Source organism: Flavobacterium johnsoniae UW101 (genome assembly GCF_000016645.1).
Taxonomy (GTDB): domain Bacteria; phylum Bacteroidota; class Bacteroidia; order Flavobacteriales; family Flavobacteriaceae; genus Flavobacterium; species Flavobacterium johnsoniae.
The window spans coordinates 5,592,674-5,708,016 of record NC_009441.1 but is presented as its reverse complement, the minus strand read 5'-3'; the positions used below and the strand labels follow the sequence as shown (position 1 = coordinate 5,708,016).

99 protein-coding genes and 1 tRNA gene (2 of these 100 running past the window's edge) are annotated in these 115,343 nt (G+C 34.2%); 23 read left to right on the top strand and 77 right to left on the bottom strand.

Going from position 1 to position 115,343, the window contains the following annotated elements; genetic code table 11:
- From purL to FJOH_RS24380, 5 genes are all read right to left on the bottom strand, one after another.
- Positions 1-2,158, bottom strand: partial view of a phosphoribosylformylglycinamidine synthase gene (purL, locus tag FJOH_RS24400; protein ID WP_012026689.1) — the 5' portion only. It extends 1,496 nt beyond the left edge of the window; the window shows 2,158 of its 3,654 coding nt (coding positions 1-2,158); the start codon lies at positions 2,156-2,158; the stop codon falls past the left edge of the window.
- A gap of 289 nt (positions 2,159-2,447) precedes the next feature.
- The gene (locus tag FJOH_RS24395; protein WP_012026688.1) at positions 2,448-4,292 is read right to left on the bottom strand and encodes an endonuclease; all 1,845 of its coding nucleotides are present in this window, start codon (positions 4,290-4,292) and stop codon (positions 2,448-2,450) included.
- Positions 4,293-4,473: 181 nt separating this feature from the next.
- Positions 4,474-5,037 carry a hypothetical protein gene (locus FJOH_RS24390; protein WP_012026687.1) on the bottom strand — a complete coding sequence of 188 codons (564 nt, stop codon included), beginning with the start codon at positions 5,035-5,037 and terminating at the stop codon, positions 4,474-4,476.
- A 209-nt stretch (positions 5,038-5,246) separates the two neighbouring features.
- Complete coding sequence (locus tag FJOH_RS24385; RefSeq protein WP_012026686.1) at positions 5,247-7,100, bottom strand: endonuclease; 1,854 nt, start codon at positions 7,098-7,100, stop codon at positions 5,247-5,249.
- 188 nt (positions 7,101-7,288) lie between these two features.
- Complete coding sequence (locus tag FJOH_RS24380; protein WP_012026685.1) at positions 7,289-8,800, bottom strand: hypothetical protein; 1,512 nt, start codon at positions 8,798-8,800, stop codon at positions 7,289-7,291.
- 299 nt (positions 8,801-9,099) lie between these two features.
- Here FJOH_RS24380 and FJOH_RS24370 point away from each other — a divergent pair, with 299 nt between their 5' ends.
- The 4 genes from FJOH_RS24370 (at position 9,100) to FJOH_RS24355 (ending at position 11,581) form a co-directional block, all read left to right on the top strand.
- Positions 9,100-9,531: a PaaI family thioesterase gene (locus tag FJOH_RS24370; RefSeq protein ID WP_012026684.1), complete on the top strand. Its 432-nt coding sequence runs from the start codon at positions 9,100-9,102 to the stop codon at positions 9,529-9,531.
- Positions 9,532-9,534: 3 nt separating this feature from the next.
- Positions 9,535-10,605 (top strand): chorismate-binding protein, encoded by a 1,071-nt coding sequence (locus FJOH_RS24365; protein ID WP_012026683.1) that lies wholly within the window; start codon positions 9,535-9,537, stop codon positions 10,603-10,605.
- Between the two features lie 117 nt (positions 10,606-10,722).
- The gene (gene bshB1, locus FJOH_RS24360) at positions 10,723-11,439 is read left to right on the top strand and encodes a bacillithiol biosynthesis deacetylase BshB1 (RefSeq protein ID WP_012026682.1); all 717 of its coding nucleotides are present in this window, start codon (positions 10,723-10,725) and stop codon (positions 11,437-11,439) included.
- A 68-nt stretch (positions 11,440-11,507) separates the two neighbouring features.
- Positions 11,508-11,581, top strand: a tRNA-His gene (locus FJOH_RS24355).
- 143 nt (positions 11,582-11,724) lie between these two features.
- Here FJOH_RS24355 and ypfJ read toward each other — a convergent pair.
- The 8 genes from ypfJ to FJOH_RS24315 all read right to left on the bottom strand — a co-directional run bounded on the left by ypfJ (position 11,725) and on the right by FJOH_RS24315 (position 23,637).
- Positions 11,725-12,570, bottom strand: a complete 846-nt coding sequence (ypfJ, locus tag FJOH_RS24350) for a KPN_02809 family neutral zinc metallopeptidase (RefSeq protein WP_012026681.1) — start codon at positions 12,568-12,570, stop codon at positions 11,725-11,727.
- Positions 12,571-12,663: 93 nt separating this feature from the next.
- Positions 12,664-16,716 (bottom strand): PAS domain S-box protein, encoded by a 4,053-nt coding sequence (locus FJOH_RS24345; RefSeq protein WP_012026680.1) that lies wholly within the window; start codon positions 16,714-16,716, stop codon positions 12,664-12,666.
- A gap of 95 nt (positions 16,717-16,811) precedes the next feature.
- A complete protein-coding gene (locus FJOH_RS24340) occupies positions 16,812-17,606 on the bottom strand; it encodes a DUF2189 domain-containing protein (protein WP_012026679.1) in 795 nt (264 codons plus the stop codon).
- A 121-nt stretch (positions 17,607-17,727) separates the two neighbouring features.
- Positions 17,728-19,056: an aldehyde dehydrogenase gene (locus FJOH_RS24335; RefSeq protein ID WP_012026678.1), complete on the bottom strand. Its 1,329-nt coding sequence runs from the start codon at positions 19,054-19,056 to the stop codon at positions 17,728-17,730.
- 76 nt (positions 19,057-19,132) lie between these two features.
- The gene (locus FJOH_RS24330; RefSeq protein ID WP_012026677.1) at positions 19,133-19,822 is read right to left on the bottom strand and encodes an RluA family pseudouridine synthase; all 690 of its coding nucleotides are present in this window, start codon (positions 19,820-19,822) and stop codon (positions 19,133-19,135) included.
- Positions 19,823-20,036: 214 nt separating this feature from the next.
- Positions 20,037-20,855: a 3-methyl-2-oxobutanoate hydroxymethyltransferase gene (gene panB, locus FJOH_RS24325; RefSeq protein ID WP_012026676.1), complete on the bottom strand. Its 819-nt coding sequence runs from the start codon at positions 20,853-20,855 to the stop codon at positions 20,037-20,039.
- 50 nt (positions 20,856-20,905) lie between these two features.
- Positions 20,906-22,102, bottom strand: a complete 1,197-nt coding sequence (locus tag FJOH_RS24320) for an SH3 domain-containing protein (RefSeq protein WP_012026675.1) — start codon at positions 22,100-22,102, stop codon at positions 20,906-20,908.
- A gap of 107 nt (positions 22,103-22,209) precedes the next feature.
- Positions 22,210-23,637 carry an L-serine ammonia-lyase gene (locus FJOH_RS24315; RefSeq protein ID WP_012026674.1) on the bottom strand — a complete coding sequence of 476 codons (1,428 nt, stop codon included), beginning with the start codon at positions 23,635-23,637 and terminating at the stop codon, positions 22,210-22,212.
- Between the two features lie 319 nt (positions 23,638-23,956).
- Here FJOH_RS24315 and FJOH_RS24310 point away from each other — a divergent pair, with 319 nt between their 5' ends.
- The 3 genes from FJOH_RS24310 to FJOH_RS24300 are packed head-to-tail and all read left to right on the top strand — an operon-like array spanning position 23,957 to position 27,256.
- Positions 23,957-26,104 (top strand): cation:proton antiporter, encoded by a 2,148-nt coding sequence (locus tag FJOH_RS24310; RefSeq protein WP_012026673.1) that lies wholly within the window; start codon positions 23,957-23,959, stop codon positions 26,102-26,104.
- Between the two features lie 25 nt (positions 26,105-26,129).
- Positions 26,130-26,873 carry a DUF2625 domain-containing protein gene (locus FJOH_RS24305; RefSeq protein ID WP_012026672.1) on the top strand — a complete coding sequence of 248 codons (744 nt, stop codon included), beginning with the start codon at positions 26,130-26,132 and terminating at the stop codon, positions 26,871-26,873.
- A 17-nt stretch (positions 26,874-26,890) separates the two neighbouring features.
- On the top strand, positions 26,891-27,256 hold the full coding sequence (locus tag FJOH_RS24300) for a VOC family protein (protein ID WP_012026671.1): 366 nt from the start codon (positions 26,891-26,893) through the stop codon (positions 27,254-27,256).
- 40 nt (positions 27,257-27,296) lie between these two features.
- On the opposite strand, the gene FJOH_RS24295 is transcribed toward FJOH_RS24300, so the two are convergent.
- From FJOH_RS24295 to FJOH_RS24140, 32 genes are all read right to left on the bottom strand, one after another.
- Positions 27,297-27,980, bottom strand: coding sequence for a 2'-5' RNA ligase family protein (locus tag FJOH_RS24295; protein ID WP_012026670.1), 684 nt, complete (start codon positions 27,978-27,980; stop codon positions 27,297-27,299).
- A 6-nt stretch (positions 27,981-27,986) separates the two neighbouring features.
- Complete coding sequence (locus FJOH_RS24290) at positions 27,987-28,355, bottom strand: iron chaperone (RefSeq protein WP_012026669.1); 369 nt, start codon at positions 28,353-28,355, stop codon at positions 27,987-27,989.
- Positions 28,356-28,425: 70 nt separating this feature from the next.
- A complete protein-coding gene (locus tag FJOH_RS24285; protein ID WP_012026668.1) occupies positions 28,426-28,893 on the bottom strand; it encodes an SRPBCC family protein in 468 nt (155 codons plus the stop codon).
- A 91-nt stretch (positions 28,894-28,984) separates the two neighbouring features.
- A complete protein-coding gene (locus tag FJOH_RS24280) occupies positions 28,985-29,566 on the bottom strand; it encodes an LOG family protein (protein WP_012026667.1) in 582 nt (193 codons plus the stop codon).
- An 88-nt stretch (positions 29,567-29,654) separates the two neighbouring features.
- On the bottom strand, positions 29,655-30,173 hold the full coding sequence (locus FJOH_RS24275) for a GNAT family N-acetyltransferase (protein WP_012026666.1): 519 nt from the start codon (positions 30,171-30,173) through the stop codon (positions 29,655-29,657).
- A 54-nt stretch (positions 30,174-30,227) separates the two neighbouring features.
- Positions 30,228-31,352, bottom strand: coding sequence for a lactonase family protein (locus tag FJOH_RS24270; RefSeq protein ID WP_012026665.1), 1,125 nt, complete (start codon positions 31,350-31,352; stop codon positions 30,228-30,230).
- A 76-nt stretch (positions 31,353-31,428) separates the two neighbouring features.
- A complete protein-coding gene (locus FJOH_RS24265) occupies positions 31,429-32,532 on the bottom strand; it encodes an MBL fold metallo-hydrolase (RefSeq protein WP_012026664.1) in 1,104 nt (367 codons plus the stop codon).
- 2 nt (positions 32,533-32,534) lie between these two features.
- Positions 32,535-32,957, bottom strand: a complete 423-nt coding sequence (locus FJOH_RS24260) for a DUF1801 domain-containing protein (RefSeq protein ID WP_012026663.1) — start codon at positions 32,955-32,957, stop codon at positions 32,535-32,537.
- Positions 32,958-32,962: 5 nt separating this feature from the next.
- Positions 32,963-34,000, bottom strand: coding sequence for a serine hydrolase domain-containing protein (locus FJOH_RS24255; RefSeq protein WP_012026662.1), 1,038 nt, complete (start codon positions 33,998-34,000; stop codon positions 32,963-32,965).
- Positions 34,001-34,164: 164 nt separating this feature from the next.
- Positions 34,165-34,533, bottom strand: coding sequence for a nuclear transport factor 2 family protein (locus FJOH_RS24250; protein WP_012026661.1), 369 nt, complete (start codon positions 34,531-34,533; stop codon positions 34,165-34,167).
- 49 nt (positions 34,534-34,582) lie between these two features.
- Entirely contained in the window at positions 34,583-35,281 is a 699-nt protein-coding gene (locus FJOH_RS24245) for a hypothetical protein (protein WP_012026660.1), read from the bottom strand.
- Between the two features lie 63 nt (positions 35,282-35,344).
- On the bottom strand, positions 35,345-35,560 hold the full coding sequence (locus FJOH_RS24240) for a hypothetical protein (RefSeq protein WP_012026659.1): 216 nt from the start codon (positions 35,558-35,560) through the stop codon (positions 35,345-35,347).
- Positions 35,561-35,569: 9 nt separating this feature from the next.
- Entirely contained in the window at positions 35,570-35,998 is a 429-nt protein-coding gene (locus FJOH_RS24235) for a hypothetical protein (RefSeq protein WP_012026658.1), read from the bottom strand.
- A gap of 62 nt (positions 35,999-36,060) precedes the next feature.
- Positions 36,061-36,975, bottom strand: a complete 915-nt coding sequence (locus tag FJOH_RS24230) for a helix-turn-helix domain-containing protein (RefSeq protein WP_012026657.1) — start codon at positions 36,973-36,975, stop codon at positions 36,061-36,063.
- Positions 36,976-36,994: 19 nt separating this feature from the next.
- Entirely contained in the window at positions 36,995-37,885 is an 891-nt protein-coding gene (locus tag FJOH_RS24225) for an SDR family oxidoreductase (RefSeq protein ID WP_044048092.1), read from the bottom strand.
- A 121-nt stretch (positions 37,886-38,006) separates the two neighbouring features.
- On the bottom strand, positions 38,007-38,492 hold the full coding sequence (locus FJOH_RS24220; protein ID WP_012026655.1) for an SRPBCC family protein: 486 nt from the start codon (positions 38,490-38,492) through the stop codon (positions 38,007-38,009).
- 199 nt (positions 38,493-38,691) lie between these two features.
- Positions 38,692-39,105 (bottom strand): 3-hydroxyacyl-ACP dehydratase FabZ family protein, encoded by a 414-nt coding sequence (locus FJOH_RS24215; RefSeq protein ID WP_012026654.1) that lies wholly within the window; start codon positions 39,103-39,105, stop codon positions 38,692-38,694.
- Positions 39,106-39,251: 146 nt separating this feature from the next.
- Positions 39,252-39,683 (bottom strand): GNAT family N-acetyltransferase, encoded by a 432-nt coding sequence (locus FJOH_RS24210; protein WP_012026653.1) that lies wholly within the window; start codon positions 39,681-39,683, stop codon positions 39,252-39,254.
- A 53-nt stretch (positions 39,684-39,736) separates the two neighbouring features.
- Complete coding sequence (locus tag FJOH_RS24205) at positions 39,737-40,639, bottom strand: arginase family protein (RefSeq protein WP_012026652.1); 903 nt, start codon at positions 40,637-40,639, stop codon at positions 39,737-39,739.
- Positions 40,640-40,734: 95 nt separating this feature from the next.
- Complete coding sequence (locus tag FJOH_RS24200; protein ID WP_012026651.1) at positions 40,735-41,493, bottom strand: hypothetical protein; 759 nt, start codon at positions 41,491-41,493, stop codon at positions 40,735-40,737.
- 122 nt (positions 41,494-41,615) lie between these two features.
- Positions 41,616-42,014 carry a hypothetical protein gene (locus tag FJOH_RS24195; RefSeq protein ID WP_012026650.1) on the bottom strand — a complete coding sequence of 133 codons (399 nt, stop codon included), beginning with the start codon at positions 42,012-42,014 and terminating at the stop codon, positions 41,616-41,618.
- Complete coding sequence (locus FJOH_RS24190; RefSeq protein WP_012026649.1) at positions 42,015-42,659, bottom strand: suppressor of fused domain protein; 645 nt, start codon at positions 42,657-42,659, stop codon at positions 42,015-42,017.
- A gap of 69 nt (positions 42,660-42,728) precedes the next feature.
- Entirely contained in the window at positions 42,729-43,244 is a 516-nt protein-coding gene (locus FJOH_RS24185) for a TPM domain-containing protein (protein ID WP_012026648.1), read from the bottom strand.
- 116 nt (positions 43,245-43,360) lie between these two features.
- A complete protein-coding gene (locus FJOH_RS24180; RefSeq protein ID WP_012026647.1) occupies positions 43,361-43,870 on the bottom strand; it encodes a hypothetical protein in 510 nt (169 codons plus the stop codon).
- A 96-nt stretch (positions 43,871-43,966) separates the two neighbouring features.
- Positions 43,967-44,716 (bottom strand): DUF2314 domain-containing protein, encoded by a 750-nt coding sequence (locus tag FJOH_RS24175; protein WP_012026646.1) that lies wholly within the window; start codon positions 44,714-44,716, stop codon positions 43,967-43,969.
- Between the two features lie 105 nt (positions 44,717-44,821).
- On the bottom strand, positions 44,822-45,781 hold the full coding sequence (locus FJOH_RS24170) for a DUF6620 family protein (protein ID WP_012026645.1): 960 nt from the start codon (positions 45,779-45,781) through the stop codon (positions 44,822-44,824).
- A 24-nt stretch (positions 45,782-45,805) separates the two neighbouring features.
- On the bottom strand, positions 45,806-46,777 hold the full coding sequence (locus FJOH_RS24165; protein ID WP_012026644.1) for a hypothetical protein: 972 nt from the start codon (positions 46,775-46,777) through the stop codon (positions 45,806-45,808).
- Positions 46,778-46,789: 12 nt separating this feature from the next.
- Entirely contained in the window at positions 46,790-47,032 is a 243-nt protein-coding gene (locus tag FJOH_RS24160; protein ID WP_012026643.1) for an Rcat domain-containing protein, read from the bottom strand.
- Positions 47,032-47,985 carry an SPFH domain-containing protein gene (locus FJOH_RS24155; protein ID WP_012026642.1) on the bottom strand — a complete coding sequence of 318 codons (954 nt, stop codon included), beginning with the start codon at positions 47,983-47,985 and terminating at the stop codon, positions 47,032-47,034. Before FJOH_RS24155 ends, FJOH_RS24160 begins: the two co-directional genes overlap by 1 nt.
- A 222-nt stretch (positions 47,986-48,207) precedes the next feature.
- Complete coding sequence (lpdA, locus tag FJOH_RS24150; protein ID WP_012026641.1) at positions 48,208-49,596, bottom strand: dihydrolipoyl dehydrogenase; 1,389 nt, start codon at positions 49,594-49,596, stop codon at positions 48,208-48,210.
- A gap of 370 nt (positions 49,597-49,966) precedes the next feature.
- Positions 49,967-50,551 (bottom strand): NUMOD4 domain-containing protein, encoded by a 585-nt coding sequence (locus FJOH_RS24145; RefSeq protein ID WP_012026640.1) that lies wholly within the window; start codon positions 50,549-50,551, stop codon positions 49,967-49,969.
- Between the two features lie 226 nt (positions 50,552-50,777).
- Positions 50,778-51,542 carry a LytR/AlgR family response regulator transcription factor gene (locus FJOH_RS24140; protein ID WP_012026639.1) on the bottom strand — a complete coding sequence of 255 codons (765 nt, stop codon included), beginning with the start codon at positions 51,540-51,542 and terminating at the stop codon, positions 50,778-50,780.
- Positions 51,543-51,873: 331 nt separating this feature from the next.
- Between FJOH_RS24140 and FJOH_RS24135 the strand changes: the two genes are divergently transcribed.
- Positions 51,874-52,563, top strand: coding sequence for a hypothetical protein (locus FJOH_RS24135; protein WP_012026638.1), 690 nt, complete (start codon positions 51,874-51,876; stop codon positions 52,561-52,563).
- Positions 52,564-52,662: 99 nt separating this feature from the next.
- On the opposite strand, the gene FJOH_RS24130 is transcribed toward FJOH_RS24135, so the two are convergent.
- The 6 genes from FJOH_RS24130 to truA form a co-directional block, all read right to left on the bottom strand.
- The gene (locus tag FJOH_RS24130; RefSeq protein ID WP_012026637.1) at positions 52,663-53,985 is read right to left on the bottom strand and encodes a RagB/SusD family nutrient uptake outer membrane protein; all 1,323 of its coding nucleotides are present in this window, start codon (positions 53,983-53,985) and stop codon (positions 52,663-52,665) included.
- Between the two features lie 11 nt (positions 53,986-53,996).
- Complete coding sequence (locus FJOH_RS24125) at positions 53,997-57,332, bottom strand: SusC/RagA family TonB-linked outer membrane protein (RefSeq protein ID WP_012026636.1); 3,336 nt, start codon at positions 57,330-57,332, stop codon at positions 53,997-53,999.
- 18 nt (positions 57,333-57,350) lie between these two features.
- The gene (locus tag FJOH_RS24120; protein WP_012026635.1) at positions 57,351-59,948 is read right to left on the bottom strand and encodes a zinc-dependent metalloprotease; all 2,598 of its coding nucleotides are present in this window, start codon (positions 59,946-59,948) and stop codon (positions 57,351-57,353) included.
- An 85-nt stretch (positions 59,949-60,033) separates the two neighbouring features.
- Positions 60,034-61,605, bottom strand: a complete 1,572-nt coding sequence (locus FJOH_RS24115) for a histidine kinase (protein ID WP_012026634.1) — start codon at positions 61,603-61,605, stop codon at positions 60,034-60,036.
- 15 nt (positions 61,606-61,620) lie between these two features.
- On the bottom strand, positions 61,621-63,375 hold the full coding sequence (locus FJOH_RS24110; RefSeq protein ID WP_012026633.1) for an ABC transporter ATP-binding protein: 1,755 nt from the start codon (positions 63,373-63,375) through the stop codon (positions 61,621-61,623).
- Positions 63,376-63,470: 95 nt separating this feature from the next.
- Positions 63,471-64,205 (bottom strand): tRNA pseudouridine(38-40) synthase TruA, encoded by a 735-nt coding sequence (gene truA, locus FJOH_RS24105; RefSeq protein WP_044048086.1) that lies wholly within the window; start codon positions 64,203-64,205, stop codon positions 63,471-63,473.
- Positions 64,206-64,460: 255 nt separating this feature from the next.
- Here truA and FJOH_RS24100 point away from each other — a divergent pair, with 255 nt between their 5' ends.
- The gene (locus tag FJOH_RS24100) at positions 64,461-64,955 is read left to right on the top strand and encodes a metallophosphoesterase family protein (protein WP_044048084.1); all 495 of its coding nucleotides are present in this window, start codon (positions 64,461-64,463) and stop codon (positions 64,953-64,955) included.
- Positions 64,956-64,958: 3 nt separating this feature from the next.
- Here the strand turns inward: FJOH_RS24100 and FJOH_RS24095 are convergent, their stop codons facing one another.
- The 3 genes from FJOH_RS24095 to FJOH_RS24085 form a co-directional block, all read right to left on the bottom strand.
- The gene (locus FJOH_RS24095) at positions 64,959-65,879 is read right to left on the bottom strand and encodes a sensor histidine kinase (RefSeq protein ID WP_012026630.1); all 921 of its coding nucleotides are present in this window, start codon (positions 65,877-65,879) and stop codon (positions 64,959-64,961) included.
- Positions 65,880-65,914: 35 nt separating this feature from the next.
- Positions 65,915-66,574: a response regulator gene (locus tag FJOH_RS24090; RefSeq protein WP_012026629.1), complete on the bottom strand. Its 660-nt coding sequence runs from the start codon at positions 66,572-66,574 to the stop codon at positions 65,915-65,917.
- A gap of 161 nt (positions 66,575-66,735) precedes the next feature.
- The gene (locus FJOH_RS24085) at positions 66,736-67,152 is read right to left on the bottom strand and encodes a DUF4293 domain-containing protein (protein WP_012026628.1); all 417 of its coding nucleotides are present in this window, start codon (positions 67,150-67,152) and stop codon (positions 66,736-66,738) included.
- Positions 67,153-67,335: 183 nt separating this feature from the next.
- Here FJOH_RS24085 and rho point away from each other — a divergent pair, with 183 nt between their 5' ends.
- Positions 67,336-69,150, top strand: coding sequence for a transcription termination factor Rho (gene rho, locus FJOH_RS24080; protein ID WP_012026627.1), 1,815 nt, complete (start codon positions 67,336-67,338; stop codon positions 69,148-69,150).
- Positions 69,151-69,306: 156 nt separating this feature from the next.
- Here rho and FJOH_RS24075 read toward each other — a convergent pair whose 3' ends face one another.
- The 4 genes from FJOH_RS24075 to FJOH_RS24060 all read right to left on the bottom strand — a co-directional run bounded on the left by FJOH_RS24075 (position 69,307) and on the right by FJOH_RS24060 (position 72,746).
- The gene (locus FJOH_RS24075) at positions 69,307-70,332 is read right to left on the bottom strand and encodes a M28 family peptidase (protein WP_012026626.1); all 1,026 of its coding nucleotides are present in this window, start codon (positions 70,330-70,332) and stop codon (positions 69,307-69,309) included.
- A gap of 10 nt (positions 70,333-70,342) precedes the next feature.
- Positions 70,343-71,311, bottom strand: coding sequence for a DUF3667 domain-containing protein (locus FJOH_RS24070; protein ID WP_012026625.1), 969 nt, complete (start codon positions 71,309-71,311; stop codon positions 70,343-70,345).
- A gap of 102 nt (positions 71,312-71,413) precedes the next feature.
- Positions 71,414-72,187 (bottom strand): dienelactone hydrolase family protein, encoded by a 774-nt coding sequence (locus tag FJOH_RS24065; RefSeq protein ID WP_012026624.1) that lies wholly within the window; start codon positions 72,185-72,187, stop codon positions 71,414-71,416.
- Between the two features lie 106 nt (positions 72,188-72,293).
- Positions 72,294-72,746: an Lrp/AsnC family transcriptional regulator gene (locus FJOH_RS24060; protein WP_012026623.1), complete on the bottom strand. Its 453-nt coding sequence runs from the start codon at positions 72,744-72,746 to the stop codon at positions 72,294-72,296.
- Positions 72,747-72,940: 194 nt separating this feature from the next.
- On the opposite strand from FJOH_RS24060, the gene rocD reads away from it, so the two are divergent.
- Together rocD and FJOH_RS24050 are read left to right on the top strand one after the other, a co-directional pair.
- On the top strand, positions 72,941-74,194 hold the full coding sequence (rocD, locus tag FJOH_RS24055) for an ornithine--oxo-acid transaminase (protein ID WP_012026622.1): 1,254 nt from the start codon (positions 72,941-72,943) through the stop codon (positions 74,192-74,194).
- Between the two features lie 184 nt (positions 74,195-74,378).
- The gene (locus FJOH_RS24050) at positions 74,379-74,828 is read left to right on the top strand and encodes a DUF1810 domain-containing protein (RefSeq protein WP_012026621.1); all 450 of its coding nucleotides are present in this window, start codon (positions 74,379-74,381) and stop codon (positions 74,826-74,828) included.
- 356 nt (positions 74,829-75,184) lie between these two features.
- Here the strand turns inward: FJOH_RS24050 and FJOH_RS24045 are convergent, their stop codons facing one another.
- From FJOH_RS24045 to FJOH_RS23995, 11 genes are all read right to left on the bottom strand, one after another.
- Positions 75,185-77,119, bottom strand: coding sequence for a family 2A encapsulin nanocompartment cargo protein cysteine desulfurase (locus tag FJOH_RS24045; protein ID WP_012026620.1), 1,935 nt, complete (start codon positions 77,117-77,119; stop codon positions 75,185-75,187).
- On the bottom strand, positions 77,103-78,023 hold the full coding sequence (locus FJOH_RS24040) for a family 2A encapsulin nanocompartment shell protein (protein WP_012026619.1): 921 nt from the start codon (positions 78,021-78,023) through the stop codon (positions 77,103-77,105). Before FJOH_RS24040 ends, FJOH_RS24045 begins: the two co-directional genes overlap by 17 nt.
- A 105-nt stretch (positions 78,024-78,128) precedes the next feature.
- Positions 78,129-79,049 (bottom strand): cysteine synthase A, encoded by a 921-nt coding sequence (gene cysK / locus FJOH_RS24035; RefSeq protein WP_012026618.1) that lies wholly within the window; start codon positions 79,047-79,049, stop codon positions 78,129-78,131.
- A gap of 198 nt (positions 79,050-79,247) precedes the next feature.
- Positions 79,248-80,903, bottom strand: a complete 1,656-nt coding sequence (locus tag FJOH_RS24030) for an arylsulfatase (protein WP_012026617.1) — start codon at positions 80,901-80,903, stop codon at positions 79,248-79,250.
- A gap of 677 nt (positions 80,904-81,580) precedes the next feature.
- Positions 81,581-82,840 (bottom strand): YeiH family protein, encoded by a 1,260-nt coding sequence (locus FJOH_RS24025; RefSeq protein ID WP_012026616.1) that lies wholly within the window; start codon positions 82,838-82,840, stop codon positions 81,581-81,583.
- 218 nt (positions 82,841-83,058) lie between these two features.
- Positions 83,059-84,678 (bottom strand): sulfatase-like hydrolase/transferase, encoded by a 1,620-nt coding sequence (locus tag FJOH_RS24020; protein WP_012026615.1) that lies wholly within the window; start codon positions 84,676-84,678, stop codon positions 83,059-83,061.
- Between the two features lie 27 nt (positions 84,679-84,705).
- Complete coding sequence (locus tag FJOH_RS24015) at positions 84,706-85,422, bottom strand: rhodanese-like domain-containing protein (protein ID WP_012026614.1); 717 nt, start codon at positions 85,420-85,422, stop codon at positions 84,706-84,708.
- Between the two features lie 90 nt (positions 85,423-85,512).
- On the bottom strand, positions 85,513-86,583 hold the full coding sequence (locus FJOH_RS24010) for a sterol desaturase family protein (protein WP_012026613.1): 1,071 nt from the start codon (positions 86,581-86,583) through the stop codon (positions 85,513-85,515).
- A gap of 323 nt (positions 86,584-86,906) precedes the next feature.
- On the bottom strand, positions 86,907-88,829 hold the full coding sequence (locus tag FJOH_RS24005) for an arylsulfatase (protein WP_012026612.1): 1,923 nt from the start codon (positions 88,827-88,829) through the stop codon (positions 86,907-86,909).
- Positions 88,830-88,860: 31 nt separating this feature from the next.
- Positions 88,861-90,333 carry a RagB/SusD family nutrient uptake outer membrane protein gene (locus tag FJOH_RS24000; protein ID WP_012026611.1) on the bottom strand — a complete coding sequence of 491 codons (1,473 nt, stop codon included), beginning with the start codon at positions 90,331-90,333 and terminating at the stop codon, positions 88,861-88,863.
- Positions 90,334-90,348: 15 nt separating this feature from the next.
- Positions 90,349-93,474: a SusC/RagA family TonB-linked outer membrane protein gene (locus tag FJOH_RS23995; RefSeq protein WP_012026610.1), complete on the bottom strand. Its 3,126-nt coding sequence runs from the start codon at positions 93,472-93,474 to the stop codon at positions 90,349-90,351.
- A gap of 932 nt (positions 93,475-94,406) precedes the next feature.
- On the opposite strand from FJOH_RS23995, the gene FJOH_RS23990 reads away from it, so the two are divergent.
- The 9 genes from FJOH_RS23990 to moaA all read left to right on the top strand — a co-directional run bounded on the left by FJOH_RS23990 (position 94,407) and on the right by moaA (position 101,923).
- On the top strand, positions 94,407-95,579 hold the full coding sequence (locus FJOH_RS23990) for a molybdopterin molybdotransferase MoeA (protein ID WP_012026609.1): 1,173 nt from the start codon (positions 94,407-94,409) through the stop codon (positions 95,577-95,579).
- A 133-nt stretch (positions 95,580-95,712) separates the two neighbouring features.
- Positions 95,713-96,459, top strand: a complete 747-nt coding sequence (locus FJOH_RS23985; protein WP_012026608.1) for a sulfite exporter TauE/SafE family protein — start codon at positions 95,713-95,715, stop codon at positions 96,457-96,459.
- 258 nt (positions 96,460-96,717) lie between these two features.
- On the top strand, positions 96,718-97,290 hold the full coding sequence (locus tag FJOH_RS23980) for a molybdenum cofactor guanylyltransferase (RefSeq protein ID WP_012026607.1): 573 nt from the start codon (positions 96,718-96,720) through the stop codon (positions 97,288-97,290).
- A gap of 5 nt (positions 97,291-97,295) precedes the next feature.
- Positions 97,296-98,084: a uroporphyrinogen-III C-methyltransferase gene (cobA, locus tag FJOH_RS23975; RefSeq protein ID WP_012026606.1), complete on the top strand. Its 789-nt coding sequence runs from the start codon at positions 97,296-97,298 to the stop codon at positions 98,082-98,084.
- A gap of 2 nt (positions 98,085-98,086) precedes the next feature.
- A complete protein-coding gene (locus FJOH_RS23970; RefSeq protein ID WP_012026605.1) occupies positions 98,087-98,326 on the top strand; it encodes a MoaD/ThiS family protein in 240 nt (79 codons plus the stop codon).
- 5 nt (positions 98,327-98,331) lie between these two features.
- Positions 98,332-99,399 (top strand): HesA/MoeB/ThiF family protein, encoded by a 1,068-nt coding sequence (gene moeB, locus FJOH_RS23965; RefSeq protein ID WP_012026604.1) that lies wholly within the window; start codon positions 98,332-98,334, stop codon positions 99,397-99,399.
- A 184-nt stretch (positions 99,400-99,583) separates the two neighbouring features.
- Positions 99,584-100,015 (top strand): molybdenum cofactor biosynthesis protein MoaE, encoded by a 432-nt coding sequence (locus FJOH_RS23960; RefSeq protein WP_012026603.1) that lies wholly within the window; start codon positions 99,584-99,586, stop codon positions 100,013-100,015.
- Entirely contained in the window at positions 100,015-100,929 is a 915-nt protein-coding gene (gene moaCB / locus FJOH_RS23955; RefSeq protein WP_012026602.1) for a bifunctional molybdenum cofactor biosynthesis protein MoaC/MoaB, read from the top strand. The genes FJOH_RS23960 and moaCB overlap by 1 nt, the downstream gene beginning before the upstream one ends.
- Positions 100,916-101,923, top strand: a complete 1,008-nt coding sequence (gene moaA / locus FJOH_RS23950) for a GTP 3',8-cyclase MoaA (RefSeq protein WP_012026601.1) — start codon at positions 100,916-100,918, stop codon at positions 101,921-101,923. The genes moaCB and moaA overlap by 14 nt, the downstream gene beginning before the upstream one ends.
- Positions 101,924-102,019: 96 nt before the next feature.
- On the opposite strand, the gene FJOH_RS27310 is transcribed toward moaA, so the two are convergent.
- Positions 102,020-102,241, bottom strand: coding sequence for a hypothetical protein (locus tag FJOH_RS27310; protein ID WP_235023039.1), 222 nt, complete (start codon positions 102,239-102,241; stop codon positions 102,020-102,022).
- A gap of 16 nt (positions 102,242-102,257) precedes the next feature.
- Between FJOH_RS27310 and FJOH_RS27305 the strand changes: the two genes are divergently transcribed.
- Positions 102,258-102,647 carry a hypothetical protein gene (locus tag FJOH_RS27305; protein ID WP_235023040.1) on the top strand — a complete coding sequence of 130 codons (390 nt, stop codon included), beginning with the start codon at positions 102,258-102,260 and terminating at the stop codon, positions 102,645-102,647.
- A 349-nt stretch (positions 102,648-102,996) separates the two neighbouring features.
- On the opposite strand, the gene FJOH_RS23940 is transcribed toward FJOH_RS27305, so the two are convergent.
- Both FJOH_RS23940 and FJOH_RS23935 read right to left on the bottom strand, forming a co-directional pair.
- On the bottom strand, positions 102,997-104,427 hold the full coding sequence (locus FJOH_RS23940) for a rubredoxin (protein ID WP_012026599.1): 1,431 nt from the start codon (positions 104,425-104,427) through the stop codon (positions 102,997-102,999).
- Between the two features lie 143 nt (positions 104,428-104,570).
- Positions 104,571-108,086, bottom strand: a complete 3,516-nt coding sequence (locus FJOH_RS23935; protein ID WP_012026598.1) for a nitrate reductase — start codon at positions 108,084-108,086, stop codon at positions 104,571-104,573.
- A 180-nt stretch (positions 108,087-108,266) separates the two neighbouring features.
- On the opposite strand from FJOH_RS23935, the gene FJOH_RS23930 reads away from it, so the two are divergent.
- A complete protein-coding gene (locus tag FJOH_RS23930) occupies positions 108,267-108,971 on the top strand; it encodes a Crp/Fnr family transcriptional regulator (RefSeq protein ID WP_012026597.1) in 705 nt (234 codons plus the stop codon).
- A gap of 101 nt (positions 108,972-109,072) precedes the next feature.
- Here FJOH_RS23930 and FJOH_RS23925 read toward each other — a convergent pair whose 3' ends face one another.
- The 5 genes from FJOH_RS23925 to FJOH_RS23905 all read right to left on the bottom strand — a co-directional run.
- Positions 109,073-109,696 carry a class I SAM-dependent methyltransferase gene (locus tag FJOH_RS23925; protein ID WP_012026596.1) on the bottom strand — a complete coding sequence of 208 codons (624 nt, stop codon included), beginning with the start codon at positions 109,694-109,696 and terminating at the stop codon, positions 109,073-109,075.
- 123 nt (positions 109,697-109,819) lie between these two features.
- Entirely contained in the window at positions 109,820-111,079 is a 1,260-nt protein-coding gene (locus FJOH_RS23920; RefSeq protein ID WP_012026595.1) for an alginate export family protein, read from the bottom strand.
- A 95-nt stretch (positions 111,080-111,174) separates the two neighbouring features.
- Positions 111,175-112,659: an MFS transporter gene (locus FJOH_RS23915; protein WP_012026594.1), complete on the bottom strand. Its 1,485-nt coding sequence runs from the start codon at positions 112,657-112,659 to the stop codon at positions 111,175-111,177.
- Positions 112,660-112,756: 97 nt separating this feature from the next.
- Positions 112,757-113,416: a response regulator transcription factor gene (locus FJOH_RS23910; protein WP_012026593.1), complete on the bottom strand. Its 660-nt coding sequence runs from the start codon at positions 113,414-113,416 to the stop codon at positions 112,757-112,759.
- A gap of 409 nt (positions 113,417-113,825) precedes the next feature.
- Positions 113,826-115,343, bottom strand: the 3' portion of a protein-coding gene (locus FJOH_RS23905; protein ID WP_012026592.1) for a PAS domain-containing sensor histidine kinase. 294 nt of this gene lie beyond the right edge of the window; only the last 1,518 of its 1,812 coding nucleotides appear in the window; the start codon falls outside the window, past its right edge — the gene reads right to left on this strand; the stop codon is at positions 113,826-113,828.

Below are 115,343 nucleotides of genomic sequence, written 5' to 3'. Positions count from 1 at the left end.
TTGGAATATTGATTCCTAATTCAATTGCGAAATCTGAACAACCTTGTACTGCATCGTATAAACGAGCATCTTCACCTTCGTTTTTACAAGCCCACATCCAGTTTGCAGATAATGAAACTCCTTTTAAACCATTGATGATTGGCGCCCAAACTAAGTTTGATAACGATTCTGCAATAGCATTTCTAGATCCTGCAACCGGATCAATTAAAGCTGCGATAGGAGCGTGACCAATAGAAGTTGCAATACCTTCTTTGCCTAAATAATCCAGAGCCATAACTCCAACGTTATTCAAAGGCAATTGTAACGGACCTGCATTTTGCTGTTTAGCAACTTTTCCTCCAACACAACGGTCAACTTTGTTTGTCAACCAGTCTTTTGAAGCAACCGCTTCTAAACGTAAAACGTCTTTTAAATATGATTCGAAATCTCCTGCGTTGTATCCAACATCAGCATATTTTCTGTCAACCGTTTTGTCTGTCATAACCGTTTTTGGAGAACTTCCGAAGAAATCTTCTAAAGCATAATCCATCGGTTTTGAACCATTTGACTGTGATTGGAAAGTAAAACGGTGATCTCCCGTTACATCTCCAACCTGATACATTGGCGAACGCTCTCTGTCGGCAATTCTTTGCAGCGTATCAATATCTTTTTGACCAATAACCAATCCCATTCTTTCCTGAGATTCGTTACCAATGATTTCTTTTGCAGAAAGAGTAGGATCTCCAACTGGTAATTTGTCTAAATCGATTAAACCTCCAGTTTCTTCAACCAATTCTGAAAGACAGTTTAAGTGTCCTCCAGCTCCGTGATCGTGAATAGAAACAATTGGGTTATTGTCGCTTTCTACCAAACCGCGAATCGCGTTAGCAGCACGTTTTTGCATTTCAGGGTTTGAACGCTGAATGGCATTTAATTCGATTCCTGAACCGAAAGCTCCTGTATCTGCAGAAGAAACTGCAGCACCACCCATTCCAATTCTATAGTTTTCACCTCCAAGAATTACGATTTTATCGCCTTCTTGTGGTTTCTTTTTGATTGATTGATCTAGTTTTCCGTATCCAATTCCACCTGCCTGCATGATTACTTTATCGTAACCAATTTTACGGTCGTTTTCTGAATGTTCGAAAGTTAAAACTGAACCTGTAATAAGCGGTTGTCCAAATTTATTTCCAAAATCAGAAGCTCCGTTTGAAGCTTTGATCAAAATATCCATTGGAGTTTGGTACAACCATTTTCTTTCTTCAACTGCATTTTCCCATTTTCTGTCATCGTTCAAACGAGAATAAGATGTCATATAAACTGCAGTTCCTGCTAATGGCAGTGAACCTTGACCACCTGCAAGACGGTCACGAATTTCTCCTCCAGAACCTGTTGCAGCTCCGTTGAAAGGTTCAACTGTTGTTGGGAAATTGTGTGTTTCGGCTTTTAATGAGATTACCGAATCAAATTCTTTTATTTCGTAAAAATCAGGTTTATCTGCCGATTTTGGTGCAAATTGCTGCACTTTTGGTCCTTTTACAAAAGCAACGTTGTCTTTGTAAGCAGAAACAATATCGTTAGGGTTTTCCTGAGATGTTTTTTTGATTAATTTAAAAAGAGAAGTCTCTTTTTCTTCACCGTCAATAACAAAAGTTCCGTTGAAGATTTTGTGACGACAGTGTTCTGAGTTTGCCTGAGAGAAGGCGAAAATTTCAGAATCAGTTAATTTTCTTCCTAGTTTAGCAGCAAGATTGTTTAAGTATTCAACTTCTTCTTCGCTTAAAGCTAAACCTTCAACTTTGTTGTAAGCAGCAATATCATCAATTTCCAGAATTGGTTCCGGCTGAATGTTAATCGTGAAGATTTCCTGATCTAATTCGTTGAATTTTTGAGAAAGCATTGGGTCAAAATCATTGAAATCTTCCGTTGCCGGATGAAATTCTTCAATTCTGATAATGCCCGGAACACCCATATTTTGAGTGATTTCTACAGCATTTGTGCTCCACGGTGTGATCATAGTGGCACGGGGACCAACAAAAAAACCCGTCAGTGCGGATTTTTCGATCTTATTTGCGTCGGCAAAAAGCCAGTTTAATTTTGAAATGTCTTGAGCTGAAATTTCGTTTTGCGTTTGTACGGCAAAAACAGTTTTGCTTTGGTTTTCAAAGAAATGGATCATTGTGATGTGTAGTTTGTTGTATTGAGCTGCAAATTTAATGTAAATAAATAGCAAGCGCAAATTTGATAACAAACTCTTTTGAAAAAAATGAAATTGCTCTGAAATGCGATTGAATTTTAAGGATTTTGTATTTAATCCCGCAAAGGCGCTAAGACGCAAAGTTTTTTTGTTTCACGCAGATGCAGCAGATTGAGCAGATTTAATGTAATAGAGTTATCAATAAATCTGTGTCAATATATTTATTAAGATTTCTTAATCTGCCATATCTGCCGAATCTGCGTGAAAAAAATTAATTGATTATGATCTTTTTAATAGTAGTTTTTGAATCCTTTTCGATTTTAACAATATAAATTCCGCTTGGAAGATAACTTACAGAGATTATAGAATCTGAAGCATTTTGTTTTTCAAAAACTTTTTGCCCTGTAAAAGAGAATATTTCTAAGCTGTAAGGAAAATTAAAATTGTTTAAACCAATATTAAAATTTCCATCTGAAGGATTAGGGAAAATCACAATCTCATCTGAAGTTTCAACAACTTCTTCTTCGATTGGTCTGGCCATTTTGCTTCCTAAATTATTGCAGGTATCTTGTGAAAACGAATCCCATTGGGCACTTAAGTTAAAAGTTGTGCTTGGAGAAGTTACAGTCGATTTTCTTCTTAAAGTTACATCTGCTGCAAAATTTGCAGTTCCGCCGTTAAAAGTTCCTATGATGTCAATTAAAACTCCGTTTTTAAATAAACCTACAGCATCGTTTCCATTGAAAGTTAATTCTGTTGCTGTTGTCGAAATATTGGCAGAACTAGTGGGGAAACAGCTTGATGACATTGAACTGTTTACTATTACAAATTTACTTCCTGTTGCTAATGTTCCTGTTAAAGCCAATCCTGTACTCCACGAACCAGCTCCGTTTGTTTGTTTTTTAATGGTGTAAGCAGACAAACTAACAGAACTTCCGGTATTGTTTGCAATTTCAAGGGCTTTGTTATTTCCTGAACCTTCAATGTATTCAGAGAAAAGCAGGTCTGTTGCAGTTCCAGTTCCGCTGCTGTTGGTTGTAACCGAAATAGTATTGCTTGACGCAGAAGCATTTCCGGCTGCATCTTTTGCTTTTACATAAATAGAATAAGCTGTAGAAGCTGTTAAACCTGTAATGGTTGCTGTTGTGCCCGAAACAGTTGTTTTGTAAGCACTGTTTGCATAAACATCATAACCTGTAACGGCTACATTATCTGTAGAAGCGTTCCACGAAAGTGAAATTGAAACCGCTGTTTTTGAAGTTGAGGCTAAACTCGTTGGAGCAGTAGGAGCCTGTGTATCTGTAGAAGATGTTCCGCCCCAGATTTGGTTTACATATTCCGGATGATCGATAAACGGATTTCTGTTGTTTTGACGAGCATAAATAGCATTATTTCTGGCAATTTCTCTGGCACTTACAGGATCTTGTGCGTGCCACGCCAAAAGCATATTTAAGAAAGCAGTTGTAAAAACCTGATTGCTTGAACCATTAAACATAGCATAAGAATATCCGGCAACTGTGTTTTCGTAACGTGTTGCAAAATAAAAATACATTCGGGCAATATCGCCTTTAAAAGCATTGATGGGCTCAAAAACGGTTCCTGAATATCCGGATACGCTGCTTGAGCCTAGTTTACTTCCATTTTGAGAAGTATAAGTTGCGGAGTTTACAGTTCCGTGCGGATAATTAGAACGCATTCCGTTTACTTTTCCGTCGGTTGGTGTAATAAAATGTGCATCGGCAACCATTGGTGACTGTTCGTTAAAAACCGACTGAGGAATTATATGTTCTCTATTGTAGCAATCGCCTTCGGCAGAATAATTGCCGCATCTTTGAGTTGTTCCGGTTGTATAATTGTAAGGGTCTGTTCCGGATGGATTTTCAGAATACATATCCAGAATAGTTCCGTCGTTTTCGTAAAAATTATCAACGTCAGATGTTAAATAAGTTGTATATAATCCTGCATAACCATTATTGGTGTGGTCTTTAATAATATTATACAATTGTGTTTTTAAAGTATAACCTGTTCCGGTTGCAGTATTGTAATAACCAGAAGGAATTTGAGAAAAACCAATAATAGAAAACAGTAATACCAGCAAAAAGTAGTTTTTTTTCATAGTCAATAGTTTAAGATTTGGTTGTTTTAGATGTTTTTAAAAATCTGAATATTAGAATTTTAAAAATGTATTGTAGCAAATCTACTACTTTTATGAATACACCGCGTTAAGCAATGTTTAATTTTTGATATATTTTCTTACTGTTTAATTTGTAGAATAGTTATAAGAATTATTTACAATCCTAAATTTTTAAACTTGTTATTTCATTTATAGATAAACCTCTAAATTTATATTTTTTGACAGCCTCTTTGATTATTTGAGCAGTTTCTATTCCAAGAATAATATTTGGGTATATTTCTTTTCCACTTCCGAAACCTACACTGGTTGAAAATATTCCTTCTTCAATTATTTTTCCCGTTTTATAAAAAAAATCTGGTTCAGGAACTACCTGATCATTATATTGGTTGCATTTGTCACAAAATCTTCCTCGTTTCCATGCAGAAAATTCTAAAATTTCCAAAGGTTTCATTAAAAAAAGTGAACTGTCTTTGTTCAGTGAAAGAAAATCGACATTAAAGTTTAACTCTTCTATAAAATCTTTGAATTTCAAAGAAGAAATTAATCTACGATCATATGTTGCGCTATAGTCTGCTTTATTTCTTATTTTAAAATCAGTTGGCAAATAAGAAAAATCTATACAGCATTCACATTCATTACAAAATATAGATTTGGGAGCATTTTCGAAAAAATACTCATGATTATCAATGCAGTTTAGGCCATAAGCGATTATTATTTTTTCTTGCATTTTGTTTTTGTATTTAAAGTTATTAATAACACTTATATAAAACAATAAATTTAAAGAAAAAACCTGCAAAAAAAAGCTTTTTTTGCAAACTAAAGCAGTATTGTTTTTTATTTTCTTACGATGTTTTTTATAAACATAAATCCCGCAGAGACACGATTTTTAAAAATCAGAGCCTTTGCGGGAAGTATAGTAAGGAGAAAATAACTTATCTAGTTGATAATTATTTTTTTGCTGCTTGTTTTTGAACCTTGCGTAATGCGTACAATATAAATTCCTTTTTGAATATTATTCACATTTATAGACGAATTAAGACTGTTCTTTTGTGAAAAAACTCTTTGTCCTAAAATTGATATTATTTCAATATTTGAAGTTTCATTTGAATCTTTCAACTGAATTGTAAAATGACCATTTGATGGATTTGGATAGATTGAAAATATGGCAGAGTCAAAATTTCCAGTTCCTAAATTGGCTAAAGTATGACTTCCTAATCCGCTGCAAGTATCTTTAGGATACACATCCCATTCTGCAGCTTTATCAAAAATAGTGTTTGGTGAAGAAACCGTTGGTTTTCTTCTTAAAGTTTCGTCAATAGAAAAATTAGCAGTATTGCCTAAAGTACCAATTATATCAATCAAAACATCATTTTTAAATAATCCTACAGGATCATTTCCGTTAAACTGAAGTTCAGTTGCACCGCTTGATAAATTAGCACTTGCCGGAGCAAAACAAGCTGCAGCTGCCTGACTGTATGCAATTACATACGATGCCCCATGAGCTAATGTTCCCGTTAATGCAAGTCCGGAAGTTGATGTCCACGGACCGGCGCCATTAACCTGCTTTTTGATAGCATATTTAGTTAAATCGACTGTGTTTCCTGTAAAATTTGAAATTTCTAAGTATTTATTGTTTCCAGAACCTTCAACATATTCGGTGAAGAAAATTTCATTCGTAACAGTACCGCCGCCTCCGGATGATGCTTCAGTTGTAGTTCCATTTACAGAGGTGCTTTGAGTAGAAGAATTGTTGGATGCGTCTTTTGCAATTACATAAAAAGAATAGGTTGTCGAAGGTGTTAATCCTGATATTGTTGCAGTAGTACTCGTTGTATTTTGTTTAAAAACATTGTCTACGTAAATCGCATAAGCTGCAATTCCTGAATTATCTGTCGAAGCCGACCAGCTTAAACTTATTGAGTTTGAAGTGCTTTGTGTAACCGTTAAGTTTTGAGGTGTAGTTGGAGGTGTAGTATCGTCTGATTCAGTTGTCCAGATTTGATTTACATATTCCGGATGATCAATAAATGGATTTCTGTTGTTCTGACGTGCATAAATAGCATTGTTTCGCTCTATTTCTCTCGGACTTACAGGATCTTGTGTATGCCAGGCTAGAAGAATATTTAAGAAAGCTGCTGTAAAAACTTTGTTTGAAGTTCCGTTAAACATTGGATATGAATATCCGGCAATTGTATTTTCATATCGTGTTGCAAAATAAAAATACATTCGGGCAATATCGCCCTTAAATTCATCAATTGGTTCAAAAACAGTTCCTGAATATCCCGCAGTAGCATTTGCACCTAATTTGCTTCCGTTTAAAGAGGTATAAGTTGGATTATTTACAACGCCATGAGGGTAATTCGAGCGCATTCCGTTAACCTTTCCATCTGTTGGGGTAATAAAATGAGCATCGGCCACCATTGGTGATTTTTCGTCAAATACAGATTGTGGAATGATGTGTTCTCTGTTATAACAATCACCTTCTTTAACATAATTACCACATCTTTGAGTAGTGGCAATGCTGTAGCTGTAAGGATCTGTTCCTGTTGGATTTTCAGAATACATGTCTAAAACCGTACCGTCATTTTCATAAAAATGATCAAGGTCTGATGTGGCATACGTTACATAAAGTCCGCCATATCCATTATCGGTGTGATCTTTAATAATATTGTACAATTGCGTTTTTAATGCATAGCCGGTTCCTGTTGCCGTATCATAATATCCAGTAGGGATTTGTGAAAAAGCAGATGTAAAAACCAGTAAAAAAAGAAAAAAGTAGTTTTTTTTCATAAATAAGCAGGTTGAAATTGTGACTTGAAGTCTTAAAATAAATAGGTTTAATTCTTAGGACAAGATTACAGTTTTAAAGAAAAAAACATGTTAACTGATGATTATGTTTATGTTTTAAACATAAAATGCAGACTATGAAAACAAAGTCTGTGCTGACAATTTCAAAATACGTATTTAAACTTTTAATTTTATTTAGAAGGGAAGTCTTTACTCTGGTATGCACCCAAATCCGGAGGTGAAGTTCTTGTGATTCCTAAAATATCTAATGGAATTATATAAGCCTGATTTCCTTTCGCGAAAGCGGCAGAAGTTTTATCAATATTCAATTGGTTTTTAGAAACATTATAATATTTCGGATTTTCATTTAGAATAATATTGTTATAATGCTCTGTATCGGTTTTAAATTGATAATCAGCATTTGTTGTAGTGCCGAATCTTAGCAGACAGTTGTTGAGCTGATATACAAATGCAGTATTTGCACTTTTCTCTAAATTAAATTCATTCGTGCTTGAACCATAAATAATACAATTATTAAAAGCTGCATTTGTAAGCGGATTGGTTTCTGGAACTGCTCCAGATAAACGATTACTTAAGTTAACGGCAAAATGAGAACTATTTGACCAATTGTTATTAAAAGTACAATGCGTAAAAGTATAATTACCGCCATAAACACAAGATAAACTGGCAATTCCGGCATAATTTATAACGATATTTTCGCCGTTAATCTGTGTGTTTTGAGCTAAAATTCCGTATTCGACACAATTGTAAATCTGTGTATTTTTAATTTCAACGGTATTAACAGGATTTTTAAAATCTAACCCAATAACGGCATTTTTTAAAGTTAAATGATTGATTGAATGATTTGTGCTTCCGTTAGAAAAAATAACAGAATTCCATTGTCCGGGAATAGCAGAATAAAGAGATTCTAAACGATCGCCTTCAAAAATAACTTCGTTTTCGAGTTTTTCGGTTGTTGAAGTTTTTCCGTTTATTTCCAGAGAGGCTTTATCACTGACATATAAACCTGAATTAGCATGAAAATGAACTCGCGCTCCAGCTTCAAAAGTTACGGTTTTATTTTCCGGCACTCCGGCATATCCATAAATTACATACGGTTTTTGATTGGTAAAAATCAATTCGTTTCCGTTTTCCGGATCATTTTCGTTAAGATAAAATCCGTCAACATCTTTTCCTTCAATCTGGATTTTTTCCTTTGTCCCGTCGGCATTTTGTTTTGGAAATAAAAAAACGGCGTCCTGAATTAAAGTTACCAAAGCAACTTCCTGAAGATTTGCGCCGCTGTCAAACTGAATTTCATCAGTATATAAAAAATCAGTTGGATTAGCGTCAGTAATATCAGCAGTAGTTTCTATAAAAATGTACAAACTGTCTTTTGCTAAAAGCGTTACATCTTTAAAAATTTTTCCGTTGTTGCCGCTCATTCCGTCAACTGTCATTCGGTATTTAGAACTTAACCCTTTTTTAAGTTGTATAATCGGAATCGAAATATCGTCTTTACTTCGGTTATACACTTTTAATTGATAGGTGCTTGAACCGATATTTTTAAAAACGGTATCTAAATAAACGGTATCTCTCGAAAACTTTAAATCTCCAGAACTGGCAACAGTATCAAAATCAGTTCTGCAAGAACTGAAAACTAAAATTAAACCCAGAACCAAGATTGTAAAGTATTGACGCATTTGAATTTGTTTGTTTTTTGTTACAGATTAATAGGATTGAAATGATTTTTTTCGCCGCGAACTCTACAAATTATATTGAAATAAAATTCGCGAAAATCCCTGTAATTAACTGTTGTATTTTTAAAATCCTTTAAATCTGTGTAATCTGTGGCAAAAAAATCAGCCAAAGATTGATTTTGATTGTTTTTGTAAAAATAGCAAAAAACTGACAAGTTTATAAATGATTTTTAATTTTAGAATCTGATTTTTCGATTTGTGTCTTATCTTTCTTTAATTTTACGATTTTAAAGTTTATTTTAATGAATTATACAAAAGAGCAGATTTTAGCGCGCTGTAATGAGTTTTCTAAAAACACATTAATGGAAACGCTGAAAATTGAATATATCGACGCAGGCGAAGATTTTTTAACTGCAAAAATGCCTGTAAATCCAAGTGTTCACCAGCCAATGGGATTACTGCACGGAGGCGCTTCTGTTGCTTTGGCAGAAAGTGTGGGCAGTGCGGCTTCTTTCTTCTTTATCAATCCAAAAGAACAGGAAGTAAGAGGAATCGAAATCTCGGCAAATCATTTAAAAAGTATTCGCGAAGGTTATGTTTTTGGTACAGCCAGAATTATCCATAAAGGAAGAAGCCTTCATCTTTGGGAAATCAAAATTACAGATGAAGAAGGAAATCTGGTTTCGCTTTGTAAACTGACGAATATGGTTTTAGACAGAAAGAAAAGTGAATAAATTATGAATCCATTTTTCTTAAAATTTAAAAATCATAAAGAACAAAATTTACCTTTTGTACTTTATTCAAAACCCAATTCTGGAAATCTTATTGGTTTTTTACAGCAAAATGATACTTTACATCAAGTTGCAGATTATACAGAGAAAGGATTTGTTTTTGCTTCTTTTGATGAAAAACAGCTTGTTTTAATTCCGGAGAACGAATCGGAAATTATTACTTCACAAAAAGAAATCACTGCATTTGAATCTTTTGAAACAGATGATTTAAATTTAGATGCTGCAGCTAAAACGCAATACGAAAGTTTAGTTGCAAAAGGCGTTGAGGCTATTAAAAATGAAGAGTTTAAAAAAGTAGTTTTATCAAGAAGCGAAAAAGTCAATTTAGCTGAATTTGATTTTATTGAAACCTTTCAGCATTTGATTCAAATTTATCCTGCTACTTTCTGTTATTGCTTTTTTCATCCAAAAGTTGGATTTTGGATGGGAGCAACGCCTGAAAAACTTTTAAAAGCAAACGGAAATGTTTTTGAAACCATGGCTTTGGCCGGAACACAAAAAGATAATTCTGAAACTGAAATAGTCTGGCAGCAAAAAGAAAAAGACGAACAGCAGTTTGTAACTGATTTTATTGTAAAAAGACTGAGAGAATTTACGGCTTCGGTTGTAGTTTCTGAACCGTACAGTTTAAAAGCAGGTTCTATCTGGCATATTAAAACGGATATTTCGGGAGTTTTAAAGGAGAATTCAACTTTAGAAGAAGTTATTGATACGCTTCATCCAACTCCTGCTGTGTGCGGACTTCCAAAGAAAAAAGCAAAAGCATTTATTATCGAAAACGAGAATTACGATAGAACTTTTTATACCGGATTTCTGGGTGAATTAAACAGCAGTTTTACTGGAAATACTGTTAGTTCTGATTTATTCGTAAATTTACGAAGCATGCAGATTCTGGATAAAACAGCCATTTTATACATGGGATGCGGCATAACTAAAGAAAGTATTCCCGAAAAAGAATGGGAGGAAAGCGTCAATAAATCGATGACGATGAAAAGAGTATTGAGAGTTATGAGTTAGAAGTTATGAATTATGAGTTTACAGTCGCAGTCGCAGTTTGCAGATACTGAGACTAAAAACTGAGACTGAAAACTGAGACTGCGACTCAACCTGAAACAAAACAAACAAAAAACAAAAATGAAATTAGACATATTAGCCTTTGGCGCACATCCGGATGATGTAGAATTAGGTTGCGCCGGAACAATTTTAAAAGAAGTTTCCCTTGGGAAAAAAGTAGGTATTGTAGATTTAACCCGCGGCGAACTAGGAACTCGAGGTACAGCAGAAATTAGAGACGAGGAAGCAAAAGATGCCGCAAAGATTCTGGGAGTTCTTGTGCGCGAAAATCTGGCAATGCGTGATGGATTTTTCGTTAATGATGAAAAACATCAATTAGAGGTTATAAAAATGATTCGAAAATACAAACCTGAAATTGTATTATGCAACGCAATTGATGATCGTCATATTGATCATGGTAAAGGAAGCAGATTAGTTTCTGATGCTTGTTTCCTGTCTGGTTTAATGAAAATCGAAACTTCAATCGACGGAGAGAACCAGGAAGCCTGGAGACCAAAAGTTGTATACCACTATATTCAGTGGAAAAATATTACTCCAGACTTTGTAGTTGATATTACTGGTTTTGAAGAAAAGAAAATTGAAGCGGTTATGGCATATAAAACCCAATTTTACGATCCGAATTCAAAAGAGCCTTCAACGCCAATTACAAGTAAAAACTTTTTTGAGAGTTTAAATTATCGTGCGCAGGACTTAGGAAGACTGGTTGGTAAAGATTTTGCAGAAGGATTTACAGTTGAAAGGTGTTTGGCAGTCAACAGCTTAGAAAATTTATTGTAATTTTTTCATTTTTTTCTTTGTAGAACTCAACCTTTGTTATATATTTGCACTCGCTAAGCAAAAAAATGGTGGTTGTAGCTCAGCTGGTTAGAGTAGCGGTTTGTGGTGCCGCGGGTCGCCGGTTCGAACCCGGTCAGCCACCCAGATTTAAAGCCTTGAAGAAATTCAAGGCTTTTTTTGTGCGTTTAATTTTTTGAACCATTGTCCTGTCGTTAAGAGGAAATAAAAAAAGCATGACGGTTAAATCATGCTTTTCGCGGTTATTATAATTTGGTTTATGTATTATCAGATTTCCTCAAAAGTAGTTCCTTGTTTAATATCTCCAGTTTTGAAGCCTTTTTTAAACCAGTACATTCTTTGTTCAGATGTTCCGTGAGTAAAAGAGTCGGGAACAATTTGTCCCTGCATTTTACTTTGTATAGCATCATCACCAACAGCATTTGCTGCACTTAATGCTTCTTCGATATCACCTTCATCTAAATTTTTCTCATTATAATGTGCCCAGACTCCGGCATAAAAATCGGCTTGTAATTCTAAAGCAACCGAAAGTTTATTCGCTGCAGCCTGACTTTTTCCTTGCTGATCTCTGTGCATTTTGGCAGATGTTCCTAAAAGTGTCTGCACATGATGACCAATTTCGTGTGCGATTACATAGGCAATTGCAAAATCGCCTCCTTTTGCACCAAATTTTGTTTTAAGTTCTTCAAAGAAACCTAAGTCCATATATACTTTTTGATCTGCGGGGCAATAAAATGGTCCGGATGCTGATGAAGCACCACCACAAGAAGTTTGAACAGAGCCTCTAAAAAGCACTAATTTTGGGTTTTTATAGGTCATTCCATGTTCTGCAAATATTTTTCCCCAAATGTCTTCATTATCGGCCAGAACAACTTTTACAAATTGTCCCATTTCTTCATCTTCTTTGCTCAATGGAGCAGCAGCTTCAGTTTGTGTTTGTCCGCCTTGCATCTGCTCCAAAATTGGTGCTATCTGCTGGCCGGTTTCGCCTCCAAAAACATTTAGTAATAAAATGATAATTCCAATAATACCACCTCCAACAGCAACTTTTCCGCCAGAAATCGATCTTCGGTCTTCTACGTTATCACTTTGTCTTCTGCCTTGCCATTTCATAGTATATTCTTTTTAAGCTTTTTATGTTTTTTATTGTACGAATTTATGTAATTTTTAGGAAAAACTTATAATTAAACGAGAATTTAGTTTGAATTATTTCAGCCATTTTTCCAAAGTTTCTTCTACAGTACCTTTCATGATAGGTTTAGAAATATAATCGTCCATTCCGGCTGATATGCATTTGTTTCGTTCTTCTTTTTCGGCACCTGCTGTCACTGCGATTATGGGGATATTTTTGCCGCTTATGGTATTTCTAATAGCCTTTGTGGTTTCGTAACCGTTCATAATTGGCATTTGTATATCCATAAAAACTAGATTTGGATTAATGCTTTCAAATTGTTTTACAGCCTCGTAACCGTTTTCACATTCAAATATAAAAGCATTTTGATATAGATTTTTTACAATTGTTTTTAAAAGCAGCATATTAACCTTATTGTCTTCGACAATCAAAAAGCGTATGCTTTTACTGCTGGCTTCGTTTTTATCTAAATCAGATTTTAAGCTGATGCCTTTAAGTTCGCTGTTGTATTTTTCGTTAATGCTTTGATTGCTGGTTTTTAAATTTAAATCGAAGAAAAAGTTACTTCCTTCGCCAATTGTACTTTCCAGCTGTAATCGGCTTTCCATTAATGCTAAAAGCTGGTTGGATATAGTTAAACCTAAACCGGTTCCTCCAAATTTTCTCGTTGTAGAGCTGTCTGCCTGCGAAAAAGCTTTAAAAATTTTCTTTTGGTTTTTTTCCATGATACCAATTCCGGTATCAATTACAGAAAAACGGATGGTGCAAAAGTTGTTTTTTGTTTTTGATAAAACCGAAACATTCAGTTTTATAGAACCTTCGTTGGTAAATTTTACTGCGTTTGATAGCAGGTTTATCAAAATTTGTTTAATCCTGACAATATCTGTCCAAATGTATTTTGGAACATCATGATCTACATTGAGTTCTAATTGCAGACTTTTTTGATTGGATTCAAAAACAATTAAATCAAATACCTGACCGAGTACTTTTTTAATATCATATAAATCGATAAAAAGCTCCAGTTTTCCAGCTTCGATTTTAGAGAAATCCAAAATATCATTGATAATTTCAAGCAGCGAATGTGCCGATTGATTAATTGTTGTCATGTATTTTTCCTGAATTTCTTCAAGTTCAGTTTTCATCAATAAATGCGTAAAACCTATAATACCATTGAGCGGTGTTCTAATTTCATGCGACATATTAGCCAGAAAATCAGATTTAGATTTGTTTGCGGCTTCTGCTAATTGTTTGGCTTTAATAGCATCTTCGGTTTCTTTTTTATTGGTAATATCAAAATAAATCCCGCCCACAAACTCAATTTCGTCGCCTTTTTTAATTACGTCTCCAAATTCTTCAACCCAGATATATTCACCGGTTTTTCGTTTAATTCGGTAAATATTATGCAGAGGCATTCCGTTTTGAAGATTATCAATTTGATTATTAATAACTTCATCGCGGTCATCATGATGTATGAGTGATAAAAATGATAGATTATTTTCTATAAATTCAACTTTAGAATAGCCTGTAAGATTTTGGATTTCATCATTTAAAAAGATTTTGGTAGAAAAAGCATCAAATTTTGACAAATAGACTGTTCCCGGAATATTGTTGGCGATTAACTTGAATTTTTCTTCGCTTTCAATAATTTTAGATTCGTTTCTGTTTCTTTCTAATGCAGATGAAATATTATTGGCTAAAACCTGAAAAATGTAAATTTCTTCTTCCAGCCATTTTCTTTCTTCAGAACAATCATCAAAACCAATAAATCCGGTAAATATATCGTTTATATAAAGCGGAAGTATTAAAATAGATTTGATCTCATTGTTGATTAATAATTGTTTAAAAAACGAATCTTCGAGTTTTCGGGTAAAAGTGTTTACAATTCGTTTGTTTTTTGCCGCTTCAAAGATCTCTTTTAAATTGTCTTCGGTCATATGGCGCAAAGGCGTTATCTGATGCGTTATGCCTTGTCTGGACCATTTGTATTTTTGAGTTACGGTATTGGTAGAAAAATCTCTTTCATAATAAAACATATGATCTGCTTTTGAAGCTTTTCCAATTATATCATATGTTTCCTGAAACATCTGTTGTGTCGATTTGCTTAGTAAAAACTTTTCTGTACAAAGAGAAAGTGCGGAGAGGAGCTGACTTTTAAATTCTAATCGTCGTTCTGTTTCTAAACGCATCTGCATCGAAATGGCGAGTGAAATCACATCAGAAATCGTTCGGGCATAGTTAATATCTTCGTTATCCCAATCTCTTTGTTCTTCTGTGCTTTCGAAACAAACCACGCCGGCTAATTGTCCGCTTAAGAAAACCGGAACATCCAGCATCGATTTGATATGATTTTTTGTGAAGTAAAGCTTTTGAAATTCAGAAGTTTCTAATTTGTTAAAAACATCAGGCGCATTTATTATCGCTTTGTTTTTTAAGGTTTCAAAATAGATAGGATATGATTCTTCGTCTAAGATGTTTTTATCTGTTACGTTTTGGTTGTCAATGCTGTATAAGTTTTTACAGCTGATTAAATCTTTATTGTATTTCCAAAAACTAACTCTGTTGGATTTACTTACTGTCGAAGCTTCTTTTATGATATAATCGATAACGGTGTTTAAATTATCGTAAGTGCTAAAATCTGTGGTCGATAATTTTTTGGTAGAATTGTTATAAGCTTCAATCTTTTCAAGACGCCTTTTTTTCTCGTTTTCGGCATTTTTTATTTCGGTAATATCCCTTGCAATACCTGCAAAACCAATTGTTTGTCCTAAATCATTTTTGCGGATGATGATTTTTTGCGAAATCCAGAGTTCGAGCCCGTTCTTCTTTACAATAGGAAGTTCAATAATAGGAAATTTATAACCGTTGTTTTCAAAGTTTTCATAAAAATCGACCGCACTCATCGAATAATTTTCATGAATAAAATTGGAGTAATGTTTTCCAACTATTTCATTTTCTGAATAACCTAAAACAGAATAAGCAAATTCATTTATAAAGGTAAAATGTCCATCGGCGTCGACTTCAAAAATAATATCTGTTGCCGTTTGAATTAAGTTTTTGTATTGGTCCTGAACAAGAATTTGTTCTGTAACATCCTGGCCTATACTAATAATGAGGTCGTCAGAAAATTTTTTGTCTTTCCATTGAATGTATTTATACTCTCCGTTTTTGCTTTTTAATTTTCGGGTATAAATCTTGTTTTCATGATGATGAATGGGGTGGATATTCGCATTGTATTTATCACCTTTTGTAAGTTTCCAGAAATTTAATCCCATGACTTCTTCCGGATAATATCCCAGGATTGGCTTTACGGTTTCACTGCAAAATAAAATTTCTCCCTTTTGATCTGTGGCAATTGTTAATGAATTTCCTTTATGTACAATTTCATTTGCAAATCTAAAATTGTCCCTATTGTTTAATAATACAGCATATTTAACTTGGTTGATGATGAAAATTAATATGCAGAAATTAATTAATAAGATAGATGATTTTATTGGAATTAGATGAAAGGTTACCGTTAAAATCAGGAATGTAAATACGAGTGCTACGAAAAACCAATAAACTTTTATAGGCTTTAAGATGTTATAAGAAAAGAAAAAGGAGATTAAAAAAACTATTATGGGAACTACATCATTGGAGAGAAAAACAATATTGTAGCCTACATAACTAATGTAAATAAAAAAGCAAATAATAAAAATGCGCTGAATTCTGTCGCGGAGCCATTTTATTTTATCGGTTATGAGATAACATAAAAGTACCGAAATACCAATTGAAACATTTATCGTTAACAGACTCTTTGGCCTGATTTTAAATATTTCGTTTATAATTTCGATTACAATAACAGCAATTCCAAAAAATAAAATATAAAGCTGGTATTCTCTGGCAACCGTTTCGGCTTCTTTCTTTTTCTCAATGAAATTACCAATTTTTGCCTTTATCCGAAAGAATTGGTAAACTAATAAAGATAAAAATCCCAGTAATGAGAAACCCAGAACGATGAGTTTAGGATTGTTGTAAAAAATAATATCTGAGCGGAAAACGTACCAGTTTGTCATAATTGATTTTAAGGTATTGCCAAAACCGGCAATACCTGAAACCAAGAAATTGAAAAAACTATAGTTTTCTACCATAGATTTTGGGGATGTTTTTGGTTTAGTAAATTATATTTTAAAAACTCTGAATAAGAGTTGGTTAAGCTCTTGTTTTGTTTCAGAATTTTTTGGTTTTATTCTAAATCCGATCTTCCAATCGAGTCAATAGAATCCTGCTGTTCTTCTTCATTAAAAATTGAAAAGTAAGCAGAATAGGTTACTGACGAATTAAAAACTACCGTAAAGATTACTCCAATACAGCAGCCCACAAGTCCTACTAATGATCCAAGAAATCCAACTATAAAAAGAAGGAAAATGGTAACTGGATTTTTACTTACCAAAACTAAACTTGATTTTATAGCATCGACAGCATTTAAATTTCCAAAAATGATCAGCGGAATTGTAAAGTATGTGAAAAAATTAATAAATAATGAAACTCCAGTTCCTAAATAGCCTATGCCTAAACTTTCTGTAAAATAAGAAATTCCGTTAGTAACAATTCCAATAATGAAAGCAACCGAAAACAATTGAAGAAAATATGGCGAACTGTAATAAGTAAATATTGTTGAAACATTAAAAGTTTCATCTTTATCTGCACAATCAGCCATTTTTAAAAAACCAGCACCTAGCGGCGCAAATAAGGCCGTGACTGCTGCAATTGAAGCAGCAGTAATAATTTGCTGTACATAACTTAGATTTTCAATTTTAAAATTTTCTATAAAATTTTCAGACAAACTCTGTACGCCGTAAAAAGCTACAGCTAATCCCATAATTACAGCACCAGCCACTACCGAAAACACAAGAATTATAAGTCCGGAGTATAAGGCAATTTTTTTGTAATTCTCAACAGCGTAATTAAATACAGTAGAAAAGTCTATTGAATAGCCATCTTTTTTGATGTCTTCAATCTGGTCAAGTGTAGATTTCATTTGAAAGGTAAAGTTGTTTTATATTTTCCGTTTTATGATAATAATTGCTTGACGTAAATATAATATTTTTAATCAATTCCGTATAAAAATCTACAAAACATTACGAAATTGTTTTCGAATCTTAAATCCAGTCTAAAATTCGTTTAATTGAGGTTAATTTATCTTTGTAAGGTGCATATCTCATTGGTAAATCGAGCCAGTTGCCTTTTTTTACAATTGCTTTATGATGCGAAAAAGTATCAAAGCTCATTTGCCCGTGATATGCTCCAATTCCGCTGTGGCCTACACCGCCAAAAGGCAGTCTTTTATTAGAAAAATGAACAACTGTATCGTTTATGCATCCGCCTCCAAAAGCGTAATTTGAGATTAATTTTTTTGTAAACGATTTATTTTCACTAAAAATATAAAATGCGAGAGGTTTTTCGTACTTGCTTATTACGTTATGAATTTCTGCTTCGGTTTCGTAAGTCAGAATTGGTAAAATTGGACCAAAAATTTCCTCTTTCATAACCGGACTGTCTAAACTTGGTTCTTCGATTAAGGTAGGTGAAATATAAAGTTTGTCGTGATTGGTCTCTCCGCCAAAAATTACTTTTTCGCGCTCAATCATCTGATCCAGACGAACCCAGTTTTTTGTGTTTATGATTCGGGCAAAATCAGGCGATTTGTCTATTTTCTTACCATAAGCATTTACAATTTCTTCCATTAGAAAAGAAATGAAATTGACTTTCATATTCTTCTGAATCAAAATATAATCAGGAGCAATGCAGGTCTGGCCCGCATTTATGAATTTCCCCCAAACGATGCGTTTCGCCGCTAATTTTAAATTGGCTGTTTCATCAATAACACACGGATTTTTTCCGCCTAATTCTAAGGTAACCGGAGTCAGATTTTCGGCAGCGGCTTTTGCTATAATTTTTCCAACCGAAACACTTCCGGTAAAGAAAATATAATCCCAGCGTTCTGCCAGTAATTTATTTGAAACTTCAACACCGCCTTCAAAAACTTCCACATGGCTGATGTGAAATGTTTTTTCGATTAATTTGGCAATAATAGAAGAAGTGTGAGGTGTAAGTTCTGAAGGTTTTAAAACTACTCGGTTTCCTGCAGCAACGGCTGCAATAAGCGGACACAAAGCAAGCTGAAAAGGATAATTCCAAGGAGCGATTACTAAAACATTTCCGTAAGGTTCTTTATAAATATAATCTGAAGAAGGAAAATTTAGAATAGAAGGGAGGACACGTTTTGGTTTTGCCCAGGAATTGATGTTTTTAATGGTATCTTTTAATTCCGAAATAACATAATTCGTTTCGGTTAGAACAGCTTCAAATTCAGGTTTTTTAAAATCATCATATAAAGCTTTTACAATTAGATCTTCATTTTTCTGAATGTTATATAATAACTTTTTCAGCGTTTCTTTTCGGTAACCAATGTCGTTTTTGAAGTCCATTTTGTGATCAGCTTGTTTTTTAGGATATGCAAGTTAATCGATAAAAATTAAAAAATTAACAATTTAATCATAAAAATCATACCGCATTCCAAATAGTTTCGTCTGGAACCGGGGCAATAATTGTGATATTTTCTTTTGAAACCGGATGAACAAAAACTAGTTTTCTCGCATGAAGATGAATACCTCCGTCTGGATTGCTTCGGTCTGCACCATACTTTAAATCGCCTTTTATTGGAGAACCAATTGCCGATAATTGCGCTCTAATTTGATGATGACGTCCTGTATGAAGATTGATTTCAAGAGCCGTATAATTTTGAAGTTCTTTGATGATTTTATAATCCAGACTTGCCAGTTTGCTGTCTGGAACTTCTTTTAAATGCGCTTTTGAAGTATTGTTTTTTTCGTTTCTTTTTAAATAATGAACCAGTTTGGCAGCAGCTTCTACAGGTTTATTTTTTACAACAGCCCAATATGTTTTTTTAGTTTCACGATTGCTGAACAATTCATTCATTCGTGATAATGCTTTGCTGGTTCTCGCAAAAACCACAATTCCGGTTGTAGGACGATCTAAACGATGAATTACACCCAGAAAAACATCGCCGGGTTTATTGTATTTGTCTTTTATGTATTCTTTTACAATATCAGATAAAGGTTTATCACCCGTTTTATCACCTTGTACAATATCGCCAACACGCTTATTAACCACAATAATGTGATTGTCTTCGTGAAGTATTTGCAGGTTATTTTTATCTGAAAGGATTTTCATAAGTAGACGGACTTTGATTTTTAGATTTTAGATTTCTGATTGTAGATTGAAAAAAGTTTGGCTAAAGCCTTTCGTGAACTTAAAAATATACCCCCAGCTAAAGCTGAGGGCTATTAAGTTTTGTTCAATTTAAAAAGCCTTTGAACCTTTGTCACTTTGGATCTTTGTCTCTAAAAAAAATCTCAGAACCTTAGAACCTTAGCATCTTTAAAAATTAATATTGCTCACTAGCATTAGGGAAATCGCTTGATTTTACATCAGCAGCATATTGACCAATTGCTTTAGTCATTTCTTCGTATAAGTTTAAGTAACGGCGTAAGAAACGCGGGCTGAATTCATTATTCATTCCTAACATATCGTGAATAACTAAAACTTGTCCGTCTACCGCACCGCCGGCACCAATTCCGATAACTGGGATTGAAATACTATCGGCTACTTTTTTAGCTAAATCAGCTGGGATTTTTTCAAGAACAACTCCAAAACATCCTACTTTTTCAAGCATTTGAGCATCTTCAATAAGTTTTTCAGCTTCTTGTTCTTCTTTTGCACGAACGCTGTAAGTTCCAAATTTATAGATAGACTGAGGCGTTAAACCTAAGTGGCCCATAACCGGAATTCCTGCGTTTAATATTTTTTTGATTGATTCTTTAATTTCTTTTCCGCCTTCTAATTTCACAGCGTGGGCGCCGCTTTCTTTCATGATTCTGATAGCAGAACGCAAAGCCTCTTTAGGATCTGACTGGTAACTTCCAAAAGGAAGATCAACCACAACCAAACCTCTCTCTACAGCGCGAACTACAGAAGAAGCGTGATAAATCATTTGATCTAAAGTAATTGGAAGAGTCGTTTCATGGCCCGCCATAACATTTGAAGCAGAATCTCCCACCAAAATTACATCGACTCCTGCGGTATCAACAATTTTAGCCATTGTGTAATCATACGCCGTAAGCATAGAGATTTTTTCTCCATTGCTTTTCATTTCAATTAATGACTTTGTTGTGATTCTTTTATAATCTTTTTTTGCTGTTGACATTTTAATTTTTTTTGATAATGTAAAAGTATTGAATAATTGTAAAAGGGGAATCAGCAATAAAAGAATATTTCGACAGAAAAAAGCTTTCCGTCTTTAAAAACTAATCTAAACTGACTGTCTTCCATTATGATAGAATAATTATGCGGTGATTTAAGCGAAGCTTCGATATAGGTTCCATATTTTTCAATGAAAGCTTTTTCGGACACCGAATTATCTAAAATTGTGTTTGGGTTTATGATGAATTTATTGTTTTCGTTGATGTAAACTTTTACGATTTCGGCTTGGTTTTTCTTTTCGTCAACAGAAACTTCTAAATCTGGATAGTAATAAAATAAATCACTTAAATAAATACCGCATTCGTCACCAACATTAGCTTTTTTTGCTGGTTTACCGAATGTTTTTACCAATTCAGTCTGTGATAAATACAAAGATTTTGTTTTAGTTCCTTTTAAGCTGAATTCTGCTTTTTTTGTAAAAGCAATAATTTGTTCCGGTAGTTTATGTTTTGCTAAACCTTTGGCAAGAGCCATATTCATTTCGGTTTCAGCAATTAATTTTGGATCGTTAATTTGCTTCACTACTTCGTAGTATCTTTGGTATGCAGGTTCCAGTTTAGAGTATTCGCTGTTCCATGCCAGTTCTACAATTCTTTCGCTTAGAGTTTTTCGCTCTGAAACCGCATTTACATCAAGGTTATCAAAATCTTTAATAAGCGTTTCGAAATTAGGTCTTAGACCAATAAATTTTCTTAACGTATATCTCGCATATTCTTCGTCGAAATTACCGTTTATGTTTACCCAGTCATCTTCATTTACAGGAACATAATCTACAGCAACGGGATCTCCGGTAAATAAAATTTCTTTAATTTTTGAGTTTTTATCCGGCAGTGCTCTGGCTTTTAGCCCGGCCACAAGAACAAACAAATGATTACCGCCATAATAAGCATCACCGCCTTCTAAAATAGGATTTTCGGCATCTTTTATTTTTACATCTTTTGCATTTAATCTGGTCGCAGCAAATTTTTCCTGAATATATCCTTCATTAAAATTATCTGCCTGAACTTTATACCATCCGTTTTGACTTTCAGATAACAATCGGACTTCTGCTCCGTATCTAAAATACCCTAGAAAAGCAGAAGAAGTATTGGGTGAAGTATAAAGTCTTGTATCTGAATTTAGAAAATAACGTTCCTGAGAATGCAATAAAACGGTGCAGAATAATGCAATTAAGAAGTAGATTTTTTTCATGAAGTGTTTGTTTTTTTGCCGCGAATTTCACGAATTTACACAAATTGTTTTTTACGAAACAGGAGATAAATTAGTGTAAATTAGTGAAATTCGTGGCAGCTTTATTCTTAGCAATCTGCCATGTTTACTGCCACGGCAAGACCTCCTTCAGAAGTTTCTTTGTATTTAGAATTCATATCTTTTGCGGTTTCCCACATTGTATTGATAACTTTGTCTAAAGGCACTTTTGCGTTTTTAGAATCAGTTTCAAGCGCCAGTTCAGCTGCATTAATAGCTTTTATGGCACCCATAGTATTTCTTTCAATACACGGAATTTGAACTAAACCGCCAATAGGATCACAGGTTAAACCTAAATGATGCTCCATTGCAATTTCGGCAGCCATTAAAACCTGAGCAGGAGTACCGCCCATTAATTCGCAGAGTGCCGCCGCAGCCATAGACGACGAAACACCAATTTCGGCCTGACAACCGCCCATTGCAGCAGAAATTGTTGATCCTTTTTTAAAGATGCTGCCAATTTCCCCGGCAACCATTAAAAATTGTTTGATTTCTTTTTCTCCGGCATCATGGTTTTCAATTACCATATAATACATTAAAACGGCCGGAATAACGCCTGCGCTTCCGTTAGTCGGCGCCGTTACAACTCGTCCTAAAGAAGCATTTACTTCATTTACGGCAAGAGCAAAACAGCTTACCCATTTTAAAATCTGACGGAATTTAACCTCGGTTTTTCTAATTTCTTCCAGCCACGATTGGGGATCGTTGTAATTTGATAAACCAATTAAATTTTGGTGCATATCAAAAGCTCGTCTGCGAACGTGTAAGCCGCCCGGAAGAATTCCTCCGGTATGACAGCCAATATACATACATTCAAGCATCGTATTCCAGATACGCATTAATTCTGAATGGATTTCTTCTTCAGAACGCATTGATTTTTCGTTTTCATACACAATTTCAGAAATCGATTTGTTTTCAGAAATTGTATAATTTAAAAGTTCAACCGCATTTTGAATAGGAAACGGAAATGCACATTTTATAACTTCTTTTATCTTGGCATTTTCGCGTTCTTCTTTCACAACAAAACCACCGCCTATGGAATAAAATGTAGATTCGTATTCTGAATCATCATTTTTATAAGCCGTAAATTTTAATCCGTTAGCATGGAAAGGAAGAAAATCTTTATTGAAAACAATATCCTGCAGAAAATAAAACGGAATTTTAAATTCATTTGCAAGATTTATTTCGTTTGTGTCTTCGATTGTTTTGATAATTCCGGCAATATTCTCAACCGGAATATATTCAGGATCCTGACCACTTAAACCAAGCATAACCGATAAATCTGTAGCATGACCTTTTCCGGTTAAGGAAAGTGATCCGTATAAATCGACTTTTACTCGTTTAATCTGGTCTAAAATCGACTCGCTTTTTAACTCTTCGAGAAAGCGTTCGGCAGCTCTCCACGGACCCAAAGTATGTGAGCTTGAAGGGCCAACGCCAATTTTAAGCATATCAAAAACAGAGATACATTCTTCCATTGTTCAATTTTTGTTAAGACAAAGATAATTGAATAATGCAATGATGGTTTAGTTTTGATTGTTAATCTTGCATATTTGTTAAAAAAAATATTAAATTTTAATAATTCGGCAACTAAATAAATTTAATTGTTTAATATGCGGTTTTCGTTTAAAGTTTGTGTTTTTTCGGTATTTTTGTAAGGATTCAAATGGGTAAATCTGTAATTTCTTTTGATTCTTCAGACTTATCTGTTTGTGTTAACTTCAAGGATTTCGTTTTAATGCTGTAAATGTCTTTTTACGAAAAATTTAGAATACCACAAGAAGATAAAATTACATTATGATAGAATTTTTCAAGCATTTTTTACACGAATTCGAACTCCCTCTCAACAACCCGGTATTGATTTTTTCGTTAATACTTTTCATTATTCTGCTGTCGCCCATTTTACTTAAAAAAATAAATATTCCCGGAATCATTGGTTTAATTATTTCTGGTGTTATCATAGGTCCTCATGGATTAAATATACTGGCAAAAAATTCTGCTGTAGATTTATTCTCGACAATTGGGCTTTTGTACATTATGTTTATTGCAGGTCTTGAATTGGATATGAACGAATTTAAAGCCAATAGAAACAAAAGTTTATTATTTGGTTTTTTTACATTCATTTTACCGCTCTCAATAGGTTTTCCGGTTTGTTTTTACTTACTGAAATACGATTTTAACGCTAGTTTTTTAACAGCAAGTATGTTTGCAACGCATACTTTGGTTGCGTACCCAATTGTGAGTAAACTTGGAATTGCAAAAAATCAGGCAGTAGCTATTACGGTTGGAGGAACAATTTTAACTGATACTGCCGTTTTGATTATTCTGGCCGTAATTATGGGAAGCGCTCAGGGAAGTTTAAACCAGGCGTTTTGGATTAAGTTAGGTGTATCTCTGGCAATTTTCTCTGCCATTATGTTTTTGGTTATTCCAAGAATTGCTAAATGGTTTTTCAAGAAACTGGAAAGTGAAAAACACGCCCATTATATTTTTGTTCTCTCAGTCGTTTTCTTTGCGGCATTTTTAGCCGAAGTAGCAGGAGTAGAGCCTATTATTGGAGCATTCGTTGCCGGTTTGGCATTAAATCCTTTAATTCCGCATTCATCAGCTTTGATGAATAGAATTGAGTTTATTGGAAATGCTTTGTTTATTCCGTTTTTCCTGATTTCGGTTGGAATGCTGGTTGATATCAGTGTAATTTTAAGCGGGCCTACAGCTTTAATCGTTGCCGGAACGTTGAGTGTTGTGGCTATTTTTGGGAAATGGATTGCAGCATTTTTTACACAGGTCGTTTTTAAATATACTAAAACCGAAAGACAGCTTATTTTTGGGTTGAGCAGTGCGCACGCGGCCGCAACTCTGGCTGTAATTTTAGTAGGTTTTAAAGCCAAAATTCTAGATGAAAATATATTAAACGGAACCATTATTTTAATTCTGATAACTTGTATTGTAGCTTCTTTTGCTACAGAAAAGGCGGCTAAAAAAATTGCAATCTGTGAAGAAGAAGTTTCTCATGAAGATGCCGGTAAAAATCAAATTCTAGATGAACATATTTTGATTCCGCTGGCAAAAACTTCGGCGACAGCCAGTTTATTAGATTTTGCACTTTTAATTAAAGATAAAAAATCATCAAATCCGGTTACGCTTTTAACGATTGTACCCAATAACGATCAGGCCGAAAAGAACATTTTAAAATATAAAAAAGCAGTTGATAAATTCGTAATTCAGGCTTCTGCTTCTGAAGTAAAAATTAACACAATTGCCAGAATCGATCATAATCCAGCAAGTGGAATCGCTAGGACTTCCAAAGAAATTATGTCGGATATTGTAATTGTGGGCTGGCCTAGAAAAACCGGTTTTATCGATAAAATCTTTGGAGAAAATGTAGATTCTATAATTAATAATGTAGATAAAAGTTTATTTATCTGCAGGTTCCAGAGAACTTTTATTGAAGAAAAAAGGCTGGTATTTATATGCCCGCCATTTTCAGAAAGAGGAGTTGGTTTTCAGGTATTATTACAGAAAATTTCAAGATTATCTCAGGAATTAAGTATTCCTATTGTAATTTATGCAGAATATAAAACGCATCAAACAATTCAGCAAATTGCAAATAATCTTCGATTGAATACTAAACTAGGATTTAAGAGCGTTATAGAGTGGGACGATTTTGAATCTATTTCAGATGAAATCCGCCAAACAGATTTAATCGTTTTTAATTTATCCCGAAAAGGGTCAGTTTCCTATCATTCAATCTTTGACAGGCTGCCTCAGAAATTTGAAAAATTCTTCAACGATAATAATATTATACTAGTTTATCCTCACGACGATCGAAAAGAAAGTGCCATGGATGCTTATGAAGATTTTACGGCTACGCCGTTAACTAAAAGTCTGGAAGCAATTGAGCAGATTGGTCGTGGTTTAGGAAGCATCTTAAAAAAAAGCTAGTATAAATAATTATCAGCATTAATAAATGAGACTAAAGTTTCCGTTAATAGTATTAACATTTTTAAGCTTCGCAGCGAATGCACAAAACAAAATGAAAAAAGTTGAAGAACTCATAGACAAAGCCGATCCGGGCTGGACTCTGGTTGAAGATTGGATTAAAACCGCACAAAATAAAGTAGAGATTTTACCTGCTGATGCTGCGAAAGCAAAAGAGGCTTTGTATAAGACACAAGTTACAACCCGTTCGTCAATGGGAGCGGTCGTTTTTAATACCGGCGGACTTTTAATTGATGACGGATGGATTAGGATTTTGGGTTCGGGAAATTCAAAATTTGACCGTACTCTTCCGGATTGGAACAAAGGAAAAACGTTTACTGAATTTGGTGAAACACCACCGTATTTATTAATTGCAGATGATGCTATTGGCGGTTTTTATCTTTTAAATGGAGGCGGACTAGGAACAGACATTGGCAAAGTTTATTATTTTTCTCCGGATAATTTAGAATACGAACCACTTGATGTTACGTATTCTGAGTTTTTAGGTTTTTGTTTTAATAATGACTTGGATAAGTTTTATGAAGGAAACAGATGGGACGGCTGGCGAGAAGAAGTCTCGAAACTAAAAGGCGATGAAGTTTTTAATTTCTATCCTTTTTTATGGACAGCCGAAGGAAGTGATATTAATAAAAATTCAAGAAAAATTATTCCCGTTCAGGAACAATACGGCTTGAATATCGATTTAAGAAAACAGCTTGGGTTTGAAAAGTAATTTCTAATAGGTATAAAATGAACCATAATATCAAGTCAATACGACCGTTTATTGGAGCTCAGGATTTTGAGGTCTCCAGAAGTTTTTATCGTGAATTAGGGTTTGAAGAAATAGTTTTAGAATCTAATTTTTCTGTTTTTAAATCTGGTGAAACGGCTTTTTATCTTCAGGATTATTACGATAAAAACTGGATCGAAAATACTATGATTTTTGTAGAAGTTGATGATGTTGAACGTTATTACAATGAACTTCTGGCTTTAAATCTTCCTGAAAAATATAAAGGAGCAAAGTTAACTCCAATACGATATTTAGACTGGGGAAGCGAATGTTTTCTGCACGATCCTTCTGGTGTTTTATGGCATTTTGGAGTGTTTAAAAAATAAAGGGCAGATTTAATTGAATTAAAAGAACCCCGATTATAAATTATCTCAAACAAAATTCGCCCAAAACTTTTGTATTGCTTTTACGCTGGTACCAGTCATTGTAAACCAATTCTAAGCTTTTTACATTAAATTCCCCAAAATCGTAATCACGATATTTTTCTGCGGTTTGTATTAATTTTTCTGGATCAAGAAGTTTTTCCTGAAAACGCATTACTGTGGCATGAGCAGTAGATATTCTATATCGGCTGTCGATGCTTTGCTGCAATTGAGAGTTTTTAAAATCTTCGCGTAGTTTATTTCGTAAATTATTTAAGGTTTCATCAGTTGGAAAACCCTGAATCATAATTGCAGAAGACGAAGCGGTAATTCCTTTAAACTGAATTGTAACTTTATCTACATCAACCAGACTTTTACAGATAAGCTGAATATAATCGTTTGGAGAAATATGGTTTAAATTAAAATTTTCTGAACAGGAAATAATCGACATTACGGTAATATGAATATCAGAATCAGGATAATAATACTGTTCTGGTTCAACTTGTTTTAGTTCATTCAATAAGACTTGGATATTTGCTTTGATTTCATCGCTTGGGCGAATGAGCAGAGTAATGCCAAATCGGGAATCAGATTCGTTTTTAATTTCAGTATCAATAGAATATTTTCCTGTCAAAATACTTTTTGAAGAAGTTGTATATAATTGATTATAATGTTCAGTTAAATTCATTTATGATTATTTCTTTTTTGCTTTTTGAAGATTTTCCTGAACTCTAAATTTTACAATTTTTGTAATTAAATCATAAGGCATAGGCTGATTTAAAGGAAACTGAACAGAACCTTTTCCTGATTTGTATTTTGAAAGTTCTGCCGCAAAAGCCTCGTGACCGCTTGGCAGTGCATATAAACCAATATGATTTTTAAAAGCGGCAAAATAGACTACAATTCCATTTTGGTCAAAAGCCGGCATCGAATAACTTATTTTCTCTTTGGCTTCTGGCGCAGCTTTTTGGATTGTCATTCGAACTTTCTCTAAAATTTCCTGAACATCATTTGGAAATCCTCCAATGTATTCGTCGATATTTTCGGGTTTTTTCGTTTCCATGAGTTTTGTTTTTTTGTTTCGGTTTCAGGTTTAAAGTTGAAACTAAAAAAACTTGAAACCTGAAACTTTTTTAAGCCAATCCTTTCGGAAAGCGATCCAGAACTAAATTTAACTGTAATTGATGTTCTAAATATGCTTTTGCTCCGGCTAAAACTAAGGTAAAACCTTCTGTAGAGTTGCGAACCTGATCGATTATTTTATCTGAATCGCCATGAAAACCAGAATTGGTTATACTTACAAAAGTTTCGTTTTCGTTTAACGGAGTAAAAGTCCATTCTACCAAAGTAGTTTCATCTGGATTTCCCCATTCTATGACAATTTTTTTATTTTCCTGCAAAACCAATGTTGTAACCGACAGTGAAAAACCATACATTTCCCAAGTCCATTCAGTTTTTTGATTTTCTTCTAATTTACCCGAACCTTTTGTAAACCAAAATTTACGTGTGATTTCGGGGTTTATAAAAGCCTGAAAAACTTCTGAAACAGGTTTTCTTATCAGCATTTCGGCCTTTGCATATTTGTTGTTTTCTGTTTTCATTTTTTTATAATTAAATATTATTTGTAGAAAGAAGGAAATGTAAAGATAATTCTAAATTTTTACTTTAACTTTTGATTTACAGAATTGTAAGTTATGATTTTTCTTTGTCAATCCATTTTCCAACCGTTGGCGGAATATAATTTCTCATTTTATTCAATAAATCCTCAATGTTATCGCTTACTAAAACCATTGAAGCGTTTACATCTTTCAATAAACCTTTTTCAACCATAACTTTAAGAAGTTCAATAAGTGCATCATAAAATCCGTCTATGTTTAAAATAGCAATAGGCTTTTTATGAAGTCCTAATTGTGCCCAAGTAAGCATTTCAAAAAGCTCTTCGAGAGTTCCAAAACCTCCGGGAAGTGCAATTACACCATCACATAAATCATTCATTTTGGTTTTGCGTTCGTGCATGCTTTCAACCAAAATTAATTCGGTTAAACCTAAATGTGCTATTTCTTTTGATCTTAAAAAATTAGGAAGCACACCAATTACTTTTCCTCCTGCATTTAAGGCTCCGTCTGCAACAGCGCCCATTAAGCCTACGTTTGCGCCTCCGTAAACCAATTCTATATTTTGTTCGGAAAGCGTTTTTCCTAAAGCTATTGCCTGTTCTTCATAAATTTTTTCAGTGCCAAAACTTGAAGCACAAAAAACGGTTATTCTTTTCATTTTTGTTTTTTTTATTATTTTGAAAAGCAAGAGGTAAGATAATCTAGAAGGTCAAAATCTTTCCTCTTGCTTCTTATTTCAAGTCTCATTATTTCTTCAATTCATATTCAAAATACGGCGTATCAACACCATTTACCTTAAATAGGATATCATTAATTTTTTCTGCTCCGAGTTTTAAAACGGCTTTCTGCGAACGAAAATTTTCTGCTCCAACATGAAAAAGCACCGAATTAACATGCTGAAAAGCATAATCAATCATTAATTTTTTGTTTGCTTTGTTATACGGTCCGCCCCAATATTTTCTGGTTATAAAAGTATAGCCAATTCCAACGCTTGATTTTTCGGGATTGTAATCATAAAAACTGGTTGTTCCTATTATCTCATTGGTATGTTTATCAAGAATTAAGAACGAACCTTTTGTAATTATGATATCAAAAAAAGTTTTAAAAGCCTCTCTTTCATGTCGGTTTTTTGCAGGATTCTGTTCCCAAATCAGCGGATCAGAAGCTGCTTCAAATAATGCTTCAAAATCTTTTTCCTTTAACGGGATTAGTTTTGTGAGTTCATTTTCTAAAACTTCAGGCTGTAAATTGAAATTTGATATCATGATTTTTGGTTTTTCTGTTAGTTTTTTGTCTGCTGATTAATGCATTTAGGGGCTCTAAATCTTTTTGATCTGAACGCATGAAACATTCTCCATTTTAATCTGTTTTCCTGTTTTTTTCAATAAACCGGTTTTCAAATCTCTTTTAAAAACAATTACATTTCCGGTAAGCACATTCGATGCAGCCAAAAATTTTCCGCTTTCGTCTATTGCAAAAATTCTAGGATGTTTTCCTAAAGTAGACTGGTAACCAATGTTTTTTAGCAGTCCATTTTCGTCAATAGAGAAAATAGCAATATTGTTTTCTTTTCCACGATTTGTGGCATACAGAAATTTTCCATCTGGAGAAATATGAATGTCCGAACTTTCAAAACCTTCTTTTATTTTATCTGGATGTGAAGCAATACGCTGTATTTTATTTAAAACGCCATTATCATAATTATACACACTTATCTGCCCAGCCATTTCTTCAATACAATAACCCCATTTTTGATTAGGATGAAAAGTAAAATGCCTTGGTCCGGCTTCTAAATCTGTTTTTGTAAACGGGTTTTGGGTTTCGATTAAAGGTTTTTTCTGAGAAGCATCAAAGGCATAACAACGAATTTTATCTGCACCTAAATCGGGTAAAAACAAATAATCGCATTGCGGAGAAAATACTGCCGAATGTACGTGAGATCTTGTCTGTCTGTCTTTGTTTACGCTTCCGTCTGTATATTGAAAGTTCTGCGCAATTGAATCTATTTTTCCATTTTCTAAAAGAGGATAAACCGAAACGCTTCCTTCTGTATAATTTGCATTTGCCAGCCATTTACCGCTTTTGTGAACGCTTACATATACCGGATTTTCTCCGCCGCTTCTCTGGCTGTTTAAAAATGTCAGTGTTTTATTGTCGGGATTAAACTCAAAACTGCTCACGCTTCCTGCATTTGGTGTTTTAGTATCTGTACAGGCATACACATATTTTCCGTTTGGAGAAATCGTTAAATAAGACGGATTTATAATGTTTTTTGCAGCCGTTACTTTCGTAAGTTTTCCATTTAATGTATCCAATTGATATATCTGGATCGCTTCTGCAGTTTTATCGCGGTTATACGATCCCAAAAAGACATAAGTGTTTTGCGAGAAAGCATTAAATGTTAGTAAAAAGATTAGCAGTAAGAAGTTTATTTTGGTTTTCATTTTTGGTTTTCAGGTTTCAAGTTTCAGGTTTTCAGGTTCCAATTATAATTCATAATTAACCATTCATAATTCACAATTAATTAACCCCTTTCCACCATTGTTTAAATTGTTGATTTTCGTTTTTTAATTCGACTAATTCGCCAATCATTGGTGTAATTAACGGAATTGGTTTTTCGCTCAAACTATTTAATTCTGTTACTCTTATCAAAGGTTCGTCCCAGGAATGAAGCGATAAAGCAAATTTTGAAGAATGAACCGGAAAAACTCTTTTTGCATGTAAGTCTTTCATCGCTTTTATAACATCTTCGGGCATGTTATGAATGTATTTCCATTTTTCGTTGTATTGGCCGTTGTCGATCAAAGCAATATCAAACGGGCCGTATTTTTCTCCAATTTCAGCAAAATGCTTGTCATAACCGCTGTCTCCGCCCAAATACATTTTAAAGTCTTTAGTTTCTAAAACAAAAGAAGTCCAAAGTGTGTTGCAGCGTTTAAAACTTCTGCCGGAAAAATGTCTTGAAGGAGTTGTATGTAATGTTAGATTTTCATCTAATTCAATTTTTTCAAACCAGTCTTTTTCAATTACATTTTCTGTTGGAAATCCCCAAAATTCAAAATGCGAACCTACACCAAGAGCCGTAATTACTTTTTTTGTTTTGGGTTTTAATTTAAGAATGGTTTCATAATCTAAATGATCATAATGATCGTGTGTAATCAATAAATAATCAATTTCCGGAAGATCATCAACAGTATAGATATCTGAACCTTTAAATGACTTTGTCGTTCCCGAAATAGGAGAGGCATTGCCGCTAAAAACAGGATCGATTAAAAAACGTTTTCCTTCAAGCTGAATAAAATAAGAAGAATGTCCAAACCAAACCAAAACATCCTCTTCTATAGATAGTTCATGCAGATTGGTTTTTACAGACGGAATTAAATCGGTTGGGATTTTTCGTTCTACTTTTTTGAAGAAAAATTCAAGTAAAACTCCAGCCATGCTTGCACCTTCAGCCAAATCTGGCGTAAAGCTCTGATTCTCGAATTTCCCGTTTTTATATTGAGGCGAGTTCTGAATTAAAGTGAATCTTTCGCCGGAAGGTGCTTTTCCAAATTTTGGATGCTGCAAGAAATTGTAAACAATAAAACCTATTAGGATTATAAGAATTAGAAATGTAATCATTTTTATTTTTGGGGATATAGTTTTTGAGTGTAATCAATCGAAAGTAAAATTACCTTTTTTAAGATGTCAATATCGATATCAGCTAATTTTTTAATGTAAATACAAGCTTTAGAAGAAGTATGTCTGCCAAGTTTAGGTAAAAGTTCTTCTCTATCTTTTTCAGGCAGGTAAAAATAAACGGTCATGGCTGTTTTTCTTGGAGAAAAGCCGGCCAGAGGAGCATCGCCTTCATGTCCGCTTTCATATTTGTAATGATAACTTCCAAAACCTATAATACTTGGTCCCCACATTTTGGGTTCAAAACCAGTGATTTTCTGTACTATTTTAAGAAGTTCAAAAGCGTCATTTCGTTTGTTTTCATCAGGAACCGCATTGATAAAATCAATTACACTGTATTCAGTTTCGGTTGTTTTATTTTTAGCCATTGCATTTATTTTTTATTTAATAAATCGCTTTTGAGTAAAATGTTTTTGATTTTAAATCCTGCAGCATAAAACAAACTGGAATCTTCGGGCATTTGATTTTCTAAAACAATTAAACTCACATCACTTTGAGGGAAATACAAATTTACAGAAGAAAACCCGTCGCCTAACCCGGTATGGCCTAAATATTTTACGGTTTCTTTTTCAATAATTCGTATTCCGTATCCGTAAGGCTCTTTTTCTTTTCCAAAGAAATTATGCTGTGATAAAATCGTATTTTTTGTCAGCAGTTTATACGATTCTGGTTTTAGTATTTTTCCTTTATGAAGGTTGTTATTCCAGATCGCCAAATCTGAAACAGTTGAAATTATGCCATCGGCGCCAAAACTTTCAGGTGTAATTTGTGAACCAGTTACAGGTTCCATTTTATTTTTTGAGGAGAAATATCCTGTTGCCAGATTCTGTGCTTTGTCTTTAGAATAACAAAAAGTCTGGTTCATTTTTAATTTCTTAAAAAGTGCGCCGGCAGTTTCGTTGTAACTTTTCTTTGTACTGAATTCAACAATTTTACCAATTAAATTAAAACTTAAATTTCCGTATTTAAATTGAGTTCCGGGTTTAAATGCCAAAGGTTTCTGCAAATCGACAATTCCGTGCGAATGATTTAAAAGCTGGTGTACCGTAACCGTGTCAGCCCAGGTTTGGGTTAATTCAGGAAGGTATTTTTTTATGGGTGAATTTAAATCGACTCTGCCTTTTTCGGCTTCTAGTAAAACCAAAACAGCAGCAATCTGTTTGCTGTTTGACATGATCTCAAATTGAGTATCAATTGTTAAAGGTTTTTGGGTTTCAAAATTGGCAGATCCTTTTACTTTTGAATATAATGTTTTTCCGTTTTTTGAAATTAAAACCACACCATTAAAATCTGAAGAAGTGCTGTTTTGAATAATGCTGTCAATTTTTGAAGCGTAATTGTCTTTTTTTTGTGCCGATGAATGACAGCTGCATAGGATAAACAATAGAAATGTAAAAGAAAAAAATTTCATTTATTTTGGTTGTTGGTTGTTGGTTGTTGGTTGTTGGTTGTTGGTTGATTGTTTATAGTTTGTTGTTTATAGTTTGTTGTTTATGGTTTGTTGTTTATGGTTTGTTTTACTGATTTAATTCTGATAAATAATTTATAATTAACAATTCACAATTAATAATTAATTTAAAACATTCCGTTTTCGTTAACTGTTTCATTTGGAATCTGCTGTCCTAAATCCCAAAGTTCTATTATTTTATCTTCTTTGAATTTTAAAATGTGTACAACGGCAAATCCAATATCAGCTGGCGTTTGTTTTAAATGCGAATGGACAGCAACGAGATTTTCTTCTTCGATGATGTGATGAATTGTAAATATCTTATTTGGATTTTTCCTTGCAGACTCTTCCATTGCGAGCATTAAAGTCTCGGCATCACCTTTAAAATAAGCATTGTGATGTTTGAAATTTTCATGCACATAAAGTTTGAATCCTTCATGCGAGTGTCCGCTTGCGGCAAGTTTTAAGAAGTTTTGTGCAATTTCTTTCTTAGTCATAATTTCAAGATATAAATCGAAACTAAGTTATGAAATAACTATGTAGAAATTAAATAATATTTAAGCCATTAGATTTTAAATAATGGTTGTTATTAATAACCTTTTTTGCTTCTGGACTAATCCAGAAATTAGGACGAAACAATTTTGTATTGCTTTGTAATTTTGCTTTATTTGATATTGCTTTTATGTTTTTTATCAAATTCTCAAACAAATTATAAGTTGTAAAAGTATGTGCGTCGATAAAATTTCTAAAATTATCATTTGAGAAGCTTACTAATTTTGGATATGTTAATTCTAATCCAATCGTTCCTTCTTCATTCATATATGCAACACTTAAACTTTCTTTAATCTTAAAATAGGTAAGGTAGAAAGGTCTTATATTTATTACTGGTTCTGTAGGTTGAACTGATTTAAATTCATTTGAAATCAGTCCTTTTTTGTTAGTAATACTTTCGAATTGTATTTTATTAATATCGTCTATTATTGATATTCTAATTTTACTTTCAAAAGGCCATTGTTCTTTTCTATCAAGCTTCTCTTTTTTAATTAATATTTTATAAAAGAAATTTTCATAGTTATCAAATAGAAGATGTTTTTCTGTTTTTTCGTAATCAATTTCAACTCTTGAATTTGTTACAACAAAATCATAGGTTTGTTTTTCGAAAATTGATTTAAATTCTTGTGGTGTTACTATAAAATTAAATGTATTCCATCCTTTTCCAGAACCTAATCCTCCAAAATAAGACATTATTGTAAAATTTAAAATTAAATCAAAAATATAGTATTTTTATTATTTTTTAAGAATTAAATTTTATAAATTTTCTGATTTAATTTCAGAAATATCGATGCCTAATTTTGTAAATTCTTTTTCGCCTAAATCTGTAATATAAAAGTGTTTGTCTGAATTGTTTTTCTTTGCAATCCAGCCTTTTTCGGCAAAAGAAACGGCAAGTAACTGCCCGAGTTTTCCGCCAATATGTTCGTAACAAATTTTTGCCGGTTTTTGTTTAGTTGATTCGTTTTTCATGTTATGGATTTAATATTCAAATTTCAATTGTTTTCTGCAGACTAATTTCAACGCGAGGTATGCCATTGGTATATAAGCAAAAACTAAATCGATAAGTGTAAACCAGGTTGGCGATGGGAGAGAGCTGACACTAATAATACCGCCAAATAAGAAAAAAGCACCAATGGCTAAAGCCAGTTTCTTTTTATGATTTACAGCAAGTAATGCAGTTGTAACGGCTCCGGCAAATGTTCCTGCCGCATGGGCAAGAAAGGGAAAGAGAAAATGTTTTGCCTCAAATAAGTGAATTGTTTTTTGAAGTCCTTGTATTGTTCTGTTATCAGCTCCTTCCGGAAGAGGGATTATCGAACTGCTGATTAAAATTATGCTCATGTTTATTAAACTTCCAATGATAATTCCGACAGTAACGGCCAGAGTATTTCTTAAAAAGGGGTTCATAATTTTTATTTTGTTCTTACGAATTTATGAAAATTATGAATTGCATTTACTTAAAATATTTTTTAATTGAAAGACTGCCTGAACTCTAAAGGCGAAACGTTTGTCTTGGTTTTAAATAATTTACTAAACGATTGCTGATGCTCGAAACCTAATTCGAAAGCAATTTCACTTACAGATAAATTGGTTGTAGAAAGTTTTTCTTTTGCTTTTTCTATGAGTTTATTATGAATGTGCTGCTGGGTGCTCTGTCCTGTGAGATGTTTTAAAAGTCCGCTTAAATAATTGGGCGAAACATTTAGATTTTCTGCAATGTACTGTACCGTAGGAATTCCTTTTTTTATAATTGAATCATTGTTGAAATATTCTTCGAGCAGTTTTTCTAAACGAGCCAGAATTTCATGATTGTTTATTTTTCTGGTTATAAACTGGCGGTTGTAAAAGCGTTCAGAATAGGTAAGCAATAATTCGATTTGCGCAATAATTACGTCCTGGCTGAATTTGTCAATGTTAGACCGGTATTCCTGCTGAATATTTTTCATGATATCAATAATCATTTTTTCTTCTTTATCAGAAAGATGCAGGGCTTCATGAACTGCATATCCAAAATATTCATATTGTTTTATTTTCTGGGCAAGCGGTGTATTCCATAAAAAATCAGGATGAATTAAAAGGGAATGTCCTGTATGCTGCAGTTCTGAATTGCCTTCGATAGAAAAAACCTGACCCGGAGCAATAAATAATAAAACGCCTTCTTTAAAATCGTATTCCTGCTGGCCGTAGCGCATTTTGGCATTTGCATTTCTTTTTAATGCAATGGAATAAAAATCAAGAATAAGACTTTTGGGTTCTTCTTTGTTGAGGTATTTTAAATCTTCAAAATTATAAACACTCACTAAAGGGTGTTCAGGTTTTGGCAAATCTCGAAACTCATGAAATTCGCTTATGCTTTTTACTCGATGCGGCTGCTGATTTGCCATAACCTAAATTACTTATTTTTTAATTATAAATTGCAGCAAATTCTTCTGCATAATCTGTCAGTTTTGTTTTTCCTAAAACTGCCGGTTTGTTTTTCAAATAATCCTGAGCCAGTGTACCGTTGTATAGTGCGGCATACATTTCAACCAGACCGTTCGCGATTTTTGGCTGCATACCAGCAGAAATTAAGCCATTTAGGGTTTCTTCATCACTAATTAATTCCCATTTTAAGTCTGGTCTGCCTATTGCTGCGCCTAATATTTTTGCAGTTTCGTGTCCGGTTAGTTCCTCGCTTGCCACATAACGGATTTTTTTTCCTTGAGACGAAGTTGTGATTTCTTCCGCAATTGCTGCTGCAATATCATTTGGTGAAACCCACGGAATCATAGAATCTGCTCCATAATTGGCAGCAATGAAGCCCAGATTTTTGATCATTGGAATGTAAGCCAGTAAATTGTAATAGAACGAAGTTGGACGCATAAATGTTATCGAAACATCTGATAATGTATTTAAAACGGCTTCGATTTCGTTGTAACGCTGAATAATTCCTGATTTTTCTTTTAAATGCGCTCCAATACTGCTCAGAAAAACGACGCGTTTTACACCAGATTGTTTGATTGCTTCGGCATAATTGTTTCCAATTTTACGGGTAAAAGCATCTAAATCAAGATTTGGATCGAAATAATTGGCACGCGGAATCATACAATATACAGCATCTGAATCTGTAAAAGTTTTAGTTAAAAATGCTAAATCTTCTACAGATCCAATACCTGCTTTTGCGCCTAATTTTTCGATTTCGGCTTGTCTTTCTGTACTGCTGGCAATTATGGTAACAGTATGTCCTTTTTGTATTAATTCTTTTGCCAGAGGCTGGCTGATGTTCCCTAGAGAACCTGTAATAGTAATTTTCATCTGTTCTAATTTTGATGTTACAAAGTTGCAATGCATCAAATAAACAGCTGTAGCCAAATCTACGAATGTTGTAGTCTAAATAAGATTCTGAGCTTTTAAGTTTCTAAGCTGCTGAGTTTTTTTAGCTTTTGGATAATCTTTTTTCGTTTTCTGTTTGTGGTTTTCCAGTTGCGTTTGGTTCGCCTTTTCCGGTTTCAATAAGTTTTTTTAAACTATTTTGAATATAATTTGTCCAGGCACCTCGGCAGATTTCAAAACATTCATATTCTGAAGTTAAACCAAAATGGGTAAAACGAAGTTCTGTTTTTCCGTCTTTTGCTGTAATTTCAAAAGTAGGTTTTGTTCCCGTCCATTCTGTTTTGTCTTCTGTAAAATTGAAATAATTTTCTTTAACTAACCAAACGACTTTTTGATTCGGAATTACTTCAATAAGTTCTATTTTACAACGATGAACGTCTTCGTAATGATAATCAAATTGATCATTTTGTGCGGCTGTATTTCCTTCTATTTCTTCAGACCACCAGCCTCGAACATTGGTAACGGCATTAAAAACTTCTTCTGGTGACTGGCTCACAAGTATTGTTGTAGTAAAATCTGCTGTATTCATTTTTATGGTTTTTAAAATTGAATATCAAATTTATTACTTAAAAATCAGTAAGTTGGGTTTTTAAAAGACAATTGTAAGGGGGATTTCGGACAAAGATTAATTTTAGATTTTAGAATTTAGATTTTAGAATTTAGATTTTAGAATTTAGATTTTAGATTTGATATTGAATTTGATATTGAATTTGATATTGAATTTGCCTCTATGAAATTTTTACACACATCCAGCCGGCTTTAACGATGGGTTTGTCGTCGATGTATGCAGTTCCTTGTTGTTTTATTATTTTTTCGCCTAAACGAATATTTTCAATTGCAAGTTTTATTTTGTCTCCAAATTTGGCTTTGCCGTAAAATTCTGCATTTTCAATGCTTACTAAACCAAATATTCCATCTGTTATTCCCAAAAGTTTTACGCCTGCACCGCCGCATTGCGCCATAGCTTCTATTAAAATGGCTCCGGGTATAAAATCGAATATTTTAAAAGTACTTTTTAACCAGTTGTCTTTTTCGCCAAATGTTTTAAAGCCAATTATTTCTTCTTTAGTATAGGATATAACTTCATCTACGAAAAGAAATGGTGCTCTGTGCGGAATAAGACTTTCAATATTTTTTGACATGCTTGTAATTTTTGTTCCTTGCAATATAAGTAAAATCTGGGGATTATTCTATGTTGAAATTTTATCCATTTTTGAGTTTCAGGTCAGATAAATTTTAATTTTTCAACGATTTTTAATTGTTATTCATAAGTTCTTGATTTTTTTGGTTAATCAATATTTTTTGAAAGCTCAAAGAGAATATAAGTTCCGTTGCCGGACTGGCCTTTTTCTTTTGCCGTAAATCCTGTTTTTATATAAAATTCTACTGCCTTGCTATTGTTTTCGAGGCATTTTAAAGTCAGCGGAAGCTTAAATTTATTAATTGCAGCTTTTAATAATGCCGTTCCAATTTTCCGGCCTTGGTGTTTTTGATCGACATACAAATGATGAATAAAATTAGCAGGCATCCAGATCGAAATAAAACCTACAGGAATGTCGTCTAATAATGCAACCAGAATATGTTCTCCCTGCGTATGTTTTTCAAAATCATCTAATTGAAATTCTGAGGTATCAAGCCATGAAAAAGTTCTTTGTCTTTCTTTTAAAAATAGGTTTTTCAGTGTTTCGTAATCTTTATTTCTAATTTCGGTTATTTCCATGAAATGATTTGCTGCTCTATTCTTTTAAAAGCAGCTTTTTTAAGTTTTAAATACTAATTGTTGAAGTTCTGATTAAAAGTTGAGGTAATATTAGCGACAAATTCCTTAGTGTATTCTCCGGTTTGGTCTAAATCCGGATCGAGAATTGTAATTTCGAGTCCGCTTAGTTTTTGACTTTGAAACAAATAGGAGGTAAGTTCATTAAATTCGTCATAAGTCAGTCCGTCTGGAGTTCGGCTGTCCACGCAGGGCATAACAGAGTCGTTTAAAACATCGACATCGATGTGCAGCCAGAAACCATCGAGCTTTTTACTTTCAACTTCTAAAAGAAAAGACTGTACAGAGTTTTTAATACCTTGTTTTCGTAATTCTTTTAAACTTAAATATACTGCAGAAGATTTTCTGATTTCATTTTCGTATTCGTCATCATATTCGCGATTGCCCACGCACCAAAGGTTTTCTTCTTTTATGTATGGAGACAAGTTAAGAATATTGGTTAATTTTTCGTGTCCGTTTCCAGTAACAATAGACGCAATCATGCCGCCTGTACCGCCGGTTTCAGATAAAGAAACATCCATAAAATCAGTATGACCGTCGAGATAGAATAGACCGTAATTTCCTTTTTGCTTTAATGCCATTGCGGTTCCTAAAAGTATACTGCAGTCACCGCCAAGTACAAAAGGAAATTTATTGGCGCTGATTAAATTGTTTATCAAATAAGCCTGTTCTCTGGCATAAGTAACTAATGAGTCTGCATTTAAAATAGTAGTTTGAGGATCTTTTATGTTTGAATATCTGGGCGGATCAAGTCTTACGATATTTTTTGGTGTAATGGCTTTATGAAGATTGTGTTTCCATAACCAATCGGGCAGACGGTTTACGCCTGGTTCTTTTCCGGTTTGAGGTTCTTTTAAGCCCAAATTAGAAGTGAATTCGACAATAGTTATTTCTTTCATAATGCTTTTTTTTGAACCTAAAGTTATTAAAATATATGGCTGTGGAAGTTTTTTTAACAGTCCAAAAACAAAAATCCGATCTGTTTTATTGCAAATTAAAGTTTAAATCTGTGGCTGTTATCGCTCCAGCCATTCCAGTCAAATATATTTATTGCTTTTTCAGTTATTTCTTTTTGTTTTTCTGTCCATTTGTTTATTTCTAATAAATTGTAATCAGAACTTTCATCATTATAGATTGAAGCAATTGTATCATTACTCTCTAAAAATGTAATTTTATCAAATGATGTATTGTAATCAAAATAACTTACTATTAAGTCTATTTTATCCTTAATTAAATTATCTTTTTTTGGAAGAAGAATTTTATATGATTTTGTTTTGAGTTTTGAACAGTTTGTACAAATACACTTTATTATAAAATTATTTAAACTTAAATCTTTATAATAAGTTACCTCCTTTGTTTTTATATCTATAATGCATCTATAGATTATCGGATTATCTTTTAATAAATCTTCTTTTTTAATGCCATAAAAAAAATCTCTTTGCCCTTCTTGTAATAACAATAAAAAATCATTTTTCTTGCTATAAGAAACGACTAATCGCTGATCTATAAAAATATAATTAAAAGAGGAATAGATATATTTTTTATTTCCATAGATAATTGAATTACTTAAATCAGTAAAAAGATTCAGAAGGTCATTTATATTTTTTGATAAAGTGATACCTAATCTATTTCCAAAATTAATTTCTTTGTCAGATTGGAGAAGATCAATTTCATACCAAGTCTTGAGAAACTGCCTTAGGACGCTAAAAATATTTTCATCAGTTATTGTATGTATTAGAGGAATATAATTCATTATAGTATTTATTAAAAAACATAAAATTAATAAATAAGTAAAATATTACAATTTTTTAATAGCAAATAAAAAATCCGATCTGTTTTATTGCAAATCGGATTTTGATATTCTATAAATACTGTTTATTGATTTTGAAAAATAATAATGTCATTAAACTTTTCCACTTGCTCTATTATGAAAAGACTGTCATTGAAGTAATCCATATCAAAATCGGAATCTCCCCAAACTTCAAAACGCTTTTTTGATACTTTTAATTTTTCTTTATCATAAGGGGTTTCGTTCCAGTCTTCTTCTAAATAACCGGCAATTTCGAGTGCTTCTTGATTTACATGTTCTTCTTCTGCTAAATAAATATAGAAGTTATATTCATCATCAAAAGTTATAGTAATTTGATTGTCGCTTAATGTAATTTTATTATCAGATTCTTGATAAAAGGCATCTAGAAACTCTTTTAAAACCTTAATATCTGCATTTGAAGACGGTGATATATAAGCTGAATAGGAATAAAAAGAATTTGCCATTTATTTTCGGTTTAAATCGGTTATTAATAATGGATTGTTTTCTTTTAATTTATTTACAAGCTCTTCGACAGTTTCCGGATTTTCTTTGATATGTTCATATTCTGCAGAAGTAATTCCAACGATTTGCAGAAAAGAAACTTCGCCGTGAGGGGTTTGTATCTTTTCTATTTCGGGATCGTTTACAAAAACCAGCGCAGTAATATCGGTTTCGGTATCAAGTCTTATAGGACCATTTGCCGGCATATAATGAAATTCTTCAAACCAGTTACCTGTACTAAAAACATATTTGGCAATATTCTGCAAAAGTGCAACCGCCCAGCTTGGGGTTCCGTTATCGGCTTCAAAAGGTTTAAGCCTGAAAGTAAGTTCAAATCCCCATTTACTGAATTCTCCGTTGACTTTTTCTTCATTATAGTACAATTCTGAAAAGCCATAGGTTACAAAATGAAAATGATCTTCTTGCTTTTTACTTTCGTAAATACTGACACCATCAAGCGGACTTTCTCCGCCTAACATATAGCTGATTGCCGGTGCAAAATGTTTGGGTTCTTGTTCTGGGTAAAGCTGATCAAATACTTTGTCAATTTCTAACCATCCAACAGAGTCGTCTTCTGAAAATTCTTTTTTATATTCTTCTAAAGTCATATATCTCTTTTTGTGATTTTAACGAGATACAATATATAACTTTTGATATTAAGAATAAACTTCTTTTAATTAATAAACTTTTAATTTATTCATTATTTGTTCGACAGCAAGTTCCAAACCTTTAGAGTAGTCTCCTTTTTTAAATTCTGGTACTGCATAAGTGGTTATAATATTCTGGGTGTCATTATCACTTAATTTATAGCGAATAAGATCAATGCTTTGAACCTGAATTTGTCTTAATTGTTTGCTTACAACAATTAAAATAGTAGGGTCTAGTTTAGGATCGACTGCCAGATATTTGTCTAATTCAAGAGCGTAATCAGGAAAAGAGGTATATGGCTCTATTGTAGATGTGGTTACAACGGTAATTTTATAAAGATGTTTTTTTTCGAATGCTTTCAGTGTATTGGTAAGTGTTGTAATTTGATCGGCATTCATGATTTTTTCGAAGTCGTTTACATAATCATAAGGTCTTGAAAAAACGTTTTTAGGATCGGTATTTACATTCTTTTCTTTTTTTGCCTGAGAAAATACTATACTTGGTGAAAACAAGATAATTAAAATAATGAAGAATATTTTTTTCATCACACTTGCAGATTAGATTTGGTGGTGCAAAAGTAGCATATTCTTTATTTTAAACAGACGAAAAAAAGATTAGTTTTTTGTTTTAAAATGAAAAATAATTTTTTAAAACTGTCATTTTAATTCTGCTTATCTTGATATTTAACCAATAGTAACTGACCAGCTTTTTTTTCGAAATTTTTGCTGAATGTGAACATATCCCAAAACCAATATCTTTGAGTAATGCCTAAGTTAAATTTTTGCGGGTTCGTTTTTCCTTTTTCTATTCGGTCAAATTGATATTCGTATTGATTAGGCAGATATACTGGCAGCTGTCCTAATGTTATAACCTGAGCAATAAGCGGATTTCCGCAGCCTGGATATTGCTTTATAGGATACAGTTTTATTTTTATGTTTGTTTGTGTGCTGTCTTTGGTAAAAGTAAAAAGGTTTGATTTCTCTAAAATCTTAAATTCTTTTTTTAAAGTATCGTTTACAACATATACAGTTTCTCTGACGTGTGTATTTATTGCGTTTCGATATTCTTTTGGATAAATTTTATAGGAATAGCATGAGTTTAATATTAAAAGAGAAACTAAACATAATAAAAATATAACTGATCTATTGGGCATTGAAAATTTGAAAAGCATTTTATAAACTTTAAAATAAATTTCAAAAGTAAGATTTTGTTTATGTTTTAAAAATAAAAAATCCGATTTAACAAAACGTAAATCGGATTTTTTATTTTATTTAAATAATGGTATCAAGTGATTCCATTTTAGTTCTGCCGCATAATCTAAAGCTGTTTTACCCAGATGATTTTTAGCATTTTTGTCTGCTCCAGATTCTAGTAAAACTTCGACAGATGTACTATTTCCTGCAATAGTTTCGCGATGTAGAAAAGTATAACCCAATTCATCTTGCGAAGTAAGTTCTTCCGGATTGTTTTTTACAAAATCGATAAGGCTCTCTTTCATGTTTTTGCTCATAGGATGTTCTACAAGATTTTCTGGTTTTTCATTTTGGTCAGACACTACCAAAATATCGTTGTAATCTCCAAAATCTAATCCCCAGGCATCATCATGTTCATTTCTTTCATCTTCGCTCATTTCAGATCGCATGGCGTGTATGGTAAAAGCTCCGTAAGTTTTTCCCTGGCTTGCAAATAACCAGTCGCTGATTTGGTTTACCGGAATTTCAACTTCGTCTCCATTATTTACATTCGTTAATTCGTTTGGCTGGTTTACCAAAGTTCCATAAATAATATCACCGTCAAAATTTACGTCGTTAATCCACATGTGTTCTACAACAGTTTCACCGTCTATTTCCTGAGTAAATGCCAGTTTTACGCAGGCAACGTCTAGTCCGGGAATTATTCTGCGGTATTCCCACGATAATTCTCTCCAGAAATATTTAAAGGTTTCTTGTGCTTTTTTGTAGGCTTCGATCATTTTTGGATTTTCTCCATCGGCAAAGAATATTGGTGTGTTTTCCATTGTATATTTTTTATAAAGTAACTTTTTGTGATTGTGCTATTTTTAACGAATAAAAAACCGATTTGTTTTGCAAATCGGTTTTTTAATCATCAAAAGAAGCTGAATTTAGAAATTTACATCGTCTGCGATATTTCCGCCTTGTTCAGCCGCAAATTTGGCTGCATATTCTTTTTGTTTTGCTTGTTGATAATCATGAAATTCTGTAATGTCTGCTGAATTCCAGTTTTGGTTTTGCTCTGTCATCCATTGCATTGCGACAGATTGAAAATCGGCAAGGTTGATTCCAAAAGTATCTAAAATCCATTGAGCGCCGTCAATTCCGTATTCGTAAGCCGCTTGTCTTGCACCTGCTAGTTCTTCGTAGAAATAACGATCAGTTTTTATTCTTTCAAGATTTGCTGCGCCTTCTTCTGAAATTTCAGCTTTCAGGTTTTCTAATTGAGGAACTGTTACATTTTCGGCATAATACTGGCCAAATAAAGTTGTTACGGTAAATGAAGTATCTTCGCCCATACGCTGCGGCCAGATTGTGTTTAATTCTTCCCAAACTGCTGGTTCGAATCCCATTGCTTTGCAAACTTCAAGATAATCTACTCCTGCACTTATTTTAAGACACATTGCAGTGTAAGTTCTTAAATCTACACCGTGAACTGGTTCTAAGAACGGATTATTATCGTCTACTTTTACAAATCCTGAAGTTTGAACTCCGCTGTATTTTAAAGAATTAGCGTGTTCAAAACGAATCATTTGGTCTGAATCGCAGTTGTTCCATTCTGTATAAACTGTTCTTCTATAATTAAAATAGATGTTTTTAATATCTTTATCTTCAAGGTTTTCTCCGCTTGCACGTTCGTCTGCAATCCATGCTTCGGCTCTTTCAGCTACTTCTGCATCAAAATCTTCTACAGTATAATGTGTTCCGTGTAAAGTTTCCGGATCGTATTCTACTTCCTGATATTCATCTTCATAATCATTTTCATAATTATCATTTGAAGTCTGCGCTTCATAGTTTTGGTTTTCCTGTTTATTGTCTCCAGTTAGAGCTCCAAAAAGTTTTTTAAACATTTTTCAAATTTTAGGGTTAATAATTTATAGGTATTGTAATTGATTTTGATACATTTTTTCGTTGTGTTCTTTTAAATCGGGCGTAATTTTATTCCATTCGTCATACATGGCTCTTAAATAAACCTGATATAATTTTGGAGCATTTTTAATGGCAGCTTGTCTCTGTTCTTCAAGATCGTCCATTTTTGCCTGAATTTCGGCTAAAACTTTTTTATCAGATTCATGAATGGTGCTAAGGCTTAATTCATGACGTTTATGGTACAAATCACGCTCTTTGTCTTTTTCACTTTCATAAGCGTCATACAAATGAGCTGTTCGCTGTTCTGCAAGTTCTTTGGCAATATTCTGAAGATTTCTTCCCAATGTACTTGGAGCAAATGTATTTTGTGTCTGGCAGTATGGGCATGTGATATAGGTTTCGATTAAAAATATTTTCTCGATTTCTATATTGCCGCCGCACTGCGTGCAGTTAAATTTGCTTTTGATGGTTTCGTATTCGTCCAGAATTTTTTTGTATTCGATTTCCAGATCGCGTTCCTGAGTTTTTTCGATTTGTTTTCTCCAATAGTCGTATTTATAGTCAAAATCATTGTAACGATCTGAACACGCGCTTCTAAAATCAGATAATAAATCATGATTTTTGTCTAAAACAGAAACTCTTGAATCTAGGTCGTAATAAATACTGTCGATTTTTTCTTCGTATGTATCTCTGGCTTTTTCTCTAATATTGTTTAACTGACCGTTTATGCCTGAATAAACTCTTTGAAAAGTCCTTTTGTACATGTCTTCATCATCCTGCAAAAGCTGTTTTAACTCCGGAATTGCGGCTACAGCCAGTTCTTCCATTTTTGCTTCGAGTTTTTCTAAGAAAGCGAACCATCTTTGTTGTGATTCCTGAAGTTCTGCATACCATTCCGGATATGATTCTCTGCTTACTTGATTTGTTTGGTTTGCTTGGTTTTCTTTGTTTTTTGATTTGTTAAATAGTCCGAACACGTTATCTAATTTTTAAATTGAATTATCTTCTTTTTTAATATAAACTCCGTCAGTAAGTTTTACGTTTAAAAACTCAAATCCGCAATAGGCGCAATGGGTTAAACCGTCTTGTTTTGCTCTTCCTGCACCGCAGTTTGGGCAGTCTTTTGCATTCATTTTGGCTTCGGTAATTTCCATTTCACCTCCATAATTGGTTTGTTTCTGCGCATTTTCTTTGAGTCTGCTCAAAAACGAATTGACTTTTTTTTCTTCCATTACAATTGGCTTAATAGTTCAGTTTTCTTGTTTTTGAATTCATCTTCGTCAATTAAACCAGCGTCAAATAAAGATTTTAGTTTTTGAAGTTTAGACGTTAAATCGTCTGCTGTTTCCTGCTTTGGGGTTTCTTTATTTTGCTGTAACTGGTTTAAAAGAATTCCCATGGTCACGGCATTTTGTGTTGCATCGTGAAGCGCGGTTCCTTTGTCGCCAATTGCCGTTGCGGTATTGAATTTGGTAAATTTATCCATATCGGTTACCATATTCATATTGGTGATTTTATCGTAATGTGCAGTAACTTCTTCCGGCAAGGTTACACTTGTAATTACAAATTGGGTTAACTCGATACCTAACTGCTCAAAATAGGGTTTAAGATAAGGCTCGATTTTTTTTCCTAATTGTGTAATATTTCCAGCAACGTCAGTAACGGTAATATTTTCGTTTGCTAAAACTTCTCCAAATTTTGGTGCCACAAAATCTCGTAACTGATTTTGCAATTCGAAAATGGTAAGCTGTTTGTAAGTTCCGGCATATTGGCGGAAGAATTTAGCAGGATCGGCAATTTTAATATCAAAACTTCCGAAAGCGCGGATTCTGATTTGCCCAAACTGAGGGTCGTTCATCAAAATAGGAGCAGGAGTTCCCCATTTATTATTGATGAATTGGTGTGTGTTAAAAAAGTAAACATCGACTTTAAACGGACTTTCGAAACCGTATTTCCAGCCTTTTAATTTACTTAAAATAGGAATGTTTTCTGTAGATAAAGTATGAAGTCCGGGAGAAAAAACATCTGCAAGCTGGCCTTCATTTAAAAGCATAACGTGCTGACTTTCACGAACGGTTAGTTTTGCTCCGTTTTTGATTTCTTTGTCTTCATCATAAAATTTCCACATCAGTAAATTAGGATCACTGGTTGCGGCTTCGATTATTTCTATAAAAGGTAGTTTCATGAATTCTTATTTAGAAGAGCTAAAAATAAGAATTATAAGACATCTGTATTACTTTTTTATATCAAGTTTTTAACAACTTTTTGTTTGTTAAATTTTAAGACTTGTATTGCGGTTTTGAATTTGTGTTTGGATGATAATAATATTTATAAAAAAATCCGATCTGTTTTCACAAATCGGATTTAATTAATTGAGAATTATATATAACCGTAAAACGGTATATTTTTACAAGTGAATTACTTCGCCGTAAGCATCTGCTACAGCTTCCATAACAGCCTCGCTCATTGTTGGGTGAGGGTGGATAGATTTAAGGACTTCGTGACCTGTAGTTTCTAGTTTACGAGCTACAACTGCCTCAGCAATCATATCTGTAACACCAGCACCAATCATGTGGCATCCTAACCATTCTCCATATTTTGCATCAAAGATTACTTTTACGAATCCGTCCGCAGCTCCTGCAGCTTTTGCTTTTCCAGAAGCTGAGAATGGGAATTTACCAATTTTTAATTCGTAACCTTTATCTCTTGCTTGTTTTTCTGTTAAACCTACAGAAGCGATTTCTGGAGTTGCATAAGTACAACCCGGAATGTTTCCGTAATCGATTGGGTCTACGTGTAAACCTTTGATTTTTTCTACACAGTTAATTCCTTCTGCAGAAGCTACGTGAGCTAAGGCCTGACCAGGAGTAACGTCTCCAATTGCGTAGTATCCAGGAATGTTAGTTTCGTTGTAAGCGTTTACTAAGATTTTATCTCTGTCAACAGCGATTCCAACTTCTTCTAAACCAATGTTTTCGATGTTTGTTTTGATTCCAACTGCCGAAAGTACGATGTCTGCTTCAAGAATTTCTTCTCCTTTTGCAGTTTTTACAGTTGCTTTAACTCCGTTTCCTGTAGTGTCAATTTTTTCTACAGAAGAGTTTGTCATGATTTTTACACCTGCTTTTTTCATAGAACGCTCCATTTGTTTAGAAACGTCTTCGTCTTCTACAGGAACGATATTTGGCATAAATTCTACAATAGTAACGTCTGTTCCCATTGAGTTGTAGAAGTGAGCAAATTCTACTCCAATTGCTCCAGAACCTACGATAATCATAGATTTTGGCTGAGTTGGTAATGTCATTGCCTGACGGTATCCAATTACTTTTACACCGTCTTGAGGTAAGTTTGGCAGCTCACGAGAACGAGCTCCAGTTGCGATGATAATATGATCAGCGCTGTATTCTGTAACTTTATTGTCTTTATCTGTAACGTCAAGTTTTTTTCCTGGTTTTAATTTTCCAAAACCTTCGATAACGTCAATTTTGTTTTTTTTCATTAAGAATTGAACTCCTTTGCTCATTCCTTCTGCAACACCACGGCTGCGCTGAATAACTGCTGGGAAATCTTTATCGAATTCAGAAACTTTTAATCCGTAATCAGAAGCGTGTTTTAAGTAATCAAAAACCTGAGCAGATTTTAGTAATGCTTTTGTTGGGATACATCCCCAGTTTAAACATACACCACCAAGATTTTCTTTTTCAACTACAGCTACTTTAAAGCCTAATTGTGAAGCTCTAATCGCTGTTACATATCCACCAGGACCACTTCCTAAAACAATAACGTCGTATTTCATTTTTTTGGTTTTTAATATTAACTATCGAAAATGAAGTTTATAATTTTCCGAAACTCATTTTTCGATGATTCTTTGTTATTTGTGCTTGCGAATTTAAGGATTTATTTTAAATGAACGCCTTTAAATTTGTTTTTACCCATACAGTTTTTGACCTTTTCACAGAAACTGAAGTAATTGTTAATTGCAAATTGTGAATTATTAGCCAGAAATTGTAATTTTTGCTCTAAATCTTCAAAACAAAACTTAATTTACACGAGAAAGCCGAAGAACTTTTTTTGAATATTCAAAGATCTTCGACTTTTTAATAGAGTGATAATAATTGTTTTAATTGCTGATGGCGAATTATTAATTTAAATTCTATAATTAGCCATTAAACTTTAACGTGTCCCCAGTTTTCACCGCTGGCAATTCTGCGGATCTGCATTTCGCTTACACCAAATTGTTTGGCGATCATTTTTAAACGGGTTTTTTGTTCTGGTCTTGCCAGTATTTTTTTAATTAACATGACTTTTGTTGTAGTCAGTTTTCTTCCGTCGGCTTTTAAATTGTGTTCTATCAGGTTTTTCTTGGCCTGAATTACACGCGGACTCTTGCGGCTGTGCGCCATCATTTCTTGTTTTGTTGCCCAGCGTAAATTGCTTACATCATCGTTGCTTCGGTTATAATCCAGATGCAGAACATAAGTTTGATCTTCAGAATCTTTTGGAATAAAATATTGGGCTACTAATTTGTAAAGAAATAAGTATTTGTTAATGATTTTGTCGTCTTTTTTGACTTTAAATCTAAAAGTTGGATATCCGTCACTCAAACCGCCTTTAAGGATGCGGCCGTTTTCAATTTCATCAGTAAAGCTTATTAGTCTTCCTCTGTTTGAAATGGCATATTTAAGTTGTAATGAGGCGTTTATTTCTATTTCTTTGAATACTTCGTTAGGGTAAAATCTATTATGTGGCATTTTTCTTTTTCATTTAAATTTTGTCTCTCAAAGATAAAGAATTCCGAAATGAAGAATGCTATTGTGCTGGTAATGAACTATCAATTTTATGATTCTTATAACGCTATTTTAACGTTTTAAAATGGTTTTGACAGTTTTTAGGCAGATTTTGATTCCTAAATTATGAATAATTCAGTTTTTTGATTTTGGGCAAAAGCCAAAATTTAAGAGAAATTGAAGCTGAAAATTATTGATCAAGCCAGTTTTTGAAATTATTTATTTCTTTTTTGCTAATCATAATAGGGTCATCTTCGACTGGTGGAACCGTAAGAATTAATTCGATTTTTTGATTTGAATGTTTTACGACTTCTTTTATAATATTTCGGCTTACGATATATTTTCTGTTTACTTTAAAAAAAATAAACGGATCGAGGCTGTTTATGATGTCTGTAAGTGTATTATTGTACAAATAACTGTTTCCAGATTTTACATAGATAAACAAATGCTTTCCGGATGCTGCAAAATAGGTGATTTCAGACTCGTTTACCGAAATTAGCTTATATCCGTGGTTTACTAAAAAATGACGCTGTATTTTGTTTGTTTCGGGATTTTCTAATGCGACTAATGACCGCACTGCAGCATCGGTATTAAAACTCTCTTTTATTTTTTTGAATTTGAATAAGGCTTCTAATAATTCCTGTTCTTCAAAAGGTTTTAAAAGATAATCTATGGTAAAGTGTTTGAAAACCGAGATAGCGTAAGAATCATAAGCCGTAACAAAAATAACAGGGCAGGAGATTGTGGTTTTTTCAAAAATCTCAAGACTTTTTCCATCGCCAAGGTGAATGTCCATAAAAGCGAGATCGACATTGTTTTGTTTAAAAAAGTCGACGGCTTCTTTTACAGATTTTAAAACTGTAATTTCTGCAATCTGTAAAATTTCCTGCTGCTCTAAAATCGATTTTAGATAACTGGAAGCAAGATATTCGTCTTCGACAATGGCAATTCTCATTATTCTTGGCTGATGTTAAAAAGTTTCATTCAATAAAATGAAGTTCTTAATGGTTGTGCAAATATAATTGTCTCTGGATTTTTTGCAATATGTTTTTAATGTTGTTTTTGTTTTTTGTTGTGATTAAAATTTATTTGATTTAATGATTTGAAAAAAAATATAAGAATTAATACTGCTATTAATCAAATTATTGAGTAAAAAAGCAGGATTTGTTTTTGTTTTTTATTTGTTTCGGTGTGTTTTTGTATTACTTTAGTTACTTTTTTTGTTTTCATTTTAAGAAAAACGTTTGTATTATAATCCTTTGTAACTTTTAATTTTATATACCACTATGAAAAAATTTATGCTCTTTTTAGCCTTAACGCTATTTTTATCAATTACGTCTTGTGATTCTTCAAGTGATGATTTAGTTGATGCCCAAAATGTTGAAAAGCTTAACAAACAAAAACAAATCTTAACTAAATTAGAGCAGCTAGGCATTGATTCTAAAAATGTAACATTTATAGATAATGTATCTACGGATGGAAGAATAGTAGTAGAATCTATTGATGATCTTGCTGAAATTTTCCCAAAAGAATTAAATGATGAAGGCAAAATACAAGAAATGATTTCCAAGGAAAGTTCTGCACAAACTATTAAAAATCTTTCAACTGCTAAATCTTTCGATCTTTCGGAATACCAGAGGCTGTCATCAACAATTCCTGTTCCTAATTCATCAATGACAGTATATTATGAATTTTGGTATAATTCATTTTATATGAGTTATAACTGGAATGATGGGGTAAAGGATGTTAGTGTAGCAACTATTAATGGAAACGGTGTTTATTTTAGTTACAATGCTGTTAATTATTCAGCAAATGCTAGTTATACAGTAAATATTTATGGTAAGTTTTATTATCCAATAATTATTGATGGACAAAACGCGAATATTGAACGACCAGCAAAAATAATTTGCTTTTTTAACCCTAATTTAGAATATACGACATTCCCTTGGCAGCAATATATCTTCTTTACTAATTAAGTTGTAGTAAAAATTTTTCGTTTTAGGACGCGACAGACAATAATTAAAAAAAGGCCCAGTTTTGCAACTGGACCTTTTTCAAAAAAAACAATAGGTAACTTATAGATTGGGATTGTTTAATCTCGCGTTTGCTGGTACTGGAATAGTATATCGCGGATCGTTTTGTGTCAAAGTATAGGTTTGACCTAAGAAAGTGTGAACAATTTGTTTTTGAGTTGTTCTTCTTAAATCATACCAACGCTGTCCTTCTACAGCAAATTCACGTTGTCTTTCTGCTAAAATGAACGTTGTTAAATCAGCTGCATTCATTGCTGCGATTTCACTTTCAAGCTGTGTAAATCCAGATGCTGTATATCTGTTTTTGATGAAAGTTAAAACTGTTGTTTTAGCATCAGCCAGATTATTCAATTTTAATGAAGTCTCAGCTTTAATTAAATACAATTCAGATGTTCTGAAAGAGCATTTTTGATCATCATTAGCTCCTTTTTGAATTCTGAAATTACTTCCGTTTGCTGCAAAGTAAATTGGAAAACGTAAATCTGTAGTTCTGTTATAAGCAGCAAGTAAATCATCTGATGCATATGATAATAATTTAAGACCATTATCATAATTTTCTTCAAGCGCTAAAATAGATTCTTTTGAATCGAATTTCGTTGCCAATACCGGAGTTGCTTTTAAATCAACTAAAGCATTGTTTATAGCTAAGGCTTTATTGGCTGCATCCTGAGATTTCTGCCATTGCTGCATGTATAGATAAATACGGCTTTCTAAACTATACAAAGCGGCTTTAGAAAAACGATAGTTAAATCCTTTTGGCTGCGTGTTTAAATTAAGTAAACTTTCTGCTTCTTGAGTGTCAGAAATAATTTGATTGTAAATTGCTTCAACAGTTTGAGAAGGATAAGTCTGCTCTAAATCTACTTTTAATGCTAATGGAACACCTTTGTCAGATCCTGAAGTTGCAGGATTGAAAGGTTTACTAAATAAGTTAATCAAATCAAAATAAGCCATTGCTCTTAAAGCATAAGCTTCTCCAATTAGTTGATCTTTTTCAGGAGAATTTGATAATTTTCCTTGAGCATCATTAATTAGTACATTCGTATAAAAAATTACCGTATATAAATTTTGGTATGGAAAAGTCATTGTTCGACGATCTGTACCAGCATCTTTCCAAGCGTAGATATCTTGGTATAATGGAATTTCGCTATCGCCGTCACCATCTAGTATTAATTCATCAGTACGAACTGCTGTTATCGATTTGTGATCAGGATAAGCTACATACCCTGTTGTAAGGACACCACGATAATCTTGTAATGTTTCAGGAATTACTTTTCCGAGAGGTTGGATGTCTAAATAGTCATCGCAGCTTGTTACAGCAATTGCAGCAACAAAAAGTAAAATATATTTTGAGATTTTTTTCATCTTTAATTTTATTAGAAAGTTACATTACATCCTAAAGTGAATGACTTAGGAACTGGTTGTGCATAAATGTTTCCAAAAGTTTCAGGATCAAAGTAACCTTTGTAATCAGAGCTTACTACGAATAAGTTTCTTGCCTCAACATTTAATCTGATACTTGCTATATTGATGTGATCTGTAAACGTTTTAGGGAATGTATAGCCTAAACGCACACTGCTTAATCTCATGTAGCTCATTTCACTTGCATAAATGTCTAAGTAATTTAATGTTTCTACTTGATTTCTTCCTGCAAAAAATTGATTTGCCATCCAAGAATCTCCAGTTCCGCCTGTTTCACTTGTAATTCCAGGTAAAGTAGAAGATGTATTTGTTGGAGACCAAGCATTTAATATATCTCTACTGTAGTTTTGTCCTCTGTCTACTAATGTTCCGTTATAAGGAGGAGTTCTTGTAACAGTCTGCTTAATGTTGAAAGAAGCTGCAACTGTAAGATCAAAATTACTTACCTTAAATGTATTAGTGATACCTCCTGTAAACTTTGGATCTCTATCTCCTAAGTAAACAAATAAATCTCTAAATTCTGCTGGAGTTAATCCTGAGTCAGAGATAATTCCTGGAAAATCTGGGAAACCATCTACCAGTTTAAAGAATGTTTGAGCGTTTACAGTTTCTCCATTTTTGTTTACAAATAATGGATATCCATTTTCGTCAACACCATTAGTTTTAAATCCAAATACTGCATTTACAGCGTAACCTTCCTGATTTGGTAAGTAACTGTTATCTCTAATTTGTAAACGGTCTACGTTACTTTTATTGTGAGAAAAGTTAATACTTGTATTCCACTTAAAGTTAGGACGGTCGATGTTTTTTGTAGACAAAGTAATCTCATAACCTTTGTTACTTACTTGTGCCCAGTTCATATTTGTAAATTCAAAACCATTTTCTAATGGAAGTGATCTAAGACCAATTAAGTCAGTACTTTTTCTTCCATAAATATCAGTTACAATGCTGATACGGTTGTTGAATAAACCAATGTCTGCTCCAATGTTCGTGTTTGTAGTTTTTTCCCAACGTAATTTTTCATTAGGCGGGCTTATAACTACGACAGTTTGTTCTGTATTACCAGGAAGTATTGTACCTGTACTGTTTGCACCTACTACATAAGGAGAAGTACCTTTGTCAATGTTACCTTGTAAACCGTAAGAAGCACGAAGTCTTAAATTAGAAAGTGTTAAATTATCTTTTAAGAAATTTTCTTCAGACACTGCCCATGAAGCAGAAGTTGAATAAAGCGGCAGGTATTTGTATTTTGGATCTACACCAAATAAATCTGAACCGTCGTATCTTACACTTCCAAATACACTATATTTTCTATCATAAGTATATGATGCTGTTGCAAAGAATGATGCAAATGCATTTTCATTTTTAGTTTTAGCATACGTTCTCCAAGTTGCTCCTGTTGCGAAAGATGCATTTGGGAATAAGATTGGCTGCGTTGTTAAATTCTGAGCATTATAACCAAAACCTTTAGTAGAAATTGATGTTGCGTCATTACGTCTTAACTCATTACCAACCATTGCTTCAATTTCGTGTTTCTCTCCTAAAGTTTTAGAGTAGTTCACCATTGTTTTTAGGTTGTACTGAAAAAAGTCTGCATTAGAATTTTGGATAATACCTCCAACTGGAAGGAAATATTTTTTTCCACCGCTAAAGTAGCTTGATCTTTCTCTTTGTACTCTTGTGTAGTAGCTGTTTTCGCCAGCATATTTTTCAGTAGATGTATTATCTAACTGTAAACCTAACTGAGAAGTTACTCTTAAATCTTTAGTAACTTTATATTCAGCATCTAATAATGCTTTTATAGATCTTGTTTTTAAATCGTAAGAAGTATTTTCTCTTTCTTCTAAAAAGTTAAATGGAATATAATCACCACCAACAAGTCCTACAACATCTTTATCATATTTATAACTTCCATCTTCATTAAAAGGAGTTAAATATGGGTTTACGTTTCTAGAATAATTTGCAGGATTTGTATATGCATTAGTATCTGTTAAGTAAGATGAAGTTTTGTTCTCTGAACCAAAAAGACTAACACCAACTTTGAATTTATCTGTAATTTCGTAGTTGTTTTTTAAGGTTACGTTGTAGCGTTTGAAACCTGTTCCTACAGTTGTTCCTTTTTCATCATAGTATCCTAAAGAGAAATAGTAATCTGATTTTTCACCACCTCCAGATAAACTTAAACCGTGCTGTGTATTGATAGCAGTTTGGTACAATAAATTACCCCAGTTTGTATTGTTGTTTCTTAAAGCATTGATTGATTCTTGTGTTGCACCGCTTAAAGCAGAGAATCCTCCAGCTCTGTATGCATTTAATTCATTTGCTCCGTTTAAGATACGGGCAATATCACCAGATGTATCTCTGTAAGTTAAATCCTCGCGGGAAGCAAGACCAAGTTCGAAATCAACTTTTTCGTTTGAGTTCATTAAGTTTAATTTAGAAAACTCAGGTCTTTGAGTAATAAAGGTATTAGTGTTAAAACTTACAACCATTTTACCAGCACGTCCTTTTTTAGTGGTTACCACGATTACACCATTTGCAGCACGAGCACCGTAAATAGCTGTTGCAGCAGCATCTTTTAAGATTGTAATGTCTTTAATATCATCTGGATTTAAACCAGCGATAGAGTAGTTGTTTAATACGTCGATGTTGTCTTTATCGAAGTTTTTTGGAACGTCATTTCCTTCTAATGGTAAACCATCTAATACCCATAAAGGATCTTGTGTACCATTTAAAGAAGCTGTACCCCTGATTCTGATTTTAGCAGGTGCTCCAGGTGCTCCAGAAGGTGTACTTACAGCAACTCCAGCAATTTGTCCAACTAATAATTGGTCAATGCTCGAAACCCCAGTCTGCTGGATTGCAGCCATGTCGATTTTTGTAACCGCAGCAGTAAGTTTTCTTTTCTCGATTTTTTGGTAACCAGTTACTACAACCTCCTGAAGTTTTGCAGTTTCAGATTTTAAGTTAACTGTATAGTTTTTTTGACCGTCTAATTCAAGAGTATACGATTTGTATCCCATGAAAACAACTCTCAATGAAGTAACATTTTTTGCAATTTTCAAGGTGAATTTACCATCGAAATCTGTAGTAGTTCCAATAGCTTCACTTTGAATAATACCTGCCATAGCAGTTTTGTTTGAAATGGAATTATTCTCAACAAAGATAGACGCACCAGGAATTGGCGACAAGTCTGCTTCATCTTGAATGATCCCCGTAATAGTTCGGGTTTCCTGCGAGTATCCTGCGATGGCCAGGAACAGCAGTAAGGCATGTAGAATTTTTTTCATGTTTTGGGTTTGTAATTATTAAAAGGTTGTATTATTCAGGGCTTTCTCGATTCGTTGTATTAAATCGAGGTAATGGTTTTGGGTCGATTGATCTCCGGTGCTCTTTTTTAGTTTTAATAACTGAAGCACTTTTGATAATTCTCCTTTTTTATCAGAGGTTACTTCTGTAACTCTTTTCAAAAAATAGTTATTAATGTTTCTTGCCGTATGTTCATCATCTACAGAACATAAATGAGGCATTTGTAATGTTTCTTTAAGTTGAATTGTTTTTTTAGCATCTGTTTTTTCAAATAATTTATTTGTCGAAATAATTAAAACATCTACATAATTCTTTTGCGTCATACGCTCCAGAATAGTAAGTGATTTGTTTTGGATAGTTCCTGCAAATACACTTTGGTGTAATTTTTTAAACAAATCATTTACGGTAAAAACCTTCTCATTGGTTTTATTTCGCTGGTATAATTCATTTTCTGTCATTCGAAGCAAACGTTCATCAAATAATAAACTATACATAATCTCGTACTGTAATGCTCTTGCCATTGTGTATGGTGTGTACTCATAAGGTCCAAGAGGAGAGTCTTTCAGCGGATTTGTTTTGTCTAAAATGTCATTGAAAAACAACCACTGTGGAATCGTAATTACATTTTTAATTAAATAATCGGCTGCTCTTTTCTGCATTGCTGCAGGAACCGGAACGTAACTTTGTTTGTTGTCGCCGTGTACTGTAGTGTTTAAGTAAACACCGCCAATATTGGTTAATACATGATCATTGTACGTTTGCCATTGTCCGATAGTTCCAACATATAGTTTACCAGTTTCGTAGTAAGACTGATCTTTATCATACGTCCAGTTTATAATATTGTCTACAACACGCTTTAAGTTTTTTAAACCGTATTCACTTGCTTTTACAGCATCATTTCCTAAATCTTCAGACTGTGAGCGAGGATCAATCGCAACGCCTGATTGCTGCTCACCGTAAAAATAAATGGGGTCATTTTGATGTTTTGTAAGTAAGGCGTTTAGTTTTGCTGTTTCGTTTTCGTTAGGCGAATACCATCTGTAACCCCATTCTATTGCATATTTATCATATTCTCCAATTTTTGGAGTAATAACTGTAACATTGTCTTCCGGCTGTGCCACATAATTGTATCGGGCATAATCCATGATAGAAGGAGCAGTGCCTCCCATTTTTGCTGTGAATTCTTTAGATCTTAAAGATTCTACATCATAAGCGAAAGAAGCGCCCATATTATGTTTTAAACCAAATGTGTGTCCTACTTCATGAGACGAAACAAAACGAATTGCTTCTCCCATATGTTCATCACTGAATTTGTTCCCTCTTGCTTTCGGGTCAATTGGTCCAGTCTGAATACGCATCCAGCTTTGAAGCGAAGTCATTACATTATGCCACCAGATAATATCGGCCTCAATAATTTCACCACTTCTTGGATCAACCACAGATGGTCCCATTGCGTTTGATTTTGGCGATGCAGCATACGTAATAACAGAATAACGCACATCATCAATGTCAAAATCTAAATCTTCTTCAGTAGGTTCTTTTGCAATAACGGCATTTTTAAATCCGGCTTTTTCAAAAGCTGCCTGCCAATCGTGTACCCCATCAATGATGTTTTTTCTCCATTGTTTTGGAGTCGATGGATCGATGTAATAAACGATTGGTTTTTTCGGCTCTACTAATTCACCTTTCATATAACGTTCTTCATCTTCTTTCTTTGGTTCTAAACGCCAGCGGGTAATCAATTCTTTTTCAAGCATTGCCTGCTGTGCATCGGCAAAGTACCAATGCTTTTCAGTAAAAAAACCAATTCGTTTGTCAGAAAAACGAGGTTTCATTGGAGTTTTATCCAATAAAATAATATTAGTTGTCACACCAAGCGTAATGGGTACTGTTGCACCTCCATCGCTTAGTGAAGTTGTCATTTGTGATTTTACAACAATGTTTTTAGGAAAAGATTTTAATCCTTCTATATAGGATAAATCAGATTTTACAGAACCGTTTAAGCCAATGTTGCCCATAACATCATTAAAGCTTTTTTGTTTTCCGTCAAAAATCTTGTTTACTTTAATTACAACAGCGCTCGAATCGTTGTTTTTGGTTTCGATATCAAAAACTTCAATAATAGATTCGGCAAAATTATTAATTACAGATGCTGTGATGGCATCATCTTTAGGAGAAGAAACTTTAGGCTGATAGGTCTTTACCCAGACTTTTTTTGCAATAGTGTCTTTATAAAAGGAAATAACTTTATTTTCATAATTCATTCCTTTATTTAATCCAGCTTCGTTAAGATCATAAGGAACCTGAGATAATTTGTTTACAATTAGAAATTCTCTTTTAAACAAACTATCCTGAATTTCAAAATATACATCGGTTTTAACCTGAATGATATTGAATAGTCCTTTTTTAACAGTCCCTTTTTTTATAAGGTCGCTATATTTTTTGCCTTTTTTGGCGTCAGTAGAATCTTTTTTTACAATTTCACTCTCAGTTTCTTTTTTCTTTTTCTTTTGGGCAAGAACTGTAACAGGAATGAATAATAATAAAATTAGTAAGCAGAATAATTTTACATTATGCAGGAATGCCTTTTCCTTCATTTTGATGTTAAGTTTAAGTTAATTTTCGTCGAAACTATTCGATTTTAGCTCAGAAAAAAAACAAAACGGAGTGAATGGCTTTTTTTTAGGAGTGAATGGATATTAATGGCAGAATACATACGAATTTGCCGTCATTTTCTGAAGTTGTTAAATTGGTTCTGGAGTAGAAGTTATAGATACTTAACAAGTATTTTAAGCCAAAATTTGTGCCAGGCTCGCTGTGAGTCTTTTTTTGAAGATTATTAGTGATTATGACCTGATCTTTTTGAATTAGAATTTCTGTCGTTAACGGATTTTCCTGTGTCGCCATATTGTGCTTAATAGCATTCTCGACTACTACCTGAAATCCCAGATACGGAATAAACTTTTCGAGAGCTTCCTGATCTTCAATTTTAATAGAAAAGAATAATTCTTCCTTGAAACGAGTCTGCTGTAAAAAGATATATTTTTCGATAAATAATAATTCATCCTTAAGCGGTACAATATTTTTTTCAGGCGGATCAATTAAATAACGGTAAATACGGGATAAGTTCAGTGTGAATTTTTGTGCCGTTTTTACATCGCTTCCAACTAACATGTAAAGAGAGTTGAGCGAATTGAATAAAAAGTGCGGATTAATCTGTTCTTTTAAATGCTGCAGCTGAATAAGTGCTTTTTCTTTGATGATTTTTTCATTCTCAACCAAAAGCCTGTTTTTTTCTTTAATGGCAATTCCTTTCTCTTTGTAAGCACGTCTGTTGGCATACGAGAATAAATAGAAAATCAGCAGAAGCATTACCGTTGTAATCGAATATATCCAGGTCGAATATTTATTAATCAACGCTACATTTTCGTCGCTGACATTTTTTGGAAAATTGACACATATAAACCAATGTGTGTTTCTAAGGTCTAATTTTTTTGTAAATCGAATAACATCCAGTCCTAAATATTCAGACATGGTAACTCTTTTTACATAATCCTGCTTTTTTGGAAATATGGTATCAATTGCACGGGTAGAAGAAACCTCATAAATATTTTTTCCTATAAAATTCAATTCAGGATGATAAATACATCTTCCTGACTTATCAAATATAAAAGCATAATTGTTAGTCGATTTAATATCTATACTGGAAAAATAATCAACAAGTTTTTTTAAGTTGATATCGTAGCCATAACGAACAACTGTGTTTTTTGAAGTAAGTTTAAAATAAATTCTCCAAACCCATTCTTCTCCCTGCGGAATAATAACACTTATGTGATCCTGATCTTTATTTTTTTGGATAAAATCTTCTGCATCTTTTTTTAGGTCACCCGAAATAGAATCAGTTCCAAACTGAATTTTATTATCATTTATTTGAAACCAATTATCGGCTACCAATAAATTGGTGTTTTGAACCGAAGACAAAACATGTAAGTTAGAAGCCAGTTCTTCTGGTTTACTTATTTTTAAAACGTGCTTTATTCTGTTTTCCTGTTCCAGAAATTTTGAGAATTCCTGCGACAAAAATTCCTGCTTTTTAATAAAGTTACGCTGTGCTGCTTCTTCATTTGCTTTTTCGGTAAGATCAGTAATCAAATTACTCAATATATATACAGAAGAAACAGTAATAAGAATAGAGACGGCTACATAAATTAAAAATGCACGTCGGGATGTTATTTTTTTTAATCTAAATTTCAAAGAAGTACCAGTAATTTAATTCGCAACCGAGAATTGAGAATCGTATAAGTTTTTATAATATCCATCAGTTTTCATTAATAATTCCTGATGAGTTCCTTGTTCCACAATCAAACCTTTGTCCATTACCACAATTTTATCAGCATTTACAATTGTTGCTAAACGGTGTGCAATAATAATCGAAGTTCTTCCTTTTGTAATCGTTTCCGTTGCACGCTGAATCAATTCTTCAGAATAGGTATCAATAGACGAAGTTGCTTCATCTAGAATCAAAATACTTGGGTTGCTCACATACGAACGTAAAAAAGCAATTAATTGTCTTTGACCAGACGAAAGCATAACGCCTCGTTCCTTAACATCAAAATCATAATTATCTGGAAGACTCATAATAAAGTCGTGAACACCAATTTTCTTTGCAGCATCTAAAACCTTTTCGCGTGTAATTTCAGGGTTATGAAGTGTAATATTATTGTAAATCGTATCGGCAAACAAAAATACATCTTGTAAAACCACAGCGATTTGTTTTCGAAGTGAAGCCAAAGTGTAATTCTCAATATTTTCTCCATCAATACAAATCGTACCGCTGTTAATTTCATAAAAACGATTCAGCAGATTAATAATAGTTGATTTTCCTGCTCCGGTCGAACCTACAATTGCAACAGTTTGTCCGGCATTTACAGATAAATCGATGCCTTTTATAACTTCTTCTTCGGGAATATAACTAAAACGGACTTGTTTAAAATCGATACTTCCGTTAAAAACCGGAGCTTCAATTGTTCCTGTATCCTGAATATGATCCTGAGTATGGATGATATCAAAAACACGATTGGCTGCAATCATTCCTAACTGCATCTCGTTAAATTTATCAGCAATCTGTCTTAACGGATTAAAAAGCATACCGATAAACATCGTATAAGAAAACAAATCTCCGAATGTTGTAAAATTATCACCGTTCAAAATTTTGAATCCTCCAAAAACTACAACTAAACCTAAGGTAATCGACGAAATAATATCGGCAATAGGGAAGAAGATCGAGTTGTATAGAATGGTTTTAATCCACGCAACTCTGTGTTTGTCGTTAATGACTCTGAAATTTTCGGCTTCGATTTTTTCGCGGTTAAAAAGCTGTACGATTTTCATTCCCGTTACACGTTCCTGAACAAACGAATTCATGTTGGCAATCTGTGTACGTACTTCCTCAAAAGCCACCTGCATTTTACGTTGGAAAATTCGGGTAATATAAACCAGAATAGGCATTGCAACAACCACAATCCAGGTAAGTTTCCAGTTCATATAAAACATAAAAATCAAAACCACCAGCATTTTCATCAAATCACTTATAATCATAAACAATCCCTGACTGAAAATACGGGCTATAGATTCAATATCAGAAACAGATCTGGTAACCAGCTGCCCAACCGGAACCAAATCAAAATATTTCATTCTAAAACTTAAAATGTGTTTGAAAAGTTTGTTGCGAATATCTTTTACAATATCCTGTCCAAGCCAGTTAGCCCAATACACAAAATAGAACTGAGAGAAAACCTCCATAAGCAAAACCGATCCCATTAAAATAATGTATAACAGTAAACCAGTCTTGTCGTGCGTTTTGATATAGCCGTCGACCGTTTGTTTTAATAAATAAGGTCGCAGAGCTGCAAAAATAGAGAGCGAAACCGCAAAAATAATAACGCCGTAGTAACGCCATTTATAAGGTTTCGTATATTTTAAAATCCGTTTAAATAAACCGGTATCAAATGCTTTTGCTTTCATTTTTTTGATGCTTTAAGCTTTAGGCTTTAGGCTGTAAGCTATTAGCAGTAAACAGTAAGAAATAAGCCTGAAGCCTATTGCCTAAAGCTTAAAGCTTATAAATAATCGTAATAAATTTTGGTTAAATACAAACCATGCGCCGGAACCGAAAATCCGGCTTTTTCTCTGTTTTTGCTGGCAATAATATTTTCAAAATCTGCCAGCGTGATTTTGTGTAATCCTATATTAATTAAAGTTCCCACAATTGCCCGAACCATGTTTCGTAAAAAACGGTTTGCCGAAATTGTAAAAACCAGTTTGTTATTTTCCTGTTTCCAATAGGCCTCAAAAATCGTGCAGTCAAAAGTATTAACATCTGTATTTACTTTTGAGAAACACTGAAAATCGGTATGCTTCAATAATATCTTTGCAGCCTCATTCATTAACTCAACATCGAGCTTTTGAGTCACGTACCAGCTCAATTCTTCTAAAAACGGATTTTTAACTGTATTGATATGATATTCGTATGTTCTTTTTGTTGCGTCAAATCTACAATGCGCATCATCATGTACCGGAATCAGGTTGTAAACCGCAATATCTTTTGGTAAATACGAATTGAGTTTATGAACCAAAACCGGAATATCAATAGATTTTTCTAAATCAAAATGTCCGTACATTTCCTCGGCATGCACCCCAGTATCTGTTCTTCCGGCGCCCATAACATTTATGGTTGAATTTAATAAAACCGAAAGCGCTTTATTTAAAGTTTCCTGAACTGAAGAAGCATTTGGCTGAAACTGCCAGCCATGATAATGAGTTCCGTTATAAGCAAAATGAATAAAATATCTCATTGTGAGGTACAGAGGTTTTGAGGTGCAAAGGTACAAAGATTTTTTCTTTTTGAGGTTCAAAGGTTCAAAGGGACAGAGGTTCAAAGTTTTCTTTTTAGGGATGTTGTAAAAACGTCTCATTTGTAGAGATTCAAAGCAGGCACATAATGTCTAATAAGTAAATAAAGACAGAATTTACACATAGTTATTAATGTTTTTATACAGGAAAAACCTTTGTACCTTTGCATCTATGAACCTTTGCACCTTAATAAAAAATTGAAAAAAATCCTTCTCCTTTCAGATACACACTCTCATATTGATGATACCATTTTAAAATATGTCGCTCAGGCCGATGAAGTCTGGCATGCGGGTGATATTGGAGATTTGCATGTTACAGATACTATCAAAAAGCTGAAACCGCTTCGTTGTGTGTATGGAAATATTGATGATGCAAAAGCAAGATTAGAATTTCCGCTTAATAATAGATTTATGTGCGAAAATGTATCGGTTTGGATTACGCACATTGGCGGTTATCCCGGAAAATACAATCCTGCGATTAGAGATGAAATGGCTTCAAATCCGCCTAAATTATTTATTTGCGGACATTCGCATATTTTAAAAGTGATGTTTGATAAAAAAAATAACCTATTGCACATGAATCCAGGTGCAGCAGGAAAAAGCGGATTTCATCAAATGCGTACTATGCTTCGTTTTGTAATAGACGATGATAAAATAAAAGATCTGGAAATTATAGAAATTGGTAAAAAATAAAAATTACGAAATGGGAACTTTTATTTTTATAGAAGTTCCTGTGTTTTCATTTGCCCGCGATATAATAGAAAATGATCCTTTTAATTTTTTTATTCTAACCCTGATTCGGTTTAAACCAAAACCTTCAATTTCGTTGAGTTTTTCAGAATCAAAACCTTTTCCGTTGTCGTGAATAATAATAATTAACTGATTCTTATTTTCATGCAGTGAAATTTGAGCTTTCTTCGCTTCACTGTGATTAATTATATTACTCACCAATTCTGAAACAATAAAATAAAGCTTCGTTTCGAATTTTTCAGAATATCTGATTTCTGACGCAACTGAGCTTGAAAATGCAAACTCAATACTCGAATTAGAATTCCTTTCGCATAAATCTTCTAAAGCATAAATTAAGCCAAAACGAACCAATAGGGTAGGAACAAGGTCATGTGATATATCTCGTAAAAGATCATGAGCTTGTGCCAGAATGGCTTTTGCTTTTTGAATTTCTTCAGACTGAATATTGGTTTTTGTTGTAAAAACATTTAAATGCAGTCCGGCCGAAGATAAAAGCGAATTTATATTATCATGTAAAAAAGAAGCAATTTTTTTTTGTTCAGTTTCCTGACTGTCAATTCCGGCATTTATTACATTTAAGAGGATTTTCTGCTTGGTGTCTTTTCGCTTTATCTTTTGTTTTAATCGGTTGTTTTGATACACAAAATAGAAAAGAAAAAACAATATAATAATAAGAACAATAGATAAGCTTACGACTTTTTTATTTCGTAATTGTTCCAGTTTGATTTGTTTGAAAACGTTGGTTTTATTTGAACTTTCAGAAATTGTCGTTTTTGACTTTTCAGAAGAAATAGTATCCTGGCTAAAAGCTTTATTTTCAATTGGAACAAAGAAAAATACTAATATGAAAACTCTAATAAAAGACATAGATTTTATTTGATTTTGAATGTTTCTCAATTGAATTACTCGTTAATTAAATTGTTTTTTAAAGCATATTTTACAAGTCCGATAGTATTTTTTATGTTGAGCTTTTTCATAATGTTTTTTCGGTGTGTTTCGACAGTGTTTACACTAATGAATAGCTTTTCGCTTATTTCTTTTCCACTGTATTCCAGACAAATTAAGGTTACGATTTCAATTTCTCTCGGACTTAAAATAGGATTTTCGATATAAACATTCTTATTCAGTTTTGGGTTGTTTTGAGAAAACATGCTGAATATTTTTTCTCTCACTGCATCCGAAAAATATTCCTGCCCTTCATAAACAGCTTCTATAGCTTCAATCATATTTTCTCCGGCACATTTTTTTGTCAAATAACCTTTAGCACCCAGTTTCATTACTTCTTTAATGATTTTCAGGTCGTCATAACTCGATAAAATAATGACTTTGCAAGGCAGACCTTTTTGATTGAATTCTTTTAAAACTTCAATCCCGTCTTTTTGAGGCATACTAATATCTAAAACAAGAATATCAGCCTGGTCTTGAATTACATCATCATATACAGTTACACCATTCAATGAACTGCCCACAATTTCAAAGTTTGAAACCGTTTGTAATAAATTGGTCAGTCCGTCGATCAGTACCTGATGATCATCGGCAAGATGTATTTTTATTTTAGTCATAAAATGCTTCTTTGCACAAAATGCAAATTTATGAATAAAATATCTTACAAAAATGATATTTGGAAATGATTTGGGATATTCTGTTTAAGAGAAAAATAAGGCACAAAAAAACCCGAATATAAATTCGGGTTCTCTTCGCACAAAAAATTAAGTTTATAGGTTTATCTCAAACGGTCTACAGATTTTACAAGATCTTCGTCCTTCTTGATGGCCTTATTAGCTAAAACTAATAACACGATAGCAGCAATAGGAAGAAACATCCCAATACCTTTCTCAGAAACAGCTTCTGCTGTTTCTCCAGATAAATTTAGAGAACGATATACAAACAATCCTAATAAAATTAAATTTAATATTATGTTCAGTCTGCCCATGACAAACTGATTTTGTCTTTTTTTGTATGAAATAATGCTAATGATAGTAAGCATTGTGCTTAAACCTAAAATTACAGTGTAAAGCTGGCTTTGCATGAAATAAAAAGCCTTACCTGTATTTAATGTCCAAAGCGGCGTAAAAAACATTAAAACCCCAGTAACTACAAAGGTTAGAATTAAATATACGGTTTGAATTCGTTGTAACATAACTTGAAATTGTTTTACAAAAATATATTTTCTTTTTTTAAAATACTATTGTATGATTAAATTTTATTCGTATTATTGCATCAAAATACCGTAAGCACTTCATACTGCGGTCAATTGAAATAAATTATCTACCTATTCTTTTTACAGTATTTCCTTTAAAATAATTAAATTCATAGAACATTCATGTTTGATATTTCTGCATTAAAAGAAATGAAGCTTTCTGAGCTTCAAGAAATAGCTAAGCTAGCTAAAACAATAAAGATTAACGGCGTTAAAAAAGATACTCTGATTACTCAGATATTAGCGCATCAGGAAGCGGCAGCTGCACCGCCGGCAGAAACTATTGCAGAAAAGGAAGTAAACACTGAAAAACCAAAAAGAGCCCGAATTGCTCCTGCTAAAAAAACAGTTAGTAAAAGTGCTCCGGTTCTAGAATTTGATGCTGTAGAGGAAGCTCCAAAGGAAATTGTAACTCCTGCAGCTGTAGAAGAAAAACAGCCGGCAGAAGCCGAAGAAGTATCTGAAGATAAAACAGCAGAGAAAAAAGGTCCAAAAGTTGTCAAATTCAATAAGTCGGCTTATGAAAAAAAGGTCGCACAGCAAAAGGAAAAAGAAGCTGTAAAAGAAGTGATTTCGACAGAAGAAACAGCAGAAAATACCACAACAGCACCAGTTGCTGAAAAAACTGAAAATACTGCCCCGGTTAAAAAGATTAATCCTAATCAGAATAAAAACCAAAATCCCAACCAGAATCAAAATCCGAATCAAAATCAAAACCAAAACCCAAATCAAAACGGGAACGGAAATGGTAACAATGGGAATCAAAACCAAAACCACAAAAACAAAAAGAACAACAACAATTTCAGAGATTCTGATTTTGAATTCGATGGAATTATCGAAAGCGAAGGTGTTCTTGAAATGATGCCGGACGGTTACGGATTTTTGCGTTCTTCTGATTATAATTATTTAGCTTCTCCGGATGATATTTATTTATCAACTTCACAAATCAGATTATTTGGTTTAAAAACTGGAGATACCGTAAAAGGTGTGGTTCGTCCTCCAAAAGAAGGAGAGAAGTTTTTCCCTCTTGTTCGCGTTTTAAAAATTAACGGACATGATCCGCAGGTTGTCCGCGACCGAGTTTCTTTTGAGCACCTGACACCGGTTTTCCCTTCTGAAAAATTTAAATTAGCCGAAAAAGGCAGCTCTATATCAACTCGTATTATCGATTTGTTTTCTCCTATTGGAAAAGGACAGCGTGGAATGATCGTTGCACAGCCAAAAACAGGTAAAACAATGCTTTTAAAAGACATTGCCAACGCAATTGCAGCTAATCACCCGGAAGTTTATTTAATCGTTCTTTTGATTGATGAGCGTCCTGAGGAGGTTACCGATATGCAGAGAAGTGTTCGCGGCGAAGTTATCGCGTCAACTTTTGACAGAGAACCGCAGGAACACGTAAAAATCGCTAATATTGTTTTGGAGAAATCAAAACGTTTAGTTGAATGCGGACATGATGTTGTAATTTTGTTAGATTCTATTACACGTTTAGCAAGAGCTTACAATACAGTTCAGCCGGCATCTGGAAAAGTGTTAAGTGGTGGTGTTGATGCGAATGCATTACAAAAACCAAAACGTTTCTTTGGAGCAGCAAGAAATGTAGAAAATGGAGGTTCATTAAGTATCATTGCAACTGCATTAACCGAAACTGGTTCTAAAATGGATGAGGTGATCTTTGAAGAATTTAAAGGAACTGGTAACATGGAACTTCAGTTAGATCGTAAAATTGCTAACAAACGTATTTTCCCTGCAATCGATCTTACTTCTTCAAGTACACGCCGCGACGATTTATTACTTGACGAGAAAACATTACAAAGGATGTGGATCATGCGTAAATATCTATCAGATATGAACCCGGTAGAATCTATGGATTTTGTAAACGACCGTTTCAAGAAAACAAAGAACAACGAAGAGTTTTTGATTTCTATGAATGACTAAAAAGAGGTTCTAAGATGCTAAGGTTCTGAGGCGCTAAGCTTTTTTGTTTAACTTTAAACTTTAGTTAATAATATAAAAAGGGATGAGTTTTATAAGCTCATCCCTTTGTTTTTATCTTAGAACCTTAGCATCTTAGTAGCTTAGTATCTCAGAACCTTATTTAATCGGTTTATCCACTACCGGTCTATTCTCTCTATTAGCTAAATCCCATGCAAGTACAAAAGCAAGTTTTGTTCTTTTGGTTAAAGCATCGTATTCGATTTTTTGAGGTTCGTCGCCTTTTCCGTGGTAATCTTCGTGAACTCCGTTAAAGAAGAAAATTGCAGGAATACCGTGTTTTGCGAAGTTATAGTGGTCAGAACGCTCATAAAAATGATTTGGGTCTTTAGGATCATTAAATTTAAAATCTAAGTCCATTTTGATGTATTTCTCGTTTTGAGCTACAACCGCATTATGAAGATCAGATGATAATCTGTCGGCACCAATAACATACACATAATTGTTAGTGTTTGCGTGTTCAACATCACGGCGTCCGATCATGTCGATATTGATATCAGCAATTGTGTTTGCAATTGGGAAAAGAGGGTTTTCTGAGTAAAAACGAGATCCGTGCAGTCCATGCTCCTCGCCAGTTACGTGCAAAAACAAAATAGAACGTTTTGGTCCGTGTCCTTGTTTTTTAGCCTTAGCAAAAGCTTTAGCCATTTCAATAACCGCTACAGTTCCAGAACCATCATCATCAGCTCCGTTGTAGACTTCGCCGTCTTTAATCCCTACGTGATCGTAGTGAGCAGAAATAACCAAAACTTCATCCGGTTTTTCAGAACCTTCGATGTAAGCCCAGATATTTTCTGAATCTGGTAAATTTTGATTACGTTTTGCATTTAAATAAGATGCAGGAATGTGCTGGTAAAAATCTGAAGCACCTTTTGGGAAAGAGATACCGCTTTTTTTGTATTGGTCAATCATATAAAGACCTGCTTTTTTTTGTCCTGCAGATCCGGTTTCACGACCTTCCATTTCATCTGAAGCCACAACATAAAGCATTGTTTTAAGGTCTTTTTCAGAGATAAGCTTGACATATTTAGAGGGATCTGAATTGTCTTTGTTTGCTGCCGACTGCGTGTTTTTACATGAAAACGCTGTTGCACCAATTAAAAATAAAATGAGTAATTTTTTCATTTCTTACTTGTTAGTGTAAATTAATAAATGTGTAAAGAATGTATAAAGTGAGTAAAAATAGAATAAAAAGAGAATTTATTATAAACAGTAAGAAACTTTTTATAAAAGATACTATTCTGGACTCGCCATAAAAACGATGATGCGCCGGATAAAAGTAATAACACATCCAGACTGTTCCTGCAAAAGTCGTTAACCCGGAAACGTATGACAACGGACTGTCTTCTCCAAATAAACCTACAATCCTGTCAACTACAAACATAATGAGAAAGATAAGAAGGAGGAAGGAAAAATAATGAAGCGTAAAGATCCCGTGATCAAAATAATACCATCTTTTTTTGTTGTGAAAAAGCCACAGAAAAAAAGCAAAAAAGGGCATAATGATAAATAAGATTTTCGGCAGATTATGAAAGAACGATTCAACGAACTTTTCATAAATCTCTTTTTTGGTATATTTTTCAGTCACATGTATTGCTTTTTCAGAAAACCAATACGATGAAGCATTCAATTTCTCATTTTCTTTTCCATATTTCTGAATCGAATCAAGTTCTTTTATCGTCTTAAAATGAAAATACCTTTTGTCTTTCTTTTTATCTATACTTTCATTAGTTTTAGAAATTTCTTTGTTCAGCGCAGTTTCACTTTTATCAATTTTTTCGTTTATGTTGGCTGGAAACAGGGAAATCATTAAAAAAGTAATAAAACTTATAAAAATATAAAGACGAACCGGAGCAAGATAAGACAAACGCTTTCCGGAAAGATATTCTTTAGTAAGCGTAGAAGGCTTAAAAAGAAGATTTTTTATTGTTTTCCAGAATGCATTTTCATAATGCGTTAAATCTTCAAAAAAGTGAATAAACAAATGATGAAAAGTTTTTCTGGAATCGCTGTTTTCCTGCCCGCAGTTTGGACAAAACTTTTGTTCAACAACATGCCTGCAGTTTAAACAGGTTTTGTCTTCTCTAATTTTGTTGTGTGACATTGGTTATTTTAGTTGGTTTTGATTTGGTTATTTTTGGCCGCCGATTATACGGGTTAAACAAATTTGTATAATCAAGCGTCATCTGCGTGCTATAAAAAAGTATTATTTCTTAAGCACTTCGTTTAAAAAAAGCTGTAAATGTTCAAAAGATCTTTTGGCAGCAACCGGGTTATAAGCAGCGCCTTTAGAATTGTCGTTTCCAGCTTCGGGATTTGTGAATGAGTGTACTGAATTGGCATAATAAATCATCTGCCAGTCAGCTTTAGAATCACGCATTTCCTGCTGAAATGATGTAATTTCTTCTTTTGGCACAAACGGATCATCAGCCCCGTGACAAATTAAAACTTTGGCTGTAATAGGTTCTGTTTTTCTCGCAGCATCTTTTCCTAAACCTCCGTGAAAAGAAGCAATTCCTTTTACGTTTAAATGACCGCGCGCTGCTTCAAGAACTCCAGTTCCTCCAAAACAGTAACCAATAGCCACGATATTATCTGCATTTGCTCCAGATTTAACTAATTCCTGCAAAGCGGCGTTAATTCGTTTTTGATACGCTTCGTAATTTGTTTTATAGAAACCAGCTTGTTTTCCAGCCTCACCTGTATTTTTTGGATAATTTCCTTCTCCATAAATATCAGCGATAAAAACATGGTAACCCAGTTTCGATAAATCTTCGGCAATTCCTTTAGAGGCATTGTCAATTCCAAGCCATGCCGGTAAAAGCAAAATTCCTGGATTATTATTGCTTTTTTTAGCCGATTTAATAAATAAACCATTCAAAGTCTGGCTTCCTTCAGAATATTTTACGGGTTTCAGTTGTGCATTCATAGTAGTTGAAAACAATATTGCAGCGAAAATAAGTGTGATCGAATTTTTCATTTTTTACAATTTTTAACAAATATCTGAAATAAAATGTTACAAAAAAACCTCTCAAGCCATTTCTTGAGAGGTTTATATTCTTAAAATTGAATGAAATTGAGATTCTTTATAAAGAGACATTTCTTTTAAAAGCGCATCCCAATTCGACCATAGAATCGGTTTTGGCAATTCCTGGAATATTGTCGATTTTATCGTATAATATTTTACGCATATGTTCGTGGTTTCGAGCAGTAATTTTAAGGTAAAGCGTAAACGAACCCGTTACGAAATAGCATTCTGTAATTTCGGGAATTTCTTTTAAAGCCTCAATAATTCTTTCAGAATCAGAATCCTTATTTAATGTAATTCCAGTAAAAGAAGCCCAGTCGTACCCAATTTGTTTTTCGTTTAAAATAGGTTTGATTCCTGTAATTATGCCCTGCTCAAATAAACGGTTTATACGCTGATGCACCATTGTATTCGAAATTTTCAAATTAGAAGCAATTGTCGAATAAGCAATTCGACCGTCTTTTTCTAACTCTTTGATGATTTTTACGTCAAATTCATCTAACATATCCATGCCGTTATTTTTAATTTCTGTAAAGATAAAAAAACTCTCAATTGAATTTGAAGCCAATTTTTTTAAAATGACTTAAAAACGCTTTAAAATAAGTTATATTTATTTTTTAAAACTAAAATAAGGTTAAAAATGTTTGATTTTTGTTCTTAAATAAATAATTTTTATATTTTTGTTTCAGAAAAAATAAAATTATCATGGCAAATACTCAAGAAATACTTTCGTCAAAATCAGAAGTTTTGATTGAAAAAGAGAATAAATACGGAGCACATAACTATCATCCGCTTCCTGTAGTGTTAGAAAAAGGAGAAGGTGTTTATGTATGGGATGTTGACGGGAAAAGATATTATGACTTCTTATCTGCTTATTCTGCTGTAAATCAAGGACACTGCCATCCAAAAATTGTGAAAGCAATGATAGATCAGGCACAGACCTTAACGCTTACATCTCGTGCTTTTTACAATGATAAACTAGGAAACTACGAAGAATACGTTACAAAATATTTCGGTTTTGATAAAGTACTGCCAATGAATACAGGTGCAGAAGCTGTTGAAACTGCACTAAAAGTATCCAGAAAATGGGCTTATGAAGTAAAAGGAATTCCTGAAAATCAGGCGCAGATTATTGTATGCGAGAATAATTTTCACGGAAGAACAACGACAATCATTTCATTTTCTAACGACGAAACAGCCCGTAAAAACTTTGGTCCGTTTACAGATGGATTTATAAAAATTGAATACGATAATCTTGAAGCCCTTGAAAAAGCTTTAGAATCATCAAAAAATATTGCCGGATTTTTAGTTGAACCTATTCAGGGAGAAGCCGGAGTTTATGTGCCAAGTGAAGGATATTTAGCAAAAGCAAAAGCATTATGCGAAAAGCACAATGTTTTGTTTATTGCAGATGAGGTTCAAACCGGAATTGCACGTACCGGAAAATTATTAGCTGTTCACCACGAAAATGTACAGCCGGATATCCTGATTTTAGGAAAAGCAATTTCTGGCGGCGTTTATCCGGTTTCGGCAGTTTTATGTAATAATGAAATCATGAATGTTATCAAGCCGGGTCAGCATGGATCTACTTTTGGAGGAAATCCAGTTGCGGCAGCGGTTGCGATTGCAGCTCTTGAAGTGGTAAAAGACGAAAAATTAGCCGAAAATGCAGAACGTTTAGGAATAATTCTAAGAGAAGGGTTAAACAAGATTGCCGAAAAGAATGACTTAATTACGCTGGTTCGCGGTAAAGGACTTTTGAATGCAATTGTAATTAACAGCGGCGAAGATTCTGATTTGGCTTGGGAGATCTGCTTGAAATTTAGAGATAACGGATTACTGGCAAAACCAACACACGGAAACAAAATTAGATTTGCACCGCCATTGGTAATGACAGAAGAACAAATTAAGGAATGTCTTGAAATTATCGAGAAATCTTTAAACGAGTTTAAAAACTAAATTCAGTTGCAATTATAAAAGGTACAGCTGCGAAAATCTTTCGCAGCTGTTTTGTTTTTTGGCAAATTGGAATTATATAATGAAGTGTATTAATTATATAAATTTTAAATCAGGAACGTGAGTAGTTTTGAATGTCTTTAAAAAAGACCTGAAAATTTGTTTAACCTTATAAAAATTATTTCAGATGGCTTACGCAAATAATGATTTAACACGCTTTTTAGACGCACAGAACAAACTTTATCTTACGGCTTACTCCGAATTACAAAAAGGGAAAAAAGAAACGCACTGGATGTGGTTTATTTTTCCGCAGATAAAAGGTTTAGGAAAAAGTACGATTGCTAAATATTATGCTCTTGCAGATTTAAAAGAGGCAGAAGATTTTCTAAATCATCCTATTTTAGCCAAACATCTAATTGAAATTTGCAAGGTTTTATTAGAATATAAAACAAAATCTATTGAAGCAATTTTGGGTGAATTAAATGCACGAAAACTTCGTTCCTCAATGACGCTTTTTTCTCAGACAGAAAATGCAGATCCTATTTTTCAGGAAATATTAGATGTGTTTTTCTTAGGGTTTTCAGACCCGCTTACTTTAGCAGGTATTGCAGAACCAGAAATTGCCATGGCATCTTAATTTTTTACAATTAAGAGTGCTCCGAAGTACAAAGCCCCAGCGGGGCGGTATATTTTGCAACCGATAGATATTTCGCAATTTATTTCTATAAATATTCAGCTTCTCCGAAGCCATATTCATGGATAATAAATGCTTTCTATAAATATTCAGCTTCTCCGAAGCCATATTCATGGATAATAAATGCTTTCTATAAATATTCAGCTTCTTCGAAAGCCATATTTAAAAATGACTGTTATTTTACTTTCTTACTATTTATATATTAAAAAAGCGATTGTCCTAAAACAATCGCTTTGGTTTATAATTACTTAAAATATCAAAAAAAGTAATTATTTCGAGAGAACAAAATCTCCTTATTTTTAGAATCTCACTTTTTTAAGTTCCCAAATGGTTTTAATAAAAGTATCGACATCTTCGGTTGTATTATAAAATGCTAATGACGGACGAACAGTCGTTTCAACACCCATTCTTCTTAAAATAGGCTGTGCACAATGATGTCCTGTTCGCACCGCAACACCTTCTTTGTTTAAAGCCTGACCCACCTGATCGTTTGAATAACCTTGTAAATTAAAAGACAATACACTGGCTTTGTCTTTGGCAGTTCCAATCAATCGTACACCCGGAATTTCTTTCAATAATCTTGTGGCATATTCTAACAAATAATGCTCGTATTGACCAATGGCTTCGATTCCTAATTTGGTGACATAATCTATTGCCGCGCCAAGACCAATGGCATCGGCAATATTTCCGGTTCCGGCTTCAAAACGATTGGGTGCTTTGTGGTATTTTATTTCCTCAAAAGTCACATCCTGAATCATGTTGCCGCCAGATTGATACGGCTGCATTTCGTTTAGTAAGTCTTCTTTTCCGTACAAAGCTCCAATTCCCGTTGGACCAAATAATTTATGTCCTGAAAAAACCAGCCAGTCTGGATTTAAATGCTGAACATCGACTTTCATATGCGAAACCGATTGTGCACCGTCAATTAAAACTTTTGCTCCGGCAGCGTGTGCCATTTCAACTATTTTTTTTGCAGGTGTTACTGTTCCTAAAGCATTTGAAACTTGAGTAAAAGCAACCAAACGTGTTTTTGAGGTGAGCAGTTTTGCATATTCATCAAGCAGAATCTGACCATCGTCATCAACAGGAATTACTCTTAGTTTTAAGCCTTTTTTATCAGCAAGACGTTTCCACGGAACAATATTCGCATGATGCTCAAGATTACTCACAATAATTTCATCGCCTGAATTTAAATTCTGTTCGCCCCAGGTCGAAGCCACCAGATTTATTCCTTCTGTTGCGCCTCTCACAAAAACAATTTCATTTACAGAACCGGCATTTAAAAAAGCTTTCACTTTTTCACGCGCCGCTTCATACGCATCAGAGGCACGCGCCGCCAGTTCATGCGCTGCACGATGGATATTTGAATTTTCGTGTTCGTAGAAATACGCAATTCTGTCAATAACTGATTGTGGTTTCTGCGTTGTTGCCGCATTATCAAACCAAACTAAAGGCTTTCCGTTTACTGTTTCTCTCAAAATCGGGAAATCCTTTTTTACTAGTGAAGCATCAAAATAATGTCCTTTAAAAAGCTGGATCTCTTTATGATCGAAAGAATTTCCAACTATAAGATCTGTACTTCTTTTATCAAATGCAAAAGGATTCTGATCTAAAAAATAATACGAATTTGCTGTTTCATTTCCGTTTAAAGGAAATTCTTCACGTTTTTTAAACTGAGTATCAACAGATGCCAAAGCCGCCTGCAATTCGATCTCAAAAGAAGAATTTTCAGCTTGAAAAGGCAGATATTGATGGTTCAGTGAAAAAACCGAGAAAAGACTTTCTTCATTCAATTGAGGGGAATTCCCGTTTTTTAAATTTGAATCATAAAACCCATTATGTGGATTGTTCATATTTAAATCATGGTTTTCCTCAACTCCTGAAGATGAATTTCTATTTTGCGGATTAAATCCTGCCCCGGCATTTGGGTATAAAGCTGAAGCTCCAGTATTGCCGTAATTTGATACAGAAGGAGAAGCTCCAAAACCGCTGAATGCAGGCGGCGCCGGCGGTACACTCGACGGACTCACCGCAGGAATATGACCAAACTGATCACTGTTTCCGGCATGTAAAATCGTTTCTGCAATTTTTACCGCACGGGGATGTTCGGCTTTATCCGGACTTAATGAAATTTCTTTTGGAAACTCATTCGGTAAAGCTTTAAACAACTCGTTTGCTAAATTTTGCAGATCGTCGATGTTTGGTAAACCGTTGTTGTTAATATTTGTACTCATGATACTTTCCTATTTCTACATCTTCTAAAACAGCAATAGCATCATCAACTAAAATAGCCAAAGAACAATACAGCGATACTAAATACGAAGCAATGGCTTTTTCATTAATTCCCATAAAACGAACCGATAATCCAGGAGATTGTTCGCCTTGTAATCCCGGCTGGATTAATCCGATAACGCCCTGACGGCTTTCGCCTGTTCTTAAAAGAATGATTTTTGATTTTCCTTTTACGATTGGCAATTTATCTGATGGAATAAGCGGAATTCCTCTCCAGGTTAAAAACTGGGATCCAAATAATGAAGTTGTTGGAGGCGGAACACCACGACGTGTACATTCGCGTCCAAAAGCAGCAATTGCAAGCGGATGCAGTAAAAAGAATCCAGGTTCTTTCCAGACTTTTGTCAGCAATTCATCTAAATCATCCGGAGTTGGTGCTCCTGTTCTGGTTTTTATAATTTGAGACGGCGCAACGTTGCTCAATAATCCGTAATCTTTGTTGTTGATTAATTCGCTTTCCTGACGCTCTTTGATGGTTTCGATTGCCAGACGAAGCTGTTCAGAAATTTGGTTATACGGCTTGCTGTACAAATCAGAAACGCGGGTATGAACATCAACAATAGTTTGTACGGCTGCCAGATTGTATTCTCTTGGATTTTCGATATAATCTACGAAAGTGTTAGGTAAAACCCTTTCGTCACGGGCAGAACAATCGACTTCAATGTGGTTTGCGTTTTTAACTTTATTCAAACGAAATACTCCTGATTCTACAGGAACCCAATGCAAAAGATGCGTTAACCAGCGTGGTGTAATAGTACCAATTTGAGGAACGGTACGAGTTGCGATTGCTAATTGTCTTGCAGCAACATCGCCTAATGCGGTCTGTTGTTTTTGTAAATCTGCCATAGTTTTAAGGTTTTTTGGTTACTTTTTATTTTTTTGAACAATTCTAAGATTTAACTCTTAAAATTACGGGTTTTATTTTTATGTAATGTTTTGGTATTTAGTTTTTTATGAGAAAAAATCGAATAATTCTTCTACAGAAAGATAACGTTCTCCGGTATCATAATTAAAAGTCAGTATTACGGCATCTTCCGGAATATTTTTTATTTTTTTAGAAACCGCTGCTAATGCTGCTCCAGTAGAAATTCCTCCAAAAATGCCTTCCTCTTTTGCTATTTTTTTAGCAAATGAAAAAGCATCATTTTTTTCGATCGTTACAATCTCATCTACATATTCACAGTTAAAAACTTCAGGAATAAATCCGGCGCCAATTCCCTGTAATGGGTGAGGAGCAGGAATACCGCCGCTTAAAACCGGAGAAAGGGCAGGCTCTACTGCAATTGTTTTAAGATTTGGAAAATGCTGTTTCAAAATTTTAGAAACTCCAGTAATGTGCCCGCCTGTACCAACTCCCGTAATCAAATAATCAATACCGTCTGGAAAATCGGCAAGGATTTCCTGTGCCGTTGTTCTTTCGTGAACTTCAACATTGGCTCTATTGGTAAATTGAGAAGGGAGGAAAGAGTTTTTAATAGTCGATGCCAGTTCATTTGCTTTTTCAACCGCTCCAGAAGTTCCTTTTTCCCTCGGTGTCAAAACATATTCGGCACCATAAGCTTCGATAATTTTTCGGCGTTCAACACTCATCGATTCCGGCATTACAATAATTACTTTATACCCTTTTACGGCTGCCACTAACGAAAGCCCAATTCCGGTATTTCCGGATGTTGGCTCAATAATAATAGAATCCGGATTTAAAAGTCCTTTTTTCTCTGCATCTTCAATCATAGCCAGAGCAATCCTGTCTTTGATACTCGATCCCGGATTTGATTTTTCTAACTTAATCCATACCTCATGGGTTTTAAAAAGCTTGTTGAGCTTAATGTGCGGCGTATTGCCAATGGTTTCTAAAATGTTTTGATATTTCATGTGTTTGATATTTTTAAACTTCAATTATTGAGTAATTTAAACACATAGAAACATAGAATTTCGACACTTTAAAAAAGACGTTTCACTTGCATTAACTTATCCCGATAGCTATCGTGACTATGTGTGACGACCTGTCATCTTTTTAATCTTTATCTCAAGAAAAAAGATCTATGTTTCTATGTGTTTAAATTAATAATTTTATTTTTTCAGTGCCGCACCGCCTGGCATTGTTTCTGGTTTTAGTTTGAATTTGCTGTATTCTACAACTCCCGTTTTGTCTGCCCATTCAAAATACGAAGCCGAAAGTTTGTTTACGATTGCCGGATTCTGTTGGGCTACATTTGTAGTTTCTCCTCGGTCTTTTTCAAGATCATACAATTCCCATTCATAAGAAGGATAAATCGAAACTAACTTCCATTTTCCATCGCGAACGGCTCTGTTTCCGGCTCTTTCCCAAAATAATGGTGCGCCTCTGTCGACCTGTGAAACATTATTAAATAAAACAGGTAACAAACTTTTTCCAGCCAGGGCGTTTGTCGTCACACCATTATATTCTTTTGGGTATTCAATTCCGGCTAGTTCATAAAAAGTAGGAGCGAGGTCAATAATGTGTCCGGTTCCTTTATCAATTCTGCCCGCTTTGATTTTTGACGGATACCAGGCAATAAACGGCGAACTAAAACCGCCTTCATGCATATTGTTTTTATATTGCTGTAACGGAGTATTAGATAAGTAAGCCCAGTTTTGTTCCTGATAATCAAATGAACCCGAAGTTCCAACTGGTCCATCATTTCGAACCAAACCTCTTCCCAGCGGATTATATGTATTGAATCCTCCCTGAGCGCCGTTGTCTGATATGAAAATAATCAGCGTATTTTTGTCTTTTTTCAAAGCTTTTAGTTTGTCAAGAACTTTACCCACATTTTGATCCATATTGTCGACCATTGCGGCATAAACTTCCATTTTAGCTTTCCAAAATTGCTTTTCGTCATACGTTAGTTTATTCCATTCCGGAACTTCAGGATCTCTTGGCGATATAGTTTGGTCTGCCGGTAAAATGCCGTTTGCTTTTAGTTTCTGAATTCTTTTTTCTCTTAAAACATCCCAGCCTTCGTCAAATTTTCCTCTGTATTTGGCAATATCAATAGGTTTTGCCTGTAGCGGCCAGTGAGGTGCGGTAAAGGCTAAGTATAAAAAGAAAGGTTTATTTTCTTTGTTTTGCTCATCTAAAAAAGTCACTGCATTATTTCCAATTTCATCTGTAAAATAATATGAATCATCTTTTGGATGCAGTTCTTCGTTATTGCGGATTAATTTTACCGGATAAGGTGTTTTTCCAAATGGAAGCGGTTTGGTGTCAAAATAGTTTGAGGCGCCTTTTAAGATTCCGTAAAATTTGTCAAATCCTCTTTGATTCGGCCATTGCGCCTGATCTTCAGAACCCACGTGCCATTTTCCAGATAAAAGTGTGCTGTAACCGCCAGAACGGAAAACTTCTCCAAGCGTTAAAGATTCTTTGTTTAAGTAGCCCTGATAAGCCGGTAGACCTAAATTTACATCAAAAAATCCAACTCCGGCTTTATGCTGATATTGTCCGGTTAGGAGAGAAGCCCTTGTTGGGGCACAAATCGAATTGTTATAAAATTCGCGTAATCGTAAACCTTCTGAAGCCAGTTTATCAAGATTTGGTGTTTTAATTTCTGAACCATAATTTCCTAAATCTGAATATCCCATATCATCAACCAAAATCAGAATAATATTGGGTTTCGTTTCGGTTTGAGCATTTGACTCCTGAGAAGTGAAAGCTCCGGTTAAAAGAATGGAAAACAGAAGTTTTGTAATTTTTGTATTCATTGTAATGTACTTTTTTGTGTGTTGGTTTTTGTTTTTGTAAGTGATAAATGTTCTTTAAAATCAGGTCATTTCTGTTGCCGCAGAAATGACCCTTTGTAATCAAAAAGAATGTTAGTTTGTCGTCTCCATTTTCATTTTTGATTTAGTATAACGTAATAACTTTTGAAGCACAGGCTTCAAATGATATTTCAATAGAATTTGGGATAAATGCAGTTCGTTTTGATGTGTCCCGATTTTAATTTTAAACCGATTGAAAGCGAACATAAATGGAAGAATTAACAACAGCTGCACATATAACAAGAAGCGTTATAAGTGTTTTTTTTACGAAGAATGTGAAACGTATTGTGTACTGCTGTTTTCAAAATGTAAGTTTTTAATTTTAAACTCTACTAATTCTATAGACAAAGTTATGTTTAATATTGTAAAAACCAAATTATTCTTTACTTTTTTTGAAAAAAAGATGTGATGTAATAGGGTATAGGTATGTTTTTAGGTTGTAATTTGTTGTTTTTTAATGTTTTAGTTGGCTGTAAGATACAAAGCATGTCATTGCGAGGAACGTAGCAATCTCATTTGTTTAATCAAGCTTTGCAGCTAATTGTTAATGTGACTGCTTCGTTCCTCGCAATGACTTAGCGTGCTTAGCGTAAAACTTAGCGCCCTTTGCGGTTCAACTATTACCCAAAAAGCAAAAACGCAACAATCAATGTAACAATCACATTGAATAACTGTGCAATTAAAAAAGCATATAATGGTATACGGCTGTTATTGCTCAATAAATCCTTAAAATTGGTTTCTAAACCTATGCTTGTAAAAGCCAGTGCAAACCAAATTCCCTGAAGGTTTTTTAAACTGTCTTTTACGTTGTTTCTGGTTTCTGGTGTAATTAGAAATGAAAAGAGCAGAGAAGCAGCGATAAATCCGATTACGAATTTTGGGAAACGCTCCCAGATTACTTTTAAAGTTGGTTTGGATTCGACAGCTTCCGATGTTGTATTATGCGAATACGTCCAATAAACCGAAATGGCAAAAGCAGCTAATCCGAGTAAAACGTTTTGAGAGAATTTTACAATTGTACTGATTTTTAAAGCCGTTTCGCCAACCAAAGTTCCCGAAGCCACAACAGCTCCAGATGTGTCGATACTGCCGCCAAGCCATGCTCCGGTTACTTCTTCGGGAAAATTGAAATATCTGGCAATAATAGGCATGAAAATCATCATGGGAATTGCGGTTACCAAAACAATTGAAATAACGTATGATAATTTTTTAGAATCGCCTTTTATTGCGCCCGATGTTGCAATTGCAGCAGAAACACCGCAGATAGAAACGGCACTCGAAATCATCATTGTGAGTTCATCGTCGACTTTTAATTTTCGGCAAAGCCAAAAGGCAAAACACCAGACAGATATAACAACAACCAATGCCTGTATTAAGCCTAATGATCCTGCCTTTAAAATATCTGAAAAAATAACACTGGTTCCCAATAAAACCAGTCCAATTTTTACAAAAACTTCTGTAGAAAGTGCAGAGCGAAACCATTCCGGAAGTTTGAAAAAGTTGCCAATAGCCAAACCAATTATCAAACTAAAAATTACAGCTTCGAGATTAATCGATTTTATGGCTGCATTTCCAGCCAGAATAAGGGCAATTAATGTTAAGATATATACTACAGGAAAAGTAAATAGAAAATATCTTACAGGTCTTCCAATCAAAAAAGTACCCAGCGTACCAATGGAAATAAAATATATAAATTGAATAAAAAGAATTTCAAGGTTTTGAAGATCGAATACTTTTGCTTGTAAATCGGCAGGGTTTGACCAGTTAAAAACGGGAACTTCGGGAAGAAATATAAAAAGTGAAATCCCAATGATTATAAATCCCAGAATTACAACAGTCCAGTCTTCGTGGATATTAAATTTTTTAGATTGAGTTGACATATTTTTGATTTGATTATTCTAAGAATTATCGATTCTAAGATTTTATTTCAATTGCCTCGAGCTTCAGCTGGAGGTAACCAATTTGCAAACAGAAAAGGCTTTAGCCGAATAAAAAGTTTAGCTAAAGCCTTCTTTACTTTTAATTTTTAAAACCTCCAGCTAAAGCTGGAGGTAATTTATTTTTGATATGAAAAACCTGTCGGGTTTGTTATGTTTAATTACAAATCAACAAAGTATTTTTGTTTACCAAAATCGAATTCGTAATAAGTTAGATTTGGCCATAAAGGTTTAATTAATCCTTTTTCCCAGTTTTGTAAAGCAGTTTGTAATTCTTTTACTTTTTCAGGATTTTTTGAAGCCAGATCCGTAGTTTCAGATTTGTCTTTGGCTAAATTGTATAACCAGGTTTCATGGGTTTTACCGCTGATGATTAATTTCCAGTCACCGCTTCTAATAGCTTTTGCATCGCCGGAACGCCAGTATAAATTTTGATGTGCTTGTTTATTGTTATTGACCACATCTACTAAATCGACTCCGTCGTAAACTCGGTCTTTTGGCAAACCTGAATGTGTAACGGCTGCAATAGTGCTGAAAATATCCAGTGAACTTACAGGTGTTTTATAAATAGTATGCGGTTTGATTTTTCCTTTCCACGAAAGTGCAAACGGAACATTTACACCGCCTTCAAAATGAGAAAATTTGCCTCCTTTTAATGGTGCGTTTGTTGTCGCATAAGTATAATCGGCACCGCCGTTGTCGCTGGCGAAGAAAATTAAGGTGTTTTCTTCCAGACCTTCTTTTTTAACTTTGGCTCTTATTAGTCCAATAGCGTCATCAAGTGCGCTGATCATGGCAAAATAAACCCGTTTGTTTTCGTCTTTTACATTCGGGAAACGATCGTAATATTTTTTGCGAACCTGAAACGGCGTGTGCGGCGCATTAAACGGAACGTAAAGCAAAAACGGTTTGTTTTTGTTTTTATCGATAAAAGCTTCGGCTTCTTCTGCAAATTTTTCAGTCAGGTATTTCTTTTCGTCAATAATGGTGCTGTCTCGGCGGATTTGTCCAGTTCCTACACGGCCATTGCCCCAAATTGTTTTATCGGTAAAATCGGTATGGTGATGGTTGATAATATCAGGATTATTATCTTCCGGCGCAAAAAGTGAAAATGCCTGATAAAAGCCGTAATGATAATCGAAGCCTCGGTCTAAAGGAAAAAATCCTTTGGTATGTCCCAAATGCCATTTTCCGATAATGGCGGTACTATAACCTTGTTTTTTGGCTAAATCAGCAAAAGTAATTTCAGATTTTGGAAGTCCCTGAGTAGCGATTGAGGCATCGTTTGGATATTCAATTTTTGGATTTAAACGCCAGCTGTTTGTATTGAGAAGATACTTAAAAGCATAATATTCTAAGTTGTTTTTAGGATATCGGTCTCCGGGCTGATATTCATGTCCGAAACGTTCCTGATAACGGCCGGTTAACAATCCTGCGCGTGAAGGCGAACAAATAGAAGACGAAACATAGCCGTCTGTAAAAGTTACGCCAGATGCAGCAAGTGAATCAATTTGTGGCGTTGGCGTTGATTTTCCCCCGTATAAAGAAATATCATATTTGCCTAAATCATCGGCAAGGAGAATGATAATGTTGGGCTTTTTTTCTGAAGCTGCAGAAGTATCTTTCTGGGAAAGAAATGCTGCTTTTCCTTCGGCTAATTTTTGGTCGGGTTGTATTAACGTTCCATCGGTATTAATGGGCCAGAATAAAAATGCTGCCAGAATAAGAAGCACTATTAAAATGGATATTACAATTTTGGTTATTTTTTTATAGACTGCCATTATGGTTAGTTTAGTTTTGAATTAAGTTTATTTAGAAGCCAAAGCCACATCAACATCTTTTTTTAAATCGTTGAAGCCGTCTTTTTTGAAAACAATTTTGCCATTTTGATATAATATCAGAGTTGGAAAAACTTTAATCGTTTTTAAGTCGGCAATTACCTGCGGACTGGTTTCGAGATCAATTTCTACGATTTTTAAATTCTCGCCGTATTGTGTTTTGATCGTTTCTAAAACGGGCTTTACTTTTGTGCATGCGCTGCAGTATTTCGATCCAATGTCGACCAAAACAGTTTTGTTGTCAGCAACGATTTTAGTGTATTCCGTAAGAGTTAATTTGCTTTTGGAACTGGCATAAAAGGGTTTTCCGTTTCCAATCCAGTTGGCAATACCGCCTTCCAGACTATAAGCTTCTTTAAAACCGTTTTTTAATAATTCATCGGCGAGCCAAACGCTTCTTCCTGCTCCAATGGAGTAGGTGAAAACAGGTTTTGATTTGTCTAGTTTTGCAACTTGTTCGGCATAATTTTTTGATTCTAAATTGAAGTTTACTGCGCCGTTAATATGGTTTAAAGCAAATTCTTCGGGACCTCGTGCATCAATTATCTGAGGCTTTTTTTCTGCCTGAATTTTGCTGTAGAAAATATCAAGCGAAACGGTATTGGAGCTTTTATTCTGCGAAAATGCTGTGATTGCAAAAAGCAGAATCAAGGCTGTAATGCTGTTTTTGATTTTATTATTTTTCATAATGAAAAGGTTTTGATAAAAGCGGGCAGCGTATTCAAGGTTAATTTTGAATACACTGCCGTACTTTATGTTTACTTAATTTTTTGAAGATTATGCCTGCTCTAAAACCGGCGTTTGTTCAACTGGCTGCTCAACAGCATTTTCGACTGGTTTGGCTTTTAACGGAAATGACAATACGCCTTCGGCAAGAGAACTTCCTTCTTTTTTAGATTTGAATATCGGCCATAAAAATTGTGCGTACCATTCTTCTTGTTTGTATGATTTTGTTCCGTAAGATTCCGGGAATTTACGAGTGATTAATCCGGTTCCGAAAATCATGTCCCAAATGAAAAACATGTTTCCAAAATTTCCTTTAAAATGACCAACACCGTCTCCGCTTGTATCGGCGTGATGTGCGTGGTGTGTTGCCGGAGTAGAAATCAATCTTTCTAAAACCCATGCAATTGGATGTAAAACTTTGTATTTGTAAAATGGTTTGTCCCAGGCAATACTAGAATGCGCTCCTAATGTGATGAAACTTTTAATTACCAAAACAAATAAAGCCGGTAATCCTAAACCTAAATAGGTTAAGGTTGCAGTTAAATAAATCTGCGAAAAGAAAATTGTATAAATAAAGTTTTGTCTGGATGCCATTGCCATTCCCATGTACGGAGCTGAATGGTGCGTTCTGTGAAAACGCCATAAAAACGGAACCTGATGGTGTAATCTGTGGTACCAGTACTGCGTTAAATCATCGGCAATTGCGATTAAGAAGAAGCCTCCCCAAAACGGAACCCATGATAATGCATTTGCTGCATCTGGCAATAAATAAGGTAAGGCTGTTAAACTGAAAAAAGCAATTACAGGCGGTAAAAGCAATTTTGGAGCTAAGAAACAAACAATGTCTATTTTACGTTCTTCACCAGTCCATTCATCATCATATAAACCAGCCGCAAATTCTATAATTCCCAAAACTACCATGAAAACGGTTAATCCCCAGGTGCGGATATTTTCGAATGCCGGTTTTGCAAATTCTAAAAACGAAGGCAGTGTAATATGCGATTCGCTTACCGCTCCGCCCGTTAACTTAAAATAAAGGTAAATTGCCGCTACCGGCAGTGAATAAATAAAAAAACTGATCGTTAAATCTCTTGTTAATTTTTCTTTTTGAACTATTGCCATGATTTCTTATTTTAAAAATTGATTAATTAATACTAAACCCCCGGCTAAAATTACCAGTGGAACCAGAAATAAAATTGCTCCTACTACAATCTTCTTTCCTATAATTTCGTAGTCTACTCGTTTCATGATTTTATAAATTTTATTTTGTTTTTATTGAAAATCAGTTGTTTGTAATTATAAATGTAAATAAAATATTGTATTTCTATAGAATTAGTAGTGTTTATAATGTGTCTTTTACCAATTTTGCAATTTATTTTATAATTCTGTTTAAAGTCAGAAATTTTTAACCCGCAGAACTTTTAATTCTGCAGGTTAAGAATACATTAATTACTGCTTCCTGTATCAGCTGGTTTGGTTACTTGTTTTACCAAATCCTGTAATGTTTTACCTTTGTCAGCAGCAGTATTGTGAATTCTTCTGTTGTACACGTCCTGCCAGTCAATTAACGGATAAACATTGTTTTCTTTTGCCTGTTCGTCAAATAATTTTTGAAGTTCAGCCAGTTTTTCCGGATACTTTTTAGCCAGATTGTTACGTTCGTTAAAATCTTCGTTCAGGTTGTATAATTCCCAAACATCAGTATCAAAATTACTTGCAGCAGGTTTTTCATTTTTCCCTAATGATTGTTTTACGGCAAATGAATCTGGTAAATGTGCAGCTGCCGCTTTCCATCCGTCTTTATAAATAGCTCTGTTGCCAAAGATATAGTAGTACTGAACTTTGTGTAAAGATTCTGCTTTTGGATTATCCAATGAAGCTTTGAATGTTGAGCCCTGAATAATATCTTGTTTAATATTTCGGATATATTCCGGAGCAGTAATTCCTGCAATATCTAAAGTCGTTGGCAGTAAATCGGTTACGTGGCTGTATTGATTTCTGATACCGCCTTTGTCTTTAATTCCGTTTGGATAAAATACAATCAGCGGATTGCGTGTTCCTCCTTCAGAATGTGCATCTTGTTTCCAGTTTTTGAAAGGAACGTTTGTAGCCTGTGCCCATCCTAAAGGATAGTTGGTATTAAGACCTTTTGCAGTTCCAATTTCGCCAATGTTGTTTAAGTTGCTTTGAAGATTTTCTTCATCTGATTTTCCTTGTGAAAATAAACTCTGGTTGATCGTTCCCTGCAAAGTTCCTTCTTTACTGGCTCCATTATCTCCAATTGCCACAAAAATCAGAGTATTATCAAGCTGATTGGTTTCTTTTAAATAATTAACCACTCTTCCAATTTCATAATCAGTATAAGTCAGGAATCCGGCGTAAACTTCCATGAATCTTGCATATACTTTCTTTTGGTCAGGAGTTAATTTTTTCCATTCTGTAATAAGCGGATTGCGTTCTGGCAATACAGCATTAGCCGGAACAGTTCCTAATTTCTTTTGATTCGCTAAAACTTTTTCGCGGTACACATCATAACCTTCGTCAAATTTACCTTTGTATGCGTCGCTCCATTTTTCAGCTACCTGATGAGGTGCGTGAACAGCTCCCGGTGCATAGTATAAAAAGAAAGGTTTTCCCGGCGCCGCTTTCTGCTGTGTTTTAATATAGCTGATGGCTTTGTCTGTAATCAATTCATTTAAATGACGTCCGTCAGGTTTAATATGAGTCTGATCTTCCACTAAATCAGGATTGTATTGGTCTGTCTGCGAACCCAGGAATCCGTAAAAATGATCGAAACCTTTTCCAGTCGGCCATCTGTCAAATGGTCCTGCGTCTGTAGCTTCTTCATCAGGAGTTACACCATATTTACCAACGGCAAAAGTGTTATAGCCATTGTCGCGTAAAATTTCGGCAATTGTTCCTTTATCAGAAGGAATTCTTCCGTCCCAGCCGGGAAAACCTGCTGATAAAACAGTGTGAGAAAAACCGCTTACGTGAACTCTTCCAGAATTTCTTCCGGTTAATAATGCAGCACGTGTTGGCGCGCAAATAGCTGTAGTGTGAAAGTTTGTATAACGTAAACCGTTATTCGCCAGATTATCAAAAGTAGGCGTATTGATTAAACCTCCAAAAGCGCTTGAAGCTCCAAATCCAACATCATCCAATAATATCCAGACAATGTTTGGAGCGCCTTTTGGCGCTTTTACCGGATCTGGCCAGTATTCTTTAGAATCAGCCAGTGTTTTGCCAATTGTACCTTTAAATTCTTCTTTTTCTTGTGCAATTCCTAGTTGTGCAACCAGAATTGCAGTAATTAAAAGCCCTTTTTTAGAGCTTTTAATTACAGCGTTATTCATAATTTTTTTCATCTTTAATAGTTTTTTGGTTTATGGTTCAAGTTTAATATCCAGGGTTTTGCGGTAAACCTGCCGGATCAATATTTCTTTCACTTTGTGGAATAGGGTAAAGGTTGTTTCTTTCTGAAACCGAATTTTTAGCTGTTACTTTTTTCACTTCGGTAACCAGAGTTCCCCAACGGACTAAGTCAAACCAGCGCTGTCCTTCCTGAACGAATTCTTTTTTGCGTTCTTCCTGAATGGCAGCCCTAAAACCTGCCTGATCTAATCCTGCTAAATCTACTGTTGGGTCTGGTGTTGTAATGGCTTTTCCGTAAGCTCTTCTTCGCACCTGATTCAGAAGTTCAAAAGCTTCAGGAGTTGGTGTGCCTTGTTCGTTTATAGCTTCTGCCAAAGACAATAAAATGTCGGCATAACGAATAATAGGGAAATTGATTGCTACGTTTCCTGGTGTCGCCAAATTGGTTAAATCCAGATATTTTTTAAAAATTGGTTTAGGAAAAGTATACAATGTTCCGGTTGTTGGGTTCAACAGCTGTTTAGCATAACTTACATCTCTGCGGGTATCTCCGGGAGCATAAATGTCATAAAACAAAGCTACATCCGAAATAATATCTGCCGGTTCTGTTGCTGTAAAACCTGTAAAAGAAGTCGCCTGAAACGTACTGCCGCTTGATCCGTTTCCGGCCTGATTCGGCTCAAACTGAACAGAGAAAATATGTTCTTTTCCGTTCTTTTTTGTTTTAGTAAAAATGTCCTGAAAGTTTTCGAATAATGCATATCCGTAACCTCCATTAATTACTTCTCTCGATTTTAAAATTGCATTAGGCCAGTCTTTTCTTGTCAGATAAACTTTTGCTAAAATTGCTTTTGCCGCACCAGATGTTGCGCGTCCTGCATCTGCAGCAGTATATGTGGCAGGCAGTGCTTCTGCGGCTGTTAAGTCAGAAATAATTTGGGCATACACTTCGTCTACAGTTCTTCTTTTTGTTTTTAAACTTTCAAGCTCGATAGTAGTAGGCTCATGCAGAACAATTGGCACGCCTCCCCAAATACGAACAGCCTGAAAATAAAGAAGACCTCTAATAAATTTGGCTTCGTTGATTAATCTTGTCTTAACGACTTCAGATCCTGATACTTTTGGGATATTATCAATAGAAACATTGGCTCTGTTGATTCCTGCATAAATTTGTCTCCACGCTACCTGAACACGGTCGTTAGTGGCATCATGAGTTAAACTGCTCATTGCTCTAACCTGCGGGTTTGTTGCCGAAACTCCGGCAGCAGCATAATCAGAACCCATATCAGTTAAAAAATATAGGTTTCTTCCAAATAAACTCTGCTCACCCGGATCAAGGCTTAATGAAGCATATACGGCAGTTACACTTGCAACGGCATCGTCTTGGGTTACGAAGTATTGATCTTCGGTAACAAATGAGGTTGGTGTTACCTCAAGGTCCGTGCACGATACTAATAAACCGGCACTAAAAAGGAATGTTATAATACTCTTTTTCATTTTATATTTTTTTACTTAGAAAGTTACGTTCAGGCCCGAGATGAATGTTTTTGCGTTTGGATAAGAACCAAAATCAATTCCCGGATATAAGTTGTTTTGTTCGTATGAACTTACCTCAGGATCATAGCCTGTATATTTTGTCCAGGTCACTAAATTTTCTGCCGATACATAGAATTTAACACTTTTCGCTCCCAGTTTTTTAGAGGCGCTTTTTGGTAAAGTGTACCCTAGTGTGATTAATTTTAAGCGTAAGAAAGAAGCATCTTCTACATAACGCTCAGAAACAATTCCAAGCGGTGAACTTGTCGCTCTCGGAATTTCGTTGCTTGGGTTTGTCGGCGTCCAGCGGTCTTCAAGAGTCACATTAGCATTAGTTCCAAGAGTTGAAATTTCTAACTGTTGATTTAAAGCATTGAAGATTTTGCCGCCGTAAGATCCCTGAAAAGAGAAATTCAAATCAAAATCATTATACGAAATCGTGTTACTGAAACTGCCCACAAATTTTGGCTGAGACGAACCTAAATCTCCTTTATCAAGAGCCGTAATTACACCGTCTCCATTTGTATCAACATATTTTCTGTCTCCAACTTTTGTATTGGCCAAACTGTTGATTTTTGGCTGCGTATTCACTTCTTCCTGCGTCTGGAAAATTCCGTTTGTTTTGTATCCCCAGAAAGTTCCCAACGGCAGACCTACTTTTACCGTTACAGGCTGCTGCTGTAATAATGAACCATTTGGTACAACAGGAAAGAACTGATCTACACCGTTACCAATAGAAGTAACTTTGTTTCTATTTGCAGAAAAAACAATGTTAGAATTCCATGAGAATTTTTCTGTTTTTAGGTTTTCTGTATTTAAACCAATCTCGATACCTTTATTTTCTACACCGCCAATATTTTGAAGTACAGTTGCATATCCAGAAGTTAAAGGCACAGGAACACTGATTAATAAATCATTTGTTTTTTTGTAATACACATCAAAAACAAAATTGATTTTTCGGTCTAATAATGATAAATCTAAACCAACGTTATACTGATCTGTTTTTTCCCATTTTAAATCCGGATTAGCCAGTCGGGTAGGAGCAAGTCCTGTGTATAAAGTGCCTCCAAAAGAATAATTTACAGATCCCATTTGAGCCAGGGCAAGGTAATTTCCAATTTCCTGGTTTCCTGTTGTTCCGGCTGTAATTCTAAGTTTAGCTTCGGTTACGCCTTTTATGTTATTAGCAAATTCTTCATCGGTAATATTCCAGGAGAAACCTGCAGATGGGAAATAACCCCAGCGGGATTCTGAACCAAATCTTGAAGAACCATCGGCACGTGCAGAAAGTGTAAAATTATATTTTCCTCTATATGAATAATTGACTCTTGCCAGCCATGATTTCAGTACACTTTCAAAAGCATCGCTGTATGGTTTTACAGCTACACCATCCTGCAGAGCATTATAAGTATTGGCATCGTTTACAAACGTATTGGATCCTGCTGTTACGACTTCACCTTTGGTATATTGTAATGTATAACCTCCTAAAGCAGAAAATTTATGATTTTCGCCAAAGTTGGTGTTGTAATTCAATGTGTTTTCATTTAATACAGAACTCACTAATCGATCTCCAATAGAAGCCAGACCTTTTGTTCCGGCACCATTTGAAGTATTTGACGGAGCATAATAATTTTGTTTTGTACTGATAACATCACCGCTTACCGCTACTTTTGCCGTCAGTTTTTTAGTGATTTTGTATTCGCCAAATAAGCTCGTTAAGATTCTGTTGATTTTGGTTTCGTTTATTGTGTTTTCTAAATCATTAATCGGATTTGGAACAAAACCATTTACAGATGTCGCATACGGATTGTTGGTTACGTTATAACTTCCGTCTGGATTTCTGATAGGAACAACCGGAGCAGTTAGTAAAACACTTACTAACGGGTTTGGATTTCTTCCGCCGCTGCTGTTTGTTCCCACGCCATTTGATACAGAATTGCTGTAGTTAGCATTTACGCCAAATTTGAAATTCTGAGAATAATTTTTTTCGTAATTGGCTCTAAGTGAAATTCTTTTAAAATCTGATGCTAAAACAATTCCTTCCTGATCAAAATATCCCGCAGAAATGGAGTATCTGGATCTTTCGTCACCGCCTGAAAATGACAATTGATGGTTTTGTACCGGAGTTGCTTTTCTAAACGCCGCCGACTGCCAGTCGTAGCTTCCGGAATTTTTAAAAGCTTCGATTTGAGCATCAGTAAACGAAGGTGCCTGACCAATGCTTGCCTGAACATCGTTTCTTAAACTTGCCCATTGACTGGCATTCATTATATGAAGTTTTTTAGAAATATTCTGCACTCCAAAATATCCCTGATACGAAATATTGTCCTGACCTTTTGTTCCTTTTTTGGTAGTAATAATTACCACACCATTTGCACCGCGGGAACCGTAAATTGCCGTTGCCGAAGCATCTTTTAAAACTTCAATAGATTCAATGTCACCAGGATTTATTGTCGACATAACATTTAAACTCGCTCCGGCATTAGAAACTCCGGCAGAACTATTGTTGTTATCATTGTAAATTAAAATTCCGTCTACAACATATAAAGGTTCATTACCTGCTGTAATAGAGTTCCCGCCGCGAATACGCACGCTCGAAGATGCGCCCGGACGGCCTGAACTTTGTGTAACTACCACACCAGATACCGCACCGCGAAGTAAATTATCTGCCGATGAGGTTACTTGAGATAAGTTGGCTTTTGGCACTGAAGCTACCGAACCAGTAATATCTTTTCTTTTTTGAGTTCCGTAACCTACAACTACTAATTCATCTAACTCTTGTCTTTCTTCTTTTAGATGAATAATAACCGGATTTTTTTCAACTACAATTTCGAGTTTTTTATATCCAATATAACTAATGATTAAGGTGTAAGGAAATTTCTGACCCGTCTGAAAATAAAATTTTCCTTCAGTATCTGTCTGCACGCCGTGTGTTGTACCTTTAATATTTACTGATGCGCCTATAATAGGCTGATTTGTAATGTCATCGACTACAGTTCCGTCGAGTTTAGATTGAATAAGCGGTGTTGTATTTTGTGCCTGAAATTGCAGGGATGTTAACAAAATTGTAACCCATAAAATGAGGTTTATATTTTTTTTCATTTCTTTGTAATGGTTTAAATAATTAACAAGGCGCCCTGAGCGTTGAATTTTCAACCCTCTAACTGTTTCCTTGATTTAGTGATAAATGTTCTTTAAGCCCCGCCATTTCTGTTGCCGCAGAAATGGCTTTTCTTTTTATTTACAGCAGCAGCTTTGCATTGTTTTCATTTTAGTTTTTTTAGTTGGTTAATTTTTTTCTTTTTAAAACACAGATATATTCAAAATCTTTTGCTGCAGTTTAAGCATCAATTAGATATTTGTAATTCAGTAAAAATAATCAGGTGGTGAAATTGAGATTTCGTTTTTTAGATTTTGTATCAATCTTTATAAAACGAATGGATAGTGTTGGTAATTAACAACAGAAGCACATATAACAAAAAGTGTTATAAGTATATTTTTTAGGAAGAATATAATACGATATGCTTTCGGTTGTTTTCACAATATAGTTTTTTTGGTTTCAAATATTTATTCACAAACTCTACTAATCCTATAGACAAAGTTAATTTTAATATAATAAAAACCAAAAAAATGTTTGCTTTTTTTTGAAAAGGGGAGTGTTTTAAAAGAAAATTTTAAAAGTAATTTTTGCTTGAAGCTTTTATTTACAAGGGTTTGTAAGCTGTTTTACAGTTTTTTAAAATGTTAAAAAAAAATACAACTCGCTCCTTAAATTGTAGTATTTTTTACTTGTTTTTACTTGTTTAATACCGTTTTAAATATCCACAATGAAGCTCAAAAGAGAAATAAAAAGGTATTTTTAGACTTGAAATGTAATTTATGATAAAAACTAGATTCATTTTGAAAGTTGATTTTGAATAAATTAGAGTAATTTTATACAGCATAAAATAAAATTTAATTTTTTTAACCATCCTACGAATAAATACTTATATTTGCGATAAGTATTTATACTTAGTTTTTTTCACTCGAATAAAATGATAGAAGTTAGTAAAGCCATAGAATTAGTTGAAGCGAATAGCACTAAAATGTCCACAAAGCAGATTTCAATACATAAAGCTTTAGGATATGTTCTGGCAGAGAAAGTAATTTCGTCAATTAATATGCCTCCATTTCGCCAGTCGGCTATGGATGGATACGCTTTTACCCATAGTATTCGACACCAATATGATATAATTGGAACATCTCAGGCAGGAGATCACAATAATATAAAAATAAAAAATACAGAAGCAATCCGAATTTTTACCGGTGCTTTTGTTCCGGATGATGCAGATACAGTTGTAATGCAGGAAAACGTAATGGCAAACAAAAATTCAATTTTGATTGCTGCAATGCCGGAAAAATTTTCAAACGTTCGCCCAAAAGGAGAACAAATTGCAAAAAATGATGTTGTTTTTGAAGCAGGGACACTGCTTACTCCCGCTGCAATAGGTTTTTTGGCTGGATTAGGAATTACAGAAGTTGAGGTTTATAAAAAACCTAAAGTCGCCATTTTGGTAACAGGAAACGAATTAGTACAACCGGGAAAGAAACTAAAAAAAGGAAAGATTTTCGAAAGTAATTCAATTATGCTCGAAGCTGCACTTCAGACTATCGGAATTCAAAAAACAAAAGTTTATCACGTAAAGGATAATCTAAAAGCGACAAGAAAAGCCTTAAAAAGCATTTTAAAAAAATACGATATTGTTCTTATTTCCGGCGGTATTTCTGTTGGAGATTATGATTTTGTAAAAGAAGCTTTATTACAAAACGAAGTAAAAGAACTTTTTTATAAAATCAATCAAAAACCGGGAAAACCAATGTTCTTTGGTGCAAAAGATGAAACTTTGGTTTTTGCCCTTCCGGGAAATCCGGCTTCATCGCTGACTAATTTTTACATTTATGTACTGCCGGCTATAAAAAACAGAATAGGATTTTCTGAAATTCATAAAACAAAATTAGTTCGAAAGTTAAATTCAGATATTAAAAATGATACTGGGAAAACATTATTTCTAAAAGCAAAATACGACGAAACTAATGTAACTGTCTTAGGCAGTCAAAGCTCAGCTATGCTGAATACATTTGCAGCAGCCAATAGTTTATTAATAGTTCCTCAAAATATAGAAGAATACAAAAAAGGACAATTAGTGACTTTACTGCCAATTGATTAGATTTTAAGAAAATAGAGTCAGGAATAAAGAGAATAGATTTTTGAAAAAGATGATGCAAAACGGTATATAAATAAAAACATAAAGCAAGAAAAACGATTAAACAGTTAACCAAATAAACCATTAAACAAAAAAAATGAGTCTCCTAAGTTCCGAAAATATATTTTTATTCAGTTTTGCCTTAATCATAATTGCATTTTTATATTCAAGTGTTGGGCACGGCGGAGCTTCAGGATATTTGGCTTTGATGAGCATATTTGCATTTCCGGTTTCGATCATGAAACCATCGGCTCTATTATTGAATTTGTTTGTTTCGAGTATTTCGTTCATATTTTATTATCGTAAAAATTATTTCAAGCCCAAGCTCTTTTATCCGTTTGCGATAGCGTCAATTCCGGCGGCATTTATAGGAGGTTTTATAACACTGGATAATGCAATTTACAAAATCGTATTAGGAATTGTGTTAGTTTTTGCAGCACTAAGATTATTTGGCGTATTTAATTTTAAAGAAAAAGAAGAAGTAAAAATAAACCTGCCGTTTGCTTTATCCATAGGTTTTGCAATTGGATTATTATCAGGAATGCTGGGAATTGGCGGCGGTATTATTCTAAGTCCAATTTTATTATTTCTGGGATGGGCATCTGTCAAAGAATCGGCAGCGATTTCAAGTCTGTTCATTTTTGTGAATTCGACTGCAGGAATGCTGGGTTTCTTTTTGGGAGAAAAAACAATCCCAATAGAAAGTTTTTATCTTGTTCCAATTGCTGTTTTAGGAGGAATGCTTGGCGGATTTTACGGAAGCGGCTCTTTCTCTAACAGAACATTAAAAATGGTTTTAGGAACTGTGATTTTGATGGCAAGCATCAAATTGATTTTTCCTTGAAATATATAAATCTGAGTTTCTGTTGTAAAGTTTTTTTGCCACAGATTTCACAGATTAAAAAGGATTTTTATTGCAGCGAATTACACTAATTTTTATTCGAAAAGTCAAAAAAAATTAATGAAAATCTGCGTAATTGCTTTTCCTGTTCACTATCGCTTGGATCGTGGCAAAAAATAAGACAAAACATTTAAAAATAATCTGTTTAATCTGTGAAATCTGTGGCTGAATAAATAGAAAAAGCCTGAAACAAAAAATGATATGGAAACACTAACAACATTTATTCTTTGCGGAGGAAAAAGCTCCAGAATGCAGTCAGAAAAAGGATTGGTTTTGTTTCAGCACAAACCGTTTATTGAACATATAATTCAGGCAATTCTGCCTATTACAGAGCAGATAAAATTAATTACAGCATCAAAAGAATACGATTACCTGCCGTATGAAAAAATCCCGGATCTGGTTTTAGATAAAGGACCATTAGGCGGTATTTATACCGCATTATCCCATTCTGAAACCGAATTCAATCTGATTTTAAGCTGCGATATTCCGTTAATTTCAACCGAATTATTACAGGAATTAATATCAAAACATACCGAAGAAGCCGGTATTACTGTTTTTGCTTCAGAAAGTAAAACACATCCATTAATTGGAATTTATTCAAAAAAAATTCTTCCGATTATCAAAAGTGCAATTGAAGCTGATGAATTGAAAATGATGGATTTGTTGGCAAAAGTACCGCATCAGATTTTAAATATAGAAGAAAGCGAAAACTTTCATTTAACCAATATTAATTCAGCCGACGAATTAAACGATCTGAATATCAATTTAAGTTAAAGATTATGCAAAACTTAAAAACACCAAAATTGACAATTGTTGGCGCAGGTCCGGGCGACGTTGAGCTGATTACAATGAAAGCTATAAAAGCTTTAAAAAGTGCCGATGTAGTTTTGTATGACGCTTTAGTCAACGAAGAATTATTAGAATATGCATCAAATGCAGAAATTGTTTTTGTTGGAAAACGATTAGGATGCCATGCATACACACAAGATCAAATTAACGATTTGATTGTTTCGATGGCGAAAACTTACGGACATGTGGTGCGCTTAAAAGGCGGAGATCCGTTTGTTTTTGGAAGAGGAAGCGAAGAAATCGAGTTTGCAGAAGATTTCGGAATTGAAACTGCTATTGTTCCCGGGATTTCATCGGCTTTGGGAGTTCCTGCTTCGGTTGGAATTAGTTTAACACAGCGCAAAGTTGCCGAAAGTTTTTGGGTTATTACAGGAACAACATCCGATCATAAATTATCAAAAGATGTTCAGTTAGCTTCAAAATCGGCTGCAACGGTAGTTATTTTGATGGGCATGCACAAGTTGAACGAAATCATTTCGATTTATCAGGAAAACAGAAATGAAGATTTACCAATCGCCATCATTCAAAACGGAACCAAAAATTCAGAACAAAAAGTGATTGGAACGATCAATACAATCACTAAATTGGTTGCTGAAAAAAATATATCATCGCCAGCTATTATTGTGATTGGCGAAGTAGTGAGAAATACTTCGAGCTGGATTTCCTATTTTCAGGAACATTTTGAAGACGAATTCATTTTCCAGAATTTAAATTTATAAAAATGATCGAGATTAAATATTTTGGAGCTGTTGCCGAAAAAACAAAATGCGAATTCGAAAAATTATCTTTTTCCGAAGAATTGTCTCTGCAAAAATTATTGCAGAATTTAAACGAAAAATATGAGTTTGATTCACTTACTTTCAGCGTGGCAGTCAATCAAAAAATAATTTCAAAAAAAGCAGATTACACTTTACAGACAAGTGATATTGTTGCTTTATTACCGCCGTTTGCAGGAGGATAAAGAGTATGGAAACATCAAATCGATATAACCGACAAATGATTCTTCCTGAAATTGGGGAAGGTGGGCAGGACAAATTAGCAAAAGCTAAAGTTTTGGTTATTGGCGCCGGAGGTTTGGGCGCAGCAATTCTGCCGTATTTAGCTGCAGCTGGAGTAGGAGAAATTGGAATTGTTGATGATGATGTTATTGAGATTTCAAACCTACACCGTCAGGTAATTTACAAAAGTTCGGCAGTTGGAAAATCTAAAGCAAAAGAAGCCAAACAAATGATTTCTGAATTGAATCCGCTGGTAAAAGTAAAAGCCATTTCGGAGAAATTATCAGGAAAAAATGTTCTTAGTTTATTCGAAAAATATGATATTGTTGTCGATGCAACTGATAGTATTTCGATAAAATATCTCATAAACGATGCTTGCTTAGTAACGAATAAACCAATGGTTTACGGATCGATTTTTAGATTTCAGGGACAGGTTTCGGTTTTCAATTATGAAAACGGACCAACGTACAGATGTTTGTATCCAGATGAAAACTCGAATGCTTTAAATTGTGAAGATGCAGGCGTAATTGGAGTTTCAGTTGGAATTATTGGAATGTTCCAGGCCAATGAAGTTTTAAAAATGATTCTCGGAATTGGAGAAGTTTTGAGCGGTAAAATATTAGTCTATAATGTTTTGAATAACGAACAGCAAAAATATGATTTTGATAAAAGTGATTTTCAACCCATAAGCAGAGAAACATTCGAAGAAAAATACAATAAATGGGAAGTTGAAGAAGTAAGATTCGAATCTGTTTTAGATGAAATAAACCAAGATGAGGTGCTTTTTCTTGATGTTAGAAATATTGATGAATCGCCAAAAATTACTTTGCAAAATCAATTCCAGATTCCGTTAATGCATTTAGAAAAAGAAATCGAAAAATTGAATAAAAACCAAACGATTTATATTTTCTGCCAATCTGGAATAAGAAGTAAAATCGCAGTAGAATTGCTTCAAAAGCATCAATTTAAAAATGTAAAAAGTATTGCTGGAGGGGCTTTAGCAATGAAACAATTATTACAAGAAATAAAAATATAGCTACAGATTTTAAAATGTTCGTCTAGTTTGTCATTTCGACGAAGGAGAAATGACAATATTGAGGTTAACTTTCGTTGCTATAAAATATAATTAGTGAAAATTCGTGTAATTCGTGGCAAAAGAAAAAATCCTTATAATCCATATATCCCGATAGCTATCGGGAGTGGCAAAAAAAACATAAAAAATGAGTAAAAATGTATTTGTAGAAGGACCTATTTCTCCTGAATTTATAGCCGAGTCGATTGCGAAACACCAATCCAAACATACGATTGGAGCACACAATATTTTTTTAGGACAAGTTCGTGCCGATGTAATTCATGACAATACAGTCGTGGCGATTGATTATTCCGCTTATACTGATATGGCGAATGAAGCATTATACGCCATTCGTGAAAAAGCTTTTGCCAAATTTGATTTAACCTGCATGCACATTTACCACAGTCTGGGCGTTGTAAAAGCAGGCGAAATCTGCTTGTTTGTTTTTGTTTCGGCAGCACGCCGCAAACAAGTTTATGAAGCGACAGAAGCCATTGTAAACTGGATTAAAACCGATGTTCCTATTTTTGGGAAAGAAATGTTTGAAAACGATACATTCACCTGGAAACAAAATAGTTAATGGTAGATATTACGCATAAAATAAGCACATTAAGAAAAGCAGCGGCAACGGCAATTGTAAAAGTCAGCAAACAGGAAACAATTGATGCTGTTGTAAATAATTTAGTGCCCAAAGGCAATGTGTTGGAAATGGCAAAAACAGCAGGATTGTTTGCTGTAAAAAATACACATTTGTCTATTCCGGACTGCCATCCAATTCCAATTGAATTTACATCGGTTGAATATAAAATTGAAGGTTTAGAAATCCAGATTATTTTTAATGTAAAAACGGTTTATAAAACCGGAGTTGAGGTCGAGGCGATGCATGGTGCATCAATCGTAGCGCTTACCATGTACGATATGCTAAAACCTATTGACAAAGAAATCGAAATTTCGACCATTAAATTGATTAATAAAGAAGGCGGAAAATCGTCTTTCAAAAATAAATTTCCTAATGTTATAAAAGCTGCAGTTTTTGTTTGTTCTGATTCGATTTTTGCAGGCGATAAAGAAGATCGTTCCGGAAAAACAATTGTAGAAAAATTAGATTCATACGGAGTTGAAACTTCACATTATGAAATTATTCCAGACGAATTGGAAATCATTCAGGAAAAAACTAAGGCTTTCGCCAAAGAACATCAGCTGGTAATTTTTACAGGCGGAACTGGTTTATCACCAAGAGATGTAACGCCGGAAGCTTTATCGCCAATTTTAGAAAGCAGAATTCCGGGAATTGAAGAAGCTATTCGCAGTTACGGACAACAGAGAATGCCGTATGCAATGCTTTCCAGAAGCGTTGCAGGAACGTTGGGTAAAAGTCTGGTTTTGGCTTTGCCAGGCTCAACAAACGGAGTAAGAGAATCGATGGACGCTGTGTTTCCACATGTAATGCACGTTTTTCATATTTTAAAAGGTAAAAACCATGACAGCCTCTAACACAATTTTGACGGACGGTTTTGGGCGCAGACACAATTATCTGCGCATTTCCCTGCTGGAAAAATGCAATCTGCGTTGTACGTACTGCATGCCGGCTGATGGAATTGTGCTTTCTCCAAAAGCCAGCTTAATGACGGCTGACGAGATTTTTGGTATCGCCCAGACTTTCGCACAAAATGGTGTTGACAAAATACGATTAACAGGCGGTGAACCTTTATTGAGAAAAGACTTTCCTGAAATTGTTTCTAAATTAGCAGTATTAGATGTTTCTCTCTCTGTAACGACAAACGGAATTTTAATTGACCGCCATATAGACGTTTTAAAGCAGTTTAATGTCAAAAAAATCAATCTGAGTTTAGATACTTTGGTTTCTTCTAAATTTGCTTCAATAACGCTTAGAAATCAGTTTGAGAAAGTGATTGATAATCTGCATTTGCTTTTGAATAACGATTTTCAGGTAAAAGTAAATGTGGTTTTGATAAAAGGGTTTAACGATAATGAAATTGTAGATTTTGTAAAACTGACTCAGTTTCTGCCTATTTCCGTTCGATTTATAGAATTTATGCCTTTTGCAGGAAACGAATGGGACAGAAGCAAAATGGTATCACAGAACGAAATTTTATCGTTAGTTGAAACGCAATTTTCATTAGAAGAAATTCAAAAACTAGAAGACGAAAAAAACTTCACTTCAAGAAATTATAAAATAAAAGGTTTTCAAGGCGATTTCGGAATCATAAGTTCTATCACAAATCCTTTTTGTGACAGTTGCAATAGAATCCGTTTGACAGCTGACGGAAAAATAAAAAACTGCCTTTTCTCCAATTCTGAAACTGATTTATTAACTCCTTTTAGAAATGGTGAATCCATTGAAAATTTGATTTCGGAATCTATTCAAAATAAAAAGAGAGTTCGCGCCGGAATGTCCGGCATTAATGAGATTAATGATCCTGTGCTTCATTCAGACAATCGAAGTATGATTGCGATTGGAGGATAAAAGTTAATTATTAATTATTAATTATTAATTATGAATTATGAATTATTAATTATTAAATAAAAAAAGCTCAACTTTAAGTTGAGCTTTTTTTATATATTATTTTTTCTTTTTAGCTTTTGCCTTTTTTTTAGACTTTGCTTTCTTTTTTGCAATTTTTTTAGCTTTCGCTTTATCTTTTGCTTTTTTAGCTTTTTCTTTTTTCTTAGCGGCCGCTTTTAATTTTGCTTTTTTAGCTTTCTCCTTCTTTTTATCTTTTTTAGCCTTATCTTTTTTCTTTGCAGCTTTCTTTTTCTCTTTTTCCTTTTCTTTGTCTTTCACCTTTTTAGCTTTTTTATTGTTAGATTTATCTTCAGCTGTTTCTTCAGTTGAAGTATTTTTTGCTGCGTTTTCTTCTTTAATTTCAGTTATTGGTTCTATAACTGCAGGTTTAACCACAGGTGCAGTAACTTTTTTTGCAGGTGTTCTGCGTACTGCTGTTTTTACCGTTGCAGCAGGAGCAGTTGTTTTTGCTGCTGGTTTAGCAGGTGCTTTTGTTGCAGTAGATTTTGCAGCGGCTGGTTTTGCTGCCGTTGTCGTTTTAGCTGGAGCTGCTTTGGCAGCAGTTGTTTTAGCTGGTGCAGCTGGTGCAGTTTTTGTTTCTTCTGCGGCAGGTTTTACATTTTCTGCAGCTGGAGAATCAGTTTTCTCAGGAGTAATTTCTTCGGGTTTGTTTTCCATATATTAAGTGCTTTAAATGAGTGTATTAATAGCAATGTAACCAAATTGTTAATTTTTGGTTAAGTAAAGATAATTATAAAACAAGCTTTCTAATGTTAAGTTTTTCGATATTTTTATGAATTAAATATCTGATTGTTAAAAAGTTAGTTTTTTTTCTAAAATTTTAAAGCTGAATTTCTTAACAATTCTACATGAAAAAATAGAAGAATTTGCTGTATAATAAGAGTTTTGCTGATAAGTTCTTTTGAAAACAGGCGCCCTAGCCCTGATGGAAGCGGCATCCTTTTATCGCGCCGCGGCGGATAAAAGATACAGCGGACAGCAGGAACAGCTCCTAATTAATATTGAAGTAACCTTTAGTTTTTTACTAATTCTAAAATTTTGAAATTGCTTTTTGGAGCTTCGCAAAGCGAACAGCAATAGGTTTCAGGCAGATTTTCGAACAAAATACCTTTTGGAATTCCCTGAGTTTCGTCTCCGTATTCAGAATTGTAAAGCGTTAAACATTCCTGGCATTGATAAATATCTAATTGCAGTTTTTCTTTTTTCTGTGGATTTTCATTGGTTTCAGCTGTAGAATTTCCAAGTTCTTCAAAATATTTACGGCTTAATTCAATTAAAATTGTTGGCAGTTCCAGTTTGTCAATATCTTGTGAATGCACAATATATTCGCGAGTATTTGGATCAAAATTTCTCGCAAACAATACATTATAGGTATCTCTGATTTTGATAGATTCTAAAGCAGCCGGAAGTTCATTTTTTTCGATTACAATCGAAGTAAAATAATGACCGTCGCGGTTGTATTCTGAAATTCCGAAATTCAATCCGTAGGTGCTAATGTCGAATTGATCTAAAGTTCGAACTAGAAAAGTTTTAAGATTCAAAGCCCATTCCATCGCAACGGGTAAATGCCAGTTGAGTTCTAATAGCGAATGGCGAACATTGATGCCGCGTTTTCCCAGGAATTTTTCCCATTCCAGTTTTCGGTCTTTCGGAATTCCTTTTATAATAAAAGATTTCCAAGGCGTGATACAGATTTTCCCAATTTTACATTCAAAACACAGATCGCACATTTCTTTCAGGAAATCCAAATCGTATAAATTATTCCTCCAGTACAATCCCAGCCAATATTGATCGATTCCCATTCTGTTCATTCCTTCGTAATACGGAAACGGATAAAACGGAATATTTAATGGTTTGTCAATTGTTCTGTTATTGGTATCTAAAACTTCACTCACCAATACGAATAGCGTTTCTATATCAACCGTATCTTCTTCAGAGATTTTCTCAATTTCGTAATAAATCTTAGCCAAATCCCAGCTGTACAGCAAAACAGGATAAACTTCTATTTTTTCCCATTTTGGAAGACGAATGTATAAATACCAATAATCTTCGTGTTCTGAAGCTATAAAATTCAAATGGCCAGTAAACAACGGAACCAATTGCTGTTTAGGGTCGGTTATGTTGACTTTAAGTTTTGGCTGTTCTTTAAATTCTTCTAAAATATATAAAAACCTATTTCCGGTAAGCCAGTTTGTATTTCTGAAAATATCAGTAGAAACATAAGACGAAACAATGTTGTTGCCGCTTTTTTGATCAGGATAAACAAAATGATGTTTTCCTAAAGTGGTTTTATCTAAAGATTTAAATCCTTTCGGAAAAATAATATCCTGTCTGGAACCAAACGAAATGGAATCCAAACCTTCTTCTAAAGCAATATTTACAACTTCTTGTAATTCTCCTGGCGAAATAACGCCTCCTTTTACTATTAATCTTGTTAGTTCCATTTTGTTTTTTTGTTTCAGGTTTTGCTTTGTTTCAGGTTTGATGTTTCCTCCAAGCGTGTCAGGCTGAGCGTAGTCGAAGCCCGATTCTAATTGGAGCGCCCTTAGACTCCGCTCAGGGTGACATTGTGTTGAAACAAAACAAACTATTTACACTTCGCCAATATCTCCTTAACCTCCGTTTTGCAACTTCCGCATCCTAAACCTGCGCCTGTATTTTTGCATAAATCCGTAAAATCACTTACACCGCTTTTTATGGTTTCTTCGATGTTTCCGGCTCCAACCTGACTGCACGAACAGACTAATTTTCCTAAAACCGGTTTTGCATTTGAACTTCCTCTTAAAAGCGTATTTCGTTTGTCTGATAATTCGATTTTGCTTTCAATCATGGTTTTAAATTCGGCAAACTCGTTTTTATCGCCCATTAAAATGGCTCCAACCAAAAGATCGTCTTTTACGATGCATTTTTTATAATAGCGTTTTTTAAGATCTGTAAAAACAATTTCTTCGTACGAATCGTCGTTTTCCGGAATTGTCAAATCGCCAATACTGCAAAGGTTGATATCTTCTAATTTTAAAATGTTCATTAAAATAGAACCTTTATAATAACTGCTGATATCGCCCGCAAGGTAATTGGCGAGAATATCGGCTTGTTCTTCGGCAGCAGAAGTGATTCCGAATAACTTATTATTAAATTCGGCTATTTCGCCAATTGCGAAAATATTAGGATTTGAAGTTTGTAAATACTGATTTACTTTAACGCCGCGTCCGCAGGCTAAACCGCTTTCACGTGCAATTTCAATATTTGGAATTGTTCCAATTGTATACACGATTGCATTTGCCGTAATGATTTTACCGCTTTTTAAAGCAATCTCAATTTCGTTTGGATAATCGGTTTCAAAAACGGTGCTGACTTCGTTATCAAAATAAATCTGAATGTCACGAAGCTGTACTTCTTCGGCCAGTAATTTGCTTGAAATTCGATCCAATTGACGCTCCATTAAACGTGAAGCTCTTTGAATTATGGTTGTTTTTACTTTTTTATGTTTTAAAGCTGCAGCCAATTCTAATCCTAATAAACCGCCGCCGATAATGACTACGTGCTGTTCTTCGGGCGGAAGATTGGTGCTGTCGAGATGTTTTTTCAATCGGTCAGCATCTTCTTTTCTTCTAACGGTAAAACGCCCGGGAAGATGAAGCTGTGCATTTTCCGGAACAAAAGGACGGCTTCCGGTTGCTAAAATCAGCGAATCGAAAGTGTGAATTTCGCCCTGACTATCTAAAATTGTTTTTTTGCCGGTATCTATTTTATCAATAGAAACTCCGGCTTTCATGGTGATATTGAGTTTATTGAGAGTTTCACCGTCCTTAACTTTTAAAAGCTGTTCCCAGGTGAATTCTCCTGTCATATATTCTGGCAGTAAAACACGATTGTAAAACGGATTTATTTCATTCGAAAAAACAATAATTTCATCAGTCGAATTGAATTCGCGGTAGTTTTGAATGAATCGGAATGAAGCTGCTCCGGCGCCCACAATGGCAATTTTTTGAAACGGTTTTACATATTTTTTAATCGAAACGGTTGTGAATTTAAAATCAGGTTCTTTTGAAACGGGATCTACAACCGTATTGGTTAAATTATTGGTTCGGTTTAAATCATTTTCGAGCTGTTTTCCCCAATGCATGGGCAGGAAAACTACTTTTTCTTTAATAGAATCTGTAACTTTTGCTTTTACGCGGACTTCTCCGTTTTTGCTTGAAATCACGACAATATCACCGTTTTTAATCTCGTTTTTAAAAGCGTCAATTGGGTTTATTTCTAAAACAGGACTCGGAATATGGGTTAATAATCTTGAGACTTTACCTGTTTTGGTCATTGTATGCCATTGATCGCGGATTCTTCCTGTCGTTAAAATAAAAGGAAATTCGTCGTTTGGCTGTACCGAAGTATTTTCGATAGAAACAGGCAGATTAAAAATGGCTTTTCCTGAAGGCGTATAGAATTTTTTATCGGTAAACAATCTCGGAGTTCCCGGATGATTATAATCTGGAACTGGCCATTGAAAAGTGCCTTCGGTTTTTAAACGGTTATAGTTTAAGAATGAAATATCAATATTGGTATTTTTGGTAAGGGCGCAATGTTCTTTGTAAACTTCTTCGGCACTGTTGAAATTGAATCCGTTGAAATTCATTTTCTTAGCAAAACGAATTAGGATTTCAATATCTGGAAGTGCCTCTCCGGGCGGATTAATTCCTTTTGGCAGATAGGAAATACGGCGTTCAGAATTGGTCATCGTTCCTTCTTTTTCCAGCCAGCCCGCAGCAGGTAAAAGTAAATCGGCAAATTTGGCTGTATCTGCATTATGAGAAATATCCTGAACGACTACGAATTTTGCATTTTGAAGAGCTTTTTCGGCTCTTCTAGAATCGGGTAAACTCACTAATGGATTGGTACAGATAATCCAAACGGCTTTCATTTTTCCTGATTCCAACGCTTCAAACATTTCTGTCGCTGTTAAACCCGGTTTGTCTGATATTTCGTCAACGCCCCAAAAGTCGGCAACTTCTTTGCGGTGTGCTGGATTGGCAATGTCTTTATGCGCTGCTAAAAGCGTTGCCATGCCGCCCACTTCACGTCCGCCCATAGCGTTGGGCTGTCCCGTAAGAGAAAAAGGACCAGAACCTGGTTTTCCGACTTGTCCGGTCAATAAAGATAAATTCAATAAAGCTGTATTTTTATCAACCCCAACAGCACTTTGATTTAATCCCATTGCCCAAAGCGAAATAAATCCTTTTGCTTTCCCAATAAGATCAGCGGCAAGTTTTATGTCGTTTACAGAAATACCGCAGAGTTTAGAAGCTTTTTCCAGCGAAGTTCCTAAAACTAAGTCTTTGTATTGTTTGAAATTCTCTGCGTGGTTTTTTACAAAATCATGATCTACATATCCTTTTTCGATAATTCGTTTGGCAATAGCATGGTATAAAATAATGTCTGAACCGGGAATAATCTGTAAATGCAAATCGGCGAAAGCTGCAGTATCAGTTCGTCTGGGATCGATACAGATTATTTTTGTTTTTGGATTTTTCTCTTTGTGTTTTTCAAGTCTTCTGAATAGAATAGGGTGGCACCAGGCAGGATTTGCGCCTGTAATTAAAAAAGTGTCAGCCAGTTCGATATCATCATAAGCAATGGGAACAGAATCTTCTCCAAAAGTTTTTTTGTAACCTACAACTGCAGAACTCATGCAGAGTCTGGAATTGGTATCTATATTATTGGTTTTTAGAAAACCTTTTACGAGTTTGTTTACTAAGTAATATTCTTCGGTTAAACATTGTCCTGAAATATAAAAACCAACGCTGTCTGGGCCATGTTTTTTTATAATAGAAGAAAAAACCGCTGCAGCGCGGTCAAGAGCAGTATCCCAGCTTACGCGCTCTAACGGATAAAATTTGCTTCCGCGCATTTCTGGATATAAAATCCGGTCAGAAGTATCATTAACTACGTAATGCAGATTCATTCCTTTAGAACACAGCATTCCTTTGTTTACCGGATGGTCTTTGTCGCCTTCGACCATTACACCATTTTTTGCATCATTGGTTACGATTATACCACAGCCAACGCCGCAATAGGAACAGGTAGTTTTGATCTTCGTAGTTTGCATTTGAGTTCTATTTAGAGATACTACTTTTATTTGAATGGTCTGACTTTAGAAAAGTACTTAAGCAAAAATAAGTATTTTTACGTATTTATACGTATTTTTTTGATTTATTTTTTTATTTTTGATTGAAAATAAATGAGGAACAACATCTTAGTTTTTTAATATACTTAAAGTTTAAGACTCATGAAAGAAGAGCAAGCCATTTGTTATTCCTGTGTCAATGAAAATTGTTTTATAAAAAAACACTTGTATTTGGAGCAGATGAAAGCTTATATTTCTAAAAAGCAAAGTATTATTTGTAAAAAATCAGATCGGTTTATTACAGAAGGCGCTCCTTTGCAGGGACTTTATTTTATATGTAAAGGAAAAGCCAAAACCATAAAAACGGGTATTAATGGCCGTGAGCAAATCGTTCGTTTAACTACTAATGGTGATATTATTGGTTTTCGCGGATTTGGAACGAGTAAACGTTATTTAATTGGTGCTTATGCACTAGAAGATACTGTTTTATGCAATTTCAGCAACGAGACTATGCTTGAAATTTTACAGCACGTTCCTGAGTTTACGTATGCTTTAATGTTGTTCTATGCCGAAGAATTGAACAAAAGTGAAAATAACATCCGCAAGATTGCGCACATGAATGTTCGTGAACGTGTAATTGATTTGTTACTTTATATCCATCGTAAATTCGGACAAACGAATGGTTTGATTGATATTGAGCTTTCTCGAAAAGAAATTGCGGATTTTGCAGGAACTACAGAAGAACAGGCAATCCGTATTTTATCAAGTCTCAAAAAAGAATCGTTGATTAAAACGGAAGGGAAACGTGTTGGGATTTTGGATGTTGAGGAATTACGTTCTGAAATTATGGAGCATAAGTATTTTTAGTGAGGGACAAAGTTACAAAGGGGCAAAGCTGCAAAGGTTTTTGATTGTAGAGACGCACTGCAGTGAGTTTTTACTGTATGCGTCTCTACGTCGAGTGTAATTTATTTTTTTCTGCCAATAAATCGAATTACAGAACCAGTTCCGTTATGGAATAATCCTTCGTTTAATTCGATTTCTTTTTCTTCTAATTCTATAATTTCATAATTCGGGAAATCGGCTTTGATTTCTTCGATTGAAAAAAGAGATTCAATATCTTTTGGTCCGCCTACTTTTTCATTTTTGGTTACATATTCTAAATGCTTTTTGCTGAAAGCTTCAAAAATTATGATGCCATTTTTTCGTAAAAGTTGATTCAACTGTTTGTGAATTTCAGATTTTATGGCAGCAGGAAAATGTGCGTAAATCAGAGCAATCACATCAAATTGTTGTTCTTGAAAATCTAAAGTTTCTAATTCGCCAACTTGATAATCAATTGAAACATCATTTGCTTCTGCGAGTTTTAAAGCTTTATTTCTGCCTTCTTCACTAATATCAAAAGCAGAAACTTTCCAGCCTAGTTTTGCGGCAAAAATGGCATTTCGTCCTTCACCTTCAGCAGGAAAAAGAATGGTGCCGATTTCTAGTTTTTCTATTTGTTCTTTTAAGTAATTGTTAGGTTCTTCGCCGTATGCAAATTCTTCGCTTTTGTAACGGTCGTCCCATCTTTGAGTCCAGGTATTGTTCATGATTTTAATTATAAAAATATCAATCAAATATAATGAATTAAGAAAACCTCAGGGGGTAAAAAAAATACCCTTTCTCAAATTTGAAAAAGGGTAAAATTTTATAAAATCCGATTAATAAAATCGTTATTTTTTATAAGTAAAAATTCTAGGATTTACAGAAATCATCAGCCACGCCCAGTTGTTAGTATGACCAGCATCACCGTTTTTGATAAATTCCATGGTTTTAGATCCAAACATTTGAGAATATCCTCCGGTAACGGTAATATCTTTTTTAAAATTATAACCAAATGTGGCATCAATCTCAGTTCCTAAATACGAATCTAATTTTTCGTTTAATGGTGTAACTACATCTGCAGCAGATAAGAATACATGCGGAATCAGGGCAAACTGCCACTTATTTACATTGTAGTTTAATTTTATAAAAGCATCTTGTAAACCAACATTGTTTAAGTGATTTCCAACATAAAAATAATCCATGTAACCGTTAAACCCGTGGTTGGTTCCAAAAATAGGATTGAATGATTTGATTACAGTGCTTCCGTCATTTGATGCTTTTCCAGATAAAAATTCATATCCTAGACCAGCTTTAAAGGAATCAGTTAGGTTGTAATTAAAATTAATAGCGGCATTCCATGCACTGACTTTTAAATCTGTACTTTTTCCGGTTTGCCCGTAAAGCCAGAAATTAGTGTCGATTTTACTTGTTTTGTAAGTCAAATATGGTCCAAAAGTTTGTTTATAATCTACCAGTAGTTTTGCATCAGCATTTGCATATTCGTAACCGGTATTAAGCAGTAAAAAGCTTGCACCTAAACTTTCAGTAAATTGATTGTGGTACCATGCGTACTGTAATGCTTTGTAATTAGCAACAGTATATGGAGTTTGAAGAACATTTTCAGCAGTTGAATTGTATGCGCCTCCAAAATCAAGTTTTTGTTTTTCAGTTTGATATGTAAAGGTAAGCGCATCGTGACTCTGAGCTTGCTGAGCCCAGTCCATTTCACCCAGAATACGCTGGTTATCATAAGAAAGAACCTGACGCCCCATTCTGGCACTCCATTTTTCAGTAAAATTATATTGTGCCCAAGCTTCAAAAACAGCCACCCCGTTTTTATCTGCCGCTGCAGTTGATGGAACATCACCCCAGGTTCTGGTATTCTGTAAAGTCAGTTTTACAATTAAATCTTCTTGTTTGTAATTGAAATTTAAACGTGAACGCTGTGAAATTTGTGATGTGCCTTTTTGACCTTCCTGAAGAAGTTGTTTGTAACCGTTTCGATATTCAAAACGTGGTCTGATTTGCAAATTGACATCTAATTCCTGAGCCTGAATTTCAAAGCTTAATCCTGCGATAAGTATTAAGATTAGTTTTAGTTTCTTCATAAAATTGGTAAATTTTTATCGAGGGTAAATTTATAAGAAAATGCCGTCGAATACTATGATCGCAGTCATATTTCTAATCTTTTTTTAATCTAAGTTTAATATGCTGGTTCTAATTTTGCTTTAGTTACTTTAACTTGTTTCTCTCTAGATAGTTGTGTTATAGTATAATGCATCCAAACCAAACATACAGTTGAAAAGATTAAAATAAAAATCCATGAACTTGACCAGATTCCGGTTGCTGTTAGTAAATATCCAAATATAATTGGGCCAAAGAATCCGCCTAAACCGCCAATCATTCCAACCATGCCGCCTACAACGCCAACTTCATTAGGAAAATATTCAGGAATGTGTTTGTAAACTGCCGCTTTCCCAATTCCCCAGGAAATCCCGATTAGAATAACTAGGACTAAGAAAACCCACATATTGGCATCAAACTTAATAACCGTTACGCCTTTGGCAATTAATTCTTTTTTAGCAACACTTTGATTGTGAGCAACAACTACATCCTGCCAGCTCGAAGTAGTAGGGAAAATGGCATTTTCGGCTGTATTGGCTGTTTTTTGTGCAATTGAATATTCTTTATCGCCAACTTTTACGGTTTTGTCACTGATTTCGTTTACGACTCCTTTTTTAGCAGCCAGAATTCCCGGACCAGAAGTAGTTATTTCCATTTTTGGAATCGATAAAAAAGCACTTAAAATTACTGAAGAACCCAAAACCCAGTACATTACTTTTCTCGCTCCGAATTTATCTGATAAATAACCTCCAAAAGCTCTAATAACACCAGAAGGTAAACTGAACATCGTGGCAAACAAACCTCCCATAACTAAACTCGTTTGGTAAACGTTCATGAAATTTGGCAGCAACCATTGCGAATATGCTACAAAGCATCCAAAAACTAAGAAATAATAAGCTCCAAAACGCCAAACTCTTTGTGATTTTAAAGGTGTAAGCATTTGCGAAATTGCTTTACCGCTGCTTTCTATTTTTTTATTTTGAGCGAAAATTAAAAACGCAATACCAATTACGACTAATGAAACTGCATAAATAACAGGAAGCACTTTCCAGCCGTTTTGCGGATCATCAATAGAGAAATGATTTAATAAGGAAGGAGCAAGAAAAGTAGTTATTGCCGCTCCAGCATTTCCCATTCCGAATATTCCGAGCGCGCGTCCCTGCCATTCTTTTGGATACCAGATAGAAGTGTAACCAATTCCGACAGCAAAACTCGTTCCGACCATTCCGAATAAAAAACTTAGTAAAGCAAACATGGCGAAACTATCAGCGTAGGGAAGGAGGAACAGCGGAATTGAACTTAGAAGCAGTAAAAGTGAAAAAACATATTTTCCGCCAAATTTATCGGTTAAGATGCCAATTGGCAGACGCATTATTGATCCGGTTAAAATTGGAATACCCAAAAGCCATCCGACTTGAATAACATCCCAATGGAAAATTCCGTTATCGACTAAAAAAGTTACCAGAACCCCGTTTAATGTCCAGCAGGCAAAACACACTGTAAAAGCCAATGTGTTCAAAACTAAAATTTTGTGTGATTGCGATAGTGAGTTTGTATTTTTCATAGCACTTATATTTTTATGTAAAAATAAGTACTATAACTTAGTTAAAACCTGCTAAAACGCAGTTTTTGAAAAATAATTACGTATTTATACGTATTTTTTAGATTAAAGAATACTCAGCCGCTTTGTTCGAAAGTTCCATAAGGTTTTTAACTTTCAGTTTTTTCATCAGGTTAAAACGATGCACTTCGGCAGTTCTTTTACTAATTTCAAGAGCTTCGGCAATTTCTTTATTTCCTTTTCCTGATAAAAGAAGTGTCAGGATTTCTTTTTCTCTTTTGGTAATCATCATTTCTTCACCTAAAGTTTGTTTAGGTTCTAAAGATGCAGTCGAATTTGTTAATTGACTTATTAAAATAGAAGAAATATCACCGCTGAAATACTTACCGCCTGAAGAAACGGCATGAAGAGCTTTTAAAAATTCTTCTTTTGATGAACCTTTTAGTAAATAACCGTCGGCACCGGCTTTTATAGATTTCAAAACATACTCTTCTGATTCGTGCATCGAAAGCATAATGATTTTTACGTTATTATTCTCGCTTCTAAGTTTTTCTACTACCTCGATGCCCGTTAAGTTTGGCATACGAATATCTACTATAAGTAAGTCGGGTTTTGTTGCTGTAACCACTTCCAGAGCATCTGCACCGTCAATTGCTTCACCAACAACCTCTATGTTTGCTTCGTTTTCCAGTAAAGATTTGATTCCGTCTCTAACAAAAACATGGTCATCTGCCAATACTACACGAATGATATTACTCATAGTTTACTTAATTTTGATTCTGAATTTTTACGTATATTCATCTAAAAAGAAGATGCTAATATACGTACTTTTTTTATTTAAAATTCCAAATTTTTGAAATTCCAAACTCCAACATTAAAAAATCATTAGAAAATAATGCAATATCAATGACAATTGCAATGTCAATTACAATATCAATAGCAATAGCAAAAAACAATTTTAATATCTAAATATAAATTTAAACGTTGTATTGTCAGGCTGAGCGGAGTCGAAGCCCGCGTTAAGAAATTCCGTAATCTAAATCACCAATCTTTGTGGAGTTACTTGCTTGGACTTCTCCCGAAGCCTCGGGATCGCTCAGCCTGACAAATAGAAATTCGACGTTTAGATAAATTATCTAATTATCTAATTATCTAATTGACACATTGTCTCATTTGAGAATGGGAATATTAAAAGTAATTCTTGTTCCTTCGCCTGGAATGGAGTTCATGAAAACGCGTCCGTTAATGTATTGGATTCTTTCTTTCATAAATAAAAGCCCCATTCCGGATTCGCTGTTGCGTTTTTTGTCGACTGAATTAACATCAAAACCTTTTCCGTTATCATCAACGATGATGCTTAGAAGTGTTTCGCTATGAGAAAGTTGCACAATAATGTGCGACGATTCTGCATATTTTATGGCGTTGTTGATGGCTTCTTGCGTGAGACGATAAATGTTGATCTCGATTAGGGAATCTAGACGTCGGTCGAAATCGGTTTTGTTGTAGAAGAGAATTTCTTTTCCCGTAAGTTTCGAAAGTTCTTGCGTGAGTTTTGCTAAAGAAGAAACGATTCCGTGATCGCTTAATTCTGGTGGCATTAGGTTGAAAGTTGCAGTGCGGACACCTTTAATAATGTCAAGCGAAAGCTTCTTTAAATACTCAATTTTTTGTTCTGATTTTCCTCTATCATCTAAATTAATGCTTTCTAAACTGAATTTTAAACCTGTAAGCATTTGCCCGATTCCGTCGTGAATTTCTTTTGCGATTCGGTTTTGCTCGTTTTCCTGATTTTCAACAATTTTGCTCGAAATAATCTTTTGTTGATTGATTTTTTCGGTCGTATTTTCAAGGTTCAAACGTTCGACTTCGCGTTGTGCTTTTTTGCGTTCGGTGATGTTAAAACAAACAATTAAAAGTTCAAGTTCGTCTTTTTTGATCATTACCGGAACCATTGATAAATCAAGCCAAATGGTTTCGTTTTCTTTGTTTAAAATACTGATTTCGCCTTGCCAGCCACTTCTTTGTTTTTCGAAAATTAGTCGGTCGAAATTGGTTTGTTCTTTTTCGTCAACGGTTAAAACTTCGGAGAATTTTTTGTTGGATGAAAACTTGGTATAATTAAGCAGTTTAGCAAATTTTTCGCCAATATGAATGATCGAACCATCTGGCGCAATTCGGCAATACAATAAAGTATTTTCCATTGCATAATTAAGAGATTTCAATTCTTTTACCGAGTTTTCTTTGATTTCGCTTAATATTTCTGTGTCGTATGCGAGCTTTAGAGCTTTCTTTTCTGAAGATAAAAGCTTGGCAATTAACCTTTCGATTTTTTTGTTGGTTGGTTTGAAAATAAAGAAGAATTCTAAAAGAAGAACTAAAAGCGTGAAACCGAAAATCCAATATTCTATTCGGCGCTGTTCGGTTACTTTTTCGTGCGCTTCAAGATCGTATTGGGTTACAATTTGATTCATTTTAGAAAGGAAAATGCCTTCGTTTTCTAAAATAGTATTTACGAATTTTTGGTTTTCAGCAGTTGTTTTTTTCTGCTTTACATTCAATAAAAAAGCTTCTGTAGTTTGTGCAATTTTATTGAAAATCGGATTGATTTCAAGATATAATTTAGAAAGTGTTTCTGATTTTTCTTTTGGAAAAGCCAGACTGTCACTGCCGTTTTCAAGTGCATTTTG

Bases quoted from the DNA above. Each gene is read 5' to 3' on its own strand.
- FJOH_RS24395 (WP_012026688.1), bottom strand. From the start codon at position 4,292: ATGAAAAAAAACTACTTTTTGCTGGTATTACTGTTTTCTATTATTGGT.
- FJOH_RS24390 (WP_012026687.1), bottom strand. From the start codon at position 5,037: ATGCAAGAAAAAATAATAATCGCTTATGGCCTAAACTGCATTGATAAT.
- FJOH_RS24385 (WP_012026686.1), bottom strand. From the start codon at position 7,100: ATGAAAAAAAACTACTTTTTTCTTTTTTTACTGGTTTTTACATCTGCT.
- FJOH_RS24380 (WP_012026685.1), bottom strand. From the start codon at position 8,800: ATGCGTCAATACTTTACAATCTTGGTTCTGGGTTTAATTTTAGTTTTC.
- FJOH_RS24370 (WP_012026684.1), top strand. From the start codon at position 9,100: ATGAATTATACAAAAGAGCAGATTTTAGCGCGCTGTAATGAGTTTTCT.
- FJOH_RS24365 (WP_012026683.1), top strand. From the start codon at position 9,535: ATGAATCCATTTTTCTTAAAATTTAAAAATCATAAAGAACAAAATTTA.
- bshB1 (WP_012026682.1), top strand. From the start codon at position 10,723: ATGAAATTAGACATATTAGCCTTTGGCGCACATCCGGATGATGTAGAA.
- ypfJ (WP_012026681.1), bottom strand. From the start codon at position 12,570: ATGAAATGGCAAGGCAGAAGACAAAGTGATAACGTAGAAGACCGAAGA.
- FJOH_RS24345 (WP_012026680.1), bottom strand. From the start codon at position 16,716: ATGGTAGAAAACTATAGTTTTTTCAATTTCTTGGTTTCAGGTATTGCC.
- FJOH_RS24340 (WP_012026679.1), bottom strand. From the start codon at position 17,606: ATGAAATCTACACTTGACCAGATTGAAGACATCAAAAAAGATGGCTAT.
- FJOH_RS24335 (WP_012026678.1), bottom strand. From the start codon at position 19,056: ATGGACTTCAAAAACGACATTGGTTACCGAAAAGAAACGCTGAAAAAG.
- FJOH_RS24330 (WP_012026677.1), bottom strand. From the start codon at position 19,822: ATGAAAATCCTTTCAGATAAAAATAACCTGCAAATACTTCACGAAGAC.
- panB (WP_012026676.1), bottom strand. From the start codon at position 20,855: ATGTCAACAGCAAAAAAAGATTATAAAAGAATCACAACAAAGTCATTA.
- FJOH_RS24320 (WP_012026675.1), bottom strand. From the start codon at position 22,102: ATGAAAAAAATCTACTTCTTAATTGCATTATTCTGCACCGTTTTATTG.
- FJOH_RS24315 (WP_012026674.1), bottom strand. From the start codon at position 23,637: ATGGAAGAATGTATCTCTGTTTTTGATATGCTTAAAATTGGCGTTGGC.
- FJOH_RS24310 (WP_012026673.1), top strand. From the start codon at position 23,957: ATGATAGAATTTTTCAAGCATTTTTTACACGAATTCGAACTCCCTCTC.
- FJOH_RS24305 (WP_012026672.1), top strand. From the start codon at position 26,130: ATGAGACTAAAGTTTCCGTTAATAGTATTAACATTTTTAAGCTTCGCA.
- FJOH_RS24300 (WP_012026671.1), top strand. From the start codon at position 26,891: ATGAACCATAATATCAAGTCAATACGACCGTTTATTGGAGCTCAGGAT.
- FJOH_RS24295 (WP_012026670.1), bottom strand. From the start codon at position 27,980: ATGAATTTAACTGAACATTATAATCAATTATATACAACTTCTTCAAAA.
- FJOH_RS24290 (WP_012026669.1), bottom strand. From the start codon at position 28,355: ATGGAAACGAAAAAACCCGAAAATATCGACGAATACATTGGAGGATTT.
- FJOH_RS24285 (WP_012026668.1), bottom strand. From the start codon at position 28,893: ATGAAAACAGAAAACAACAAATATGCAAAGGCCGAAATGCTGATAAGA.
- FJOH_RS24280 (WP_012026667.1), bottom strand. From the start codon at position 29,566: ATGAAAAGAATAACCGTTTTTTGTGCTTCAAGTTTTGGCACTGAAAAA.
- FJOH_RS24275 (WP_012026666.1), bottom strand. From the start codon at position 30,173: ATGATATCAAATTTCAATTTACAGCCTGAAGTTTTAGAAAATGAACTC.
- FJOH_RS24270 (WP_012026665.1), bottom strand. From the start codon at position 31,352: ATGAAAACCAAAATAAACTTCTTACTGCTAATCTTTTTACTAACATTT.
- FJOH_RS24265 (WP_012026664.1), bottom strand. From the start codon at position 32,532: ATGATTACATTTCTAATTCTTATAATCCTAATAGGTTTTATTGTTTAC.
- FJOH_RS24260 (WP_012026663.1), bottom strand. From the start codon at position 32,957: ATGGCTAAAAATAAAACAACCGAAACTGAATACAGTGTAATTGATTTT.
- FJOH_RS24255 (WP_012026662.1), bottom strand. From the start codon at position 34,000: ATGAAATTTTTTTCTTTTACATTTCTATTGTTTATCCTATGCAGCTGT.
- FJOH_RS24250 (WP_012026661.1), bottom strand. From the start codon at position 34,533: ATGACTAAGAAAGAAATTGCACAAAACTTCTTAAAACTTGCCGCAAGC.
- FJOH_RS24245 (WP_012026660.1), bottom strand. From the start codon at position 35,281: ATGTCTTATTTTGGAGGATTAGGTTCTGGAAAAGGATGGAATACATTT.
- FJOH_RS24240 (WP_012026659.1), bottom strand. From the start codon at position 35,560: ATGAAAAACGAATCAACTAAACAAAAACCGGCAAAAATTTGTTACGAA.
- FJOH_RS24235 (WP_012026658.1), bottom strand. From the start codon at position 35,998: ATGAACCCCTTTTTAAGAAATACTCTGGCCGTTACTGTCGGAATTATC.
- FJOH_RS24230 (WP_012026657.1), bottom strand. From the start codon at position 36,975: ATGGCAAATCAGCAGCCGCATCGAGTAAAAAGCATAAGCGAATTTCAT.
- FJOH_RS24225 (WP_044048092.1), bottom strand. From the start codon at position 37,885: ATGAAAATTACTATTACAGGTTCTCTAGGGAACATCAGCCAGCCTCTG.
- FJOH_RS24220 (WP_012026655.1), bottom strand. From the start codon at position 38,492: ATGAATACAGCAGATTTTACTACAACAATACTTGTGAGCCAGTCACCA.
- FJOH_RS24215 (WP_012026654.1), bottom strand. From the start codon at position 39,105: ATGTCAAAAAATATTGAAAGTCTTATTCCGCACAGAGCACCATTTCTT.
- FJOH_RS24210 (WP_012026653.1), bottom strand. From the start codon at position 39,683: ATGGAAATAACCGAAATTAGAAATAAAGATTACGAAACACTGAAAAAC.
- FJOH_RS24205 (WP_012026652.1), bottom strand. From the start codon at position 40,639: ATGAAAGAAATAACTATTGTCGAATTCACTTCTAATTTGGGCTTAAAA.
- FJOH_RS24200 (WP_012026651.1), bottom strand. From the start codon at position 41,493: ATGAATTATATTCCTCTAATACATACAATAACTGATGAAAATATTTTT.
- FJOH_RS24195 (WP_012026650.1), bottom strand. From the start codon at position 42,014: ATGGCAAATTCTTTTTATTCCTATTCAGCTTATATATCACCGTCTTCA.
- FJOH_RS24190 (WP_012026649.1), bottom strand. From the start codon at position 42,659: ATGACTTTAGAAGAATATAAAAAAGAATTTTCAGAAGACGACTCTGTT.
- FJOH_RS24185 (WP_012026648.1), bottom strand. From the start codon at position 43,244: ATGAAAAAAATATTCTTCATTATTTTAATTATCTTGTTTTCACCAAGT.
- FJOH_RS24180 (WP_012026647.1), bottom strand. From the start codon at position 43,870: ATGCTTTTCAAATTTTCAATGCCCAATAGATCAGTTATATTTTTATTA.
- FJOH_RS24175 (WP_012026646.1), bottom strand. From the start codon at position 44,716: ATGGAAAACACACCAATATTCTTTGCCGATGGAGAAAATCCAAAAATG.
- FJOH_RS24170 (WP_012026645.1), bottom strand. From the start codon at position 45,781: ATGTTTAAAAAACTTTTTGGAGCTCTAACTGGAGACAATAAACAGGAA.
- FJOH_RS24160 (WP_012026643.1), bottom strand. From the start codon at position 47,032: ATGGAAGAAAAAAAAGTCAATTCGTTTTTGAGCAGACTCAAAGAAAAT.
- FJOH_RS24155 (WP_012026642.1), bottom strand. From the start codon at position 47,985: ATGAAACTACCTTTTATAGAAATAATCGAAGCCGCAACCAGTGATCCT.
- lpdA (WP_012026641.1), bottom strand. From the start codon at position 49,596: ATGAAATACGACGTTATTGTTTTAGGAAGTGGTCCTGGTGGATATGTA.
- FJOH_RS24145 (WP_012026640.1), bottom strand. From the start codon at position 50,551: ATGCCACATAATAGATTTTACCCTAACGAAGTATTCAAAGAAATAGAA.
- FJOH_RS24140 (WP_012026639.1), bottom strand. From the start codon at position 51,542: ATGAGAATTGCCATTGTCGAAGACGAATATCTTGCTTCCAGTTATCTA.
- FJOH_RS24135 (WP_012026638.1), top strand. From the start codon at position 51,874: ATGAAAAAATTTATGCTCTTTTTAGCCTTAACGCTATTTTTATCAATT.
- FJOH_RS24130 (WP_012026637.1), bottom strand. From the start codon at position 53,985: ATGAAAAAAATCTCAAAATATATTTTACTTTTTGTTGCTGCAATTGCT.
- FJOH_RS24125 (WP_012026636.1), bottom strand. From the start codon at position 57,332: ATGAAAAAAATTCTACATGCCTTACTGCTGTTCCTGGCCATCGCAGGA.
- FJOH_RS24120 (WP_012026635.1), bottom strand. From the start codon at position 59,948: ATGAAGGAAAAGGCATTCCTGCATAATGTAAAATTATTCTGCTTACTA.
- FJOH_RS24110 (WP_012026633.1), bottom strand. From the start codon at position 63,375: ATGAAAGCAAAAGCATTTGATACCGGTTTATTTAAACGGATTTTAAAA.
- truA (WP_044048086.1), bottom strand. From the start codon at position 64,205: ATGAGATATTTTATTCATTTTGCTTATAACGGAACTCATTATCATGGC.
- FJOH_RS24095 (WP_012026630.1), bottom strand. From the start codon at position 65,879: ATGTCTTTTATTAGAGTTTTCATATTAGTATTTTTCTTTGTTCCAATT.
- FJOH_RS24090 (WP_012026629.1), bottom strand. From the start codon at position 66,574: ATGACTAAAATAAAAATACATCTTGCCGATGATCATCAGGTACTGATC.
- FJOH_RS24085 (WP_012026628.1), bottom strand. From the start codon at position 67,152: ATGTTACAACGAATTCAAACCGTATATTTAATTCTAACCTTTGTAGTT.
- rho (WP_012026627.1), top strand. From the start codon at position 67,336: ATGTTTGATATTTCTGCATTAAAAGAAATGAAGCTTTCTGAGCTTCAA.
- FJOH_RS24075 (WP_012026626.1), bottom strand. From the start codon at position 70,332: ATGAAAAAATTACTCATTTTATTTTTAATTGGTGCAACAGCGTTTTCA.
- FJOH_RS24070 (WP_012026625.1), bottom strand. From the start codon at position 71,311: ATGTCACACAACAAAATTAGAGAAGACAAAACCTGTTTAAACTGCAGG.
- FJOH_RS24065 (WP_012026624.1), bottom strand. From the start codon at position 72,187: ATGAAAAATTCGATCACACTTATTTTCGCTGCAATATTGTTTTCAACT.
- FJOH_RS24060 (WP_012026623.1), bottom strand. From the start codon at position 72,746: ATGGATATGTTAGATGAATTTGACGTAAAAATCATCAAAGAGTTAGAA.
- rocD (WP_012026622.1), top strand. From the start codon at position 72,941: ATGGCAAATACTCAAGAAATACTTTCGTCAAAATCAGAAGTTTTGATT.
- FJOH_RS24050 (WP_012026621.1), top strand. From the start codon at position 74,379: ATGGCTTACGCAAATAATGATTTAACACGCTTTTTAGACGCACAGAAC.
- FJOH_RS24045 (WP_012026620.1), bottom strand. From the start codon at position 77,119: ATGAGTACAAATATTAACAACAACGGTTTACCAAACATCGACGATCTG.
- FJOH_RS24040 (WP_012026619.1), bottom strand. From the start codon at position 78,023: ATGGCAGATTTACAAAAACAACAGACCGCATTAGGCGATGTTGCTGCA.
- cysK (WP_012026618.1), bottom strand. From the start codon at position 79,049: ATGAAATATCAAAACATTTTAGAAACCATTGGCAATACGCCGCACATT.
- FJOH_RS24030 (WP_012026617.1), bottom strand. From the start codon at position 80,903: ATGAATACAAAAATTACAAAACTTCTGTTTTCCATTCTTTTAACCGGA.
- FJOH_RS24025 (WP_012026616.1), bottom strand. From the start codon at position 82,840: ATGTCAACTCAATCTAAAAAATTTAATATCCACGAAGACTGGACTGTT.
- FJOH_RS24020 (WP_012026615.1), bottom strand. From the start codon at position 84,678: ATGGCAGTCTATAAAAAAATAACCAAAATTGTAATATCCATTTTAATA.
- FJOH_RS24015 (WP_012026614.1), bottom strand. From the start codon at position 85,422: ATGAAAAATAATAAAATCAAAAACAGCATTACAGCCTTGATTCTGCTT.
- FJOH_RS24010 (WP_012026613.1), bottom strand. From the start codon at position 86,583: ATGGCAATAGTTCAAAAAGAAAAATTAACAAGAGATTTAACGATCAGT.
- FJOH_RS24005 (WP_012026612.1), bottom strand. From the start codon at position 88,829: ATGAAAAAAATTATGAATAACGCTGTAATTAAAAGCTCTAAAAAAGGG.
- FJOH_RS24000 (WP_012026611.1), bottom strand. From the start codon at position 90,333: ATGAAAAAGAGTATTATAACATTCCTTTTTAGTGCCGGTTTATTAGTA.
- FJOH_RS23995 (WP_012026610.1), bottom strand. From the start codon at position 93,474: ATGAAAAAAAATATAAACCTCATTTTATGGGTTACAATTTTGTTAACA.
- FJOH_RS23990 (WP_012026609.1), top strand. From the start codon at position 94,407: ATGATAGAAGTTAGTAAAGCCATAGAATTAGTTGAAGCGAATAGCACT.
- FJOH_RS23985 (WP_012026608.1), top strand. From the start codon at position 95,713: ATGAGTCTCCTAAGTTCCGAAAATATATTTTTATTCAGTTTTGCCTTA.
- FJOH_RS23980 (WP_012026607.1), top strand. From the start codon at position 96,718: ATGGAAACACTAACAACATTTATTCTTTGCGGAGGAAAAAGCTCCAGA.
- cobA (WP_012026606.1), top strand. From the start codon at position 97,296: ATGCAAAACTTAAAAACACCAAAATTGACAATTGTTGGCGCAGGTCCG.
- FJOH_RS23970 (WP_012026605.1), top strand. From the start codon at position 98,087: ATGATCGAGATTAAATATTTTGGAGCTGTTGCCGAAAAAACAAAATGC.
- moeB (WP_012026604.1), top strand. From the start codon at position 98,332: ATGGAAACATCAAATCGATATAACCGACAAATGATTCTTCCTGAAATT.
- FJOH_RS23960 (WP_012026603.1), top strand. From the start codon at position 99,584: ATGAGTAAAAATGTATTTGTAGAAGGACCTATTTCTCCTGAATTTATA.
- moaCB (WP_012026602.1), top strand. From the start codon at position 100,015: ATGGTAGATATTACGCATAAAATAAGCACATTAAGAAAAGCAGCGGCA.
- moaA (WP_012026601.1), top strand. From the start codon at position 100,916: ATGACAGCCTCTAACACAATTTTGACGGACGGTTTTGGGCGCAGACAC.
- FJOH_RS23940 (WP_012026599.1), bottom strand. From the start codon at position 104,427: ATGGAACTAACAAGATTAATAGTAAAAGGAGGCGTTATTTCGCCAGGA.
- FJOH_RS23935 (WP_012026598.1), bottom strand. From the start codon at position 108,086: ATGCAAACTACGAAGATCAAAACTACCTGTTCCTATTGCGGCGTTGGC.
- FJOH_RS23930 (WP_012026597.1), top strand. From the start codon at position 108,267: ATGAAAGAAGAGCAAGCCATTTGTTATTCCTGTGTCAATGAAAATTGT.
- FJOH_RS23925 (WP_012026596.1), bottom strand. From the start codon at position 109,696: ATGAACAATACCTGGACTCAAAGATGGGACGACCGTTACAAAAGCGAA.
- FJOH_RS23920 (WP_012026595.1), bottom strand. From the start codon at position 111,079: ATGAAGAAACTAAAACTAATCTTAATACTTATCGCAGGATTAAGCTTT.
- FJOH_RS23915 (WP_012026594.1), bottom strand. From the start codon at position 112,659: ATGAAAAATACAAACTCACTATCGCAATCACACAAAATTTTAGTTTTG.
- FJOH_RS23910 (WP_012026593.1), bottom strand. From the start codon at position 113,416: ATGAGTAATATCATTCGTGTAGTATTGGCAGATGACCATGTTTTTGTT.